Below are 115343 nucleotides of genomic sequence, written 5' to 3'. Positions count from 1 at the left end.
TTACCTGAGTCGGCGCTATTTTCTCAACCATGCGGGATAATTTTTGCATTTTCTCGCAGGCGGCGATGATCCCGGCTAACGGTTCTTTGCTTTTTTGCTGCAGTTGTTGTTTTTCTTTCTCCAGTTGATTTAGCTGGAATGCCCGATCTATGATCAAATTGAGTATTTCCAGATCCACCGGTTTATGATAGAAATCGTAGGCGCCTAATGCGACGGCTTGTATCGCGTTTTCCCTGTCATCATTCCCGGTGACGACAATCACCTTGGTCGATGGGGCTAATTGCAGGATATCCTGCAATGTTTGCAAACCTTCACTGGCATTGGCAGGATCCGGCGGCAAGCCTAAGTCTAGCGTCACGACAGCCGGATTGAAACGTCTTAAGGCGGTTATCGCTTCCTCTCTGTCGCCTGCCAATACCACTTGGCAGTTTTCAAACCCCCATTTGAATTGTTTTTGCAATCCGGGGTCATCTTCGACCACGAGCAGTGTTTTTTTATCATCCATTGGATCTTTCTCTGATTAAACAATCTCTGCCACTATTGGAAACTGTTTTTGATTCTGAAACTGTTGCGTGAAAACCTTTACCTGTCTGCGTTCCCAAGGAGGATAGACAAATATATCGATCGGGGAGGTGACGGGATTGCGCCTGTCACCTCCCCACACCACAGGACATGCGGTTTTCCGCATCCTGCGGTTGAAACCGATGATTTCCACCATCCGGAGTTTTCCTCTCTGTCGACACATCTTACCTTTAACCGTCGAGTGGATTCGCCGTCAGGCAATCCGCCTGGATACGCACAATGCCAATTTGCCCCCCGGCGGCGTGTTGTTTGGTGGCTTGCTTCGCGAAGCCGCCCTACGCGTTATATCGCAACCGTCGGATGGAACCCACCGTCGGGTGGATTCGCCGCCAGGCAATCCGCCTGGATACGCACAATGCCAATTTGGCCCCCGGCGGCGTGTTGTTTAGTGGCTTGCTTCGCGAAGCCACCCTACGCGAAGCCGCCCTACGCGTTACATCGCAACCGTCGGGTGGAACCCACCGTAGGGTGGATTCGGCGCCAGGCAATCCGCCTGGATACGCACAATGCCAATTTGGCCCCCGGCGGCGTGTTGTTTGGTGGCTTGCTTCGCGAAGCCACCCTACGAATCCGCCCACGTTGGCATCACAGCCGTCGGTTCGACCCACCGTAGGGTGGATTCGCCGCCAGGCAATCCGCCTGGATACGCACAATGCCAATTTGGCGCCCTACAGGAATGCTCCATTCACCCTTAACGGGAATGTTAAGGTAAAGGTAGTTCCTGCTCCCGGCTCGCTCTCCACCTTTATTTGTCCGGAATGTTGCAGCATATACTCTCTGGCCTCATAAACGCCTATACCCATGCCGGCATTGCCCTTGGTCGTGTCAAAAGGCTTGAACAAACGCTGTTGAATAAAGTTTTGATCCATCCCACAGCCATTGTCGATGATTTTTACAATAGCGCTGCGCTCTTGTTTATGCAACTCTAATTTGACGATTCCATCTTCCGCGGTCGCGTCCTGGGCATTCTGCACGAGATGACCGATAATACTGATGAGCTTTGCCTTGTCGCCTTTAATCAGAGCATTTTTGCAAGCCAGAACTAGCTGTAACCTGGGCTTGTTATTGTTTTGTTGTAATTCGACATCGTTAATAACCTCTCTCAAATCGACTTGCCGATGACTGTCGATTTTTTTGACATCGCCTTTTTTTAACTGAGTCAAGATTCGCTGCATCTTGCTGACCACGTTTTCCAGCGTCTCAATCGAATCGTCGATAAACTCGGGGTTATGCTTGTGCTTCTCGGAATTTTTGACGATGAGCGCAATTTGCGCGACCAGATTTTTCAAGTCGTGCACCAAAAAAGCGGACAATCTGCTATAGGCTTCAAATTGCTTGGTACGACTGAGATCTTCGCTGGCGCGGATCAACGCCAAGGCATTGGCCAACTGCATGCCGACGGTTTTCAGCAAATCATGATCCTGCCAATCGATCTGCCGTGCGACTCGGGGTTTGCTCAGAACGACAAATGCTTCCAGGTCATTCTGCAAGAACAGCGGCACGATTAGCCAAATGTTATTTTGGCGCGCATACCATTTTTCCAGCCCAGCCTCGGCATAGATATCGGGGTCATTAAAATATTCGACGAAATCGATCACCCATTGGTTTTTTTTGACAAACCCCAACGTCGGATCTTTACTATCGATCAACTGCAACGCATTAAAGCCTAGATTGCTATTTTCAGCCAGATAATAATCACCCTGTTCGTTCTTCAACCATAACCCGCCGCCCGAACTGTCGACCAGATCGGCCAGGGTTTTGACGATATAACCGGATGTCTCGTCGATCGATTTTAATTGGGCGAGCGTTCTGCTAAGTTTGATCCATTCATCTCTATAATCGTAACGATGTTGAAAAAAATGTTTGCTGAAATAAACCTTGGCGAGCGCTCTAACCTGCCCCGACACAAAAAAGACCGTCAACAATAGGATCGCCAAGAAAATAAACCCTATTTGCGCTACCGCCCCCCCAATTGCCGCCGTAATCGCGGATATAAAACCCCATCAGCGACATCAACAACAAATAAACGCCGCCCCCCAGCAAGACGGTGGTATGAAATATAAATTGCCTGGAAACGGCTACCGCGGCCGGGCGAGTATTCAAGCGGTTAACCGATAAAATCAACAGCGGAACCAATAAGGCGTTGATCAATCCCCTTGCATTCCATAAGTTAAAATCCAAACTGGAGAACATCAAGGATTTGCTGTAGATGATGAAATCGAAAACGAACTGCGCGGCCAAGGCGATACAGACAAATTTAATATGCCAACGTTGTTCGGCCAAGGCATTGCGATAAAGCTGCTCGACCAGCATCAAACCGACGAGGGCGAAAAAAATGTGCGCATAAAGGCGAAAATCGAAGCCCAAGGCATTCTGTATTTGATAACGGAGCTCGGAATAAAATTCCAACAGGCACACCACAGCGATAAACGCCAGCATGGCCTTGGGCTGCCAATATCGCAGCAGAAAAGCATACTGATTGCCGAATTGTTGTCTGGAAATTAAGACGCTGAGAAAGAAATACCAACCGCCATTGCGCAAGGTCTCGATGCCTAGAACATCGAAAGCATACAGCTGTTCATGATGCATGGCATAGGCCGAATAAGCGGACCAGATCACCGACAAGCAAGTGGCGATTAAAAAAGGCAAGGCAACGGTATTTTTTTTGCCGTTGATAACAATCAGTAAAAACAACACCGAAAAGGCAAGCGCGGATGCCGAATAACTATACAGACTCATGCCATGAATCATTAATCGTTTTTTATCCAGTTTACAGCGACACCTTTTAACATTTCCCTCGTTTTGTCGTAATCATATTCCGAGGTTTCAGTGAATAAGACGACTTGTTGCTCCCTGGATGAATCCGCCGTTAAAAGTTTGATCATTTGATGAAGTTTGGCTAGGTATGGGCTCCCAGTAGCTTTAGCGCCAACCTGATGCCAGCGCAACAAATGGAGCTGATGAAATTGACTGCGAATCACATATTCATTCACAGTGACCGTTCCATACTCTGTTATTATTTCGACTTGACCGCTGGTTATCTGTTTCCATACGGGGTCTTTCTGGCGTACGACCAGGTTTTGCGAATTGACTAATTCCCCGCCGCCTTCATGTTCATCAGCAAAGGCCGCTTGATAAATACCCAGTTTATGTTCTCCATTGGAAAAATAGCGATAGGACTCGGTTGTCGGACCGTTGAATTGCGCCTTCCAGCCCCACAGCGGGTCTGGCGTCTCTTGCCACCCCATTGCGTGTAATGTGGCGAAGCTCTGTCTGATATCCGCTCTATCCGCTTGCTGATGCTTCATCCAAGCCGATGTCAGCGGCCACAGCGAAAACGCGATCAACACGGTCACTAGCGGAAAAAGCAATGGCCGGTAATTTGCTCGTTGTTCATGACGCCCCCCGACACGACGTTTTTTCTCAGCATCAAACTGCTGTAGAGGCGGATCTCTCCAGAATGAACCCAAAAAGAACAACAACAGCATGACCAAGCCAAAAAAAACACCACCATAAATATAATGATCAACACCCAACGCCAATTTCATATCGCTGTAATGAGCGATCATCACGATCATATAGGCGCGAAAGCCATTGGCTATGATCGGAACGATAATGGCAAGCAACACGAAAACGACTCGTTTCCAGTATTGGTTATAGGTCAAATAAGCGTAGACAAAGCCGAGCGTAATCGAGGCGATCAGATATCGGAGTCCGCTGCAACCTTCGACAACCGACCAATTGCCTGAGGTCAAGGTGAAATTCAAGCCTTCCTTGTAAACCGACAAACCGGTCAAACGCAACATCCATACGGTGAAATTTGCCGTATAATTCATTAACGGCGGTATCAGATCCTCGCCATTAGGCACCATAAACAGCAGAAAACCCAGCGGCATCATCATGTTGAATGCGACACGATGCCCTAGCAACATCCACAAAGCCGAAATCAGCAACGCGACGGCGGCATATTGTCTGATCACCTGGACATTGCTTAAATCCGCCAACAGCCATACTAGCCCGCATGCGAAGATAACAGTGACCACGGACCCGCTGATTCCAGGCCGCAGAGCTCGATAATGGTGACGATTAGTCCATATCAACCAAAGACTGATCGGTATGATAAGAAAACCATGGGTGAATGTATCGGACCGCCACCATATTCTGACGATCGAGACCCAGGTGTCATAAAAGATGATTGCCGACAACAACGTGACGACTGCCGTACCCACCATAGTCGGGCGCCAATGTTGCGGAACGTCTTGCATCATCTTCATATTCTCAGTCTTGCTAATTCAATTGATAATAATCCCGATACCAGTCGACAAAGCGCTCGATGCCTTGCTCTATCGTGGTGCTCGGCCGGTAATCGACGTCGGCGATCAGCGCCTCGACATCGGCATAGGTGTCCGGCACGTCGCCCGGCTGCAGCGGCAACAGCTCTTTTTCCGCGCTTCTGCCGAGAAATTTTTCCAGCGTATGTATATAGTCCAGCAATTCGACCGGCTTTTGATTGCCGATGTTATATACCCGCCACGGTGCCCTGCTGGTGCCCGGGTCCGGAGCCTTGCCGCTCCATTGCGGATTAGGCTGGGCGCTATGATCCAGGGTCCTGATCACGCCTTCGACGATATCATCGATATAGGTGAAGTCGCGGCGATGCCTGCCATAATTGAACACCTTGATTTTTTCGCCGTTCAGAATAGCCTTGGTGAATAAAAACAAGGCCATATCCGGCCTGCCCCACGGCCCATACACGGTGAAAAAGCGCAGCCCGGTCGTCGGCAATTGGTAGAGATTGCTGTAGGTATGCGCCATTAATTCGTTGGCTTTTTTCGACGCCGCGTACAGACTCAACGGATGATCGACATTGTCATGGACCGAAAACGGCATGCTCTCGTTGGCGCCGTAAACCGAGCTACTGGAGGCATAGACCAAGTGTTCGACGCCATGATGGCGACAGCCTTCCAGCACATTCATGAAACCGACGATGTTGCTGTCCATGTAGGCATGCGGATTCTCGATCGAATAACGCACCCCGGCCTGGGCCGCAAGGTTGACGACCTTTTGCGGCTGATATTTTTTGAAAACCGCTTCCATGCCGGCGCGGTCGGCCAGATCGAGTCTGACATCGGTGTAGCCCTGATAATCGTTGATGCGCGCCAGCCTGTCCAGCTTCAGATTGACATCATAGTAATCATTCAGATTGTCTATGCCAATCACCTCATCACCTCGCTCCAGCAATCTTAACGCCAGGTGATTTCCAATAAAACCGGCTGTGCCGGTAACCATGATTCTCATTCTTATAATCGTGCGTCCGTTAGTTCTGCGGGGAAAAGATATTTCAGATCATATATTACGGCATTGTCCTTGCCAAACGCCTGCACTTCTTCGATAGTCATCTGCTTGAACTGGTCGTGAGCGACCGCAATGACGATGGCGTCATATTTTTGTGGCTCGGGTTGCGCCAACGGTCGTATGCCATACTCTTGCTTCGCTTCCTCGGCATTCACCCAGGGATCGTAGACATGAACGTTGACGCCGAAAGTATTCAACTCTTTGACGATATCGACGACTCGGGTGTTGCGCAAATCCGGACAATTTTCCTTGAACGTCAAGCCCATGATCAACACATCGGCGTTTTGCACATGAAAGCGTTTTTTCAGCATCAGCTTGACCAACTGTCCGACGACATATTCGCCCATGCCGTCATTGATGCGCCGGCCCGATAGGATGATTTCCGGATTGTAGCCGATAGCCTGCGCCTTGTGGGTCAGATAGTAGGGATCGACGCCGATGCAATGTCCGCCGACCAGACCGGGACGGAACGGCAGAAAGTTCCATTTGGTGCCGGCGGCCAACAACACCTCCTCGGTGTCTATGCCCAGGCGATTAAAAATTAACGCCAGCTCGTTGATCAGCGCGATATTGACATCGCGCTGGGTGTTTTCGATGACCTTGGCCGCTTCGGCGACCTTGATGCTGCTGGCCCTATGGGTGCCGGCGGCGATAATGCTTTGATACAGGCGGTCGATCTTTTCGGCTACCGCCTCGGTGGACCCCGAGGTCACCTTCAGTATATTGGTCACACGGTGTTCCTTGTCGCCCGGGTTGATCCGTTCCGGACTATAGCCGACATAGAAATCCCGGTTGAAAACCAGCTTGGATACCCGCTCCAATATCGGCACACAGACTTCCTCGGTCGCTCCGGGGTAAACGGTGGATTCGTATATGACGACATCATCCGGTTTGAGCACCTTGCCGAGCAATTCACTGGCCTTCTGCAGCGGCGTCAAGTCGGGTTGCTTGTATTCATTGATCGGTGTCGGCACCGTGACGATATAGACATTGCATTCGGCAATGTCTTCTATCGACGCCGTGTAACTCAGTTGATCCGCTTCCGCCAGCTCCTGTTCGCTGACTTCCAGCGTGTGGTCACTGCCGGCCCGCAATTGATCGATACGCTGCCGGTTGATATCGAAGCCGACGGTCGGATACTGCTTGCCGAACTCCACCGCCAGCGGCAGGCCGACGTAGCCCAGTCCGATCATGCCTATTTTTATGTTTTCTAACACCCTATTCTTTCTCCCATATGCCTCGGGCATCGATAATGACTTTTTCGTTCAATGTCGCCAACTTTACCCGCTTGAACAACGAGTGATCGGTCAGCGTCACGATGATATTGGCGGCCTCCAGGCTGTCAATCAAATTAGCTAACCTTGCGCCATGTTGATTTAAGCAGTCCGGCAACTGTTGGATATGCGGCTCGACCACCCACACCTCGCCGATTTGTTGCTCGATAATCCGTTGCGTGATCCCCACGGCCGGACTTTCCCTTAAATCGTCGATATCGGCCTTGAAGGCCAACCCCAGACAGGCGATTTTCGGATGCTTGAACTCGGCGGCGACCTTACGCAGCTTATTGACCACGAATTCCGGCTTGCTGTCGTTGACCTCCCTGGCCGTGCGTATCAAGCGCGCCTGTTCCGGCGCCGAATCGACGATGAACCAGGGATCGACGGCGATGCAATGGCCGCCGACGCCGGCCCCCGGATTGAGAATATTGACGCGCGGATGACGATTAGCCAATTTAATCAATTCCCAAACATTGATATTCAGGCGATCACAGATCATCGACAATTCATTGGCGAAGGCGATATTGACGTCGCGGAAAGAGTTTTCCGTCAGCTTGGCCATTTCCGCCGTTCTGGCGTCGGTGATCAAACAGTCGGCCTTGACGAATAGGCGATAGAGCTGTTCAGCCCTGGCGGCGCATTTCGGCGTGATGCCGCCGATGACCCGGTCGTTGGCGACCAATTCCTGAATGATATAACCCGGCAATACCCGCTCGGGACAATGGGCGATACGGATATCGGCGTTTTCGCCATCCTTATGGGGAAAACTCAAGTCCTCCCTGACCTCGCTCATCCATCGAGAAATCTTTTCCGTCGCGCCTACCGGGGAGGTCGACTCCAAGATGACCAGATTGCCCTTTTGTAAGACCGTCGCCAGTTGCTTGACCGCCGCCTCGATATAGGACAAATCGGGTTGATGTCCGTCCTTGAAGGGCGTCGGCACCGCGATGATGAAAGCATCGGCCGGCTCCGCCTGGGTCGTCGCCCTGAGTTTGCCGGTGGTGACGGCGCTTTGCACCAGCATATCCAGGTCCGGTTCGACGATATGAACTTTGCCTTGATTAATGGTATTGACGGCATGTTCGGAAACATCGACACCGATCACGTTAACGCCCCGGGAGGCGATCACGGCGGCGGTCGGCAGGCCTATATAGCCCAAGCCGAAGACTGAGACGGTTGCAAACCCTGGTTCATTGTGCATCGAATACACCTGCTATGATTCGTTGACTGGCTTTGCCATCGCCATAAGGATTATGGGCAAAGCTCATGCTGTTGTAGGCCTCCCGATCGTCTAACAACTCAATGACATTTTCGACTATGGCTAGTCGATCGGCGCCGACCAATTTGACCGTGCCGGCGACAACGGCTTCCGGCCTTTCCGTCGTATCCCGCATGACCAAGACCGGCTTTCCTAACGAAGGCGCCTCCTCCTGTACACCGCCGGAATCGGTCAAAATAATGTCGGCGACACTCATCAGATAAACGAACGGCAAATAGTCCAACGGGTCGATCAAATGAATGTTATCGATAGTCGACAAGATGCGCTGCACCGGTTCGCGAACGTGTGGATTCAGATGCACCGGATAGACTATCTGCACATCATCTCTGGCCGCCAGCGCCTGCAATGCCTGGCATATCTGCTCAAATCCTGCGCCAAAGCTTTCCCGCCGGTGACCGGTCACCAGGATGATTTTTTTGTCAGGCTGCAGAAAAGGAAATTGCTCGGCTAATTGCGCTGACAAATCGACATCCTGGGCAATTTTATCCCGCACCTGATATAAAGCATCGATCACGGTATTGCCGGTAACGACGATACGATGCGCCGGGACATTTTCCCTCAGTAAATTGTCCTTGGCCGTCGTCGTTGGGGCAAAATGCAGATCGGCCAAGGCGCCGGTCAGCTTGCGGTTGGCCTCTTCCGGCCACGGCGAATAAATATTATCGGTGCGCAGCCCCGCTTCGACATGGGCGACCGGAATTTTCTGATAATACGCCGCCAAGGTTGCGGCAAAGGTGGTCGAGGTATCGCCATGCACCAGAATTCTATCCGGTTTGAAATCGGCCAAGATCGGTTCCAGCCCGGTCAATATCGCGCAGGTAATGCCGGTCAGCCCTTGATTCTGTCTCATGATATCGAGATCGTATTCGGGACGAATGGCGAACAATTCCAACACCTGGTCCAGCATGGACCGGTGCTGAGCGGTCACGCAAACCCGGCAATCGAAACGATCGTCCTGTTGAAAGGCCTTGATCAGCGGCGCCATTTTAATGGCCTCCGGCCGGGTGCCGAAAACGATGAGTATGCGTCGTTTATTCATTGAGATTAAGAATTGATCAGTTCAGTCAATTGTTCGCCGCTGCGCCGCCAGCTGAATCGGGCTTCAACGAACGCCCGATTGCCAGGGGAGCTTAACAGTTCGACAGGTTTGGACAATAGCCGGCAAGCCTGCTCGGCAAACTTGTCGGCGTCATCGCAAAGCCAAACATCCTGTCCGGAGAAATCGGGAATTCCCTCCAATGCCGCCGCAGTCGCTATCACCGTTTTTTTCATCGCCATCGCCTCCAACACCTTGTTTTGTATGCCGCGAGCAATTCTCAACGGTGCGGCGACAAAGGCGGCATGAGCCAAATAAGGCCTGATGTCCTCGACCCGCCCGGTGACGACAATGTTATCATGTTCGCCCAGCTTCAAGACATCTTTACCCGGCTTGGATCCGACGATATAAAACATCGCATCCGGATCCTGCGCCAGGATTTTGGGAAAGACCTCGTGGGCGAACCAGATGACCGCGTCGGCATTGGCCCAGTAATCCATCGCCCCGGTAAACACGATGGCCTTGTCGCTTGAACGGTATGGACTCTCCAGATCCTTATCCGGATTGAAATAGTCGATATCGACGCCGTTATTGACCGCCACGATCGTCTGTCTGCATTCCGGCGCCAGTTGTTTGAACAATTCGGCCTCCTGCGGCGAAACGAACGCGGTCACTTTGGCCCTGGCCGCGACTTGTTTCTCAAACTGTAATAAGCGTCTAGATTCCCTGCGATAGATCCAGCTTTCCGGCCAGCATTTCTTTTGTGCATATTGCCGCCATTTGTCGGAGTCGACATCGACGAAGTCGGCAATGATTTCTATATCTTTTCGATCCACGACGAATTGCGCCATCACCGAAGAGAAAATAACCACGTTGTCGATCGCATGTTGTTCGATCATTTGCGCAGCCCAGGCCTGCATTTTTTGATTATGGTAATAAGGCAGGCTGAGCGCCTTGCCTGTCAACAAACCGCGGAGACTCTTTAATTTAGCGGTCGACGGCCTTAATGGCAGGCAAAAGACTTCCCGGCAATATTCTTTCAGCTGATCACAATAGCGCCAATCCTCTTCATCATCGATAAAGGTTCCCAAATAGACGTTAAAATGTTCGGCCAACGCTTGCAGAAAATGAAAGGACCGAATTTTGTCGCCCTTGTTAGGCGGATAAGGAATTCGGTGCGCCAAAAACAAGATATTTTGCATCGGCTTAACCTAAATCCTTGGCCAACCAGGGGCCCACAATCTGGCTGACAGCCAACGGCAGCCTTTTCCAGGCGGCAATAAACAATCGATATTTCGGATTGAGTGGATTGATGTCCGGCAAATCATCCGTCTTGAGCAGATGATATTCATAAAACAACGGTTCCGGCTCGAAACCCCAGTGCTTCTTGAACCGATAGGAACCGGTCCCCTGCTTGCTGCGGCCATAATCAAAGAGCTTGCAGCCTTTGTCGACGGCCCGGCGCATGACTTCCCAGTACATGAAATCATTACCCTGCACCGAACGCGCCAGGGCCGTGCCGCCGCCGTAGTAAGGCAATACTTCATCCTTGAAATAGAAACTCATGACGCCGGAGATTAATCGGTCTTGTGGATCGATCACGGTCAAGATTTCGCAATCCTGTTTGAACACGTCTTTCAGTATTTGAAAATATTTCCGCGAGAAAACCGGCGTGCCGAGATTGCGCACACTTTCCGAATAAGCTTTGTAAAAGCGTTCGACATCATCGTCTATCTCACTGCGCAAGCCCGCCTTGATGCCTTTGCGGATCATCGCCCGTTGCTTACGCGGAATCGCCTGCAGGTTTTCTTCCGCGCTGTCATGCAAGGCTTTTCTAAAGGTGACGTATAATTCCTTATACGGCCGCTCCGGTGTTTTTTGCGTTTTATTGCGCATTTCCAGATGATCGACGCCCAACTCGGCGGCCAGTTCACAGGCCTTACGGTCCAGTGCCGCAGCGGTTTCCTGATCGTCAGCGACGACGCCGCCGTAAACGCAAAAAGCGGTAGAACTCAGCGAATTGGAAAATAACAGGCTATTGACATGGACCAATGGCAAGATACCGGTTATGTTGCCCTGCCGCTCGGCATACAGATAATAACTCTTATGGCCGAATGAATGCCGAATGACTTCCCGCCAACCGGCTTTATGAAAAAAGCTCGCCTCGGTTGAATTTTCAACATAGTCATCCCATAAGCTTGTTTGCTGATCGTCCAGTAAATTGATTTTCATGTTGTTCAATCTAAGCCTGATTTTTTTTTAACAACCACCCCTAGAGCGAGTGGGTTTCTATTACAAAGCTTCCCTTTTCGTCGATCAAACGACTCTTCTAGCCTGTGACCATCCTGCATTGTAGGGCGCCTCTGAACAAAGTGAAGCGCACCCATTATCATGATGCGCCCCTATCGCCGGCACATCCTCCATTGTAGGGTGCCGCTGAACAAAGTGAAGCGCACCAATTACCATGACGCCCCTCCTGCCGTCGGCACACCTTACATTGTAGGGTGCTGCTGAACGAAGTGAAGCGCACCAAATTATCATGATGCGCCCCTACCGTCGGCACATCCTACATTGTAGGGCGCCGCTGAACAAAGTGAAGCGCACCAAATTATCATGATGCGCCCCTGCCGTCGTCACATCCTACATTGTAGGGTGCTGCTGAACAAAGTGAAGCGCACCCATTATCATGACGCCCCTCCTGCCGTCGGCACATCCTACATTGTAGGGCGCCGCTGAACAAAGTGAAGCGCACCCATTACCATGATGGCCCCTGCCGTCGGCACATCCTACATTGTAGGGCGCCGCTGAACAAAGTGAAGCGCACCCATTACCATGATGGCCCCTGCCGTCGTCACATCCTACATTGTAGGGTGCCGCTGAACGAAGTGAAGCGCACCAAATTATCATGATGCGCCCCCTAGCGTCGGCACATCCTACGATTTAATGCAATAATTGACAAAGTTTCATTCGATAAAGACATTTTCCATCGTGTCCCAATCAAAATCGCTCAACAAGGCTCTTAAGCGGCTTTCCATCTTACCCAGGTTCAAATAATGCCGGAACCGCGTTTTCATCGTTATCCCCCGCTGCTTGGGTTGATCGGGATCGATTTCCCAAGGATGAAAATAAAAAATCGCGGCTTGTCTTTCCTGTCGGGTAATATTATTTAACGCCCATTTGGAGAAGCGGTAAGGGTAAAAACGAAAAAATCCGCCACCGCCGCAGGGAATGTTTTTATCGAAAAATTTCAGCGTTGTGATCGGGATTTCCTTGAACGCTTTTCCCGCCAAGGGCTGATAGGCGAAACGCGGCGCATCCGGAATCCCGTACAAATCATGCTTGACCGGGTAAATACTGGAACTATAGGCAAAGCCCTCTTCACACAAGATATCATGAGCCCATAAGTTTGCATTATTGATCGAGTAGCTTGCCGCCCGGTAACCGATCACCGACTGTGCGCTTATCTGTTCCAGGATGTCTTTGGCCAGCCTGACATCGGCGCGAAATTGCTCGGGCGATTGTTCGCTGACGCGGATGTGTTGATAGCCATGGCAGGCCAATTCATGCCCTTCCTCGACAATTTTTTTGATCAGTTGTGGATAACGCTCCGCGACCCAGCCTAAGGTAAAAAAAGTCGCCTTGATATCGTATTCAGCAAATAACTCAAGAATACGCTCGGTATTCGCGACTACCCGATGCGGCAGATTATCCCAGCTCGACTTATCGATAATGGGTTCAAAAGCCGAGACCTGAAAATAATCCTCGACATCAACACTCATCGCATTGACTGTCGTCGTTTGCTTATTGACTGTTCGCATTTTCATTAATCGTCATCGTAGACATCATCCATGTCCAGCTGAATCAATATGGCTTTTCTTAATAAGGCCTGTTCTTTTTTCAGTTTATTACTTAACTCAGACACAGCTTCCTCCAGAGCCGCGACCCTTTGCTCCAAGCTGCCATTAGCTTCCGTTGTACCGGCTAAGCGCTCAGTGGTTACCTGCTGTTTTTGCGCCTTGATCGCCTGGGAATCCTCCATTATTTCGGCTATCACTTTCTTTGTCGCCTGCAAATCGATCTGCCTGAGTTCTTCCAGGAAACCGTAAAGCAATAATCTATCACAGACGGTATTGATACGCCTTGGAATTCCTTTGCTGAAAGCATGAACGGCCGCGATGGCTTCATCGTGAAACTGCGGATTCCCCTGCCAACCGGCTTTTTGCAAGCGAAATAGGATGTATTCCTTGGTTTCATCGGCATTCAAGGATTTCAGTTGATAGGTCGCGACTATTCTTTGCCTGACCTGCTCCATATCGGCCGCGAAGATACGCTTGCCCAACTCTTCCTGACCAATCAGAAAAGTCTGAAAAATGATATTGCCCTCCCATTCGTAATTGGACAACATGCGCAATTCTTCAATCGATTGATTGGGCAAATTTTGCGCTTCGTCGACAATCAACAATATCCGTTTCCCCTGCTTGGCTTTCTCCTTGAAAAAAGTCTCGATTCTGTTCAACAATACCGCCTTGCCGTCATCCAGCTCATAGGCTATCGCAAAGGTCGCCGCCAGCATCCGCAAGGTATCCTCGGCGCCGACATTGGAGCTCACTAACGAACCGATAATGACGGATTGATCATTTTCCAGGAATTTGCCCAGTTCTTTAACCAGCATCGTTTTGCCGGTGCCGGGGATGCCGGTGACCACGACGAAGCCCTCGCCCTGCGCCAAGCCATAGCGTAAATAAGCCTTAGCCCTTTTATGCCCGGAACTATCGAAGAAAAAACTCGGATCCGCATTCAATTGAAACGGATTCTTGCTGAGTTTGTAAAAGTTCTTATACATTTAACATCTTAGAATCGCATTGACAGGCTTGCACTGATGCGGTTTTCCGAAAACTCGTTGTCGCTGAGATCAGACTGTTGAGTGAGGTAACGATATTCCACCCTGCCGTTTAAATAACTGAAAAGATTCCGGGTGACGCCAACAGTCGCCTCGAAGCGTCGATCTTCTGTGGCATCGAAACCTTCGGTAGACTGCCAAAGAAAACGGATGTTCGAGCTGGTGCGCCTGGCAAAATTCCAGTTCCAGGAGCCGCTGAAGCCCAAAATATCCTCCTGGTTTTGACTGACCTCAAATTCTCTTCTTTCTCGGTAACCGCTGAGATTGAATACGCTTTTCCCAGTGCTGAACACCACCGATAAATCGGCCCGCTTGCTGATAAAAACCTCGTCGGTCAAGGTCGGCAAATCGGCGGCAAAGGTTAAGTTATTCAACCCATTGTCCACTGCATTGACTAACGGTTCTGAAACATTTTCGACGGGAATGCCCAAAAACTGGCTTAGCCTTTCCGCGGTAGACGCTCCCGTCGTCTGATTGAGAAAATCCGAATATGAAATACCGAACAGATCGGCGAATGTCCCGGTTTGTTGCTGCAACAGGATCTGTTGCGTGGTGAAGGTGTCTTCGCTGTAATTAAATGTCCAGACCGAACGCCGAGTATTGTACCTCAACGAAGACTGCCAGCGATCGCCGGTATTGGTGCCTATATCGTTATTACTGTAGGTCGTGCTCCAGTTGATTCTTCGAATCGGCCTGATATTGACGGTGACAAAGGCGTTATTGCCATAACCTGCCTGGACGCTGAAACGCGCACTGGGCCGCCACTGGGCGCCGGCGGTATAGAAAAAACCGTTCCTATTGCTGTCGGTTGTGGTCTGAAAACGGTTCTCCGAATGTCCGCCGCGAATAAACACGCTCCACTCCCGGTCGAAATACGTTCTTAATTCAGCCGATGAGTTCTGAAACTGAACATCATCGCCATCGCTGTTGTTTTGTTCTTGATTATTGAAGGCGACAAACCAGGTGAAACGGGAAAAATCCCTGCCGCTGTTCAGCCTGATGTTCTGACTGTAGGTATTGGTGCTGGACAATGCGCTTTGCCCGCCGCTGGTGGAGACCCTGTCATAACCGACGCGGACTTCACCATCGGCAAAGCTTTGCAAATGCGGCCGCCAATACGGTGAGATGCTCAACGTGTTCACCGTGGTGCTGTTTCCGCCTCCTGTGATATTGTCACTGGCGATATTTCTGTTGGAGACATTCTGCTGACTGATGGTGCTGCTGCTGTCCAGATAGAGTGAATTTCTCAACAGCTGATATCTGGAATTGTACTGTAGCTGATTATTGGTATTGAGACCTGAATTGCCGCCGGCATTATAAAGATTCTGCATTCTGTAATTCAGGTCAAAGGTATTAACCGAGGAGTTCGTGCGTAACGATACGCCCGGACTGACTTCGGTAACCAGTGCGCTGCGTTCGTCATCGCTACTCAAGTTGATGTTATCGGAATACACTTCCTCGACATTCAGCGTAGGCCGAATCACCCAGTTAACCGCAAAAACCTGTTGGCTGCTTACGGCGAATAAGAATACCGGCAACGATAATTTAAAGATTTTCTTGGCATTCCTATGACTTATCTTTGCTTCAATAGCGGCCATATCCATAATAGTTTGTATCCAGGGATCGCTCGGTTTTATTCAGCAAGGTCAATACGACATCGGCGCAATCCTCCAGTTTCTTCACCGATTCCATCACGATATTCTGAGGCGTGCTTTGCGCGGCGATCACCAGAACCACCTGCCCGACCAGACTGGCCAACACTTCCGCCTGCGTCGTCGCCAATAGCGGCGGGGTATCGAAGATGACGATCCTGTCAGCGTATCTTTCGCTGAGCTCTTTAGCCAATTCGACCATCTTATTGCTGGCCAACAATTCGGTCGAATATTTATGCCGCTTGCCGGCGGGAACAATCCGCAAGCCATTGATTTCGGTTTGCAGAATAACGTCGGCAAAGTCCTCGACCTCTCCTTCGAGATATTCGATCAACCCCGGCGTCCGCTTGATCCCCAACACCTTCGATACGCTAGGCTTGGAAACATCGGCATCGATCAATAGCACTTTTTTATCGAATTCGGCCGAAATACTGAGCGCCAGATTGATCGAGGTAAAGGTTTTGCCTTCACCCGGCACACTGCTGGTGATCAAAATCAGATTGGAGCGTTGAATATCTTTTTTTCTGGCGCCAATCGCATTGACGACCAACGGCCTCTTGATGCTTCTATACTCTTCCGCCAGCTTTGAATGACTCTGATCCGGACAAATATAGCCCTTATCCTTCAAAGAACTCCAATCGAATGTCTCCACCTGCCGGTCGGCGATTTTTTTATTATCGACCTCGACCGCGTCTTGATGATCAGCTTCGACGGAAGCCTCGGAAGAAACAAGGTCTTGATCGATGGGCTTCTTGCCCTGGCTCTCGGCCTTTTTCAAGGCTTCTTCAATGGTGCTCATTAGAAATCCAAGATTTTTTATAATTCATCACTCAGGCGCTCACTCGCCGGTTTAGTAATGCCGAATATCAAGGCGCGCAGCTTGCTAGGCATTAAAAAAGTTTAAGGTCATAACGCCGGCATAACTGCTCAGCAACAGAAAACTGACCGAAACAAACACCAGGTTATTGATTCTTTGTTTTTTAATCTGCTGATGGGTCATAAAGACAGACACGCTGCCCAAGACCGGCAAACCGGTCACCGACCGCAAATTTCTTGTCGTCGTGAATACCGGCCTGATGAGCACGAGCGATAGGGCGATAGCGATGCCGACAACAAAACCAATGAGCAAAACGAGCGAATACAACAATTCCCGGTTAGGCGCCGAAGGCGACAAAGGCCGGTTTGCCGGGTCGGCAATCCTGAATTTCAACGCGGCGGCCTGATTATCCACTTTTTCCGACATGGAGGCCTGCTCACGCCGCTCTATCAGGCTTAAATAATTCCGCTTAATCGATTCATAGTCTCTGTTAAGATTTTGCATTTCGGTTTCGATCGCCAGACGGCTATTGAACTCTTCGTCAGCCTGAGTCAATTTGGTCTTATAGCGTTCTTTTCTGGACTGTAACGTGGCGATTTCCGCATCAACCTGATTAATCTGCGCCTTAATCGACTGTACATAGGGATTCGACATCGCTTCCATGCCGGAGCCATTATCGCCAAGACCCTCTCCATTTTCGGCAATACGCTGTTCAATGGCTTCTATCGTGGAATCGATCGCCTTGACATAGGGATGATTTTCGGTGTATTTGATCAATAATTCGTCCTTTTGCGACAACAAATTACTGATTCTGGCGTCTTCCGGCGTTCCTTGATCGGCAAAATCGGTTAATCCCCACTCATCTTCAGACACGAGCGCTTCTTCAAGTTGCGACTGCAAGACTTCCTTTCTGACCAACATCTCGGAAACAGTCGTTTCGATCTGTTCAAGATCGCTTTGTATTGTCTGTATTTTACTGATCTGGTCTTCTCCCTGGCCGGGCAATAAGCCCAGGTTGGCTCGTTTGAAGTTTTCTCTGGCTTTTTCGGCATTACGCAAACGCTGTTCGTATTCCTGGATCTGTTCCTCGATGAAGCGTTGCGCGGAATCGACGTCATTTAATGTCGACCGTTGCGTTTGCGCGGAGAAAACCGACAGCACCGCCTGCACGACTTTTTGCGCCATGACCGGATTGGTCGATTCATAACTGATGGAAAAGATTTCGTCCCTGCCGCCGGAAATCTCGACACCGGACTTCAATCGATTGGCGATCGCCAACTTTCCGGCCTCACTCTTATAGTCCCCTTCGACACCGGCAAGTTCGGCGATTTTAAGCATATTTTGTTGCGTGAACATCAGCTTCTGCATGATCGCCACCAAGCCCCTGACATCGGCCTGCACGGCCAGCCCTCGCAACAACGGCCTGAGCATCGTGCGGGTATCGACATGCACACGAGCTTCGGAGGTATATTTGTCCGGCATTTGATAAACAAACAACCAGCCGGCCAAACTGATAAACCAGGTCGTCACAATGATCAACCATTTATGGCTGACCACACCTTTTACATAGGCTAAAATTTCGGCTAATTGATCTTGCATACCACTTCCTACCCGAGGATTAAGAACATATCAGAAAAAGGCTTCCGGGACGATGAGTATATCGCCCGGCATGATATTGACGTTGGCGCTCATGTCTCCGTCCTCCAATAAGTCGTCAATTCTGACGCCGAACTGCCTTTGCTCCCCGTCGACCCTGCGTATGATGCTGGCGCGATTGCCATCGCCATATTGACCGATGCCACCCAACTGTATCACCAGATCGAGCAAACTCATGCCCTTGCTATAAGGCAAAGCGGTAGCGCTGTAACGATTGGCTCCCAGGCCCCCGCCACCACCGGAAAAGCCGCCGCCACCGCCACCGCCACCGCCACCGGCACCGGCACCGCCGCCACTACCGCCGCCGCTGATTTGTCCTATCACCCTGACCTGTTGTGAATAAACCCCTTGAAAACCGCCGACGATGATCGCGACCTGAGGGTCCCTGACGAACTTGGCCAACGCCTCCTCGACTTCCCGGGCCAATTGATAAGGCGTTTTCCCGCTCGCGATTAAATCATCGACCAAAGGCGTGGTAATTTTCCCGTCAGGTCTGACCGTCACCCCCCTGGATATGTCGGGGTTTCCCCAAACAAAGATTTCCAGGCTATCGCCGGGGCCTATGATATAGGTATAGTCGGAAGGAAATTTAACATCCTCCAACGGAGGATATGTGCAGCCAGACAAAATAAACAAAGTGAGTAAAACAAATAAAATCTTATTTTTCATTAGCGAACACCTGATTTTCTTCCTTTTATTTTTTACATGACTGACTAAGTATTATAGTTCAGCCGGTATAATAGTCTATTAATAACCAAAGACCGCAGCCATTCTCAGTTTGGCGTTCAAAAAGGGCATGGGGTGTGTTTGGACAGGATGCTGCCGTACCCCCCCCCAGCACCTAAATCCCATGACTACAGGACTCTATTTTACATTCCAGGATAATCTAGGTGCTGGGCTCCTCGACAGACACACCCCAGACCCTAAACACTGCAAGAATGCTCAAACCGGGAATTGCTACAAAGACCGTGATGAAGCATAAAATGGCGGCCGATTAAACGATCTTAGTAACTGCTCGCCCCACTTATCGAACGCGGCAGGGCATGTAGGGTGGATAAGCCTGAAGGGCGCATCCACCAAAGATGCCGACCCGGTGGATGCGCTCCGCTTATCCACCCTACGAATGGGGGGGAGTAGTTACCGATCTTAATTAATTGAGTATCTATCATAATACGCTTTAAAAAAAACTTCATCGCTTAGCGGTCAGCAACTCATCTAACAGACCCTCTGCCGACTCCCGCTCAACGAAAGGTGATTTTTTACCGAGCCGCAAGGCCTGTCGCAGCTCCATAACGGCCTTCGACCTGTCGCCACGCTGATGATAAATTTTCGCCAGATGATATCTGAATACCGGCACATCGGGGGCCAGTACCAGCACCTTCCTTAATGCGGTCAATGCTTCGTTGACATTATCGCTTTTAAATTGCGCCCACGCATAGCTGTCCAGGAAATAAGGCTGCTCGGATTGCCTGAATTTCGCGGTTAGTTCTACCGCCCTGGCAATACCGGCCTCGGTTCCCTGCTTCAACAAGATGGCGGCAAGATTATTTTGCACCACCTCGATATCAGGCGCTAGCGTCAACACTTTCTCGTACTGGCTAATCGCCGAATCATATTGCCCTTGTTGCTCATGAAATGACGCCAAGGCCATCAGCAGCTTAATATTATCGGGTTTCTTTTGCAGCCCTTGCCGATAACTGCGTAACGCGGATTCATTCTTTCCCTGCTTTAAATACAAGCCGGCCAGTTCTCCGTATGCGGCGCTTACCATATCATGATCACGCAAATAATCCTGCAGCAATGCGATGGCTTGCTCCGTTTTGCCATCTAAAGCCAACAGCCGACTTTTTAAAATTTGGGCGGAACTCTGATTTGGATATTTTTCAATAAATTCGTCCAGATAGTTCAGCATGACGGAACGCTTGTTCAATCGTTCGTAATTATTGGCCATAGCCGCCAGTGAAGGCGCATGCCATGGATATTGCGTTAGAATCTGTTGATAAATATCGATGGCCTTAACGAACTGTTCTTGCCGGGTTCTCATTTGCGCCGACAACAATTGAGCTAACAAACCGCCACTCTTGCGTGTTTCGATCGCCTTGATGACTTTCTCTGCGCCTTCCCAATCCTTATCGTCAATCTGCACTTTCGCCAACATTTGCAACAAATCCAGGCTTTGTCCGCCTCTACGCATGGACGTCTGAATCAATTCTTTGGCGTAATCGTTATGCTCTTTTCTCAATGCCTGTTCAACCAGCGGCTGCAATGCCTGCTTGTTGGCGGGGTTAATCTTGAAGGCGTCGAGATATTTATTATAGGCCTTATCTCTGTCGCCGCGTTGCTGATAAATCTTCGCCAGTAAAACCAACGCGCTGTCCGAATCCGGTTTTTCCCATAGAATATTATTCAATAACGCTTCGGCTTGGGCATCTTTTTCCTCGTTCAATAACAAGGCGGCCTGCATCACCTTGGCATCGACATAATCAGGATTAATGCTTAAAAGCCGTTCTAACAAGGCGGAAGCCTGTTGAAATTCCTTTTGCTGAATGCTGATGCCGGCCAGCATGAATAAGGCGCTTTGCTTAGGCTTGCTTTGATCCTGCTGGCCGGCAACGATTTTAGTCAAGATAGCCTTGGCTTCATCCCCCCCTTTTTTTGACAAGGCCCATTTTGCCAATGCGATTTTATCCTCGGCCTTGGCGGCCGGCAAGAAAGCTTGTAATTGCTGAAACGCTTCGGGCCTGTTAGCGGTCGCCAGAAATTCCAACAGCATCAGCTTGGCCTTGATATTATCCGGCTTCTCCTTAACCAAACCGCGCAATACGGCTTCCGCCTGCCGTCTGTCTTCATTGTTGACATAGGCCCTGGCCAGCGCATATTTGATTTCATCGTTGTCCGGCTGGACTTTCATCAATGCCCTATAGTCATCGACCACTGCGGAGACATCATTTTGCCGACTATGCAACTGAATTTTCAGCAAATGAACGGTGATGTTTTCAGAGTCTAGACTTAAGGCATGTTCAGCGGTCGCTAGGCCTTCATCATAGCGTTGTTGTTTCAGCATGATAACGGTCTTCAAGGCCAACGCATCGATGAAATCAGGGTCTTTTTCCAGCACCTTATCGACCCAGTCCAGCGCTTCCGCGCTTTGTTGCCGCTTTTCAAAAACCTGCGCCCGCAGCGTCATCGCCTCAAGATTGTCGGCTTGAGCCGTCAATACCGTGTCAATTTCCGCCGACACCAGGTCGATATCATTGAACAACAAATGGACTTTAGCCAGTTTGATGCGGGCGTCGAGATTGTCCGGTTTCAGCTTTAGCGCTTCCTGCAAGTTCATGCGCATCGCCTTAAAATTACGCGTTTTTTCGTTCAGCAGCGCCATATAATAATAAGAGTCAGCCGCGTCCGGATTCTTCTGAATCGCGTTCTTCAACTCCAGCTCCGCCTTTGCATATTCACCTTGTGAATAAAGATCGACCCCTTTTTGCAAAAAGTCTTCGTCGCTAGACTCAATGCTGTCGCAAGCGCTTAGCGCTAATAATGCAAGGCCCAAAATGCTCGTTCTTTTTGATTTATTGATCATCGCTAAACCCAGATTTGAATCACATCACCTTTACCGAAACAACAACACCGTTCCTGCGCTGCCTTAAATAATAGCATTTACCGTTAAAGCAACTGATTCCGTTCTTTGTTACACCGCCGACATCGATAAACGCTAACCAGTTTACCCTGTTTCACATCGAACTGTTTTTCTTTTAGAATTTGCCACTTATGAAAACCGTTTCGGCATAAGGTCAAGCCTTTGTATTTGTCGCCCGGCTTCGGCTTCTTGAATTGAATAACATTACCCATAACAATGACGCATCAGTTAAAAATCGGTCAACCCGCTCCTGCTTTTATACTGCCTGACGGCAATCAAAACAATCATTCTTTATCGGATTATCGCGGCTCATGGCTGGTATTATTCTTTTATCCTAAAGATCTCACGCCCGGCTGCACCGCAGAGGCTTGTCAATTCCGCGACCATTATGCGGATATCCAAGCAAACAATAGTCAAATTTTAGGCATTAATACAGATAACTCTGCGAGTCACAAGCATTTTATCGAAAAAAAACAGCTGCCTTTTTCGTTGCTTTCCGATACTAACGGAGAAACATGCCGGGCTTACGGTAGCTTATTCAAACTGGGTCCGATCAAATTCAGCAAACGCCACACTTTTATTATCAACCCAGATGGCAACATTGCAAAAATTTATCGCAAGGTATCTCCGGACCAGCACGCCCGACAAATTATCGACGATTTAAAGAGCCTTCAGGAACGGTCAGTTAGAAAATCAGGCACATAAAACCCAGAGACTGGCTTTTAGATAGCGCCGGGTTAACTACCATGCCAGGCATCTTTGTCATGATGGTATCAGGAAATACTGACCAAGTCAGCATTTCACGGCATCGCAGCTGTAGGGTGGATTTTCAAAGCCGGACGGAGTTGTTTGGCAGCTTGCTTCGCGAAGCCGCCCTACGTTGGTGGATCCGCTGCGCTTGATCCACCCTACCGGTGCAAGGGTGTGCTGACGATAGGATGCGCACCGGTTTTTGATGCGCTTCACGTTGTTCAGCACATCCTACGCAGGAAAGCGACGCTGGATGACGATCGGCTTTACATGGGCATCGCAACCGGGGGGATTCGCCGCCAAGCAATCGGCCTGGATACGCACAACGCCCAATTTTGACTCCGGTGGCGGGTTTTGGCGGCTTGCTTCGCGAAGCCGCCCTACGTTGACCACGCTGGCATCACAATCCGTTTTTCAAAGCCGGACGGAGTTTGCAACTCCGTCCGCAATCTTTCATCGCAAGAGCGGTGGATGATCAAGCGCAGCCGATCCGCCAACGAGGCTGAATTACTTTCTCGCCACACAGCCCCAGGCCGCCAACCAGACCTGGGCCTGATAACTGTCTGCATCTTTGTCCAGCGCGCCGATCAAAACCATTTGCAAGGCATGGTTAATAATGCCAAAAAAATAGGTATAGGCCATTAAAGGATCAATCGCCTTGATTTCACCGTCTTTAATGCCGTTCTGGAAAATGCGTCGAATTTTGTTGAATGGCGCAGTTTCCAATAAAGGCTTTTCGTCCGGCAAAAATTCATTGACATTGATTAGCAGCAAAAACTGTATGACTTCAGGCGCGTCATCGGTCAATTTGAATAACAAATCGACAATCTCCCGCAACTGTTCCGAGGCCTTCTTGTTTCTGCGTCGAATATCATCGATGGAAATACTCAAACTATCGAGGATATTCTCATACAAGGCGGCCGCGATGGCCTGTTTGGTTTTGAAGTGCTGATATATGCCGCTGGTAGTCTTAATATCCAACGCACCTTTGATATCGGTTAACGAGGTATTGAAATAACCTTTTTCAGCAAACAGCTTTAATGCCGCCAGTAAAACCTCATCCTGTGTCAGCGTTTTTTTCTGTTGACTCTCTTTTTCCTTTTCCATTGTTTTATTTTCAGCTTTACCTGCTGTTTCAAATTATAGGTAATCGACTGTTCGACGCAAATTCATGGCATCGGACAGCGTTTATTCTTTTAGCGTCGATACCGCCGCCATCAAATAATTAATCATAGACCACAGCGTCAAGATAGCGGCCAGGTATAACAACCAATAACCGATCATATTGATCGGCAAGCCCAAAAAATCCTGGCGATATAATAGCATACCTATCGCGACCATCTGCGCGGTGGTTTTCCATTTACCCAACTGGGAAACCTTAACCTTCGCGCGCTGACCGATTTCGGCCATCCATTCGCGTAAAGAGGCGATGGTAATTTCACGACCGATGATGATGGCCGCCGGGATAGCCAAATAAGCAGAGCCCTGCGACTGTACCAGCAACACCAACACAAACGCCACCATCAGTTTATCGGCAACCGGATCCAGAAAGGCGCCAAAAGCCGTTTCCAGACTCATTTTCCGAGCCAGATAGCCATCCAACCAGTCGGTCACGCCGGCAATGATGAATATCGCCGTACAAGCGATATTCGAATACTCCCAAGGCAAATAAAAAACCACTGCCAATAAAGGAATCAGCGCAATGCGCAATAGTGTCAAACAGGTCGGTAAGTTAAATTCAACTGCCATCTTGATAGTGAAATGTATCGTATATTCTCTGCGCCAATTGCCGGCTTATGCCATCCACACTCGCCAGGGCATCGACGCCCGCGCTGGAAACACCCTGCAAGCCGCCAAACTGTTTCAACAAAATCTGCCTTCTCTTCGGCCCCAAGCCGGCGATCCCTTCCAGTATCGATGTTTTCTTCGCCTTCGCTCGCCGTTGTCTGTGCCCGGTAATCGCAAAGCGGTGAGCCTCATCGCGTATATGTTGAATCAACAATAAAGCGCTGGCGCCGGAACTGACATCGAGCGGCTGCTGCTGATCGGCCAATATTATTTTTTCCATTCCGGCTTTTCTATCCGGCCCTTTGGAAACGCCCACTATCATAACATTGTTTAGCTCTAATTCCGCTAATGCCTTTTGTGCTTCGTGAACCTGGCCTTTGCCCCCGTCTATCAAAAGCACATCCGGCGCCTGATGTTCACCTTGTTTCATACGCTTGAAGCGGCGGTAAACTGCTTGATGAATCGCGGCGTAATCATCGCCCGCCGTTACCCCCTCGATATTGAAGCGGCGATAAGCCGATTTGACCGGTCCTTCCCGGTCAAACACCACGCAGGAGGCCACTGTTTGCTGGCCCTGGGTATGGCTGATGTCAAAGCACTCCAGTCGTTTCGGCAATTCGTCGCACCCCAACTCTTCCTGTAAACTCAGGAAACGGGCATAAATTCCCTGTTTATCCGACAATTTGCTCAATAGCGAATTATCGGCATTGGTTGCCGCCATTTGCAACCATTTTTGCCGTTCCCCTCTGACATTTGTGGAAATCGTCACGGAATGACCGGCCTGCTGAGCCAACACCTCGCCGAGCAATGCGCTTTCGGCTAAAGGGTGACTGACGATCAATTCATAGGGCGGCTGCCTGTCGAGATAATATTGTGCGATAAAGGCCTGCAAGATACCACCCGCTTCATGCTCTTCGGTCATTTTCGGAAAATAAAGTTTGTTGCCCAAATTCTGGCCGTTGCGGATAAAAAAGACCTGAATACAGGCGACTCCCGCCTTAGTCGCACAGGCGATGATATCGACATCGCCTTTTTCGCCATGAACGAAGTTTTTCTGTAACACCGAACGCAAGCGCGCAATCTGGTCCCTGATCGTCGCCGCCTGCTCGAACTCCAGGTTTGCCGAAGCCTTCTCCATCTTGCCGATCAGCCGGTCGATCAGTTCATTGCCTTTACCCTGCAGAAACAAGACCGTATTATCGACATCTTCGCGGTATTTTTCCCGGCTGACCAAGCCAACGCAGGGCGCCGTGCAACGTTCAATCTGATACTGCAAGCAAGGTCGGGAGCGATTATTGTAATACGAATCCTCGCATTGTCTAACCGGAAAGATTTTCTGCAACAGCTTCAGCGTTTCCTTAACGGCGCCGGCGCTGGGATAGGGCCCGAAATACTGGCCTTTTCTCTTCTTGGCTCCTCGGTGAAAGCTAATTTGCGGAAAATTCTGGTCGCTGGAAATGAAGACATAGGGGTAAGACTTGTCATCGCGCAGACAAATATTGTAGCGCGGCTTATGGCGCTTGATCAGCTGACTTTCCAGCAGCAAGGCTTCGCCTTCGGTATGAGTGACCGTAACCTCGATGGAGGCGATCTTGGCCACCATCGCCTGCTGCTTGGGCGAAGCCGACTGACTGCGGAAGTAACTGGACACGCGATTCTTTAGATTCTTGGCCTTACCGATATAAAGTATCTTGCCATGTTCATCCAACATTTTATAAATGCCGGGACGACGGGTCAGATGCTTCAGAAAAGCCTTTCTATCGAATTCAGCCTGAGCCGCTCCAGGCGCCATCATATCAACCGTTTATCGCTTGTATCGTTTTAAACACATCGGCAAACATCTCCACTGTCAGCCTTTTAGTCTGTACATTATAACGGCTACAGTGATAAGAGCTCACCAGAGTCTTGCCGTCAGGCAAGACAAAGGCCTGATTATGGCCGAAGCGAGCGCTACTCAATTTTAGACCATAGGCTTTCAAGACCGCCTGATGGGCAATGCTGCCTAAGGCTAGAATCACCGCATCCGTATTTAGCGCTTTAATTTCCGCCGCCAAAAAATGATTGCACTGATTGATTTCAGCGCCGGTGGGTTTGTTTTGCGGCGGCAAGCATTTGACCGCATTGGTGATCCGGCATCCTTTCAATTGCAAACCATCTTGCAAGGAGACCGAATCCGCCTTGTTGCTATAACCGAAATCATACAGGGTCCGATACAACAACAAACCGGCATAATCACCGGTAAAAGGCCTGCCGCTTGCGTTAGCGCCGTGCATCCCGGGCGCCAGGCCGACGACCAACAAGCGCGGATCCTCATCGCCGAACGGAGCGACTGGACGCGCATGATATTCCGGGTGTTTCTGCTTGACGTCGCATAAAAACGTCTCCAAGCGTCGACATTGCCGGCATTCCTGATCAAAAATTTCTTTACTTAACATAAATTCACGATAATTATTCAGCGTACTTTTATCAGAGGCTGCGTCAATCCAACATCTTTCCCTATATTCATCACACACAAAAAAGGGCCTTACGGCCCTTTTTCATGACAGTCGGAAGAGGATTATTCTTCTTCGTTATCGACTTCCTTCATGCTCAGTCTGACTCGTCCCTGACGATCGATTTCCAGCACCTTGACCTTAACGACATCGCCTTCAGACAGCTTGTCACTGACTTTTTCGACTCGCTCATCGGAAATCTGGGAAATATGGACCAATCCATCCTTGCCGGGCAGTATTGTTACGAACGCCCCAAAATCCATCAAGCGAACCACCTTGCCTTCGTAAATTTTACCGACTTCAACTTCGGCGGTGATTTCTTCGATAATACGGCGCGCTTCCTCGCCGGCGGCCTTATCAACCGACGCGACATTAACCATGCCATCATCGGTCAAATCGACGCTGGCGCCGGTTTGCTCGGTGATGCCGCGTATCGTGGCGCCGCCTTTACCGATGACCTCGCGAATTTTGCTCGGATCGATTTTGAAAGAAATAATTCTTGGCGCAAAGTCCGACATCTCCTCACGGGTCGCCGACAAGGCTTTGTTCATTTCGCCAAGTATATGCAAACGCCCCTGCTTCGCCTGTTCCAAGGCCGTTTTCATGATTTCGGCGGTAATGCCGTCGATTTTGATATCCATCTGCAGCGCAGTGATACCGTTTTCCGAACCGGCCACCTTAAAGTCCATATCGCCCAAATGATCCTCATCGCCCATGATATCCGACAGCACCGCGAATTGTTCGCCTTCCTTGATCAGACCCATCGCGATACCGGCGACTTGGGCCTTGGTCGGCACGCCGGCGTCCATCAAGGCCAGACTACTGCCGCAAACCGAAGCCATCGAGCTGGAACCATTGGATTCCGTGACTTCAGAAACCACGCGTATGACATAGGGAAATTCCTCCATGTTCGGTAGAATCGCGCTGACGCCGCGTTTCGCCAAGCGGCCGTGACCGATTTCGCGTCGTTTCGGCGAGCCGACAAAACCGGTCTCGCCGACGCAATAAGGCGGGAAGTTATAATGCAGCATGAAAGGCTCTTTATATTCGCCTGCCAGCGCATCGATAATTTGCGCATCACGATCGGTGCCCAACGTCGCCACGACCAGCGCCTGGGTTTCACCGCGAGTAAACAAGGCCGAACCATGCGTTCTTGGCAAGACGCCGGTTCTCGCGCTAATCGGTCTGACTTTATCCAGTTCGCGGCCGTCGATGCGCTTGCCTTCATTCAATATCGAGCCGCGAACGATTTTCTTCTCCAGGTGCTCGATGATGTTACGAATGTCGAGTTCTTCGTATTCTTCATCGGCGGTCAGCTTTTCCACGACCGCAGTTCTGATTTCATTCAGCTTGTCTTGACGAACCAGCTTCTCGGCAATCTGGTAAGCCGCTCTGATGCCTTGCTCGGCCTCGGCGACGACCAACTTCTCCAACGCGTCGTTGACGTCCGGCGCGCTCCATTCGACCGCAGGCGCAGCCGCCTCGGCGGCGAATTCCTTGATCGCATTGATCGCCGTTTGCATTTGCTCATGACCGAACAAAACGGCGCCCAACATCACTTCCTCGGACAATAACTCGGCTTCCGATTCCACCATCAGCACGGCGTGTTCGGTGCCGGCGACGACCAGCTCCAATTGTGACTCTTTCAGCGTCGGCGTCGATGGGTTCAAGAGGTATTCACCGTCTTGATAACCGACACACGCGGCGCCCACCGGACCGTTAAAAGGCAATCCGGAAACCGCCAGCGCCGCAGAAGCGCCCAACAAGGCCGGGATTTCGGCGCCCACTTCGGGATTCAGCGAAACGACGGTGGCGATAATCTGAACTTCATTAGTGTAACCATCAGGAAATAGCGGGCGAATCGGCCTGTCGATCAGGCGCGAAATCAATGTTTCATTTTCACTGGGACGCCCTTCACGTTTAAAAAAGCCCCCCGGTATTTTACCGGCGGCATAGGCTTTTTCCTGATAATTGACAGTTAGCGGAAAGAAGTCACCGCCAGCGGCTTCTTTTTTACCAACGACTGTCACCAGCAACGATGTGCCTTCGACATCGATCAATACGGCACCATTGGCCTGACGAGCGATTTCACCGGTTTCTAGAGTTACCAAGCGATCGCCGTACTGAAATTGTTTCCTGATAGGATTCACTATAAGGTTCCTTTGCGTTAAAGGTTATTTGAGGATTTTTCATGTTGCGGAGGCGGCCAACCATCGACCGGCCCCTGCATGAAACCGGCGCTTTAGCGTCCGGCTTCTTGTTTCTCAGGCGCTGTGCGCCAAGGAGACCGACGCCTTCCTGCGCCGGAGGTTTAGTCCATTAGCGACCAAACCATCTAAAAACAGAAACGGCACAGAATGTGCCGTTTCCAAGTTGTGTTATTTGCGCAGACCTAAACGCTCAATCAAAGAACGATAACGCTCGACGTCTTTCTTTTTCAAGTAATCCAGCAATTTACGGCGCTGGTTAACCATTCTCAACAAACCACGACGAGAATGATTGTCTTTTTTATGTTCTGCGAAATGCGGTGTTAAATGAGTAATGTGAGCAGTCAGTAAGGCGACCTGCACTTCGGGTGATCCGGTATCGGTTTCCGATAAACGGTATTCTTCAACAACGGCTTTCTTTTGTTCTGCTGTAAACGGCATGCTTAATCCCTATCGATTAATAAATAAAATAACTGCCATCAAAACGATGGCGATGGGTTACACGGTTTCCACCATAGGGTATAGAAACCGATGTTCTTCGCTGCCCGCACATCAGGCGGACTCGCTGCTTAGGTGGAACAGCTTTTTCGGCGCTATTTTACCATTCAAAAGCATTTCACCCAAACCTAAAAAAACCTGATCACAATACATTCGGACCATTCCTCGAGCCGGGACATCAATAGCGATTTGTTGACCTTGACGGATACGCTCGGCCTGATCGCTAGGCACCTGAACGGCGGGCATGCTCTCTAGCGGTTTATCGACCGCGATCAGACTATGTTGCAACGCCGTTTCATCCATCGCCGTCAACTGTTCCAGGGTCAGCGCCTGATCGATGCCGAAACGCCCGGAAGCGGTTCTGCGCAAAGCCTTCACGGTCGCGCAACAACCCAGATAATGGCCGATATCCTCGGCCAGCGAACGGATATAAGTCCCTTTGGAACACTGCACATCCAAGCTTAGGCAATCACCGGCGACGACCCCCAGCAAACGCAATGAAAAAATCGTGATGCGCCGCGTCTTCCTATCGACGACCTTGCCTTCCCGAGCCAACTCATAAAGTTTCTTGCCCTGATGCTTCAAGGCCGAGTACATCGGCGGAACCTGCTCTATTTCGCCAGTGAAATGGCGCAAACAATCCTGTATTTGCTGCTCGGTCAATTCCGGCACCGGCAACTGCTTGACCACCTGACCTTCGGCGTCGCCGGTATCGGTCATCACGCCAAGCCTTACCACGACTTGATAACGCTTGTCATCGTCGAGCATCAACGCAGATACCTTGGTCGCCTCGCCGAAGCACAACGGCAACAAACCCGTCGCCAAGGGATCCAGACTGCCGGTATGACCGGCCTTGTTGGCATTGAACAATCGCCGCACTTCCTGCAGCGCCTTGTTCGATGACACGCCTAAACGCTTATCCAACAACAAAATACCATGGACATCGCGCCCGGATTTTCGTTTTGCCATGACTTCTCTAATTATTATCTGCGTCTGTTTATCAATCCATTCGGCTTAAACAGGTTTCAAACGCAAAACCTGAAGCTCGTGCCTCCCAACCGTCAAGACTTGATTTTTCATTAACTCAGCAAGTACAGCGTTAAGCAGGCCCTTGTTAGCTGCCAGGAATATATTTACCCAGCGCCTTCTGGAGCAATCGTTGCTAAAAAGTAACTGCTCGCCTCACTTATCGAACGCGGCAGGGCATGTAGGGTGGATAAGCCTGAAGGGCGCATCCACCAAAGATGCCGACCCGGTGGATGCGCTCCGCTTATCCACCCTACGAATGGGGGGAGTAGTTACGCTAAAAAAACATTTTTAGACTGAATAGTGACAGTTAATTTTCGTCATCCTCGCCTTTAAGCAACTCATCGACGCGCATACCGGTGTCAAACGAATAATCGTAGTAAAAGCGAAACTCGGAGATATGACGTAGACGCATGCGTTTCGCCACTTCATGACGAATCACCGGCGCAAGCTCATTGAGCGCCACGATATTGAGCTTCTTGCCCTCTTCATCGGCATTCAACACCGTGACATAGATCTTCGCCACCGCCAGGTCTTTGGAGACCACCACTTCGTTGACGGTGACAAAACCCAGCCTGGGATCTTCGATCTCTCTCTGCAAGACATAGGCGAGTTCTTTCTGCATTTGCGAAGAAACCCGCTCGCTGCGACCATATTCTTTCGGCATCGCTTATATTTCCCGTCTTACTTCAACGCGTTCGAAGACTTCGATCTGATCACCCGCCTTAACATCGTTGTAGTTTTTCACGCCGATGCCGCACTCCATACCCATCTTGACCTCGTTGACGTCATCCTTATAGCGTCGCAATGATTCCAGCTGCCCTTCAAAAATCACCACGTTGTCGCGCAAGACCCTAATCGGCAAATTACGCTTGACATAACCGTCGATGACCATACAGCCGGCAATGGAACCGAACTTCGGCGAGCGGAACACATCCCGCACCTCGGCCAGGCCGACAATATTTTCCTGAATCTCGGGAGCCAACATACCGCTGATTGCGCGCTTAACCTCGTCGATCGCATCGTAAATCACACTGTAATAATGCAGATCGATGTCTTTCTCCTCGATCAGTTTACGCGCCGTCGCATCGGCACGAACATTGAAGCCGATCAAAATCGCCCCGGATGCCAATGCCAGGTTGGCATCGCCCTCATTGATACCGCCGACGCCGCCATAGACACACTTCACCTGAACCTCGTCGGTGGACAGTTTCACCAGCGACTCGCGCAACGCCTCCAAGCTGCCCTGCACATCGGTTTTGATGACCAGATTGACGGTAGCCACCTCGCCGGCCGACATCCTGGAGAAAACCTCATCCAATTTCGAAGCGGCCTGAGCGGCATGTTTACTGGATTTTTTGCGATCTTCGCGGTGTTCCGCCAACTCTCGGGCGACTCGCTCATTCTGCACGACCAGAAACTCATCACCGGCGTCAGGCGTACCGGACAAGCCCAGCACTTCCACTGGCACACACGGCCCGGCTTCTTTAACGGGTTTGCCGTTTTCGTCGAACATGGCGCGAACACGGCCGTACTCATGGCCGCATAAGACGATCTCGCCTTTGTTCAACAAGCCTTTTTGCACCAACATCGTCGCTACCGCACCCCGGCCCTTGTCCAGTCTCGATTCGATACAGATACCTGAAGCGACGCCGCTAACCGGCGCCTGCAATTCAAGAATTTCGGCCTGTAGAATCAACGATTCGATCAAGTCATCGATGCCTTCACCGGTTTTTGCTGAAACTTTGAGAAATTGTACATCCCCCCCCCAATCTTCGGGCACGACATTGATCGTAGCCAACTCCTGCATCACCTTATCGGGATTCGCTTCCGGCTTGTCGATTTTATTGATGGCGATAATCAATGGCACCTCGGCGGCGCGCGCATGCTCGATGGCCTCCTTGGTTTGCGGCATGACGCCATCATCTGCGGCGACCACGACGATGACGATATCGGTCAATTCGGCCCCACGCGCCCGCATCGCGGTAAAGGCCGCGTGCCCCGGGGTATCGAGAAAAGTCACCGAACCGTGATCGGTCTTGACCTGATAGGCGCCGATGTGTTGGGTAATGCCGCCAGCCTCGCCGGCTGCGACTCTCGTCTTGCGTATATAGTCAAGCATCGAGGTTTTACCGTGATCGACATGCCCCATGATGGTCACGATAGGCGCTCTAGGAGATAATTCGCGTTCATCGCTCTCGGCTTGGACCTCAGCCAGCATTTCCTGCTCAAGATCGTCCTCGCTCTGCATAATCGGATTATGGCCCATTTCTTCAACCAGGATGACCGCGGTTTCCTGATCGATGCTCTGATTGATGGTGGCCATAATGCCTAGCTTCATCAAGTGTTTAATAACCTCGGCGGCCTTGACACTCATCTTCATCGCCAGATCGGACACGATGATATTTTCCGGTATCATCACATCCCTAACCACCGGTTCGACCGGTTTTTCAAACTGATGCTTGGCCTGCATCGCCAGTTCAAAATCAGGCCTCTCCCGACGCTGCCTGCCTTTCTTGCCTTTCGCCTTACGGCCGCCTTCTCCGCCTCTAGCCTCCTTAGTCTGAGGTTGAGGGGCGCCGCGTTTAACGCGTCCTTCCTGTTTTTTCTTATGCAAGGTCTGCTGTTGCTTTTTCGCCTCCGCCTGCTTTCTAACCTTCTCGGCCGTTCTCTGTACAGCCTCTTCCAGACGTTGTTTTTTCTCTTCTTCCAGCCTTTGCACTTGCGCCTCTTTCTCGCTAAGTTCCGGCTCGGATTTTTCGGCTTCCTGGACCTGCTCAGGTTCGCCTTTTTCCGAAGTCGTCTTTTCTTCAGGCGCTTGCGGCTGCGCTTCGGCAGTCGCTTGTTCCGCTTTTTTCGCTTGCGCCAATTCCTGTTCTTTACGGGCGGCTTCCGCAGCCGCCTCCTCTTGCTGTCGTCTTTTTTCTTCCGCCAACTGCTGCTGCTTAGCTTCCTGCTTTTGACGCGCTTCCTGTTCCTCAGCCATTTTTTTCTGATGCTCTTCCAGAGCCTGCTTGGCCATCGCCAGCTCTTTCTGCTCGTCGGTGCCGGCAACCTCGCTACGTTTGATATAGGTTTTTTTCTTACGCACCTCGACGCTGACTGTTTTAGTCGCCGCGCCCGGCGTTGAAGATTGCTTCAACTCGGTCACCTTGCGACGCTTCAAGGTGATGCGTGTCGGCGTTGTCGCGCTATCATCATTGTCCGCCTTACCATGACGCTTACGTAAATGCGCCAGCAATTTGACTTTGTCATCTTCACTGACAATATCATCGGGTGCATGGGGAACCAATCCTGCTTCTTTTAACTGCTCCAAAAACCGTTCTAGCGGTATTCCGACAATTGTGGCTAATTCCTGTACTGTTTTTTCACTCATGCTTTCCCCCGTGCCTATTCGCCCTGCTCATCTGCGAACCATGGTTCGCGAGCTTTCATAATCAATTTTGCCGCTCTCTCTTCATCCATGCCGGTTAAATCAAGAATATCATCGATTGACTGCTCAGCCAGATCATCCATGGTAATGATACCTTTCGCCGCCATTTCATGCGCCAACTCCTCATCCATCCCTTCCATTTCCAATAAATCCTGCGCCGGCTCAGCTGTCTCAATCTTTTCTTCGGAAGCGATAGCGCTGATCAATAGCGCATCTTTAGCGCGGCTTCTCAACGCCTCGACCAGCTCTTCATCGAATCCCTCGATTTCCAGCATTTCCTCAACCGGAATGTAGGCAATCTCTTCAATATTATTCAACCCGACTTCAACCAGAATCTCGGCAATTTCCTCGTCGACATCCAGTTGCTCGATAAAATCCTGTTTCGCTTTCGCCGCCGCCTCGTCATGATCCTTATCCGCCGCGTCGGCGTCGAGAACATTCAGCTCCCAACCGGTCAATTCGGTGGCCAAACGCACATTCTGGCCACCCCGACCAATCGCTTGCGACAAGCTATCAGTTTCGACTGCGACATCCATGCTGTGATTATCTTCGTCGACGACTATCGATTCGATTTCGGCCGGCGCCATCGCATTGATGACGAACTGAGCCTCATTGTCATTCCAAAGCACGATATCGACGCGCTCACCGGACAATTCATTGGAAACGGCCTGAACCCTGGAACCCCGCATACCGACACAGGCGCCGACCGGATCAAGGCGCGGGTCATTGCTTTTCACGGCAATTTTGGCTCTCGATCCGGGATCCCGGGCGGCCGCCTTAATCTCGATCATGCCCTCGCCCACTTCGGGCACTTCCAGACGAAACAGCGCGACCAACAACTCAGGCGCCGTCCGACTGACAAACAATTGCGGACCGCGCGGTTCGGAGCGGACGTCCTTCAAATAGCCTCTGATTCTATCTCCCATACGAATCGACTCCCTGGGGATCATGTCTTCCCGAGAGATATAAGCCTCGACGTTGCCGCCGAGATCGAGATAAACACTGCCCTTTTCCACACGCTTGACCACGCCCGTGATCAATTCGCCGACCTTGTTCTGATAAGCCTCTACAATTTTTTTCCGTTCCGCTTCCCGAACCTTTTGGATAATGACCTGTTTAGCCGTTTGCGCGGCAATACGACAGAAGGCAACCGACTCTATCTCTTCTTCGACATAATCGCCGACTTCAATATCGGGATTATCGAGTTGCGCCACTTCCAATAAAACCTGCGATTCTGGAAATTCAACATCGCCATCGATCTGGTCGTTCGCATCGACCACTTCCCAGCGACGATAAGTCACATAGTCCCCTGTCGCACGGTTTATCGAGACGCGCGCTTTAATGCGATTTTCGTGTCGCTTGATGGCCGCAGCTTCCAAAGCAGATTCAATCGCCTGAAAGACAATTTCTTTGTCAATTTCCTTTTCATTAGCAAAAACATCTGCTACTAATAAGATCTCTTTATTTGCCACTGCGAACTCCTTTATTGAGTAAAAATTCAGGCACTAGTCGCGCCTTACTCATAGCGTTAAATGGTATTTCATAGGTCTGATCTCCTTCTTGTAGGACGACGACATCACCCTCTACTTTCTTAATCAGACCGGTAATCTTTCTACGTTTGTTGATAGGCTTAAACAAATTTACCGTTATTGTGCTGCCTAGAAACTGTTGAAACTGGCTCAACTTGAAAAATGGCCTATCGGCGCCCGGCGATGAAACTTCCAGCTGATAATTCCCCTGAATGGGATCCTCGACATCCAGCACCCCACTCAGCTGATGACTGACTTGGGTGCAATCCTCCAACTGAATTCCGTTTGCACTGTCGATATAGACCCTGAGCAACCCGTGCTGCGGATGTGGATTATATTCGATGCCGACGCATTCATAACCCAGACCTTCAACAACTGGCTCAATCAGATTCACCAAATGCTCTGGAGCCTGTTTCATCCTGTCCTCACTTTTTCACACACAAAAAAAAAGAGCCTTAGGCTCTTCCATAAACACTCGATTGACCTAACGTTTCCTTTACCCATCCCCATAAAATAAAAAACCCCATAGCGGGGCCATCAAATGAATCAAAGTATTGAAACTATTTAGTTAACCATTTCAAGTTAAGCTAAAATTTATCCTCACAATTATACGATCTCATCGATCTTCCGTCAAACCCTATTTAACACAGACAGTGGATTTGGCAGACGGATTCGCCGTTAGGCAATCCGCCTTCGATACGCACAACGGCTAATTTTGCCCCGGAGGAGGGTTTTGGCGGCTTGCTTCGCGAAGCCGCCCTACGATGCGGTAGGGGGTGCTGACGACAGGAAGCGCACCTTGTTTCGATGCGCTTCACGTTCCCGCCAGGCGTAGGGTGCATTTTATGCACCGAAAACACTTAACGAGATTCCGATTCAAAAATGGTGCATGCAATGCACCCTACGCGAATTTGTGGGCCCAAGACCGAATATCGCCGTCAGGCAATCCGCCTTCGATACGCACAACACCAATTTTGGCCCCGGAGGAGGGTTTTGGCGGCTTGCTTCGCGAAGCCGCCCTACGATGCGGTAGGGGGTGCTGACGACAGGAAGCGCACCTTGTTTCGATGCGCTTCACGTTCCCGCCAGGCGTAGGGTGCATTTTATGCACCGAAAACACTTAACGAGATTCCGATTCAAAAATGGTGCATGCAATGCACCCTACGCGAATTTGTGGGCCCAAGACCGAATATCGCCGTCAGGCAATCCGCCTTCGATACGCACAACACCAATTTTGGCCCCGGAGGAGGGTTTTGGCGGCTTGCTTCGCGAAGCCGCCCTACGATGCGGTAGGGTGTGCTGACGACAGGAAGCGCACCATGTTTGATGCGCTTCACGCTGTTCAGCACATCCTACAAAGGCAAGGCTACATTGGCTTCGCAACCGTCGGCTTGATTCACCGCAATGCAACCCTTGTTTGATACTTGTTATCGAATCGATATTTTCTTGACTCCCTTCTCATTTATCCGTTAATGTATCGATTCAAAACCAACTAAGGAGGCTATCATGTCCGAACAACAAGAAAAAGATCATTTTGTTTTATATGTCGCTGTGTTCGCCGCAATCGCTGTCGGCGCACTGCTAGCGGTCAAAATGAACGAGAACGAGAAGTTTGAGCCCATCAAAGAACAATTACAAGAAGAAACTCGGATGATGAACATTCGCGTTCTAAACTAAATAATAACAACAAAATTATAAATCAGCTCTAAGAGTTAACAGGAGTCACCATGAAATCAAAGCTTTTTTTCTTTCTTTTGCCGCTAGTCTGCTTTTCCAGCGCCGGCAACGCCACCGAATACATTTACCGTGATTTAATGGCTAATTCGCTGCCCTCCGCCAAATGCGAATCGCTGGATAAGGCCAAAAAGTCGGCGGCAAAACCCTACAATGTCAGACGCTACAGTAAGAAATTTTGTCAAACCCAAGGCTATGGCTGGCATGTCGATGAAATTAAGAGCTCAGGAGAGGTCGCCTGCAACGAGTGCAGCGATGAACCCGGCTTACAGACTTGCCATCTAGAAGATATCGTCGTCACCTGCAAACGAATCAAACCGGGCTCGGTCGGCATGCTGCCCGGAAAAGGTTAAACGCTAATGATTGAGCGTAGTTCGACGCTTAACAAGAGACAGGATGCATACGCTTTAACTTTAATAGGATAATGCCCAGGTTCAAGGAGAAAGGCTCAGCAATGCCACCGCTAATACTGCGCCTTCACCTTGAACCTTGGCCAGTTCAGTATAGGATACGACGACTGAAACATTGGACACACTCGCTCCAGCGCAGTAGCCTTTAGGCGATTTCGTCGTCATGCAAATAACAGCCGGGGTCTTCCTGCCAGGGGTCGGCATAGATTTGCTGCGCCCTGACTCGAGTATTGCCGTTGCAGATGGCCTGAAAACGACAACTGCCGCAACGCCCCTTAAGCGGTCTGGGCCTCGCCTTCAGTCCGGCCATCAAGGGATCGGAAGTATCCCGCCAAATTTCGGAAAATTTTCTATCGCGGACATTGCCCAAATCGTAATGCCACCAGAAGGTATCCGGATGCACATTGCCGAGGTTATCGATATTGGCGACGTTGACGCCCGAGGCATTGCCGCCCCACTGCCGCAATTTGGCCTCGACATGCTCCGCCCTGTCCGGATAGTTTTCTTTGACCCAATGGAGAAAATACACCGCATCGGCATCGTTATTGCCGGTCACGACCTCGCGATGCAATCCCTGCCGCTCCCAGCTCAAACAGGCCTCGAACAAGCTGTCCATGATTTGCCGGGTCATCTTGAAGGCGGCATCATCCTTGCGGTTCTTGTTGCCGCGCCCGCCGTAATTCAGATGCGACAAATAAAACTTGTCGAGCCCTTCATCGTCCATTAATTGCAGCATCGCCGGGAAATCTTTGGCGTTATCCTGAGTCAGGGTAAAGCGGATGCCGGCCTTGATGCCTTTTTCTCGACATAAACGAATGCCATCCATCGACGCCGCAAACGATCCCTGCTTTCGTCTGAAGGTATCGTGCGTCTCGCCGATGCCATCCAGACTGACGCCGATATATTGGTAACCTATTTCGGCGATTTCGTCGATATTTGCGGGAGTGATCAGCGTCCCGTTGCTGGATAGCGCCACATAAAACCCCATGTTTTTGGCGCGCCGGGAAATCGCGAATATATCCGGGTGCAGCAACGGTTCGCCGCCGGACAGAATCAACACCGGAACATGAAAATCGCGCAAGTCATCCATGACTTGATAGATTTCGCCGAGCATTAATTCGCCGGGAAAATCGATATCGGCGGAAGTCGTGTAACAATGCTTGCAGGTTAAATTGCAGCGGCGAATCAAGTTCCAGATCACCACCGGTCCGGAAGGCTTGCGCGGCGTTTTCAGCGGCGTCGGATGCAACACCTCGCGCATGTACTGGCTCAAACGAAACATGTCAACTCCCTATCCGCAATCCGGTTTTCTTCAAAATACGCGTACTGTACAACACGTCCTGGCCTTGATTGAATTCGCCTAATAACGCCGCAATGACGGCGATTTGCTCCTTGACGCCTTGCTCGGTCTTGCTGTGCACCATGGCAAACAGATTATAAGGCCATTCCGGCAGATGCCTGGGACGATGATAACAATGACTGACAAAATCCAGCTGGCCGACCTTCCCGCCTAATTCGTCGATCTTGTCGTCGACGATATTCCACACCGTCATGCCGTTATAACGATACCCCAGCTTATAATGATTGGGAACTGCACCGATACGGCGTATGGCGCCGCTTTCCTGCATCGCCCGCATTCTTTGCATCACTTCCGCGGCAGTCAGGCCGATTTGCTCGGCAATCGCCTGATAGGGCTGAGCAAGCAATGGCAAACCGCCCTGCGTGGCCTGGATGATCCGTCGGTCGATGGCATCGATAGCGGTCATGCCTGCAGCCTCAAGCCGACATAGTATTCATTGATTTTCGGCATATTATAAACCTTCAAGCCAGTTTGCTGTTCGATGCGCGCAATCGTCTGCGGTAATTGTTCGGGGGTTTCAGTCGCCAGCACAAACCACATGTTCAAGCGATGATTACGAGCGTAATTATGGGCGACTTCGGGAAAACTATTGACGATTTCGGCGATCTTCTCAAAATCCTCCGCCGGCGCCGCAACGGCCGCCAGACTCAACGCCCCACCCATCTGCTCGGCATGATACAGGGGGCCGAAACGCGACAGTACGCCTTCATCGAGCAAGGCCTGCAGGCGTTGCAACAAGAGCGATTCGGCAATCCCCAATTGCTCGGCTACCTGGGCGTACGGCGATTCGCAGATAGGAAAACCGTCTTGCAAGTGATTGATGATGATTTTATCGAGCTCATCCATGTGACGTGGCAATATCCTCTGCCGGCGTTGGTTTGTAAAGCGCGCCGCGCTGTTTAAAACAGCGCCTGCTGAACAACACCTCCATCGCAAATTGCCCTAGACCACAGGCCTCGACCAATTGCGCCAGTTGCTCCAACACCCGCTGCCGGCTCTTACCGTGTATCATGCAATACAGATTATAAGGCCAGCGTTCACCCTGCCTGGGCCGCTGATAACACAGCGACACAAAACTGAATTGACTGATGTGACCGCCGAGCTGATCAATCAGCGCATCGGGCACATTCATGACGATCATCGCATTGGATTGATAACCCAGCTTGCGGTGATTGACCACCACGCCGAAACGCTTGATCAGACCCAATCGCTTGAGTTTGCCGAGCCGGGCGATGACCTCTTGTTCGCTTAAATCGACTTTCGCGCCAATCTCGGCATAAGGCCTGGAGCTGATTGGCAAGCCCCGCTGCACCGCCTCAATCAAGCGGTAATCTATCGCATCCATCATCCAGCTCCAGCTCAAAGCCCAGATTGATAAAATAATCCGCCAATAACGGCAGCCGCATGGTTGGATAACCGCTTTGCTGCTCTATCTTGTCGAGGGTCCTAAGCAGGTGCCCCTCATCATTGGCTATCAATACGAACCACAAATTGAAACGGTTTTCCCGTTCATAGTTATGATTAACTTCGGGAAAACGACTGATCAGATCGGCGACCTGCTGCAAGCGTTGCCCAGGCACGGCCATCGCCACCAGCATGCTGCTGCCGATACGATTCGGCCTGATAATCGGCCCGATCCGATTGATCAGTCGCTGATCACTCAGATCCCGCATGGCCGACAACACCTCTTCTTCGTCAACCCCCAAACTATCGGCGATATCCCGATAAGGCGTCGGCGTCAGCGGAAAATCCTGTTGATAATCGTTCAACAACTGCTTATGCAACGACTTCAACATATCATAGACCTAATTTATAGGCGCGCGACGTAAAGAATATGCCGCTGGGCTTCTCAGCGTTAAGACGGGCTTTTACGCTGAAATCATCGGTATCGTAGACCATGACCCGGTCTTCATCACGCACCGACACCCACACTTCCTCGCCCCTCGGAGTAAACTCCATATGCAGCACCGCTTTACCCGGCTGCAACGATTGAACGATGCTCAGATCCTTGACATCGATGATTTGCAGATGCTGATTGTCGGGAAAGGCGAAATTGACCCAAATCTGCCGACCGTCCGGCCTGGCCATCACGAACACTGGCTGGCCCAATACCGGAATCCGCTTCACCAGGTTCCATTCACGTTTATCGATGACCAGCACCTCATGATGTCCGATCGCCGGCACGAACATCAAATCGCCGGCCATCGCCCATCCTTCCAGGTGCGGCATCTTATAGACCGGTAGCTTGTCATCCTGCTTACCGTAATCGGCCAGAATGCGTCGCACATTGAGCTCCGGTCGCCACAAATCCAATAACGCCAAACCGTTTTCGCCGAACAAACCGGCGATATAATACCGTCCATCGGGCGACAATAAAGCATCATAAGGCTGCTTGCCGATGTCTTGAAACTTTTGTATCTGGGGATTTTGCGGATCGTTCAGATCGACTACCCAGATTTCTCCGGCGTCAAACAGGCTGAACACGAAGCGCTGCCCCGGCGCATCGACCAAACCGACCACCTTGGAGCGCTTGTCGCCCTGATACAGCGCCGGTATATCGGCTACTTGCTGCAGCGTTTCGGTGGAAAAAACTTTCACGCCGCCCGGCGTGTAATTAGATACGGCAATCAGGCTGCCGTCCTGGGAAATGGCCCCGCCGATACTGTTGCCGGCTTGCACGATGCGCTTGTCTATCTTGTCCCGCAGCAGATCGATTTTCGTCAAGCCGCCGTCGCGTCCGAACACGAAGGCGTAGCGCTGATCGCGGGAAAACACGACCGAAGCATGGGAGAGATCGCCCAACGCTTCCACTCGTTTCAACACCGTCCTGTGACTGCTGTTGACCAACAGCGCACTGCCCTGTTCGCGTTCGATCACGACGCCGAGATCACCGGTGGCGCGAAGATTTTCGGCGACGGCGGTTCCGCATAACAAGCATGCGCTGATTAAGGAAATTTTGAAAAACATCTGTAGGATTTTGACTAGTCGATTTTAGGGGGCTGGCGCAAATACTCTACCAGCCAAGCGGCTTCCGATGCGCTGATGAAATCACGCCAGGGCGGCATCGCCGTCCCTTTTCTGCCATGCAAAATGGTCCGAATCAGAAAATCGTCTTCCTTGTCGGCGATCGCGCCCGCTAATAAAGCCGGTCCCAATCCGCCTTTCAAGGTCAGACCATGACAGGAGCCGCAATCATGCTTCAGCAGATGCAGCAGCTCCCGTTGTCGTTGAACAGACGGCTCATCGGCCCAGGCATGAGCGCTTAAGGCTAATGCCATGATCATGAAACTTATATTACGCTGTAAATGCATTGCGAATCATCCTATCAACAAACCCTCTCGCCCGTTTCACCCGCAACTCCCAATTTGGATAACAAACAGGGCTTGGGGTGTGTTTGGCGAGGATGTCGGCGGCCATGCTCCAAGGATGGGTTTACCCAGCACCTAAATTCCATGGCTACTGGACGATGTTTTACATTCCAGGATAATTTAGGTGCTGGGTGAACGGCGTTCACGACCGACACTCCCCTGGCCCTAAACACCGCTAAAACGCTCAAACTGGGAATGGCTGCCGTTTTGCAGATCTCAGCAACAAACCTACGGCGCCGCGCCGCCAAGCGGATAAACGAGCTTTCGCTCCACTCTGTTTTCATGTTTTGAAGCGTCGTTGACAGGGCTTCATCGATGTTATGGCTCAAGGCCGCCGTAATAATTGGCGATATTGTTGATATCTCTGTCCGTCAAGGACCCGGCGATATTATTCATGATATCGGACACCCGAGTCTTGTCGCGGTATTGCTTCAACGCCATCTTCAAATACTCGACATCGCGCCCGGCCAGCGGCGGAAAAGGCGCGCCGGCGCTGGGGTTGCGAATACCGTGGCATTGCGAACAAACGGCCGCCGCCTTGGCTTGGCCCGCATATAGATTGGCCGCCTGAACGGGCGCCGTCATCATCAGCGTAGTCAACAGCAGCACTGCATAGTTAAACATTTTCATCCGCTTACTCCATTTCATCCGGTGATAAACCGCGGGTCATGTATTTAACCCGGCCGCGGGAGAAAATGCCGGCGGGACTCTCCATCGAAACCGAAGCGACTTTCTTCAGTGTATTGGAGTCATAGACCACGACTTCATCGCCACTGTAGCCGGCGCTGACATAGAGGTATTTGCCGTCCGCGCTGTATTCAGGAAAATAAGCATGACCGCCGACATCCAATGTTTTCACTACTTCCAAACTGTTCTTGTCGATTAACTGAATGGTGCGTGCACGTCTGTCTTTGGTGATGATATCGACCGCGACATAAGGCGCATTGGCGTGCGCCGCCGGCGATTCGGTGCCGCCGGAAACCGGAACCTGCTTGACGACTTCCATGGTATCGAGATCCCAGACGCTGACGACGGTTTTATCGCACGTACCGAAGTTGGTGCCGAAGCCCAAGGTGCGGCCATTCACCTTCACCGCCGAACCGCCGCCCACATGGGGCACGCAACCGGCCGGCAGTTTTTTGATCAGCTCGCGTTTTTCCAGGTCGATCGCCGCGACGATACTGTCATCGTAGGAAGCGACCATCAATTTACGGCCCTTATGAGTGAGGAAGGCATCATGCAGATGACGACCGACATTCTTGATCTTGGTGACCGGAAAACCCTCCTTCAGATCGACCACCCAGACTTGACCGGCATTTTCCAATGCAATCGCGAAAATATCGGCATAAGGCGTGCCGATGATCATGCCGGAATCGGAAGTGACCTGATTGCCATCGGGATCGACGCCTTCCAGTTCGAAGGTCTTCAATGGCTCCAGCGTGTCCGCATCGAGAATCACGGCATTATGCGGTACGAAAGACCCCGCCATGATGTATTTGCCATCGCGTGAGACGCCCAAGCCCGGACCGTTGAAGCCGGTCTTGATGCTGCGCACCGCCTTCATCGAATATAAGTCGACCTTGAAAATTTCCGCAGTATCGGTTTTTACATAGGCCCAACGCGGATTGGCCGGATTGAAGTCGATAATATGCGCCGCCGTTCCGGTCTCTACCTCGCCGACTTTTTGATGATTTTTACTGTTGATGAACACCGCCTTGGAACCGGCGCCGCGTCCATATTTGCCGCGAGCGGCGACACCGATCAGGTCATCGATGTTGTTGATTTGATAAGTGGGCGCGCTCGGCAAAGAATCCTCATTCTTGACATAGACTTTTAATGACGCCTTCATGTCATCAATTGTCCACGCTGGATTCGGCAATTTTGGCGTCGATTGAATGTGCTTAACCAAGGTGCGAATTTCATCATCCGACAAGCGGCCGTAGAATGGAGGCATCAGGGTTTCGAAACTGCCGGTCATGATGATGCTGCGCATTGCGGTAGGACTTCGGCCTTTCAAGGTCTCGGCATTCAGGGCCGGCGCCAGATATCCACCATGGTCGGCGCCATGGCAGCTGGCGCAATTCTGCTGATAAAGCTGGTGTGGATTGATATCAGCTGCCTGGACAGAGCCGGATGACAGAAGCATCGTTACCGCACCCGCCAGAATAGTTTTATTCAGTTTTATTATCTTTTTCTTCATGTTGATTCCCGTCATCCGAATAATAAGTTGAACCGCTAATTAAATCATAATTTTTTTGTTTAAACAGCCCTGAATGCGCAATTACATGCCATAATAAAAAATGCCGGCAGCAACTGCTACCGGCTAAGTGCTTAACATTCGACCTGACTAATGTCTGACCACATTCAGAGAATCTAATGATTTCGATTCGATATCAATTTACCGCATCTTCTTTCTTGTTGTCAATATATATACACCCTAATAGAATATAAGCCATGCAAAAAAACGACATCTATGAACTCATTGAATGCATGGCCGCACTGATACGAACGGAGGAACGACGGAAATGCACCGGTCTTGGATTGCAGCCAGTGCATTTTCAGGTTCTGAACTACCTAGCGCGCTGCAACAAATACAGCGACACACCGGCTGCAACCGCGAATTTCCTCGGCATGACCCGCGGCACCGTATCGCAATCGATTATTATCCTGGAGAAAAAAGGCTATATCGAAAAAGCCCAGGATCAAGCCGACAAACGCGTGGTGCATCTGAAGTTATTGGCGAAAGGACGGGAAATCCTGACGGAAGCGCGCCCGACGCAATTGTTCAACAAAGCGGTCGCCATTTTGAATCAAGACATGCAAAGCATGAGCGGCGACAAGGTTTTTGCCGAGGCATTGACGGCGCTGCAAAAAGCGAACAACTCCAATTCTTTCGGCATGTGCAAAACGTGCAAACATTTCAGCACCCAAAACGGCGCATTCTTCTGTCAGTTGACCCAGGAAAAACTGAGCCAGGAAGACAGCGAAAAAATTTGCCAGGAACACACCCCGGTCTAATTGGCGCGGCATTTTTTCGCCTTATTCTGACGTCATCGTGTAAAATCGCTTGATTTGCCTCATGGATATTCGACGCATCGCATTAACCTCGGGAGAGCCGGCCGGTATCGGTCCGGATCTGTGCATTCAACTGGCGCAACACGACTTTGATTGTCAAATAGTCGTATTTGGAGATCCGGAATTACTAAGGCAAAGAGCTGAATTACTGAACTTGACGATCGACATCGCACATTTCGATGCGAACACGCCGACCTCCCCCCATAAGGCCGGCGCCCTTTTAGTGTCACCTGTCTCCGTCGCCGAAACCAGCATAGCCGGCCAGCTCAATGCGCATAACAGTCGTTATGTGCTAACGACGATTGAAGAGGCGACTCAAGGCTGTCTGGCCGGTGTATTCAGCGCCATCGTCACCGCGCCGGTCCATAAAGGCGTGATTAATGACGCCGGCATCGCCTTCAGCGGCCATACCGAATTTATTGCCGCCCTAACCGGCGGCCATCCGGTGATGATGCTGGCAACCCCGGGTCTCAGAGTGGCGCTGGTCACGACCCATTTGCCGTTGGCCGAGGTCAGCAATGCCATCACCCCAAAGACCCTAAGCGACGTCATTGAAATACTGGACAGGGATTTACGCCAACGCTTTGCCATAAACCACCCCAACATACTGGTTTGTGGACTTAACCCGCACGCCGGTGAAAACGGTCATTTGGGACGAGAGGAAATCGAGATCATAACGCCAGTCATTAACCGACTTAGATCACAAGGCCTGAACCTTCAGGGTCCGCTGCCGGCCGATACCCTTTTCACCCCGAAATACCTGCAAAGCGCCGATGCGGTGTTGGCAATGTATCATGACCAAGGCTTGCCGGTACTGAAACATGTCGGTTTCGGTAAAGCCGTAAACATCACCTTGGGACTGCCCATCATTCGCACCTCGGTTGATCATGGCACCGCACTGGATTTGGCCGGCAGCGGCAAAGCCGAGATCGGCAGCCTGAAATATGCGATTGAAACAGCCTTGACCATGACCCAAACAAAGGAAGGATAACCTGATGACACACAAAGCGCGAAAACGGTTTGGTCAGAATTTTCTGCAAGACCATAACATCATCAGCAACATCCTGTCCTACATTCAGTTATCCAACGAACAACACTGGGTGGAAATCGGCCCCGGCATGGGCGCCCTGACCGGGCCGCTGTTGCAGGAAAACGTTAAACTGGACGTTATCGAGCTGGATAGAGACCTGGTCCGTTATCTTTCCGATCGATTCGGTCAACATCAAAACTTAACGATACATAGCGCCGACGCTCTGAATTTCGATTTTTCCACATTGGCGACCGATGAAAAAAAATTAAGAATTATCGGCAATTTGCCCTACAATATTTCCACGCCATTGATGTTTCATCTACTGGAAAGCTTCGACTGTATCGAAGACATGCATTTTATGCTGCAAAAGGAAGTGGTGGATCGAATTTGCGCGGAACCAGGTAGCAAACGATACGGTCGCCTGAGCATCATGATGCAGTATTATTGTGAGACCGAATTCTTGTTCGAGGTGCCGCCGGAAAGCTTTTCACCGCCCCCTAAGGTGATGTCGGCTATCGTGAGATTGGCCCCGCATCCGCAAGCCCCGGTCGAAGTCAATGATATCAAGCAGTTTAATGAACTCGTGACTCAGGCCTTTTCGCAGCGCCGCAAAACCATCCGCAATTCACTAAGCAAATTGCTCAGCGCCGAACAAATTGCGGCCATCGGAATTGACCCTAGCCAGAGAGCGGAAACGATCTCACTGGCAGAATTTGCCGAACTCAGCAACGCCGTCACCGAAAATAAACGATAGCTTCTAGCTGCGACAAAATGTCACGCGACGATTTGTCACATTCCGCAAGGATACGATTATCGGTAGAATATAAGCAACTCTTAAATGCGCTCCTAAGTTACTGGAACAATTTTTTTCAGAGCATATATCCTAAAAACTTTTCAATGCGGCTCTTTAGCCGCATTTTTTTTGCCTATCCTAAAATCCACAAACAGATCTGCTTCCTTTATTCAAGGTCTCAGGCTTCATATAACAGGGCTCCCTCATTAAAAAATACCTGAACAAACACATTGGTTAATATCGCGTCATCCCCTCTGGGCGGGTCGGGTTATTTAACCCGCCCCAAACGTTTAACTTACTCTAGTCACCGTTGAATCGTTCAGGACCTCGTTGACCTGCTTTTCGCATAGCGACTGCGGACTACTTGCTTTTCGCGCCACTTTACCTATGTAGGATGTGCTGAACTGCGTGAAGCGCATCAAAAACCGGTGCGCTTCCTATCGTCAGCACACCCTACCCCACATCGGTGAGATGGATCACGCGCAGCGGATCGTAGGGCGGCTTCGCGAAGCAAGCCGCCAAAACCCCGCACCGGAGGCAAAATTAACCGTTGTGCGTATCCCGTATGCGATGGCCAATCCCTGCGCCAACAAACGTTTCCGAGAAGCGAATAAACACCCCATAGGCTGTAAGCACATACCCCGATTAAACTTTCTAGGTCCACTATTTGTCAGATAATCAACATTCTGATGAAATTCATGCAGATAATCCTGAGGTCTTAATGATGGCGCGGAATAATTTCAGCGAAATTCACCCCCGATTAACATTGCCCAATTTATTAACCGGATGCCGGTTCGTAGCCGCCCCTTTTTTATTATGGCTAGCCTGGTTTGGCTATCACACTGCGTTTTTAGTGTTGCTAGGCATCGCCTTCCTGACCGATGCCTTGGATGGCCTGGCCGCGCGACTCACTAACCAAGTCACGCATTTCGGCGCCAAACTGGATAGTTGGGCGGATCTGGCCACCTACCTGAGCGTCGGCTTCGGAACTTGGTGGCTATGGCGCGAAATCGTGCACCGTGAAGATATCTATGTCTATATCATCATTGCCTGCTACCTGGCGCCGGTTGCCGTCGGCTTCATAAAATTCGGCAAATACGCCAGCTACCACACCTGGTTGGCAAAACTTTCGGCGGTGTCGGTCGCGATTGCCATTTATCCTTTATTTCTGGCCGATATCGCATGGCCATTCCGTGTTGCGGTATTAATCTATGCGATCACCGCCCTAGAACAAATCGCGATCACCTTGACGCTGAGCGAACCCAGCAGCAATATTAACTCCATTATGCAGCTTGTTAACCAGCATTCCCATTCCTAGTAGAATATTCGGGGTAAACGGGAATATTCCTGAGTATTTTCAGCAGAGATTTTTTTGGCTTATTGACACCGGTTGGCTAATGGGTGACCCCAGGGCTTTGTGTTAGGGGCTGTTGCCGTTTTGTAACTTACCCTTGAATTTCAATAATTCCGCCTCATAACTTGTTTATTTTGAGCCAAAAACAAGCAAACTATGCCGCGACAAATGTTTACGGATGAACACTGGGGAAAATTGAAGATGATTATGTTGAAAATGGGGATATATGACAAACCCTTTCTTCGGCAAACAACCGAAGGGATTTTTTATCGTTTGCGCGTAGGTTGTCCCTGGCGAGATCTACCCAGTGCCTTTGGTAACTGGAATGCTGTTTATAAACGCTTCAATGAATGGTCTCGTAAAGAAAAACTGATGGGTATTTTTAACGAACTGATAGTTGAGCCTGACTTGGAATGGGAATTTATTGATGGAAGTATTGTGAAAGCTCATCAGCATAGTAGCGGTGCGGCCTATGGGCAAGAATCGGCGATTGGTAAATCTGTTGCGGGTAATACAACCAAAATTCATATGGCTGTTGATGCCTGTGGTCTTCCCATCCACTTTACAGTGACGGGTGGCGAAGTTCATGATTGTAAAGAAGCGCCAACCTTGGTCGCTGAACTGCCTAAAGCTGACTATATCGTTGCTGACAAAGGCTATGACAGTGAACCACTACGTGTTCAGATTCAAGACAAAGGAACTGTTCCTGTCATTCCAAGAAAAAAGAATTCAAACGTAGGGAATGATGATATGGATTGGTGTCTCTACAAATATCGTCACCTCGTTGAAAATGTGTTTGCAAGACTGAAACATTTCAGAGCTATTGCTACACGATATGACAAGCTCAAACGAAATTTTGAAGCTTCTGTGGCCTTGGCTTGCGCTTTTTTATGGTTACCTATGTGAAACGGCAACAGCCCCTAAATATTCCAAAAATAAAGATAAATGTTACTCTGACCCCAAATATCTCAAATATCTCGTTACTCTGACCCCAAATATCTCGGGAGTTTCTTTGGACACCCTTGCTTTCGCCTACTTCTTCCCTTCTCACAGGGCAAAGGCTGGACTTTCACCAGCTAGCTGACTACCATGCCAGTCACACCGCGGGCATCCTCCGGATAGTGGATCGCGATCAAACGGTTCAGCTCGTCGTACTCGTAGCGGACGCTAATGCCGCGGGCATCGGTCGCTTCGATCAGGTTGTCGTTGAGATCGTAGCGATAATCGATAACCCCGCGATCCGGACTGATTTCCTGGCGAATACGGCCGAGCGGGTCAACTTGATAATCGGTTTGCGCCCCGTTCGGCGCAATCACCTGGTTCAAGTGGCCGTTGTCGTCATAGGCGTAATCGGTGACGCCCAAGCGCGCATCGATGCGTTTTATCAGGCGGTTGCCGGGATCGTAATCAAAATCGAAGAAAAGGGGACAGATATGAATGGCACTTACTTAAGCGATAACTAGTTGAAAGTATTAAAAAAGGCAGAAGAAGTGATAAACTTATTGTGACGAAACAAAGAAGCAATCACCAAGCCCCCTGCCTTAATGTTCATTAATAACAAACTTATTCACGCCCAGCAACAAAGAATTCAGAAGTACAGAAAAGAAACTCATTCGTATAGTTTTTTTAATCTTCTAACCAGTCAGGAATTATTATCCTCAATTGAAGGGTTGCTGCCCGAACATCGGGAAAGACTTTATCCTCCGACAGAAACACTTTCCATGTTTTTGGCTCAAGGGATGAACCAAGACCGCTCGTGTCAAAAGGCCGTTAATGATGCCGCCATACAACGAATTGCAGCAGGTTTGCCCGCGATAAGCACAACGACGGGCGGCTATTGTCGAGCAAGACAGCGACTACCATTAGCCATGATCTCTGAATTAGTTTGTCGAACAGGCGAACTTATTGATAAGGAAGTGCCTACTCAATGGCGTTGGCGAGGAAAGCGTGTTCATCTAATAGATGGAACGACTGTTACGATGCCTGACACAGCAGAAAACCAGGCCGTTTATCCCCAGCAAAGTTGTCAGAAGCCTGGGCTTGGTTTTCCTATCTGCCGTCTTGTAGGTGTCATCTGTCTGGCGAGTGGAGCCGTTTTAAATGCGTCTATCGGACCTTTCAAAGGAAAGGAGGCGATGAACAAAGTCTACTTCGTAACATGCTGGGAACCTTTAATACCGGAGACCTTGTTCTAGGAGATGCCTATTATGGCACTTATTTTTTGTTGGCATCGCTACAGGAGAAAGGTGTTGATGCCGTATTTGAACAAATGGGAGCACGTAAACGGACAACAGATTTCAGTAAAGGCAAACAGTTAGGTGACGAAGACCACCTGGTGACACTCAAAAAACCAAAGAAAAAACCTGACTGGATGGAGCAAAGCCAATATGATGATGCGCCTGAGACACTCCTTATTCGCGAGGTAAGCGTAAAAGGAAAATTACTTATAACCACACTCCTTTCACCTAAAGAGGCTTCTAAATCTGAGTTAAAAGCGTTATATAAAAAACGCTGGCAAATTGAAGTTGATTTTCGCAATATAAAAACAACCATGGGAATGGAAACTTTAAGCTGTAAAACGCCCGAAATGACTGAGAAAGAAATATGGGTTTATTTTTTAGCGTATAACTTAATACGGCTATTGATGGCTCAGTCCGCATTATTAGCCGATATATTGCCTCGCCAGCTGAGTTTTAAACATACATTACAATGCTGGTTAGCCTGGAATCAACAAAGTGTTTTTATTGATATCGGAACAAGTGAAGAGCTGTTATTCATATTAATTGCTCAAAGACGAATTGGAAATCGTTCGGGACGAATAGAGCCCCGTGCAGTAAAAAGGAGGCCAAAACAGTTCTCTTTACTAACAAAACCTAGAAATGAAGCAAGAGCAGATATTAGAAAGAATGGCCACCCAAAGAAAGTAAAATAAGTGGTTGTTATTAAAAGAGTTATGGGCTTAAGTAAGTGCCATTCGGGACAGATATATTTATCAGTCAGCGGATGGTGGAGATAGAAAATAAATCCGTCCCCTTTTCCTCGAGCTTACATAGTTATTGAGCTTCAACTAATACCAAGCTTGGAAAATCGGCATCATCAACCCAAACAAATACTTGAGTTTTTTCTCCCTTAACATCAACTTGAAGGATTGCGTCATCTTCACTAGTAGATATGGCAAGCTTTTTTCCCGGTGTATTAACAAAACCATCGAAAACCTTCTCACATGGCTCTTTATAAGAATCATCTATCCGGTTTGATAATCTAAGCGTTACCTCACCATCAACATCAGCTTGAGTACCTACAGAGATGCATGACTCATTGGCGGCAACTAAAACATTATCTATGTACTCAGGCACTTGAATATTTTTACTCGCCAAATCGTACAAAAAAATAATTGCGTTAGGTACCAACAAAGTTACTTCTGCCATTAATTCCCTCTTTTCAACTTTTCTTGTCTTACTTGCCCGCCTTGCCTACGCGCACAATTAATACAATGCGGGAAGAACTCTTTTGGCTCACCAAGCGCTTGGGCTGGTTGGTGATCAGCAACAGCATTTCCACTTTTGGTTCCTGGGTTCTTCGTGCCACAGGTATGACACCCGTTCTTTTCCATTAACTCATTAACTTGCCGTTGCTCTGCTGCGGTAGGCTTTCCTCTATGAGCAGGAATTGATTCTTTAGCAAATGGGCCAGGTTGGAGGGTGTCTGCTTTCTTTGTAACATCAACCGCATCATCAATCCGTCTAAGCGTCCCTAAAGCCGGTATGCCTGGAAACAAGCCAATAGCATCAAGTCCTAAGTTTATCGCATTATCGGTACTCGAACATTGATAATATTCATATAGACTTTGGGCAAAGAAACCATAATCCAGAATATCCCAAATTATCAAGCCTTTAGGATCGCTATAGATTAACGGATTTCCGCCAACATACCCATCAATCAGAAAAGGGGACAGATTTATTTATCAGTCAGCGGATGGTGGAGATGGAAAATAAATCCGTCCCCTTTTCCGGAGATGGAAAATAAATCCGTCCCCTTTTCCGCGTCCCCTTTTCCGATGTCGAATGTAAGGCCTGACCCCCCGGGGTACTTTTGACCCCCGGGGTACTTTGAGGAAAGTTTTTACCTGCACCGGGACCACCAGCAGAACCAGGTTTAGGAGTTACACTCTTTGTAACATTCCCTTAATTTTCAGGAAGAGAGATAGACTTAGCCTCTATCTCTATCTTATCCCCAGACTGAATCTCGATACCTATATAGCTATTTCCATTATCAAGAACCCTAGGCCCGTCTACTTCATTGACAGACACGCTTTCCCCCCAGTCTTCCCGTTTCGGAACCTTCAAATCCGCGAGACCTTCAGCGACAAGGAAAACTTCGTTGGAGCTACTATTCTTAAGGGTAATCGTAACTACACCTTTAAGCCATTCCACCAACAAAGTAACAAAAGTCCAGTCGTGCATCATAGTCGTAGTCTCACGGAAAGTTTATAGGTAAATGGGCGGCTGGTGACTCGGGAGCAACAACATTTCCATCAATATCCAAACGCTGTCCTTGCGGATTATTAACATGCCCATGTGGATTTGAGCAGTTCGTATGACAAAGTACGCGCTGCTTCCCTGTAGCAGGATCAACATACGCCCCCTTTCCAGACTTAGGGTCCGGCCCCTTGGGCACCAAGCCTTTGTCTTTAGCCAGCTTGTCGATTTGAGCCGGAGTCTTGTTCGCAACGTCTTTGGGGTTAATATGAGGAGATTTTCCTGCCCCCTTTGTAACATCAACCGCATCATCAATCCGTCTAAGCGTCCCTAAAGCCGGTATGCCTGGAAACAAGCCAATAGCATCAAGTCCTAAGTTTATCGCATTATCGGTACTCGAACATTGATAATATTCATATAGACTTTGGGCAAAGAAACCATAATCCAGAATATCCCAAATTATCAAGCCTTTAGGATCGCTATAGATTAACGGATTTCCGCCAACATACCCATAACTATTCAACCCGCCGTTCAATCCTATCGGATCGGAAGTGATATACCGCCCTGTCTTCGGATCATAATACCGATGCCAGTTATAGTAAAGTCCGCTCTCCGCATCATAATACTGCCCCGGAAAGCGCAGATTGACCGTGGCGCCGAAGCTTTGCGGCTGGCTGTCGCCGAAGGCTTGGCTTTCCCAGCGCCAGGTGATGGACCGGCTGGCGTCGGTGGCTAGGCGCGGCGTGTGCAGATGGTCGCTGTGCAGATAGTGTAGCGTTTCTCCGCTCGCCGTGTGATCGATCTGGGCGACCGGTTCGCGGCCCAGCCACACATAGTCTTTCCGCGCACTGCCGTCGGCATTGGTTTCGCTGATCAGGTTGCCTAACAGATCGTAATGATAATGAATGACCGTGGCGCCGATGAGCTTGTGGCTGCGCTGGCCGTTGCCGTGATAACGGTATTCGGCGACGGTAACGCCGTTTTGCAGGATAGCCGTAAGCCGTCCGGCGTTGTTGTAGACGAAGGTTCGGCCCTGGGCATCCCGGATCAGGTGGCCGGCGGCGTCGTATGTCAGCAGCTGATTGTCGATTGCCTCCAGTTGATTGCCGCCGAGCGTGATGTCGTAAACAGAGCTTTGATTACCTTCGTTTCGCAACAAGCGATTGCCGTTTTCATCATATTGATAGCCAATTTCCGCGCCGTTGTTGACTTCGTTCTGCAGACGGTCCAGTTCGTCGTATTGATAAGCGTGACTGTCGCCGGTTGTGTTGAGGGTCAGCAGATTGCTGTTGGCGTCATAGCTGAGCACGCTGTTCTGACCGCTGCCCAGGGTTTGCGAAACCAGCCGGCCTTGCAGATCGTATCGCCGGGTCTCGCCGAGTCCGTTGCCGAAGTCGCGCCCGGTGATGCGGTGACTGGCGTCGTAACCGATATGGTCCAGGATGATTTGGCTGACGCCGGCTACGGTGGTGGTGATGCGTTCCACTCTGCCCAGGCTGTCGCGGTCATAATGTAGGGTGCGGCCGGACGGCAAGGTCTGGGCGATCAGACGATGCCCGGCGTCATAGGTTAAGATAACGAATGTAAGGCCTGACCCCCGGGGTATGATCCGGTGTGGTCAGGGTTTTCACCTGGCCATCGGCATGATAGGTCAACGTGGTCACGCGATTCAGACCGCCGCCGCTGGGCGGTGTTTCGGTGATCGTATCGGGCAGCCCCTGAGCGTTATAGTGATAGCTCGTCACCAGACCGTTCGGATCGACGATTTCGACGACTTGGCCGGCATGGTTATAGTCGAAATGGGTTTCGTGCCCCAAGGCGTTGATCAGCGTTTCCAGATTGCCGTTAGCCGGATTGCGCACATACCGGGTCGCTTTGCGTTGGCTGGCGTCCAGCGCCATCTGATTGGGGTCGGTGACCGAGGTCAGCAGGTTAAAGACCGGATCGTAGCTGTAGCGGGTGGTCGCATTATTGTACGATTCCGTGACCAATACGAGATTGCCGGCCTCGTCGAACACCCGATCGATATAACTGAGTTGGTCCGGGCGGTGGGTCCTGATGGGGTTGCCGTCGCCGTCACGGTCGATCACCGTCGTCAGATGATTGGCGTCGGTGCGTCGGATCAAGCGGCCGAATGAATCGGTGTTGCTGTATTTGCTATGGCCTTCGCCGTCGGTGAAAACGCTGATCGCGGCCTCGGGACGAACCACCGGCGCCGGGTTGTCGGCGCTGCCGAAGGTGCTGTCGGCGGCGACCAAGCCGATGGTTTGTTCATGATCGGCTTGATGGACACTGCCGTCCGCGCGGATGACTTGTTTGAGCCGGCCATTGCCGCGGTACTCGCGAACGCCGGTAAAGCCGCGTTCGTTGGCTTCGGTGGTCATCAAATGCTTGTGATCGTAGCCAAAACGCTTGAAAGCGCCGTCCGGGAAAGTGACCTGGATCAGGTTGTTGTCGTTGTCGAAGCGGAAGCGGGTCACCCGGCCGGCCGGGTCGGTAACTTTATCGAGTCGACCGTCGGTATAGGCGAAGACGGTTTGCAAATCCGCCGGGTCGGTGATCGTGGTCAACTGCCGGTCGCTGTTGTAGGCGTAGCGGGTGCGGTTGCCGTGACGGTCGACCACGTCGGTTTGCAGCCCTTCGGCGTTGAAGTGGATTTGCGTGCCGTTCTTTAAGGTGCGGGTGAAGCTGCCGTCGTCGTTGGCAACCAGCGTTGAATAATCGCCTGCCGACGCGTCATAATCCGATGTGGTAATGAAATGGGCGTAACGGACGCGCGCTTGAGAATAATTGTAAAAGCCGAATTTGCCGGGTACGAAACTGCCCGCTACATCGAAAATGGTTTCGCCGTCGATGCGAATGACGATGCGGCTGTCGCTATACACCAACTCGTATTGATAGTCGGTATTGGACCTCCAACCCAATCCTGAACCATATTGACTGGCTAATACTTCAAGGTTTTCCCCTGTATGTCTCCATAAGTCGGCATTGCCGCCCGTCACCCGGGACAACGAAAACCCTTCTTGACCACCGCTTTGATAACGGCGCTTCCAATCAAACAACAGAAATTCGTAATCGTTTGGGTTATCGCCGTTGCCGGATTGGGGGCTTTGATAGCCGAAAACAAAACCGATAAAGTCGTCATCGCTGCGGGTCTCCACTCGAAAACGACCGGTAATCGTGGTGTTAATTTGATTATCGGGACCGACGAAAAAGGATGGTTGTCCGTTGATGGTTTGCACGACGGATAAGCCGTCACCGGAGACTTGCCAATTGCCGGCGGATAATGGACCTTGTTGTCGCCATTGATTCAAGTCAAGGTTGACGCGCACACGATCGAAAACATCCTGCTGTCCGCTACCATCGTAAATCAATACCCGGCCATCGTTATTTTGTTTCAGCCTGGAAACGCCGGCGATCCCCCAGCCTGCGCCATAAGGACTGGCTTGCTCATTGATGACGACCATGGAATCGCGCAAGGTTGTCGAACGGCTTGAGCTGGCGAAATGGTTGGTCACCCTAATGTTATAAGGATAAATCCCCGTCGCCAATGAACTGGCGTCCAATAAAGAGACCGCACGCAGGGTTTCGTCGACGCTTTCGCTGAAACCACTGGTAGAAAGATAGCTGGGATTGTTTTGCCTTACGCCGCCGATAATGGCTTGATGGGATATCTTAGGCGGCACCGCAGAGCGACGAACGATAGTGGCGTCGAACGGTATGGCCGGATTAGGCCAGGCCCGACCACTGCGGTAACTAAAGCTGAGACGCCGACGTTTACCTTGACTGGCGTAGGAAGGCAGACTGAAGCCAGAATTCAGGCAACCGCTCTGCGTGGTCAAGGTCGAATTGGTGACCGTTTGATCTTGGTCACAGGGGGAAACATGACTACCGGGCGCCTGGCTGGTGTTGTTGGCTTCGGGCGGCAAAACGCTATGCCAATCGGTGGCGCTGACGCCACCGGCAATCGTTTCAATGGACTGCCCATCGGCCGATACCTGCCCCGTCCCGACGATGACGAAGGCGCCCATTTCCGGATCGATCGACCAGATATCGACTTCATTGCCCGGTTCCAGGTGATCGATATTGGGGAAGGTCAGTGCGACCGGCTCGGTGAACGTGATTCCCACCGGTTGTATCGTGACCAGCAAGCCGGGGTCTATCGTTTCCGGCATCGCCGCCGGCGCTAAGTTTCTCGGCACTTCGGAAATGGAAAACTGCCCGGTAAAATAGGAGCCATCCGGATTCTTTGCGGTATATGGCGGCACGGTAAAGGAAACGCCCAGGTTGGGATTGGCGACCCGCGTTTCGATGGCCGGGTCGATCTGGGTAAGACTGTCGCGGTCGATGCGCGGCAGGTAGAAAGGACGCGCTTCGTGGTTTTCCACATGCGCGATCAACGGGTATTGCTCGCGAAAACCGGCATAAGGGCCACCGACCGGGGAATCCTGTGCGGTTGCCGCATTAATATCCAAGACTTGCGTGCCGGCGGTCAGATTGCTGAGGGTAAAGTAGCCCTGGCTGTCGGAGCGTGCCGATGAACCGTTATGCCGAAACGATACCGTCGCTCCGACAATCGGCGTCACGATACCCTGTTGATAATCGTTGGCGTCCAACAACCGTCCACGGAAGCGCGTGGGAGCGCTTCCGTGGACGGCCGGCACCGTGATCGCTACGGTCTGCTGGTCGCCGGCCCGGCCGTCGCTGACCGTAAACGTCAACTCATGAACGCCAATTTGGTTGACGTCGGGCTTGAACACGAATCGGCCGCTAGCGGCATCGAGACTGGCGCCGGGCGGCAAGGGTAAATCCAGCACCGAATAACGGAGCGTATCGCCGTCGCTATCGCTGGCGTTTAAATCGAATGTCAGTGTGCTGCCCAGCGGCGCGCTGACATTGTCGATGGACTCGAGAACCGGCGTCGCATTGGGCTGCAGGGCGCTAATCGTCACCTGGCTCTGGGCGCTGTCCAATTGGCCGTCATTGACCACCAGACCGGCGACATAGTTGCCTTCGACATCGGCGCTGAAAGCGGACGAGGCATTGCTTAAAACAGCCTGGCTAGTCGAGGGTTTGGCGATCAATGTCCAGCGATAATTCAGCGCATCGCCGTCGTCATCGAACGAGGCGCCGCCGTTTAACGTCACCGATGCGCCGACCGCGACGGTTGGGTTGATGCCGGCATCGGCGAACGGCGCGTTATTGACGTTGCCGGTGATTGCCACGGTCACCACCCCACCCGGCTTGCCTTGCAGTTGCACGCTCAGTTCATTGACCGAAGCCAGCGTCACCGGAACGCTGATAACGTCGGTGTTTTGATTGAAATTGTGAGGTCCAACCACCACGGCGCCGTTTAGCGTGATCGTGCTGCTGCTGGCGAAACTGCCGATCGCCTCATCGTCTTCCAGGCCGCCATTGTAGACGGTTAAAACAAAGCGGCCATTGAGATGTTCGGTGAAAAACGTGCGCTTTTCGGTGACCGGCGCACCGCTGGCCCGGCAAAATGCGCCGGATCGAAGGCGGTGACCGTTTCGGCCTGAACCAAGCCCCCGTATGACAGCATTAACAGCGTCATGATCCCCAACGTCATCGCCGTCAGCGCGGACGCTAAAGCCGCAACAGCCGGCGACAGGGACGCGCAAAAAACGGCGTCGCCGCTTAAAGATTTGGAACAATTTGAAGAATGAACAGACCGAGACTGAATGCGTGGCGCCAATAACCTTAACATACGCTTCCCTTTATCCTTGATGGTTGGTTTTGCTTCCCGTCATCCTGTGTAGATGTGCTGGGGCTTAACATGAGTGCGAGAAATTAAAGCACAACTTCCTTTCGACGGTTGCCAGTCTTGGCTGAAATTTATGTCTGTAAATGCTGAAAATATGTAGAAATGCCGGACAATTCACAATAATCACCGGCATTGCCAATCTTCCTTTAGGCCACCCAGGATTATTTTTATTCAACATTTAATCCCGTTCTCGAGACGAGTGCCCATGCGTTAAGATCATAGGAATACTGGAGAATAAACGCTTTTTAGCTAAACACCCCCAGTTAACATCACGATCACGCCGATGCCGTACAGAACGATGATCGCCGCGCTTTCGGTGCCGATTTTGGCGATCCCCTGCTCCTCGCGCCGTATCAGGCCCATCATCAATACGCCTGACATCAACAGCGTCAGCGTGACCCATAGTATCGACGCCTTCGGCATGACATGGTAAATCGAGCCTTGCCGGTAAGCGATATCCGAAGCGGCGGTGAACAGCGTGTCAAACACATTGCCGCCGAGAATTCCGCCGACCGCCAATGTCAAAGCACCGCTACGAACCGCGGCAATGGAGGTCACCAATTCGGGAATCGAGGTGCTGACCGCGGTCAACAGCACACCCACCGCGGTCTCACTGAGGCCGGTTTTGATCGCGATATTATTCGCCGCCGGTTCCAGCAACCAACCGGTCATGCCCAGGATCACAAGCAATAATATGAAGCGCAGCCAGAGACTTGACATCGAAGACAACAGGCTGCTTTTTTGGGGAATGTCTTGTCGGGTTTCACGCGTTACCAAAGGACGCCACATCGGTTGCAATCTGGCTCCTCTCACCAACCTGATGCCGTAGAAATAAAACCCCAGCAGCAGCGGCGTGATCGGGTGGATAGCAAAAAAGGTGACATCGGGTAACAGGGGCGCCAATAGAATTAGCGCCAACAGGGAAATCAATAAAGCGGTTTGCAGCATATTTGGCGCGGAGGCGGCGGCGTGTTCGAGATTCGCCCGCCGGTAACAAAAATCGGCCACGGCCAGAAATAGCGTTTGCACGGCAATGCCGCCCAGGGCGTTGCTGACCGCGAGCTCGGGATGCCCCTTCCAGGCCGCCGTGACCGACAACACGGAACCCGCCAGCGAAGTCGCCCCGCCCAGGAACACGGCCCCGGCGACCGCTTCTCCCGCCCCGGTCCGATCCGCGAGCTGATCGACCACATAGGTAATCCAAGTTCCCGTCACCGCAATAACGAAGGCGCAGCCGGCAAAGACGGCAATGCTTTGGGTCAGAGACCAATGATCAGGATTAAAAAAAGGCAATTGATTTCCTTGCATCCAGGTCGTCAGTGAGCGCCACAATGACGACTTTAACGATTAACGCCGCCATCGCTCCGCCATCACTGGCTTGAGTAAAATTTATGATACAACTCGACCATCGTCAAAAATAGAATCGCGATGATCGGACCATAGAATATCCCGCCCAGGCCGAAAACCGTCATTCCGCCGATAATGGTGAACAACACAAACAGCGAATTGATCTGAATTCTATTGCCAATGAAGATCGGTTTGAACCAGTTTTCCGTGACAAAAGCCACCACGGTACAGTAGATGAACAACATGACGCCGGAAAAGACCTGACCCGTGCTGGCCAGATAGATACAAGCCGGAATATAGACTATCGAGATCCCCAGCAGCGGTATGAACGCCAATATAATCATGATGGTCGTCCATAACACCACTAAGTTGATGCCGGCCAACCAAAAACCGATTCCCGCCAAAATACCTTGTATCAAGCCTCCGACGCCATTACAAACGAGGGTCACGAAATTCATTTGATTGAATTTCTCGATAATCAATTCTTCCTGGTCATCCGGCAGCGGAGAAAGCTTGAGCATAAACCTCTTCAGCGGAATGCCTTCGGCCAGCAACGCATAAATGACCAGAATCATGATCATGAAATTAAATAAGAAACTGACGATGTTTTCAACGATATTGTTGATCGTCACGATCACCAATGCAGAGACATTTCTTATTTGACTCAGAATCTCATTGATAAAATTATTGACATGAACCTCGACGCCTAGCATCGTGTTCAATTTTTTAAGGCCTCCGGCAATATGGCCGTTACCCATGAAAAAATCTTTTACCGACTCGCTGCTGAGAGGCAAAACCAGGTTTTGGTATAAGGTCACCGCCTCCTTCGACAGCACGAAGGAAAGATAGAGGGTCGGAAAAAAAATAACAATGACGACCAAAAAACAAATGACGACCGCGGCCAGTTGTCGCGTTAGCTTTGTTTTATCTAACAGTATTTTGTACAACGGGTAGACGCTACCCGTAATGATTGAGGCAAATATGATGGCCGCCAAAAATGGCTTTATCATCATCCATAACAGATAAAGCAAAAACAGCAACACCACTGCGAAATATAAGCCCGCTACATTGAATGTTCGCACAACTTCCCGCCCTAATTATTTTCAGGATCATAGCTAAGGCAGCAATTCCTTTGGCGTTCAAAAAGGGCATGGGGTGTGTTTGGCGAGGATGTCGGCAGCAAGGATGCTGCCGTCAAGCCCCCAGGGATGGGTTTACGGCGCTCCTCGACAGACACACCCCATGCCCTAAACCCCGCAAAAATACTCAAACTGGGAATTGCTGTAGCTAAGGCCTTTATATTATCAAGCTTATCGAGAGTACGCGGAGAAATTGCGTGGTTTGAATCGCGATGGCCGAATACAGAAACAAATCTGCATTGGAATCGATCTAATTTTAAGACAATAAAAAAGGCCCCAACAGCGAACTGTTGGAGCCTTTATCATTCTTTGGTGAGGGCCGGAATCATAAAGCCTTATAAACCAAGACATACAGCCATATTTTATAAAAGTTACTGTAAAAGTTACTACTTTTTTTAACTCTCTCCCCTTGCCCCGACATGTTCCTCCGTTGGTAGGCGGCAATAACCCCATGTCGGTGCCGCAAATCGTCGGCGAATGGGGCGAAAGGGGCGAAAACCCAGCAACCACGGGAACATCGACCGGGCGAAAATGGGGCGAATCGGGGCGAAAACGCCCCTGGCGCCACCCTAAGCCAGCCTGAATTTACCGGCATCCAGTCTATTAGCACACTAAATGGAAACAATCGATTCCCTAGCATGATTTCATGCCAACTTCATACAGGCCTTTATATTCATGGGATACAGGCCGGCATGATTCTTGATATAGGTAATGTTTCCTAAAAGTGAATAATGGACTTAGCCCCCCTAGCTGGGATAGACTCACGCCAGCCCAGCCGGGCGGCCATCGCCAGCGCCGCGCCCGTCCGGAAAGCTGGTAAAGCGATGGTGTTTCCAGCGCGTTGTTCCTTTTTTCGTTGGCGCCACTTGCGTTTAGGCTTGCGGTTCTGCCTGGATGGTTTGGTGTAGTCGTCCATTCTCCGGTCCCATATACAAAAAAAAGCCGGGCGCTAAGCCCGGCAAGCAATCTTATTCAACAAACTTTCCCAAGCTTTCCCCGGCTTGGGTCGGTGTTTAAGCTTCTTATCGTAAAATAATGCCGTCGTCGTTCATCGCCTCAATGCCTGTTGTTTTGGCATCCGCACTGATTCCAGTTTTCCAAACAATTTCGTTACTGTTGATCTCGGCATCCCGGACCAAGGCGACGCCCGACTGATCGGCGGCGCTGGCGTCCACGGCATCGAACAAGATACCCGCGGCAACTTCGCGCCCGTCAACCCCGTCGGGGTCGTGTTCGGCATACTGGTCGATTTCTGCAACCGTGATGGTGAATCGGTCGCCGACAATAAAATCGATTACCCCATCGCTCAAGGTAAACAGCAAACCGCCGAAATTGAATTCACCGCCAACCGATCCGACGCCGATCAAATTACCATCGGGCGCAATCACCTGATAATCGCCGGCATCGGTTTCGGCTGCCGTGATGGTCAAAATGTAATCGCCCGGCATGGCTCCGCCGCCGCTGAGGGTAACGGCGCTTAATGCGCCATCGCCAGTGTTGCCGCCATCCGCCGCCGTACTGGTCGCTCCGCAGGTGATATGGCCCAACACAGCACCGGCGGCCAGGTTTTGACCCGATGCAATGGTGACGGCTTCGCGGCTTCTCAGACCCTTAGCCTCGGAAACAATAAATTCTCCTGCGTGGGTTACTTCATCTAAAAGCGTCATGTTCTTTTATCTCCCATAATCTCTTTTGAATTTGGCTATGGCCCCGCCCCAACCCCCTGAGCTTTCCCCGGCCTGGGTCGGTTTTTTAAACTCTTTACCCCCAAGCTTTCCCCGGCCTTGGGCGGTTTTTATACTCTTTGCTCCGTTTCCTGGCTTAACACCATTACCTCCGCCTCGTAACGCGCTAACCTTATCAGCGGCTTGCTTCCAACCGTGCGCGGCCTGAATTTCATCATCGGCCAGCGCAGACAGCGCCGGTTTACTCGCCTGCTGACCTTGCATAATGCCTTGCAGACTGCCCAGGCCATCGGCAAGGCCGGCTTGCACCGCATTAGCGCCGACGCGCACATCACCGCCCAACGCCTTAATGCGGTCTTGACTCAACGATGGCCGCAATTGCGACAGCGCACTAACAAAAACCGACTCCAGGGCATCGACGTGGGACTGTGCAACGCTCCGCCCGGCGTCTGTTTCCAGATCGGGGCGCTTGTGTGGCGCATTGCTGCTGACAATTTCAATCTCGCGCTTGCTTTTGGCGCTGTAGATTCCCACCACGCCGATGCTACCAAGCGTCGCCGTCGCATCGATCACGATTTCATCGCAGGCGGCGGCCAACCAGTAAGCGGCGCTGGCCGCCATGCCGGACACATAGGCCACGGTCGGCTTGTTCATCGCCTTAATGGCGTTCGCCAGTTCGTTAACGCCGGTGACGCTACCGCCCGGCGAGGAAAAATTCAGGACGATTTTTTTAACCTGAGGATCGCTTGCCGCTTGCGTCATTAATGCCTGAATGTCAGACAAGGCCGTTCCGAAGCCAAAAAAGGTCAGAATATTGGATTTTGGAAATAACACGCCGTCAACTTGAATAATGGCCTGAGCCGACTCTGTTTTAAGCGCTTGCGGCGCTATCATCGATGATTCAGACACCGTGCGCGGCAAACGCGCCTCGATGTCAAAAAGGCTTTCCAAATTTTCCTTTGGTAGCCCATAGGCTTTTTCCGTAAAAATCATATTCTTTGCGCTCCCTTCTCAGGCAAATGGGTTTTTGCGATGCGACAACATGCCGTATGCAACTGATTAAGCTTGCCGGGCGGCCAGTCCAATAACGGCGCTAGGGTTTTGGCCGCTGCCAGGGCAATAAGCTGATTTTTAGAATAAATTGCCTTCAGCCGGTTATTAGACTGGAAGGCTTCGATATTTCGGTCGAAGGCCCGAGATGTTCCCTGGCCGCTGTATGAACTCAACGCCGGAAAGGCGGCAACTAGCAGTTTGATGGGGTTCTCGCCATATTGTTTTTTTTCGCTGTTGGCATTGATTTGAGCTTGGAATGATTGGCGTATTTGCTCGCCTTCCAGCTCTTCCGCCAGCAATTCCGCGTCGGCGGGTTCTTGGCTTGATGGCTCCGTGCTCTGTGGCTGCTTTGGTGGCAAGCCGCGCATGGCGTTGACCCGATCAGCGGCCCGGCTCCAACCGGGATCGATTTTAGACGTTTGCTTTGACTGGTTCATCTTCAACCTCCATCATTAACACGACCTCCGGGTTTACATCGGATCGGCGGTAAAAGCCGGCCATGCCCAAATCCTCGGTGGCGCAGATTAACGCTTCTTCTTCCACCTCCAACGCATAGCGGCGTTTCAGCAAGTCCGCTTTTAGTTGAGGACGTTCAGCCAATGGCGGGCCGGATTCGATGTTAGAGGCTTCGCGCTTTGCCATGTCATGCAGATGCCGGCGCATGGTGTCGCCGAAGATTGGGATTAGCACATCCGCAACATTGGCGGCGGCGTTTATAATTCGCTCACTGCCGCTCGGATCAATAATCATGCGGTCAAAATCAACTTTTGTATCAAAAACGCCGGGGCTGGCTATTTTGCGTTCGTGGAAAAACTGTTCCACGCTGCTGGCGTCTGAGTAGTTTTTAATAAAACGGTCGATGTTAACCAAGGCGTCATCCAACGGCAACGGCGCATTGTTCAGCCAATGAATTTCGTCGTTGATTTGCTCTATTTCCCCGCGCAGATTTTGCAGCTCTTTCAATGCCTGGCTTCGGCTTTTTTCGAGGGATGTTTTCAATTTTTCAGAATCCATGAGTTGCTCCTTTATGCGATTAAGCCGGCATCCGGTGCTGGCGAATAAACAGTTTTATCCCCTTTTCCATGCTTGCTTGCAAATTCTTCCAGTTGGTTAAAACACCTGCCATAGTTTTCCTGAGCTTCGGCGGCTTGATCCTTGATTTCGCGTGACTTTTGGCGCTCGTGGAGCTGTTTATAAAGCTCAGTCAAGGCATGTTTGCCGATGAAGCCTTTACTTATATTTAAGTCTTTACAGATGGCGGCCCAGTCATGGGTAATTTCGTGAATTTTATTGTCTATTTCAACAGCTGAAAGTGTTTTGGCGTCGCTGTTGATGATAGCAAGGGCAGTGTCACAATCTTTATGAGAGCTGGCAAAATGTTGGAATTTGCGGCTATAGACCTCGCTTTCATAATCAAAATTGTCGCTGGCATTGCGATAAATTTGATGAAGCTCAGCTTTTTGCTTTTGCATTGTTTTCCATTTTCTAATGTTAAATTTTTTCATTTTGACCTCAGTTGATTTAACAGGGTTTCAGAATACAAAATGAAAAAATTTCAATCCAGTGGCGGATTAAAGTTTTTTAATTGCTCACTGAGCGATTGAATGTATTTGATTTATCAGTGAAAAAAGGCTTTAACGCATCATGAAAACCGCGCGTGTCCCTCGGCAGCGGAACGCCGGAATCGATGGCTCTAACTATCAGGCGCTCGACCTCGTTGGTCGGATTAACCGCCTCTGACTTTATCGCCCGGTGTATATTGGCGGACAACCTAGCCAGCTCGATGCACCGCGCCCAATGACTGCCTTCCAATAAGCTGAAAGCGCGTAACAATTTCCTGTCCCGCGACATTTTCGCCGACCGATAGGATACCGACTGCTTGCCCCGGCCAGATTGCGGCATCACAGCCTTTCTGAACGCATCATCCAGACTTTCGCCATCTTTATAACGAGTTATCGCATCACGTAAGAATGCTTTTTGCTGCTCCAGCAATCTACCCTTGCTGGACAGCTGCTCTTCGATCTCCAGCAGTTCCTCAAGCATCAACTTCTTCCCCGTCTTGTTCATCAAACCAATTAATCTTAGCCTCTTTCAAGGTCTGTTGGACCTCATCCACCACCCCGGAAACAATGTTCATTTCATGAGGCGTCAGCGCCACAACCGATGATTCAACACGGCTGGGTATCGTGCCTATTCGCTCAGACACCGCCGCCAGGACGCGATCAACCCCAGCGTCTAGTTCGTCGATCGGCCCATATTCCCGGCGCTTGGCGTCATTCTGCATTTCAATCTTTTCCCGGTGCGCCCTGGCCAGCGCCGCCCGTTCGAATGCCAAATCCAGATCACCGCAGGCCGCGCGTTCGTCCGCTTGTGACTGCAAATGCCCACAATACCGGCGGACCCAGTCGCCGAAGGTGCCACCTTGGTTCAATATCTGCCTACGACACAAATCACTGACGACCGGCTGCGTAATGCCGACCGCATCGGCAAAAACCTGTTGACTCACAGGCTTTGAAAGGTCAATAACACTAATATTATCAACATCTTGCATAATTATAACCCCTTTATAAATCGCTCGGGAATAGCGAGAAATCGGGCCTCGAATTACCCGCAATCTCCTGATTTGCTGGAAGGACCCTTTTGTTTTTATCACCCTTCATGACGTTCCGCCTCCTGCTTTCTGTAAAGCCAATAATCCGAGTACCGGGCAAAACCTAATTGCTGTATTTTCGTCATGCCTAGCCTCCTGGTGTAAAAACTACTCATCTGTATAAACCCCTTGCAAGCGGTCAAACAATCCCGGCGACTGCAAATAATCAATCATCCTCAGAGCGAGGCGGCGCGTCCATTCCTCCTGCGTATATTGCCGCTCAGGGTTCGACCACCAATAGGTAATAAAATCCGCCTCCCAAACTCGATCAACCTGGCTTAATTTAAAACCTGCTTTTTTTAATAGTGATTGAAACAGAGCAACATCTGGCTTCCATTCCAAATTCATCGGGAAAATTTCGGTTTCACCGACCTGGTTGATGATTGACAGGTTGTAATAGTTTTCTAGTGAATGTTGATCTGAGTCAACACCCTGTTGATTTAAGTCAACACCCTTTTTTTCATCCTTCCTATATCCCATAACCTTAAAAAACAACTCCGTAAGTTTTACAAAAAGCCGCTTGTCTTCATCATCCTGATGAGTCACTATCAAACCAAGAGCTGTTAATTTTTTAATACGCTTGGAAATACCGGACTTTTCTTTAACCCGTAATATCGGCATCTGATCGAGTGCTGTTTTAAAGTTAAGCCAAACATAATCACCACGCCGACACACCCCAAGGCTTCGGCTACGGCTCCAATCGTGTATGTAATCTAGGATTAGCCAGTCATCCAGGTCGGTGCAGTCAGAAAGCCTGTAATGATCGATCCCGGATAAGTTAATGTGAGTTGAATACTTCATCCTCAAATATCCCCGGAACCGCAACGACATAAAAACATTTCAGCACCGCCCCGGCGAAAGGGGCGAAAGGGGCGAAACCCCAGCAACCACGGGAACATCGACCGGGCGAAAACGGGGAGAATCGAGGCGAATTTATGCACAAAATTAATCATCGGCTATAGCCATCCACTCGTTATGCAATATCCGGGTAACGCCATCAGGAGACTGGTCAGTGGCTCGTTTGACTAATCCGCAATTTTGGAGGATTGCTAACGCCGTATCTCGTTTATGCCTAGACCGTAGCAACTTCGGCGTGACCGTCTTCAACATTGCCGATTCGCTCGCCCGCTGCCCTGGTCTTTTTAACAGCCAGGCGTGAAGCTGCCGCGCCCACTGCTCATGCTCCCGGTCCTCGCGGCTGCTGAAAATGCCGCGCCATGTCTCCAAGCTATACCTAACTATATCGATGGCGTTTTCCGCATCATCAATGGACACCTCAAACCGATTTCGTCCGGGGGCCTCGTGGTGACGATATACGGCTAAATTTCCAGCAATTCGACACGCCTGCTCGGTCGCGCGGACCGCAAAAGCTTTAACAAAATTTAGCGCGTTTTTGCTGGAACGTGACCGCTCCATTGACTCAAAAAATTGTATAAACTCATCATGGGCGCCGCTGCTCAGCGGGATGGTTTTTAAGTTGCCACATTCGTTATCGGCACCCATCACATCGCTATCTAACAACTCCCAGCATCGTTTCCAGTAGGGGCTAATATATTTGTCTTGCTCGAAGTCAAACGGCTTGAATTTGCGAGGCTGTAAAGGCTCAGGCCATGAAATCAGAAAACGCGGCCACAGGCCTATGTTTGATAAAGCCGGGTCATTCATGGCCTCCTGTGCCGCATCCGGCTGAATCAGCCAGTGGGCGCAAAATCGGCGGCTATAAAGCTGCATTCGACCCTCTCCGCCACGCATGACAGAGACCGGTTCACCATCCCAAAAGCGATTAAGATTTCCGGCTGTATTGAGCTTATTTTCTGGACTCATGCCCCAGCCGCACAACATTACCGCGCCTTCAGCCGTGAATACGCCCTGGCTAGGAAAGCCTGTTTTCAGACTACGAATAACACCCTGAACAGTCGCATCGTTACACATCCGGTAAGGCGATATAATTTCTTGCCGCTGTTTGGGCGGCTTTTCATCCTCCTGTTCAATTTTGGACTTATATAGCTCATGCTCAGCCCGATCATGCTCCCGGATCGCCTTTAATGCTATACCCTCAGCAGTGCTTTTGCCGTCGCCGGAATCGGCGACAGTCAGACAATAAAGCGATAAAGGCTTGACGCCGAAAAGCGTTTGAACGTTGTACAGACCTTGTGAGCATAGCGACACCGCCGATAGTAAAGACTGCCCGGCCAACGCCGCATCGACCTGACCATTTTCAGCAATCGTTCGGCAAACAGCGGCTAGTGGACCAAGCGCCTCGACCGGATACTTAGGCGATTGATAAACATTTTCGCCCAGTTTTCGCCTCGATTCGCCCCGTTTTCGCCCGGTCGATGTTCCCGTGGTTGCTGGGGTTTCGCCCCTTTCGCCCCTTTCGCCGGGGCGGTTGTGTTTTTTTTTGCCAACAAGATGCTCTGAGGTAATTTTTTCAGGAAGATATGTCATCGCACCACCCTGTTATAAGTGCGGATAACTTCGCGCTGCTGCCGCCATTCGTCGCCTATTTTCACCCACGCTGGGCGCTTAAAATCGCTGAATTTTGGAATCACGGTGACGGATAACGCCTCGCCGGAAAGCAAAACCTCAACCAGCTTGATGATTAAATCCCTGCCCGGCCCGCTGGACCATTCGACGAGGCAGAAGCAATTGCTCACCGGCCACCGGAACCGCTCCGGCGGCTCTCCTGGGGGCAATACCAGCGCCAGGGCATCAGAACCTTGTTGGGCGTTCCAGCTTTTTGCCGCCGCCCATCCATTTTGGCCGACGCAGACAACAACGATGTCCGGCGGATTGTTAAATTGCTGCCGGGCGGCAAGCATTGCGCCGTATGGCGTAAATTTTTTATGTTTCATGTTGACTCCCTCAGCGGAAACCGTTAAGGTTTCCTCGGTTCTTGGATAAAAAGCCGGCAGGGTCTGGAAGCTCTGCCGGCTTTTTTTTATGCCTTTTTGTCTTCTTCCAATCTGCGCATCACCTCCTGAACCATGGCCAACAATTCAGAGAAGGCGCTTATTGTGTGGCCTAAATAATTGAGGCTAAATTTTCCAATTTCTTCGATATCGACCGATGCTACAACATCACCAAGGCGGGTGATTGAAGGCTGAAGCCACTCCTCCAGCTCAGCTAGCCTTTTTTCGATCGTCTCTCGGTCTGCATCAGAAATATCCAATTTCACCGGCTCCTCGCAAGCAGTCAGCATATGCCGCAGATGGCCGGCCAATAACAGCGACTCCGCCGCTTTTGGTATAAAATCTCCTTGAGGGGCTTCAAATTTGTTGCCGTTGATAGTAATTGTGAATTTTTCATTTATCATTTTTGGTTGCCTCTTTAATTTTTTGCTCAATTTCATAATATGTTTCATCTCTCCAACCGGAAACGTGGCGGATATGCAAAATTTCATGGAACAGGCGGAAGCCTTCCGCATCCAGGCGGATCAGTTCACTCAGGGAATGATTAAACGGTTGATCGGTGCAGTAGGCGCTGATAAAGGCATCGGCCAGAAATTGGCCGCTGTGGCCGCCATCGGCAATGCGTTTCAATAATAAATCGGCCTCCAAAATCATCGGCTCCAGGCCTCGCTCTTTGGCCTGCCTGGCTAAAATATCAGACAATGATCGCTTTTTGGGTGCCTGGGTGGTGATGGGGTTCATAATTTACCCCCATATATTTTGTTGAATTTGTTGTTATATTCGCGATGCAGCTGCAATAATTCGGCAACGGTCAATTGCTCGACCGATTTCCCGGTTTGCTCAATACGGCGGTTTAATCCGGCGGTGTAATGGCAGTTTGACCCGGCAATGTCGCCGATCTCCAGGCACACATCGATTAACGCCAATTCCTTGGCTTGTGTTTCTGTGGTTGATATAGCCATGATTCAACCCTCCATCATGCCGATGAACTTCAAGCCATACCGGCCTTGCAGTTCTGGCAATAAGGCTTGAATCTGCGACGACGACAGGCCGCGACAGACCAGCGTCTTAACGCCGCTGACGTGTTTGAAAAGGTCGAATTTTGATTGTGATTTGCCCGGAATTTTGGGCGGATTTTGGACGTGATTAACCATAGCGGTTTCCCCAGTTGATTCGGAATAACCGCCACTGATACTTTCCACGGTATCGGGTGACGGGCTTAAATGGGGTGGAAAACCGCCAACTGGAGCGGCCAGCGCCAAACGCTGCCCATAAAAGCCCGCCATAACAGATGCGACACGGTTTAAAGCCGTGCTGAATGACGCGCATAAAAAAACGCCAGATTGTAAGATCGACGTTTTAATCGTCAGTTGCGGGTTTCCACGCCCGACACTCGTTTTTTGCGAGTGCGGGTTAATCTTAGCCGCCGTTTTGTTCGCTGTCAATGCCAACATCACGCGGACACCTCATCGATGAGGCGTTTAATATCTTCCACCCGCCAGGCGGAACAGCGCGGGGATAATTTCACCGGCGCTGGGTAACGACCGGCTTTGATACCTTCATACCAACTGGTCCTTGAAATCGGAATAATGGCGGGAACGCCTTTTTTGGGATCGCCGATTATTTGCGGAAGTCTCAGATAACCCGTAGTGGGTAATTGATGAACACTCATGTAAAACACCTTGCCTTTAACGGCTTTCGTTGAACGTTGGTGTATTTTGAATGACATGTTATTTTTTGTCGGTATAAATACGTTTAGAAAAAACGACTCATATTTAAACTTTTTTCTTTTTTTGACTTTGTTTGAAGTTTTTCACATCTTGAACATTAATTGATTCATCCCCTAGCGAAACCCGCAAAACATCCGCCAATTCCTGTTCTGCAATATTAAGGATTGTTGAAGGCAATTGCCTTGTTTCAATTTGATGGTCAATAGCCTTAAAAAAATGCTCGCAGAAAAAATTGATTTTACCGGCTTTTTTTGGCGTCATCGCGTCATCTGAAACCTTAAACCCCATTGAATACTGGCGGGATATTTCATCGATGATATTTGGAATATCTGGGAAGTATTTAAGATCAAATCCCCGTCTAGCGTCATTAACGCCATCAGCTATCCGATCATTAAACCTATGGCGAGTTTCAGAATCCGCTTGATTATCAGCCGCATTCTTTATTAATTTAAATGGATGGCAATCTGCACTCTCGAAAAAGCCATATTTTGAAGCCAATAATTGAGCTGCTTTTATTTGTCTCGATAAGCTGTCAGCCGTCTTTGATATTTCCGCCAGTTTTTCATCATATTCATTCTTAGCATCACTAATTTCTTTTTTCTTTTCCCGTGCATAATCGGTTGAATATTCAACCAACATTTGCAGAAAAATAACCCATGCAAGACCACCTGAGCCTAAAGATTTCTCGATATTTTCGTCAATGTGTTCGAAAGCCTGGATAAATCCCGAGTCGCGGCAATCAAGCAACCGCTCAACCACGGGTTTATCGCGCTTCATGAAGTGTCTTTCCGGGTCAGTCAACACAGAATGCGCCCTTTTAGGCAATCTGGAACTCATACGCACCCCATCAAAGTGCATCATCACTGAAAGGAAACCGGGCAAGCTGGGTGATGAATCCAGCGTTTCAGCCGCTAAACCTAGCCCGGCAATATGATTATACCTGTTTCCTGATCGGTATTACTTCGGCGCCGTTTTTAAGGCCGTCCAGGTAATCGGCCCAGGCTTGCATCATGCGGCGGCGCTCGTCCAGATATTGCGCCCGGTTATAGGCCGCCCTAACCTTATTGCGCGGCGAATGCGCTAGTTGGCGCTCTATCGCGTCAGCACTCCACCCTTGTTCGTTTAACAAGGTGCTGGCCGTGGTTCTGAAGCCGTGGGCGCTCATGGTGTCGGCATCATAGCCCATAGTTCGGATGGCAAGCCTCACCGTGTTATTACTCATCGGCTGTTTGTCGCTTCTGGCGCTGGGGAACACATAGCGGCCTTGTCCGGTTAATTTACGAATCGACTGCAACACCTCGACAGCCTGCCGGGATAACGGAACAATATGCTCTGTTGATGTTTTAGTGACAAAGTAGCGCCACTCTTTGGCGTCCAGGTCGATCTCCTTCCATTCCATTTGCCGGATTTCGCCAGGCCGGGCGAAAATCAACGGCGAAAGCTTCAACGCGCATTGCACCACAAAGGTTCCGGTGTATTTGTCGATATCGCGCATCAGTTGGCCAACTTGCCGAGGATCGGTGATGGCGGCGCGGTGTTTAATCTTATTGGAAGGCAAGGCATCGGCAACCGCCGGGCTTGGGTCGTATTCCATCAAGCCATGAGCCACGGCGTATTTAAAAATACGGTGACAAAGGTTTAAAACCCGGTGCGCGGTTTCGACCGTTTGCCGCTTGGCAATGGGTAACACGACTTCAAGCAAGTCCGGCGCTCTGATATCGGCAATCGGCTTATTGCCTAAATACGGCAGGACGTGCATTTCGATCCGCCTGGAAGATCGGCTGAAGGTAGCGGGTACAACGGTCGGTTTGAAATCCTCAAGCCATCTTTGCGCGATATCGGCAAACGAATTTTCCAGCGGTATGCCGTCGGCCTGGCGCTGTTCGTCTTCAAACGATTGTTTGATTTGCTGCTTGCGTTCTTGTCGGGCTTGGGAAGGATCTATTCCCTCTAAGATTTGTTGGCGACATTCCATCGCCTTTAATCGAGCCGTTTTTAAACTGATGGCGGGATAGGTCCCCAAGGAAAGGGTTTTACGCTTACCGAAAAAAGCATAATTCAATCGCCAGTATTTTGAACCATTCGGATTGATAAGAAGCACTAAACCTTTGCCATCATTCAAACGGTAAGGCTTGTCTTTTGGCTGACTGGCTTTAATCGTCAAGTCAGATTTGATGAGGTCTCTAGCCATAAAATGTAGTAACTTTTCGAGATGAACACCCCGATTTTAACAGTTACTGCAAAAGTTACTACATTTTTAAGTGGATTTAGGCGGTTTTCCTCGGACATTAGCGGACAATAAAAAACCCGCGAAGCCTTGCGGCTTGCGGGTTTCAGGTTCTAACCGGACCTGTTCGGTCTTTGTCCTGGTACCGAGGGCCGGAATCGAACCGGCACTCCCGAAGGAACTGGATTTTGAATCCAGCGTGTCTACCAGTTTCACCACCCCGGCAAAGAAATGTCATTATAAGCAAACCAGATCGATTTGCCAAGTTTTTTTGTAATTATTCAGCGTATTTTTATCAGAGGGAGTAGGCTATTGATTTATCGGGCTGTCTGCAACAGGACGTTGCAGTCAGAGCTTACATGGAAGTATTCACGCGTCCCGAGAAATCAATGGTCTACTCCCTAAACCCTGAAAGATACTGAATAGTTACGTTTTTTTTCGATCTATCAGGCTTCCAAAACCACCGCCGCCTTCAGTTTTTTCATCGCGTTCTTTTCCAATTGCCTGATGCGTTCGGCGGAAACCTGATAACGTTCCGCTAACTGATGCAGGGTCGCTTTTTCGTCGGCCAGCCAACGACTCGCCAGAATATCCTGACTACGCTCATCCAATTCGGCCATCGCCGTGGTCAATAAATCTTCTTTATGCCCTTTCCAATCGGCATTTTCCAGCAGCAAGGCCGGATCGGCGCCTTGTTGTTCCAGATAAGTGGCCGGCGCCGAACTATGTTCTTCGCTAGTCTCATCGGTCGACAGATCGAACGCCATATCACGGCTATCGAGACGCTTTTCCATCTCATAGACGGTTTTAATATCGACATCGAGGTTTTCCGCAATCGCTTCGGCGTCATCTTTGGACAGCCAGCCTAGGCCGGCTTTGGATTTGCGCAGATTGAAGAACAGCTTTCGCTGCGCCTTCGTCGTCGCGACCTTGACGATGCGCCAATTTTTAATGACATATTCATGAATTTCGGCTCTGATCCAATGCACGGCGAAAGAAACAAGCCGTACTCCGATATCGGGATCAAAGCGTTTCACCGCCTTCATCAAGCCGACATTGCCTTCCTGCATGATATCGGCCAACGGCAGACCGTAACCGCTATATCCTCTGGCGACATGAGCGACAAAACGCAAATTTGACATTACCAGTTCACGAGCCGCCTCAATATCCCCCATATCTCTGTAACGAAGCGCAAGCTCACGCTCCTGTTCGGACGTCAATTTCGGTATCTGACCGATCACATTCAGATAGGAATCAAAGGTTCCGACTGATAAGTTGACTGGTAAAGCTAATGCATTACTCATATTCACCTCATTAAGTTTAAACTTGCCAGGAATTCTAGCACTCATCGAATATGAGTGCTAATCATTTTACAAGTTCCCGGCTCATTGAGGTTTAATCAGTCTGAGCTGGTAATGCAGCACAATCCAGGCCCCCAGCGCACCCGCCGATGTCGACAGCAGCAACAGCAACAGCGCCTCTGAAAAACTAAAATAGAGCATATGAAAGCTGCCGTCATAAAGCAGCGACAATTTTTCCAAGGGACCTTGCAAGACCCAGACCATGATCGTGACGATCACCCACGCCGAAACACCGGCGAAGAAACCCAGCCACAAGCCGGTATAGACAAAGGGTCTCTGCACAAATGAATGGGTCGCCCCCACCAGTTTGGCAATCAAGACTTCTTCCCGGCGATTCTGTAATTCCAGTCGAATGGTGTTGCCGGTGATGAAGATCACCGCAAAACCGAGCAAAATGTTCAATAAGGTCACGCTGCGCCCGGCCAATTGCATCATGCTTTGCAGACGCTTAACCCATTGCATGTCCATTTGCACGAAATCCACTTGCGGATATTCCCCCAGCTCTTGCATCAGTTTTTCGACGGCGGCTTCGTCCTGCAGGGAATTTTTCGGCAACACCTGGATAACGGTAGGCAGCGGATTGCTGTCCAAGGTATTTAAGGCCTCGCCAAAACCGCTGTAAGCCTTGAATTCATCCATCGCCTGAGATTTACTGATGACTTTAACTTGCTCAACCAAGCCATTCTCGCCGATTTGTTTAGCCAGTTTTTTACCGGCGGCATCGGAAACCGTGGTTTTTAGAAACAGCGAAATTTGATTACTAGACTCCAGATTGCCGGTCAACTGCCGGGCGTTATTGACCAACAGATAAAAACTGCCGGCCAATGAGACGGTGACCGCCAAAACCAGCACCGTCATGATCGAGGTAAACGGCGACCGAGTCAGACGGCCGAGACTGGAAAAAAGCGCATGAGCGTGACTCAGCAAATACGCCAAACCTCTATCGCTCAGAGTGCTCTTATGCTGCGTCTGTTTTTTTGCACTAGCCATAACGTTTACCCTTTTACCAGATGACCGTGATCCAATACCAACATCCGGTAACCCATGCGCGTAATCAAGTCTATGTCATGACTGGCGATCAACACCGACACCCCCACCTGCTGAAATTGTTCAAATAAATGCATGACTTCGGCCGACAACTCCGGATCCAGGTTGCCGGTCGGTTCGTCGGCCAGGATCAGCCGCGGCTTGTTGACCACCGCACGAGCGATCCCTACCCTTTGCTGTTCACCGCCGGACAATGCCAACGGATACTTCTTTTCCTTGCCCAACAAACCGACCTTGTCCAGCGCCGCGCGCACTCTCTTGGCGATGTCCTGATGACCGTAGCCGGAAATCACCAGAGGCAAGGCCACATTGTCGAATACAGTGCGGTCCAGCAACAGTTTATAGTCCTGGAAAATCAGGCCCAGATTGCGGCGCAGATAAGGCACCTGACGCTCGCTGATCCGATTGAGATTCTGGCCGTCCAGCAAGACATGCCCCCGGCTGCACGTTTCCATCATCGCAATCAGCTTCAACAAGGTGCTTTTACCGGCGCCGGAATGACCGGTCAAGAAGGCCATTTCGCCTCGCGCCAGATGAAAGCTGACATCGACCAGCGCATCGCCGGCGTCCGGATAACGTTTACTGACATGGTCGAATTTAAGCATCAGTCTTGTACAAATAATGCATCCACAAAAGTCTTGGCATCGAAATCTTGCAGATCGTCTATGCCCTCACCGATGCCGATGAATCGAATCGGCACACCCATTTGTTTGGCCAAGGCAAAGATCACCCCGCCCTTGGCGGTACCGTCTAGCTTGGTCAGCGCGATGCCGGTCAGTTGAACCGCATCGTTGAACAATTTGGCCTGCGACAAGGCGTTCTGACCGGTGCCGGCATCGAGCACCAACAAAACCTCATGCGGAGCCGACTCATCCAGCTTAGCCATGATCCGTTTGATTTTACTCAATTCTTCCATCAGGTTCGACTTGGTATGCAGGCGGCCCGCGGTATCGGCGATCAACACATCGACACCCTTGGCCTTGGCCGACTGTACGCCATCGAATATCACCGATGCCGAATCGGCGCCGGTATGCTGTGCGACGACCTGAATATTGTTACGTTCACCCCAGGTCTGCAACTGCTCAACCGCGGCCGCCCTGAAGGTGTCTCCGGCCGCCAGCATGACGCTATGGCCTTGACCCTGCAGGCGTTTCGCCAACTTGCCGATCGACGTGGTCTTGCCTGCGCCATTGATGCCAACCACCAAAATGACGAAAGGCCCTTCCTGTTCGGGAATCACCAGGGGTTGGCTGCAGGGCTGCAACATTTCGTATAAATCCTGCTTCAACGCCTCCTTCAGCGCCTCGGCATCATCGAGCTGATTGCGTTCCAGGCTCTCGGTCAAACGGTTAATGATTTCGCTGGTCGCCTCGATACCGACGTCCGCCATCAACAAGCTGGCTTCGATTTCCTCCAGCAAGTCCTCGTCGATGTTTTTTTGCCCCAGCGGCAACGTCGCCAATACTCCACCCAAACCGGAACGGGTGCGCTGTAATTGCGCTTGCAATCGCCGATACAGCGATTCCGGCTCGGCTTCTACATAAACCTCTTCCGCTTCGGCGGGCACTGCAGCGGCAACAGCCTCCACCTCCGCCTTAGCTTCGCCGACCACGCCATAACGGGCATAGAGTCTGATGGCGATCAACGGCAACATCAACAAGGCGGCAAAGCCGTTATGTGCGACCGCGGACCATAACGGCAGCGACAATCTGACATTCAAAATGCCCAAGGTGATTTGAACCAGCAACAGCACACTCAGGATCAGGCCCGCTTTGCGCACCTGCTTGGAATAATGCGCCGATGTCGCCATCAACATCACCAGCGTCAGCATCAAGAACGTGATCAAGGCGCCGACGCGATGCAACCAATGGGCCGCCAATTGACCTTGATACGATAATACGCCTTTGTAGCCGGTTTCCAGTCCGCTAAAGAAACTCAGCGCACTGCCAAAATCGGCATCCGACGGCAGCCATTGTCCGTTACAGCGCGGAAAATCGGTGCAGGCCAGCGCCGCATAGTTAGTGCTGGTCCAGCCGCCCAAAACAATCTGCGCCAACAACACCAGCATCGCCAGCAGAGTCACGGAGCGCAGCCCAAGGTGTCGTTGACCGCTAGGAGTCAATACTGGATCGGTGCGCCAATACATCCAGACGATGGTCCAGAACGTGATGAACCCCAGCAGCAGATGCGACGTGACGACAATCGGCATGACCTTCAGTGTGACCGTCCACATGCCCAACGCCGCCTGAGCCGCAATCAACAGCAATAAAACGGCGCTCGATGACACCGCCAGCCAGCGGCAATGTTTGACCCGCCAGGACAGCAAGGCCATCAGCAAGGCCAACACGCCCAACAAACCGGCCGCATAACGATGGGTCATTTCCTTCCAGGCTTTGCCCGAATCTAGCGGAGCATCGGGAAAGCGTTGTTCGGCCTGACTCTTGAAGGCGTCATCGCCGCCGACGATGGCCTTGCCATAACAGCCGGGCCAGTCGGGACAGCCCAAGCCGGCGTCGGTCAGGCGGACATAAGAGCCCAGAACAATAACAAACAGTGCCACTAACGCACTAAAAAGAGCGAGTTTCCTAAACATTTTATTAACCGATTTGCGAAATTCTGAGTAGCTTGCCTAAATCCTTTTTCACATCATAAGGGTCGAATCCAGGCGCGTATTGCATCATGAGATTACCTAGGGGATCCATCAGCAGCAGCATGCCGTCAGGCATCTTCTGTCTGATCTGCTTGATCTTCTGGATCAATGAGTCTTGCGGGTTAGATCTGAGCAGGCGACTATCGTCTTCCCACCAAACGCTAGCCCGCGCTGGTTCGACCGGTTGCAACAACAGAACCAGTCGGCGTATGCGCGTTAAATCCTTATTCATCATCAAGCGCAATTGCTTGCTTTTATGCAGGGCTTCCCGGCAGGCTTGCTCGCATTGTTTGCCGGGAATAATATTCACCAACACCCAATGCCCCTTCAGTTCCTGCATATTTTCCTTGGAAAATTGATCGTAGCCGACAAACTCATCGAATTCGGTCGTCAGCGGCGGATTAATCAATTCGCCTTTATTAGTTCCGCCCCCCAACCAGTTGGTGTTGACCGATAAATACCAGGCAATCAGAAAGGGGATCACAGACATCGCAAATAACAGCAGGATGATTCTGCGATTTTTTTGTTGCTGTTTATTCATTATTTCTTATGACTCAACCAAATAAATAACACCGTTAACGTGAGCGCCAGCGCAAACCATTGCACGGCATAAGCGATATGTTTCTCCGGCGGCATGACCGACACCGAGCGCCATTCGCGGCGATAGCCGTCCGTCATCTCGGGATCCAGTTCGACCTGAAAATCCAGCAGCGGGTAACCGAGCCTTTTCGCCAATATTTCGCTGTTGACGACCTGCACGACCGCCGGCCAGGATGCGCTCGGCACATCGGCGCCTTCCAACACCAGACCCACCGGCGGAAAATGATTGACTCTGCCGGTGATCGTTGTATTCGCCTCCTCGATGCTGATATCCGTCTTTAAAGACCGGTCTTGCGCCATCGGCACCCAGCCCCTGTTGACCAACACCGCGACATCCCGCCCTTCGATAAAAAAAGGCGTCATGACAAAATAGCCGGCTTTGCCGCGACTAATTTGATTATCGATCAAAAACTGGTGCAACGGATCATAATACCCTGAAACCGAAACCGTTTGATACTCCAAGGCCTTTAAATCCAACTGCCGTTGTCGATTCAAATCGCTTATTTCCGCCTCGCTAGCGACTTCCTGCTGTTGTAAAAACAACGCCTTTTGCTCCGCCCTGCGTAACTGCCAATTCCCTAACGCGCACAAAACCGTTACTGCGATCAGGTATAACAACAGCCCGCCGATAGAAAAGCGAAAAGACCTACCCGCCAGGGAAATATTTAGTTTTTTCATGACTGAGTATTGGCAATTGCGCCTTGATGACCGAGAATAAAAATTTTATCTACTTGCCGAAATACCATGCTCATAAAAAGCTTCATCATCATTGCTTTTATCCTGATTGTTATCAGTCTCGGTTCCGCCTTGTTTCATCTGGTCAGACGTCAAGGTGAAGAATCGTCCGAAAAGACCGCCAAGGCCTTAACCTATCGGATTGCGCTGTCGCTGATCCTGTTTATTCTGATCTTTCTGGCCTATGCGACTGGCCTGATCAAACCGCAGGGTATCGGCGCCAGAATGCAGCAAGCTCAGCAACAAGCGGCGGAAAAGCCCGCCGGCGAATAAAGCGGCTTCCGCTAACCGGAATTTCCCGATTTCGGCCCGAAGGACAAAAAAAAAGCGCGATCGGACAGAACGCGCTTTTTTTCGGTCTTTTGTAGGCTTACAGCAGGTAAACGAAGACAAACAGGCCTAACCATACCACATCGACAAAGTGCCAGTACCATGCCGCGCCCTCGAAGGCAAAATGGTTTTCCGGCGTGAAATGCCCTTTCCAGCTTCTGAACAGCACGACGCTCAAAATGATCGCGCCCACGCAGACGTGAAAGCCGTGGAACCCGGTCAACATGAAGAAAGTGGAACCATAGATGCCGGAACCCAGCGTCAGGCCCATTTCATGGTAGGCTTCATAATATTCAAACGCCTGACAGGCGACGAATAAAAAGCCCAGGCCGACAGTCGCAATCAATCCCTTGATCAACTGGTCGCGTTTTTTCGCCAACAAGCCATGATGCGCCCAGGTGCAGGTCACGCCACTGGTCAACAGCAACAAGGTGTTCAGAAAAGGCAGACCAAAGGCCCCCATTTCTTCGAATTCGCCGCCGATCTCGCCGGGGCCATTGGTCGGCCATACTGCTTCGAAAGTTGGCCATAAAATTTCCTGCGTGGCGCGCCCAGGGCCATCACCGAAGCCGCCCAGCCAGGGCACGGACAGGTTGCGGGCATACCATAAGGCGCCGAAGAATACGGCGAAGAACATCACTTCGGAAAAGATGAACCACATCATGCCCATGCGGTAGGAAATGCCTACTTCATGATTGTACATGCCGGATTCGCTTTCTCCCGCCTGCAACGCGAACCAGCCGGTCAGCATTAAAATAAACATCGCCAAACCGAATATCATCATCGCCGGCCCGATCGTGGAACCATTGAGATAATTGGCGAAACCGGCCAACATAATCATCATGCCGGACGTTCCGATAAACGGCCAAACCGCCTTATGCGGAATATAATATGCGCCCTTTGTAGACATAACCTTCTTCCTCTATCGTTATTTGTTTACTGAAGTCTCAGTGTTGTCAAAAAAAGTATATGCAAGTGTGACTGTTTTATAGCGTTCAGGCAGCGCCGGATCGATCACGAAACGAACCGGCATGGTTTTCTTTTCATGCGGTTCGAAGGTCTGCTCGGAAAAACAAAAACACTCGGTTTTCTTTAAGTATTCAGCCGCCAGCCCCGGTGAAACGCTGGGAATGGCTCTGGCCACCATCGACTGATCGGTTTTATTTTCCGCATAAAAGTTCACCGTGTAATACTGCCCCGGATGAATTTTCATCTTAGCGGTTTCACTGCTGAATGACATCGGCGCCGATTCGTTCAGAGAGGTAAGAAATTCCATCGTAATTTCTCTGGCCGGATCGATTTCGTAGCGCACTTCCTGCGCCGCGCTTTCGGCGGTTTTGCCATTCAGCCCGGTGATGTCACAAAATACATTGTAAATCGGCACCAAGGCATAGCCGAAACCGAACATCGCCAGAACTATCAATGCCAGTTTAACGACCAGCCTGGTATTTTTTCGTTCTACACTGTTCATCATTCCGACATGGCTCTGATGACGGCAAACACATAAATCGTCGCAGCAACCGCAATCAGCACCGCTGCCGTCAAAATATTTTTAGTTTTGGTCTTCATAATTTACTCGAAATCCGACCTGAAGGCCGGATTTCATCTATAGGTAATGCGCCTTAGAAGTGTTCCGTTGGAATCTTCTCAGGTGGAGTCGTGAACGTATGATACGGCGGTGGCGAAGGCAGGGTCCATTCCAGGCTATGCTTGTGGGCGTCTTCCCAGACTTCATCCGTCACTTTTTCCCCGGTGCCGCCTCTAATCGTGTCGATCACGATATAAACAAACAACAACTGGCTGAAACCGTAAATAAACGCACCGATGCTGGAGATCATGTTCCAATCGGCGAATTGCACCGCATAGTCTGGAATACGGCGCGGCATGCCGGCCAAGCCCAGGAAGTGCTGCGGAAAGAACAGGATATTAACGGAAATCGCCGACAACCAGAAATGCAGCTTGCCGATTCTTTCGTTATACATGTTGCCGGTCCATTTAGGCAGCCAGAAATAACCCGCCGCCATCAGAATGAAGATGGACGCAGGAACCAGCGTGTAATGGAAATGGGCGACGATGAAATAGGTATCGTGATATTGAAAATCGGATGGCGCAACGGACATCATCAACCCGGTGAATCCTCCCATCGTAAACAGTACGACGAAGGCGATCGAGAACAGCATCGGCGTTTCGAAGGTCATCGAGCCTTTCCACATCGTCGCGGTCCAGTTGAACACCTTGACCCCGGTCGGAATCGCAATCAGCATCGTCGCATACATGAAGTACAACTCACCGGCCACCGGCATACCGACGGTGAACATGTGGTGAGCCCAAACGATGAAAGACAAAAAGGCGATCGCCGCGGTCGCATAAACCATCGAGGCGTAACCGAATAATGGCTTGCGGGCGAAAACCGGAATGATCGTCGATGCGACGCCGAACGTCGGCAGAATCATCACATACACTTCGGGATGGCCGAAAAACCAGAAAATGTGTTGATACAAGACCGGATCGCCGCCACCGGCCGCATCGAAGAAGCTGGTGTCGAAGAAACGGTCGGTCAACAGCATCGTCACGGCGCCTGCGAATACCGGCATAATCGCGATCAGCAGGAAGGCGGTGATCAACCAGGTCCAGACGAACAGAGGCATTTTCATCAAAGTCATGCCGGGCGCGCGCATGTTGAAAATCGTCGCGATAATGTTGATCGCGCCCATGATCGATGAAATACCTAATAAATGCACGGAGAAGATTGCGAATGGCAGCGCATCACCCGTTTGCAAAACCAGCGGCGGATACAGCGTCCAACCGGAAGCCGGCGCCCCGCCTTCCATGAACAGCGTGCTGGCCAGAAGCAAGGCGCCTGCCACCAACATCCAGAAACTCATGTTGTTCATCCGCGGCAAGGCCATGTCCGGCGCACCGATCATCATCGGTATCATCCAGTTGGCCAGGCCGACGAAGGCCGGCATCACCGCGCCGAACACCATGATCAAGGCGTGCATCGTGGTCATCGAGTTGAAAAATTGCGGATCGACAAACTGCATGCCCGGTTCGAACAATTCCGAACGAATGACCAACGCCATCGCACCGCCGACGAAAAACATCACCAGCGCAAACAGCAGATATAACGTACCGATGTCCTTATGGTTAGTGGTGACAATCCACCTTAAAATGCCCTTTTCAGGGCCGTGATCATGATGATCATCATGTTCAGCTACTACAGCAGACATATTTAATACCTCTTAAATTTTTTTAAAAAAGATTAGCACTTGAAGAAAAACGGCGACTTATTCGTCGTCATCTTCATCGTCATCTTCTTCAGGCATAGCCGATAGTTTGGACTTGATGGCCGAAGGTTGAATCGAATCACCGACAGAGTTGCCCAATCCGTTACGGATAAAGGTGGCAACGGCGGCGAAATCGACAGGGCTCAGCATTTGCCCAAATGCCGGCATCATGCCTTTACCATTCATCATCAGCTCGACCTGCGCTTCAATGTCTCCTGTCACGACCGGGCTATCGGTAATCGCCGGAAAACTTCCGGGTATGCCGGCGCCATCGGCCATATGACAAGAGGAACAGTTATTGGCATAAACTTTCTCGCCCTTGGCGACCAGTTCATCCATGCCCCATTCCTTCTCGGCGGCGCTGGCTTCGGCAACAGCCTCGGCTTTTTGTTCTTTCACCCAATTATCGTAATCGTCCTGCTCCATCGCGATCACCACAATCGGCATGAAACCGTGATCCTTACCGCACAGCTCGGTGCATTGACCGCGATAGGTGCCCGGTTTTTCCACATAAGTCCAGGCTTCGTTGATAAAACCGGGAACGGTGTCTTTTTTCCAGCCTAACTCAGGGACCCACCAAGAGTGGAGCACATCGGCCGCGGTAAACAGAAACCGAATTTTGGTGTTGACCGGCACCACTAGCGGATGATCGACATTCAACAAATAGTTCGGCACTGAGCGAGGATCGATGCCGGAACCGACCTGGCGGGCCTTATTACTGGCCTCATCCAGGCTGCTGAAAAAATGAATGCCGTTATCCAGATATTCGTATTCCCATTTCCATTGCCAACCGGTCACCTTGATCGACATATCCGATTCCTGCACATCATCCAGCTCGAGCATAGCTTTGGTCGCCGGTATGGCCATGCCGACCAGGATCAACGTCGGAATGATGGTCCAGATGATTTCGATGGTTGTATTTTCATGGAACTGCTCCGCCTTATGTCCTTTCGACTTACGGTGATGATAAATCGAATAAAACATCGTGCCGAACACGGCGATACCGATAAACACACAGATCCACAAAATAAGCATGTGTAAATCGTAAACATCGTTACTGATCTGTGTCACCCCCTTCGATAGGTTGAGGGTATAATCCGCATGTGCTGTCCCCAAACCTAAAAGCATAAGGGCCAGAAATGCGAACAGTTGCTTAGTTTTTCTCACGGAGCAGCCTCCTCGTTTAGTAGTTATAAACTTGTATGCGCATATTGTCGTAATCAAAATTGGCCTCCCCCCTTCGCAAAAGTAGACCGCTTTTTCCATTTACTTCAAATTATCACAAATTAACTGGGCAATTTTAACCTATCAACTCTTTCTAAGCTAGCCGCGCTTTTGTCCGCACTTATCAAAGAGCATAAAAAAGGCCTGTGAACGGTAAATTTCACAGGCCTACAACAACATAATATTCAAAGGTATAGCAATCAGCGCCTTGATCAGCTCAACGTAGGACCATAGGCTTTATCAAATTTGGGAATATGATCATCCAGCCAACTTTTCACCATTTGCCCGACGTCTTCGGTCACGTCCGCCTCTCCGGCATGAAATTTTGTCTGCAAATCGGCGCAAGTCGACACCAATGCATCATGCTCGGCCTTGTGCGCGTCATAACCGGCAAAGCCCTTAGCCTGCATTTCCTTTTCTTCATGAGCGAAATGATCGACCACATAGGCAATCAACGCATCCAGGGATTCGCCGACGTCGGCGCGGGCCGCGCCGTTGGTCGCCCGATCATACAGCGTGTTCAGCAAGTCGAATAATACTTGGTGCTCTTCGTCCGCAAACGCAACATTGGTACCGTATTGTTCCGCAGTCCAGGTCATCAAAGCCATTGTTATCTCCCCATTCAGGTTGTGTGGAGTGGCTATTATGCCCGGCCGAAAAACTGCCACTTTGATCCAAGTCAACTTTCGATCAAAAACCCTGCAAACTATAAGATAATTGTTCAAAGTCGGCTTGTTCGTCGTGCGGCAACACTCCCAGCAATGGCGCCTCGATACGCTGCCGTAAAAAATCGATATTTTCATCGGCAAATGCCATCTCGGCATCGATGCACATCGCGATCCAACCAACGCAGTCCAGACCCGACGCCTGAATCGCTCGCCAGCTCAGCAGACCATGATTGATGCAGCCCAGCCTGACGGCGACAACCAGAATCACCGGCAATCCCAATTGCTTGGCCAAACCGGCATTGTCCAACTCATGGCTTAACGGCGACAGCCAGCCTCCCGCCCCTTCGACCAAGACGATATCGGCCTTTTGTTTCATATCGGTAAACACTTTATGTAACAAAACAATATCAATCTCCGCCCCGTTGCTTGCCAAGTGCGGGGACACCGGCAGTCGATAAGCATAAGGATTGACCTGATGATAGGGCAGATCCACCGAGGCATGGCGTTGAATCAACAAGGCGTCTTCATTTTTCCACTGCCCTTGCAGCCATTCGCAGCCGGCCGCGACCGGCTTCATGCCGGCCACGCGACGGCCTTGCCGGATCAAGCGTTTCATCATCGCGACGGTTGCCCAGGTTTTGCCGACCCCGGTATCGGTGCCGGTAATGAAAAAGCCTTGTTTGTTCATGTTTTTGCTGCGCTGACAAAAATAATTTCATAGCTGGCGATGATATCCTCAGGACAGTCCCGCGGATAAGCCGCCATCATTTGCTGCAATTGCGAGCGCGTGGTCAGATTTCTGTTGCGCCCCAGGGTGACATTGTGCGCCCCGATTCCCTTCAGCTCCCGCATCAATGCCATCACCGAGGGATAGCGGCTTTGATAAGTCACCGATTCGGTACTGACATTTTGAAATCCGGCGTCCTCAAGGAACCGTGTTATTTGCGTCCGGCTATAGAATTCATTGACATGACTATAATCGTCGACGCTCGCCCAGGCGAACTTCAATTCCTGCAACGTCAAAGGCCCGAAGGTTGAAAATATCAGCCGCCCGTCCATTTTCAAGGCATGATGAAAATCGGCGAACACGGCTGGCAAGGCTTGACACCATTGCAGCGCCAGATTGGAAACGATCTTGTCGACCGACGCGCCATGCAGCGGCATTTTCTCGGCATCGGCGCAAATACAAACCGCCCCACCGCCGCCGGTGTTCAGTCGGGTCCTGTGCAGCATCGGCATGGCGATATCGAGGGCCACCAAAGTCTGGCAATCGAGACGCGAGAGCAGATGACGGGTCAAAAAGCCGGTGCCGCAACCGACATCGAGGACGGTATCGGTCGCATCGTCGTCCTGCATCCTGCTCAACAACGCCAGCGCCACCCGTCTTTGCAAGTCGGCGACGCCATCATAACTGCCGGATGCCGCGGCAAAAGACTGCCGTATCTTCAACTTATCCAAGCCGGTCAATGCCTTCATAACGAGCCGCTCAGAAAATCGATGATTTGTCGCTGATGGGTCAGAAACGGCGCATGGCCGGCGTTTTCCAGTATCCGCACGACGATGTCCGGCTTCAACCGCCGCAGATGCTCGGCGCATTGCCGCGGAACCAGGCCGTCCCGGTCTCCCAACACGAAGCGCACTGGACATTCGAGTCGCTGCAGCGGCCCGGTTAAATCGCTGTTCGCCAGTATCTCCAGCCCCTCCCGCAATGCAGAGCTCTCGGCCGGAGGACATTCTTGCATCGCCTGCTTCAATGGCTTCAGCAGCGCTTTGCCGTTATCGCCCCCCATCACCTGCAACGCCAAGAAACGCAGCAGCGTCGCCTGACGATCCAATGTCAGGTTGTCGGCGAATCCTTGCAACACCTCGGCTTTGACGCCCGGCCAGTCACTTGTGCGGACAAAACAAGGATTGCCGGCCAGCGCCGTGAGCGTAGCGACCCTGTCCGGAAAACGGCTCGCCATGTCGATGGCCACCGTCGCGCCCAGGGACCAGCCCAACAGATGAACGCGAGGCTCGGCAATGGCCGTCGCCAGGGTTTCCGAAATGTTTGCCAACGTATACGGGCTCAACGTTTCGCTGCGGCCATGCCCCGGCAGATCCAGACAAATGACCCGATAATGTTCGGCCAATTGACGCGCGAACGGCCGCCAGATGCCGCTATGCATAGCCCAGCCATGTATCATCACCAGGGGCCGGCCACGACCATAAGTTTCTTGATGGAGTTTGATCATAATTTGATTGCGGCCAATGCAGTCAACAAACCATCGACATGCTGTTGCTGATGATTGGCGGAAAAAGTCACGCGCAGTCGCGCCTGGCCTTGCGGCACCGTCGGCGGACGAATGGCGCCGACCCAGTATCCTTGTCGCAGCAATGCTTCGCTGGCCGCGATCGTCTGGCGACTGTCGCCGATCAAAATCGGCTGAATCGCCGATGCCGAATCCAACAATCGCCACCCCAGCTGACTGGCGCCTTCTCTGAAGCGTTGACTGAGCATTTGCAGTTTTTCCCGTCGCCAAGGTTCGGTCCGGACGATTTTCAGGCTGGCGCGCGTCGCCTCCGCCACCGCCGCCGGCATGGCCGTGGTAAACACATAGCTGCGGGCTTGCTGAATCAAAAGCTCAATCAGGTCCTCGGAGCCGGCCACGAAGGCGCCAAATGTGCCTAAACCCTTGCCCAGCGTCCCCATCAGCACCGGAACCTGTTGTTGACTCAGACCGAAATGCTGCAACACGCCGGCGCCATGATCGCCCAATACACCGATGCCGTGCGCATCATCGACCATCAGTGTCGCCTGATGCTCCTCGGCCAGTTTCGCCATCGCCGGCAGCGGCGCCAAATCGCCATCCATGCTGAAAACGCCGTCGGTGACGATCAACTGACGCCGGCTGGAGCCGCTCAGCTTATCTTCGAGATCGGCGCTATCGGCATGTCGATAGCGTTGGAATTGAGCCCGGGACAACAATCCGCCATCGAGCAACGAGGCGTGGTTCAAACGGTCTTCCAACACCTTGTCAGAACGCCCCACCAAGGCCGATATCACGCCGATATTGGCCATATAACCGGTGGAAAACAGCAACGCCCGCCGGCGACCGGTGAAGTCGGCCAGTTCTTCTTCCAACGCATGATGCGCGGAGCTATGGCCGCATATCAGATGGGCCGAACCGCTACCGACGCCATAACGCTCGGCCCCGTTTTTCAAGGCGGAAACGACGGCCGGATGATTGGCCAGACCCAGATAATCATTGCTGGAGAAGTTGATCAGCCGTTCACCGTCGACCCAAACCTCTATGCCCTGGGCGCCTTCGATGACCCGGCGGCGGCGATAAAGCCCTTGCTCTTTTAACTGGGCCAGTCTTTCAGTCGGATTCATCAGGCAAATAGATCACACAAGGTAACGCTGTTTATGCGGCGTGACTCGATCCGCCGGCGCGCACGCCGAGACGCTCGAATAACTGCAGGTCATCATTGGTCATCGGATTATCGGTGGTCAACAGTTTGTCGCCGTAGAAGATGGAATTGGCGCCGGCCAGGAAACACAGGGCCTGCATTTCGTCGCTCATGTCGTTGCGGCCGGCGGACAGCCGGACTCGCGATTGCGGCATCATGACTCTGGCCACGGCAATGGTTCTGATGAATACCAACGGGTCCAGTTTGTCACTGCCCATCAACGGCGTCCCCTCCACTTGCACCAACATATTGACCGGCACGCTTTCCGGATGCTTTGGCAGATTGGCTAACTCGATCAACAACTTGGCCCTATCGTCATCAGACTCGCCCATGCCGACGATGCCGCCGCAGCAAACGTTGATGCCGGCCTCCCTAACTCTGGACAATGTATCCAGGCGATCCTGATAGGTCCGGGTCGTAATCACTTCGGAATAATAATCTTCCGAGGTATCCAGATTATGGTTGTAATAATCCAGCCCTCCCTCTTTCAGCCTTTGCGTCTGCTCATCGCTCAACATCCCCAAGGTGACACAGGTTTCCATGCCCAGGGACTTGACCCCCTGAACCATTTCCACCACTCGTTCGATATCCCGGTCTTTGGGCTGACGCCAGGCCGCGCCCATACAAAAACGCGATGCGCCCTGGTCTTTCGCGCGTTGCGCCGCCTTCAGCACCTCATCGACCGGCATCAGCGCCTCCGGCGTCAAATCCGAATCGTAACGGGCGCTCTGCGGGCAATAACCGCAATCTTCCGAACAGGAACCGGTCTTGATGCTTAACAGACTGCTGACCTGAATCTCATTCGGATCGAAATTCTCCCGATGCACGCTCTGAGCCTTAAAAACCAAGTCATTAAACGGCATCGCAAACAATGCCTGCACTTCTTCCAGACGCCAGTCATGGCGCAGCGGTGTTTTCATCGTTATGGGTTCCGGGTTGGACGACATTCTGTTAATCTCCAAAATAATCAAAGCATGAAAGGCTGACCGAACAATTCGTCAACCTGTTTTCGTCTAAATGGTAAACAACTGGCTCAACATTATACAAGATAAACTGTTTCCGCCTAACTGTATCTTCTGCGGGGCTGACGGTTTTAAGAGCATGGATCTATGTCAACACTGCCTTGAAGGACTGGCGTTAAACCAAAACTGCTGTTATCGCTGTGCCGAACCTTTCGAAACGGCGGCGTCAACGCCACGGCTATGCGGTCATTGTTTAAGCAAGCCGCCGCTATTTGACGAAACCACGGCTCCTTTTCTCTATCGGCGCGAGATGCGCTATCTGATCACCGGCCTGAAATTCGGCGGTCAATATAAAAACGCGCGCCTGCTGGGCATGCTGATGGCGCGGCATATCGAAAGTCGCCTGGAACTACCCGAGCGCCTGATACCGGTGCCGCTGCATAAAGCCCGCTACCGCCAACGCGGCTTCAATCAATCCATCGAAATCGCCAAAACATTATCGCGTGAACTCTCTGTGCCATTGGAATTGAACAGCTGCATACGACGTCGAAACACCGAGCATCAAAGCCGGTTGCCGGGCAAACAACGCCGCAAAAACATGAATAAGGCCTTCATGCTGAACCAATCGATCGCCTGCCGGCATGTCGCCATCGTCGATGATGTCATGACCACAGGCGCGACCGCCGAAGCATTGGCGCATACATTAAAACAGGACGGCGTGGAGCGGGTTCAGGTCTGGGTTTGCGCCAGAGCTTGATAACGCGACCGTAACGATAATGTTGCGCAGCCGAAAAGACATGGCTCGCTAAAGCGTGAACAAACGCCATCTAAAAAAGCCGATCAATTAACATTGACTCCTCCACTGATTTGAGGTGTTATATCCAGAAAACCTTAACCGGAGCCTCATTATGTGGAATAAACAGATCATCATTATTTTAGCCCTAAGTCTACTCGGTCTGAGCGGTTGCAACCGTTACTATCGCTACGATGAACCCGAAGACGCCAACCTGGTTGACGTCAGTTATTCGGCCGTCGATCAACTGCTGCTTAATCTAAAGCAACCTTTGCCCGAGAACAGCCTGGTCGTGATCAACTCACTGGTCAATGTCGATGATCTGAGTCAGGAGTTTTCTTTCGGCCGGATATTGTCGGAACAGCTTTCGTCGGCCTTCCATCGTTCCGGTTACCGGATCGTCGGCATGGAATTACCTACCGAAATTTTTGAAAAAAATGAAAACGGCATTTTACATTTAGCCGAGGAAACCAAACAGGGACTGGATGAGGTGGGCGCCTCGGCATTGGTCGTCGGCGTGTTCGCGCCGGGCAAGCGTAATGCTTACGTTTCCCTGAAAGTGTTTGATATCGCCAGCCAGAATATCATTTCGTCCACCGACCTTTCGGTGCCGATGGGTCCTGACGCCAAGGTACTGCTGAAGCCGAAAAAAGACGAGGACAAAGAGGCGGGCAATCCGCTCGGCGAGCCTGAGCCCATGTAGTTTTTTGGCGGACCCGCCGGGCTTGATCAGCCCTCATGACGCCGTCCTTCCTGTAGGAGCGCCGCCCTCGGCGCGAAAAAATCCTCCAAAGCCGGACGGAGTTTGCAACTCCGTCCGCAACCCTTCATCGCCTACCCCTTCGCCGGAAACGTTGACCAGGCTCTCGCTCCTCCGTAGGAACCTACCGATTTGCATTGCCATGCAAAAGCTTTTTGGCGGATCCGCTGCGCTTGATCCGCCCTACGGCTGTATCGAGAATTGCTCAATCCCAACAACTCTAGCGACATCATTTCATCCAATACCGCCGGAATTTTTCCCGACTGGATACTATCGACACTGTTTCACTGTTTGTATCGATAATGATCGCCCCTTCCTCGAAACTGTTCAGCCAGATAATCTGCTGTTGATGATAGCGCTGCAGCACTTGCCGATGTGGAAAGCCAAAGCGGTTACGGTAACCGGCCGGAATCAACGCCACTTCCGGGTCGACTAACTGCAAAAATTTCAGCGACGATGAAGTTCTGCTGCCATGATGCGGCGAGATCAACACATCGCTGTTTAATATCCGACCATATTGTCCGACCAACCATTGTTCAGCCGGCCATTCGATATCGCCGGTCAATAAAAAACTATGATTAGCGGTGCTGACTTTCAAAACACAGGAATTGTCATTATCATCTTGAAAATAGCCTTGTTGCGGCGGCGCCAGCATCGTGAACCGTACGCCGTCCCATTCCCAACCTTGCCCGCGTTGACAAGAGCGGCCATGACGCCGCGCATTGAATAACGCCACACTACTGATAATCTCTGCGACCGGCATTTGCGCCAAAATCGACTCGGCGCCGCCAATATGGTCATTATCGCCATGACTGATCAACAGCGTGTCGACTTCCGAGACGCCCCGATAACGCAAATAGGGCAGAACCACGGCATTTCCCATATCGAAGCGTTCAGAATATTTTGCGCCGCTATCGAACACCAACACATGATGATGCGTTTCCACGACCGCCGCCAGCCCCTGTCCGACATTCAACAACGTGATTCTGCTCTCTCCTTCGGCAGGCCTGTCAACCTCGACAAAAATAATCGGCAAACATAACAACGCCCCCAAGTATCGCCCCGGAATCCCTCTTGGCGCTAACAGCAACAGGACGCCCAAAAACGCCAACAACAAGGCATACAGCGGAGGCTGTGTCGTCGTTAACGCGGCATAAGGCAGCTCGGCGCAGGCCGATAAAAACAACCACAAGGCATGCAGCATCCATTCGACCAGATGCAAAAGCGCTTCGGCCAAAAACGGCTGTATGAACAACATCGCCACCGCCACCAACGCCAATGGCACGATCGCCAGGCTCACGGCCGGCACAGCCAACAGATTGGCCAGCGGCGCAACCAACGATACCTGTTGAAAATAATACATGATCAATGGCGCCAGACCGATGGCGCTGACCCAATGAATTTTAAGCAACGCTCGCCAATAACCGACGCGGCCGAGACGCGCCGACAGCGTGTATAGAATCAATAACACGGCACCGAAAGACAACCAGAAACTGGCCGACAAAACCGCCAACGGATCCAAAAGCACAACGGTAAAAAGCGCCAGAGCAAAGGCATGCAGCGGTTTGACATGCCTTTGCCAATAAATTGCCAGCATCGCCACCGTCAACATCAGCAAGGCGCGCCGGGTCGGCAGCGAAAAACCCGCTAACGCGGCATAGCAAAAAGCCACGGTCAGCGCCGCGGCGACGGCAACTTTTTGCGGTGAAAGCGCCAACACCCCGCTGTAGGCCCAAAGCCTCAGCGCTAACACATAGACCAGGCTCGCCACCAGGCCGATATGCAGACCCGATATGGCTATTAAATGTACCGTGCCGGTTTTACGGAACACCGCCCATTCAGCCTGCTTGATCGCCGAACGGTCTCCTATCGTCAACGCCTTGATCAGCCCCAGATGACGGCCGTCCGCCAGCAATTGTCGCAAGCGTTCGGCGATGTCTTGCCGCCAGACAGAAATTCCCGCGCCAGGAGATTTTTGCTCCAACAAAACCGGCGCCGGTTGCTTACGGACATAACCGACCGCGCCGATGCGATGACTAAACAACCAACGCTCGTAGTCAAAAGCGCCGGGATTGTAAGTGCTGCGCGGCTTTTTTAGCTTGACGGTCAAGCGCCAGCCTTGCCCGGCCCTGATCTCTCGCTCGGGAAAATACCAATTCAGCCGTATTTTTCTCGGCAAATAGTGCGGTTCGGCAACGATGAAATCAAACTTAGTCCGCTTGCCCTCCGCGACCGGCAAGCCGGCGATGTAGCCGCGCACGACCACCTCCCTGCCTTGCCATTGCTCGTCGAGCCTATCGTCGATGACCAACATCGCAACGCATAAAGCCCACAATACGCCGCTAGTAAAAAAAATCAGTCGCCCGCATCCTCGCCAGACGAAGAAAGCAAGCAACAGCAACAACTGCGCCACCCCATAGCCGTTCGGCAGCACGGCAAGTTGCTGTAGGGAGAGGACGCCCGCCAAGAAAAACATCACCGGGCGAATCATATTGACACCACGCCGTTATCTTCCCACACAAATAACTCCAAGAATGCTGATAAATCCAGGGATGATTTATTCATCGCTTCCATAAACAACGATGCTAACATTAGCAATAACTCTCTGATAATACCCAGACCATGTTGGAAACCGTTACCGTCGCCCTAGCGACTTTTTTCGCCACCGTCGGCCCTATCGATATCGCCGTCGCCTTCGCCGCCTTAACCACCGAATCAGGCGGCAAATACCGATTGGTCATGGCCTTGCGCGGCACGCTGATTGCCTGGGCGATACTGACGCTATTCTTCCTTGCTGGCGAATCCTTGTTACGCAGCTTTGGTATCTCGCTGCCGGCGTTAAGAACCGCGGGAGGTATTTTGTTGTTATTGGTCGCGATCGACATGGTCTTTGCCCGTAGCTCCGGCGCCACCTCGACGACCGCGCAGGAAACGCTGGAGGCTAAGATGCGCAAGGATATTTCCGTATTCCCACTGGCGACGCCGTTAATCGCCGGCCCCGCCACCATCGGCAGCGTCATTTTGTTGAACGCCAACGCCGAAGGAGACTTTTACCAGCAATTATGCGTCTACGGCGCCTTGCTGGCCATTCTGGCTTTTACCTTTCTATGCTTGATCACGGCCAGCCAGATTCACAAGCTTCTGGGTGTCACCGGTATGTACGTCATCGGCCGGCTATTCGGGGTGTTACTGTCGGCTTTGGCCGTACAATTCATATTTGACGGCATACTGCAAAGCGGTTTGCTGACATAACAGGACTACCTAATCAAATGAATGAGAGGCAAAACAGAAAATTAACAACAAATACGCCAGGTTTGATACGCTTCACGCAGCTCAGCACACCCGAAGACAAGGCGGTGCTGCCCTCGGCGCGAAAAGCAAGTAGCCCACATGTCGCTATGCGAATTGCAGGTCAACGAGGTCCTGAACGATTCAACCGTGACTAGAGTAAGTTAAACGTTCGGGGCGGGTTAAATAACCCGCCCCGCCCAGATACTCAAATTGGGAATTGCTGGACATAATGATCGGTAATAGCATCGACGATAAAACCTGATAGAATTAAGATTTTATAGAACAGCATTAGCGCCCCTCATGCCTAAAAAAACGATAAAAAAATATATGCCCAATCCCGAGAAACTGAAAGAGCACAAACATCTTCAGTTTCTCGGTGAACGGCTGCACGAACCCAATCTGTGGCACCTGAACCGCCGGTCCATTTCCCTCGCTTTCGCGATCGGCCTATTCGTCGCCTGGGTTCCGACGCCCGGACAAATGGCGATCGCGGCAGTCGGCGCTTTTTACTTCCGCGCCAATCTTCCGGTGTCTGTGGCCTTGGTCTGGGTTACCAATCCGCTGACGATGCCGCCCATGTTTTATTTCGCCTATATGTCAGGCCTATTCTTGCTTGGCAGGGAACTGCCCAATAATAATAATTTCGAATTCTCTATCGACAGTGTGATGACCAGCATTGGCGATATAGGCGGTCCCTTCCTGTTCGGCTGCCTGATTCTAGGCATCGTTTCCTCGACGATCGGCTACTTCGGCATGAGTCTGCTTTGGCGCTATGCGGTCACGAAACGTTGGAACAAGCGCAAAGACCGCTAGCTTAACCGATTTGACGCGTCCGTCAGCGACTGGACTCGCCAACCTTTCCGACGAAATTTTCGTCATTCCTTCCTACAGCAAGTCCTATTAAATCGTATGAAGGCATGAGCCCATCTACCGACCTATCCGTCAGCAAACATAAACCCCAGCGTTTTGCCTTTACCTGGTGGATCGTCGGCAGCCTATTTCTCGGCATCTTCGTCGGCCTGTTTTTTGGCGGAGACGCCGAGAAACTACAGGTCCTCGGCGATATCTATATCGGTCTGCTGCAGATGACGGTATTGCCGTTTGTCATGTTCGCGTTAATCGCCAATATCGGCTTGCTCAACTATTTTGAAGCGCGCCTGTTAGCCAGACATGGTTTGCTGATATTAATGACTTTGTGGCTAATCGGCATCTGTAGTGTCTGGGCTTTTTCGCTGGCTTTGCCGACCATGGAAAGCGGCGCTTTTTTCAGCTCCTTATTGACTCAGGCGCCGGCGAAACTGCAATTTATCGACCTATTCATTCCCGCCAATCCCTTCATGGCTTTGTCGCAAAACGCCGTTCCGGCCGTCGTGTTATTCAGCATGTTATTCGGCATCGCCTGCATCGGTTTTCCGGAACGCAAGTCGCTGCTGGAACATTGCAATCAAGCTGCCAAGGTTTTGCTCAGGGTCAATGGTTTTGTCGTTAAGTTGACCCCGATCGGCGTTTTCGGCATCGCCGCCAGCGCGGCAGGCACGCTGACGCTGGAGGAATTCGGTCGGGTGCAAGCCTATGTGCTGATGTTGCTGCTCGCCGTGCTGATAGTGACCTTGATCATCTTGCCGTTATTGATCATGAGCTGCACCCCCTTCACTTACCGACAAATCTTCCGGGCCTCGCGGGACGCGCTATTAACCGCATTTGTGGTGGGCAGCATATTCGCCATCATACCGTTGTTGACGCAAGGCGTCAGTCGACTTTTTCACGCCCATGTCACGGCCGGCGAAGAACATGTGCGTATTCCGGACTTGGTGCTGCCATTGGCTTATCCGTTCCCGGATATCGGCCGCCTGCTCAGCCTGGTGTTCATCGTCTTTGCCGCCTGGTTCTACGGCAAACCGCTGGATTTTCTTCAATATCCGGAAATGTTAACGATCGGCCTGTTTCTCAGTTTCGGCAAACTGATCACCGCCATCCCGTTCTTGCTCGATATTTACCATATTCCCGACGATATCTTCAATCTGTTTCTGACCGTAGGCATCATCTGCCGGCGTTTCGCCGATGTCGCCGGCGCGATGCATCTATTGACCTTCACCATTGTTACGACCGCGATCATGACCGGCCACTTTAAAATACGTTGGCGCCTCGTGCTGTGGACAATCATGATCACGCTGCTGAGCTTTATGATCAGCATTACTGCGTTACGTTTGCATTTGACTCACAGCGTCACCGACCTATACAGCAAAGACCAGGAAATCCTGCAAATGCAACTGCTTTATAGCGGCGTCAATGCCAAGGTTTTGGATTATTCTCGCCCCAATCCGGCGCCGCTGACAGAGGGGCAAAAAATGCTGGATCGAATCCAACAGCGCGGTTTGATTCGCATCGGCATACTCGAAGACAACCTGCCCTTTTCCTATTACAACCACAATTGGCAATTAGTCGGATTCGATGTGGAACTAATGCATCATCTGGCTAAAGACCTGGGCGTCGGCATAGAGTTCGTTCCTTATGAAAGCGAATATTTGATGCAGGAGTTGGAAAACGATCACTTCGATATCGCCGTCTCCAGCATCACCGCCAACCCTAGGTTGCTGGCCTCGCGCCGGGTTTTATACAGCATCAGCTACCTGAATACCAATTTTGCGTTTGTCGTCCCGGATCATCAACGCACCGAATTCGCCGACGCCGAAAACGTCAGGGCCCTAGAAAACATTCGGGTCGGCGTCCGAAAAGACAGCGTCTTTGCCGACCGCATCAAATACTACTTCCCCAATCTCCAGGTCGACGAACTGGACTCGGAATCGGACTTCTTCGCGATCGAATCCTTCCGTCAACAAGCGCTGGTCACCTCGGCGGAAGGCGGTTCGGCCTGGACCTTGCTGAATCCAGGCTATGAAGCCGTCAACCCGCTACCCGGCAAGGCCGGCGCACCGCTGGTCATCGCCATCGGCGGAGAGGACCTGCAACTAGAGAAATATCTCAGCACCTGGATTACCCTGAAGCGTCAGGACGGCACCATCAAACAATTATTTGAGCATTGGATTCAGGGCAAAACGCCCCATCCTGGCAAGCAACGGCGTTGGAGCATCTTGCATGACGTCTTGCAGCAGTCCGATTGATTGAAGATTCATCCTCGGCGCGAAAAGCCATTCGCCCCGAGGGCGGGCCTCCTACAGCAGCCAGGCTTTACGCGAAAGAAACGGTGAAAAATAATCCAATTCAGAACAATATTGACCATGAAGGACACGAAGGGCTTGCAGCCATCATTAAATCTTCATGTTCTTCATGCCCTTCATGGTAAATTCTTGACGAATCCAAAGCCGGACGGAGTTTGCAACTCCGTCCGCAACCTTTCATCGATTGCCTCATCGCATAAAACGTTGGCCATGCTCTCGTTCCTCCGACGCACCTTAATTTGTTGGGCTTCATTTTGTTCAGCCCAACCTGCATAAATCACCTTCAGAATGGTCCTGCATTGAACGTCTTGCAAAAGAACTATCCAATTCAGCAATCGACGCCGTCCTTTGGTGTTATTGAGAATCTGCATTCGGTTCGAAAAACCTGAGAAAGAAACGATCGCCCATGACCAACAAACAAGGCGTCAGCACCAGCGTTAGCAGCGTGGCGAAACTCAATCCGCCGGCGATGGCGCTGGAAAGCTGTCGCCACCATTGCGTCGACGGCGCACCGAAGCTGATATCGCGATTCACCAAATCGATGTTCATCGCCAGCACCATCGGTATCAAACCCAACACCGTCGTGACTGCCGTCAACAGCACCGGCCTCAACCGCTGCCGTCCGGTGGCGACGGCCGCCGGAACAATCTCCATGCCTTCTTGGCGCAACTGATTATAGGTGTCGATCAGCACGATATTATTATTGACGACGATACCGCCCAGCGCGATGATGCCCAAGCCGACCATGACAACGCCAAAAGCCTGACCGGTCACCATCAGCCCCAACAGCACCCCTGCGGTGGAAAAAACGATCGCCGATAACACCAACAAGGCCTGATAAATGCTGTTGAATTGAGTCACCAGAATCAACGCCATCAAGAAAATGGCGCCAGCGAAGGCATTACTCAAGAAATTCGCCGCTTCGCGTTGATCTTCATCCTCGCCCTTGAATCGAATCGTCACCTGAGGGTCCAGCTTGGCGTCCAGCAACGCCTGTTGTAGCAACTTCAATTGATTATCGGTCAGCAAGCCTTCGACCACATCGGCTTGCAAGGTGATGACGCGCCGGGCATCGACACGGTGCAAGGCGCCTGTTTTCGCGGCCGGCTTCAAGGTCACAAAATTGCCGATCGGCACCATGCCTAATTCGGTCGGCGCGCGCAATTGTTCCAGCTGCCCCAGATTACGGTAGGCTTCGGGAAAACGCACCCTTATATCGACTTCATCGTCGCTGTCATCGGGACGGTATTCGGACACCTTGATGCCGGCGGTGACCATTTGCACGGTATTGCCCAGACTGGCGACATTGGCGCCAAATTGCGCGGCGCGTTCCCGGTCGATCTCCAGCTTCCATTCGATACCCGGCAACGGCAGATTGTCCTCGACATCGACAAAGCCGCCGATCTTCGTCATCAGCGCGCGCACCTTGTTGACCGCCGACGGGATGCGATCCGCTTCGCGGGCGGCGAACTCCAGCTGTATCGGCTTGCCGCCGGACGGACCGCTTTCCTGCTTGCGCACTTCGATGACGACGCCGGCGATATCAGCGGTCCGTTGTCGTATTTCCTCCATGATCACGGAGGCCTTGCGGCGCTGGTCCCAATCGATGAATTCCAACTGCACGGTGCCGATGACATCCTCAGCGACATTACGCCCGCTGGCCTGATTGAATGAACGAGCATAAACCGACTTCAATTCCGGCATCGCCATGATCCTGGACTCGACCTGGCGCACGACGGCGTCTTTTTCCTCAATCGACAGATCGCCTCTGACGTGAATATGAATCAGCGCGAACTCCGGCTCCACATCGGGGAAAAATTCGACGCCTTTGTTAAACTGAAAATAGGCTAAATAACTGAGCGCGATCGCCGCCAACGCCAATAGCAGAACCCTACCGGGATGGATCAATATGCGCCGCAAAAAATGCGCATACCAGGCGGTAAACCGGCCTTCGGCCTGATTCACGCCAGGGTCGCCCGGCCGTTTTTTAGCCAACACCGAACCCAACACCGGAATGAACAACAGCGCCATCGCCAGCGAAGCGGTCATCGCGATAATCACGGTAATGGGCAGATATTTCATGAACTCGCCGACCATGCCGGGCCAACCGAGCAACGGCAGAAACACCGCCAAGGTCGTCAAGGTCGAGGCGATCACCGGCCAAGCCATGCGTTTGGAAGCGCCGGCATAGGCGGACACCGCATCTATGCCGGCCTGCAGATTGCGGTCGGCCAGTTCACTGACGACGATCGCGCCGTCCACCAACATCCCGACCACCAGGATCAGGCTGAACAACACGACGATATTCAACGTGTAACCGATATTATCCAGAATGATGATGGCGGCCAGAAACGATCCCGGAATTGCGATGCCGACCAACACCGAGGACCTGAAGCCCATCGCCGCGAGTATCACGATCATCACCAGAATGATGGCCGACAACACATTGTTCTGCAGATCGCTGAGCATCGTGCGAATCTTCTTCGACTTATCCTGCATGTAGGCGACTTCAATGACCGCCGGCCAATAGCGGCGTTCCTCTTCGACCAACTGGCGGATCTGTTCGGTGGTTTCGATGATATTGGCCCCGACCCGTTTTTTCACCTCCATCGTGATGGCCGGCTGGCCGCCGACCCGGGCAAAACCTTCCGGATCCTTGAAGGTCTTTCTCACCGTCGCCACATCGGCGACGGTAACGACCTTGTCCGCGGTCACCTTAACCGGCATCGACAACAAATCGTCGATGTCTTCGACGACGCCAGGCACCTTGACCACCATTCGGCCGGCGCCGGTATCCATCGCGCCGGCCGCCACCAATAGATTATTGTTGCGGATCAGGCTGAACAACGTTTCGAAATCGATGCCGTAGCCTTCCAGAACACTGGGTTCGACGATGATTTCCATCAGATCCTCGCGATCGCCGCCGATTTCCACTTCCAGCACACCTTGTAAGGCTTCGATCTTATCTTTAAGATCTCTGGCCAAGCGCACCAACGTTCTTTCCGGTACTTGCCCGGAAAGCGACACCGTTAACACCGGAAACAACGCGACATTAACCTCATGCACCTCCGGTTCGTCGGTATCGTCCGGCAATTTGACCTGGGCGATATCCACTTTTTCCCGCACATCCTGCAAAGCCAGCTGACTGTCGAAGCCGGCGGTGAACTCCAGCTGCACCGAGGCATGCCCTTCCCTGGCAATGCTGGTCATTTCCTTGACTCCTTCTATCCCCTGCAACTCCTTTTCCATCGGTCTCACCAGCAAGCGCTCGGCGTCTTCCGGAGAAATACCTTCATGCGTCATCGAAACATAGATGAAGGGAACGGCGATATCCGGCTCCGACTCCTTCGGAATAGTCCGATAACTGGAGACGCCGACAATGAGGATGAACAACAGCAACAGCAGAACGGTTCGACTGCGGGAAAAGGCCTGATCAATCATCGCCATCATTCACTAGCTGGGCGGATTCCGCCATCGGCTTGACCGTTTCTCCCGGCAGCACAAAGCCCTGACCGCGGCCGATGATAAGCGCCTGCTCCGGCAAACCGCTGACCCAGATGCCTGCACTCTCGGAACGGATGCGCTGGACGGGTTTGAAATGAACGCGATTGTCGTCGTCCATGGTCTTCACGCCCAAGCGTCCGTCTTCATCGAGCGTCAGCACCGCCGGAGAAAGAAAATGGGCCTGCAGGTCGCCGACGCGGATATGCAATTCGGCGCTGCCCCCTGCGGACAGCAGGAAATCGGCATTGTCAAACTCCGCCTCGATCCTGAAACTGCGCGTCGCGGCATCGGCTTCCTTAGCGATGAAGCTCAGTCCGGCGTTCACTTCCGAACCGTCCAGCATGCGTATCCGCACCGTTTGCCCCAGTTTCAGGTGTTTAATATTTTGCTGAGACACATAGGCGACCGCCTTCAAGCGCGCGATATCGACGATGTCGGCGACTGTATCGCCAATGTCCACATAACTGCCCAATTCCACATCACGGGTTTCCAAGACCCCGGCGAAAGGCGCTTTGATTTCGGTATCGGCCAAATCCAGTTTCAGGCGCAGCAGCTCCGCTTCGGCCGCCGCCAGGTCGGCTTGCGCCTGTTTAAGATTGGTTTCCGCCTGCAACCCCTGCTTGCGCAAGCGCAGCATCGCCTTAACCAACAACTGCTGACTGGCGATCTCGGCGCGAGCCTTGGCAATTTGCGCTAGTCTATCCTTCTCCTGTAATTTCAGCACCACTTGACCGGCATCGACCCGCTCGCCTTTATCCACCCACAGCTTTTCCACCAGGCCGGCGGTTTCGGCGCGCAGGGCGATTTTCCGATCGGGCTCCAACTGCCCCTGGACGGTGATTTCGTGCTTAATCCGTTTCGCCTTAGACTCGCTGACGGCCACGCTCATCAATGGCTTCGCCGTCGTATTATTTTTACTCGCGATCTTTTGTCTGTCCACAAACCGGCCGCTGACGAGCCACAGCGAGACGACAGCCATTGCGATCAATGCCATCCAAACCGATTTTTTCATTGTCTATCCATAAAATTGTCCCTCGGATGCAATGCAAGACGATCCGGGATCATTAACATTTTTCCGCCTAATGCGGGCTTGCTTAAAGAAAATGCCGATCAAATCGGCATTTACAGAGAGGCAGACCTTAAAGCGGCCATTAAAAATGATTGTCGTCAAGAAACGATCATTCCGTCCTCCATATGCAGCACATTGTCCATGCGCCCGGCCAGATCAGGGTCATGCGTGACCACCAGGAAACTGACTTGCAATTCCCGGTTCAGTTCCAGCATCAGTTGATAAATCTGCTCGGCCGTCTTACTGTCCAAGTTGCCGGTCGGCTCATCGGCCAGCACGCATTTGGGTTTATTGATCAAGGCCCTGGCCACCGCGGCGCGCTGCCTTTCGCCGCCGGACAATTCGCCGGGTTTATGTTGAATCCTATGGCCCAGACCAACCCTGGCTAACAATTCGGTGGCCTGCCGCCGGGCCTGTTTAATCGGTTGTTTGCCGATCAACAGCGGCATCGCGACATTTTCCAGTATCGTGAATTCACCCAGCAAATGATGAAACTGGTAAATAAAGCCCAAGGAACGGTTGCGCAACTGGCTCAAGCGAGCGGCATTGATGCGGTTCAGATTGGCGCCATCGAGCACTACCTCGCCGGCGCTAGGTTTTTCCAACCCGCCCAACAGGTGCAACAAGGTGCTCTTGCCGGAACCGGACGCCCCCATGATCGCCAAACGTTCGCCGGCGGCGACCGACAAGTTGACTCCTTTCAATACTTCGACGTTCAAATCGCCCTGCACAAAAGTCTTGTGCAAATCCGTGCACTGCAAAATGATCGATTCATTCATAACGCAACACCTCGGCCGGGTTAACTCTTGAAGCCTGCCAGGCCGGATACAAGGTTGCCAGCAACGACAGAATAAACGCCATCGATGCAATCACATACACATCGCTCCAATTCAGTTTGGAAGGCACCTCGCTGATATAATAAACATCGGCGGCCATGAACTGCACGCCGAAGAAGCTTTCGATAGCCGGCACGATGGTTTCGACATTCAAGGCCAGCAGCACACCGCCTAGCGTACCCAGCAAAGTTCCGAACACGCCGATCACGCCGCCCAGCACGATGAAGATCCCCATCACCGAGGCATTGGTCAGGCCCTGGGTCTTCAGGATCGCGATATCGCCGCGCTTGTCGGTGACCACCATGACTAACGTCGACACTATGTTGAAAGCCGCCACCGCGACGATCAGCAGCAGGATGATGAACATCACCCGTTTCTCCGTTTTGATCGCCCTGAAGAAGTTACTGTGCGCCTTGGTCCAGTCGCTGACCCGGTAGTCGCGGTACAGTTCATTGGCCAGCTGGCGGCTGATTTGCGGAGCGTTGAACAAATCATCCAATTTCAACCGCAGACCGGTCACCGAATCGCCCATTCGGAACAGCTTGGCGGCATCGTCGATATGAGTCAACGCCATGTTGCGGTCATATTCATACATGCCGACCTGAAAAATGCCGACGACGGTGAAGCGTCTGAGTCTGGGCAATATGCCGGCCGGCGTCGAGTTGATCTGCGGGCTGATGACGGTGACCCGGTCGCCGACCATCACGCCGAGGAAATTGGCCAATTCGGCGCCGAGGATGATGCCGAATTTGCCCGGCTGCAAATCGTCCAGGGAGCCGAATTTCATGTTGTCGGCCACTTCCGAAACTCCGGGTTCATGGTCGGGCAATACACCGCGCAACAACGTACCGCTGACCTGGCGGTCGGCGTTGACCATCACTTGGCCGCGCACGAATGGCGCGGAACCTTCGACATGGGGATAGCCTTGCAGGCGCTCTTCCAGTTGTCGCCAGTTATTAAGCTGACCATAGCGACCGCTGATTGTGGTATGCGAGGTCATGCCCAGGATGCGCTGGCGCAATTCCGCCTCGAAGCCATTCATGACCGATAAGACGGTAATCAACGCCGTCACCCCCAGCGCAATGCCCAATATCGATGTCAGAGTGATAAACGAGATGAACTGGGTCCGTCTTTTGGCGCGCGTGTAGCGCAACCCAATATAAAGAATCAGGGGTTTGAACATGGATTAAAGTCTCAGGACTGTTTGCAATCGGCGCAAATACCGTAGAGATAAAGGCTATGGTCGGTTAACTCATAACCCAGCCTTTTGGCGATATCTTTTTGCCTTTGTTCGATCACATCATCGGTGAATTCATCAACCCGGCCGCACTTCATGCAGACGATATGATCATGATGAGAGCCTTTATACAGTTCGAATACCGAGTTGCCGCCTTCAAAGTGATGTCGGGTCACCAGACCGGCAGCCTCAAACTGAGTCAACACCCGATAGACCGTCGCCAGGCCGATTTCCTCATCCTCGCTGAGCAGAATTTTATAAACCTGCTCCGCGGTCAAATGACGGTCGTCGTCCGATTGTTTTTCCAGAATTTCCAGAATCTTAACCCTGGGCAATGTCACTTTAAGACCGGCGTCTCTTAAATCCTGCGTTTCCAAAACGAAATCTCCATTAAAAACTAGTCAGATACAACAATGAGCTAAACAGTTCCTACAGCATGCCAAGCCATGCCACTATAAAAGGATTTTCTAACATTGTAACTGCTTTTATCCGGGTCCGCAGGCTGTTTTATAGGATAATGCCCGAACATACGGTATGATTTCTTTTTTTGCCCATCACTGATCGCATTATACCTGTAGGAAACATGAAAAAATCTTTTTCAGCCTTAGCTCTTGCCACGGGCCTTAGCCTGACCGGCTGCACGACCATCTTGAATAACCTTCCCGGCGTTTATTCGCTCGATATTCAACAAGGCAATGTGATCAATCAGGAAATGGTCGACCAACTCAGACCGAACATGACCAAGCGTCAGGTTCTGTATATCATGGGTTCGCCGATGCTAGTCGACGTTTTTCATCAAAATCGCTGGGATTTTCTATATTCGGAACAACCCGGCGGCGGCCCCAGAGTCCAAAAACGCCTGTCGCTGTATTTTGACGGCGACCATTTGATCGGCGTACAGGGAGACTTCAAGCCCAGCACCTTGCCGGTCATCGCCGAACCGAAAGAAACCACGCTGGAGATTCCCGAACGTGATCTGGAAAAAACGCTATGGGAGAAGATCGCCTCTTTATTCAGCGATGAACCGGTTGTCAAAAAGTCCGTAACGACAGGCGATCCGGACACCGCCAAGCAACCTGAAAAGGAATTCGAAGAACCGTTTTAGGCCAGTGCCAAGTATAAATATCCTGAATGGCACAGGATTTTTGTTCAGCGACAAGGCCGCTTAGTTGCGCCATGCAACTCTCTTTGGACCGCCACAGATGGCCTAAAGACCCGTCAGTTGCAGCAATTCCCATCAGTTTGTCGTTCAAAAAGGGCATGGGGTGTGTTTGGCGCGGCGCTCCTCGACAGGCACTCCCCATGTCCTAAACACCGCAAAAATACTCAAACTGGGAATTACTGCGTCAGTTGGGTATGTTTTTCGCCGGATATAGCCTTAAATCATTGCCCCGCCGCCCTCTGGCGCCGGGCATCCATCGGATGCTGTTGCAAGGGGCGATAAATTTCCACACGATCTCCGGCCGCCGTTTTCTGCGACAGCTTGCCGAGCTTACCGAACACCCCGACCTGATTTTGCTTTAAATCGATTTCCGGAAAGCGCGCTAAAATGCCGGACAAGGCGATGGCGTCCGCCAGCGTCGCATCCTCCTCGACACTGACCGGAATGATCAGTTGTTCATCGGCCTTGGCATAGGCGACTTCCACCTCGATCACATTATTTGCCATACAAGTCCTTGGCCCGCTGGGTAAATGAACTGACCATCGTGTTACAGATTTGATTGAATACCGGACCGAAGGCCAGACTGGCCAGTTTGCCGGAGATCTCGAACTCCAAATCCAGCGAGATTTTACTGGCGTCTTCGCGCAACGGCATAAAACTCCATACGCCTTCCAATGACTGGAAGGGTCCGTTCAGTAGACTCATATATATTTTCCTGCCTGGCTCCAGTCGATTACGGGTGGAAAAAGATTTATTGAAACCGCCTTTGGCAATCTGTATCTCGCCCTCGACGATATCGCCTTCGCGCCGCAGGATGCGGCTGCCGCTGCACCAAGGCAAAAATTCAGGATAGGACTCGATATCATCGACTAGATCGAACATCTGCTGAGCGGAGAACTTGACCAATGCCGACTTCTGCACCACCGTCATGTCTAGACCACCCCCAGCACACGCAGGAACACAACGAATACCGCGGCAGGCGCAACATAACTGACCAGCAACCTCCATAGCGTAAATTGCCCATCCGCCATTTCCAATTCCTCCTTAGCATGTTGCTGCTTCATCATCCAGCCGGCAAACACGGCGATACAGAATCCGCCTATCGGCAACATCAGATTAGCCGTTAAATAGTCCAGCAAATCAAAAATCGATTTATCGAACAGCGTCACATCCGACCAGATATTGAACGAAAACGCGACCGCCACGCCCAGCACCCAAGTGAGTCCACCGGCCCAGACACAGGCTTGGTATCGTTCCATGTTCTTGTTTTCCACCAACCAGGCAACCGCAGGCTCGATCAACGAAATCGAAGATGACAAGGCGGCAAACACCAGCAACACGAAAAACAGCACGCCAAACAACCAGCCGCCGGTCATGTTGCCGAAGGCGATCGGCAAGGTCTGAAAAATCAATCCGGGACCGGAACCGGGTTCCAAGCCATTGGCAAACACGATCGGAAAAATCGCGATGCCGGCCAATAAGGCGACGACGGTATCGGCGCCGGCGATATAAAGCGCCGTTTTGGCGATGGAAATATGACTAGGCAGATAGGAACCGTAAACCATGATCGCGCCCATGCCCAAGCTCAGCGTGAAAAACGCATGCCCCATCGCCGTTAAGATCGCATCGCTATCGATCTGACTGAAATCGGGACTGAACATGAAGTCCAAACCGCGCTGATAAAACCCCGTCGTCATCGCATAGCCCACCAACAGAATTAAAATGATGAACAAGGTCGGCATCAAAAAGCGCACCGCTTTTTCCAGGCCTCCGCTGACTCCTTGCCTGACGATCGCCATCGTCGCGAATATAAACAAGGAATGCCAGAATACCAACTGCACCGGACTACTGACCAGATTAGCGAACATGTCACTAATTTCGCCCGCATCGGCGCCGGAAAAGCCGCCAAAAAACGCCTTCAGCACATAGGATATCGCCCAGCCAGCGATGACGCTGTAATAGGACAAAATCAGAAAACCGGCGACCACCCCCAGCCAGCCCAAATAATGCCAGCGCGGATCGACTTGCGCCTCCTCGGCCAACGCCGTCATCGTATTGATCGGACTCTGGCGACCGCGTCTGCCCAACATGATTTCGGCAATCATGATCGGAATGCCGATCGCCAGCACGCACAGCAAATAAACCAATACGAAAGCGCCGCCGCCGTTTTCGCCGGTGATATAGGGGAACTTCCAGATATTGCCCAAACCGACCGCGGAACCGGTAGCGGCCAGAATAAAAGCGAATCGAGAAGACCATTCACCATGTATCGATTTATTTGTATCTGTCATATGCAACGCCCAGCTTGTTAATTCAGCAATTCCCAATTTGGATCACAAAGAATGTTTAGCGAGGATGTAGGCGGCAGGAATTCCGCCGCCAAGCCCCCACGGATGGGGTCACGGCGTTCCTCGACTGACACTCCCCAGGCCCAAACACCGCTAAAACGCTCAAAATGGGATTGCTGTTGTTAATTAAAATCAAAAAATTTTTTAACGGATCGAGTAAAATACCAAAATTATTCGTTTCCGTCAGGTTAAAAAGCTATTTGCAGCATTATGGCCAGTAAAAAATCCAAAAAAAGTAAAAAGCAGCCGGACAACACCATTGCGGTCAATCGCCAGGCCCGCCATGAGTATTTTATCGAAGACCAATTCGAAGCGGGATTGGTTCTGGAAGGCTGGGAAGTCAAGAGTCTGCGTGAAGGCCGAGTCCAACTGAAGGAAAGTTTCATCCAGATCAAAAACGGCGAAGCCTGGCTGCATGGCGCCCATATTTCGCCGTTGTTGTCGGCGTCCACGCATGTGGTGGCCGAAGCGCTGCGGCGCAAGAAACTGTTACTGCATCGCCAGGAATTGAACAAACTGATCGGCGCGGTGGAACGCAAAGGCTACACGCTGGTCCCGCTGTCGATGTACTGGGTCAGAGGACGCGCCAAACTAAAAATCGGCCTGGCCAAGGGTAAAAAAATGCATGACAAACGCGCCACCGCCAAGGATCGCGATTGGCAACGCGAAAAAGCGCGGGTGATGAAACATGGCTAAGGCAAAGAGCCAAGACCGGTAGGAGCGCCGCCCTCGGCGCGAAGGCGGCCTTTCTCCATCAAGCAGCCTGAATGGAGCCTAGCGCAATCCGGGAAATCTAATTGATTGAACCAACCCAAAGACACCGAAAAAATGACCCTCAACGAATTCCTCGATCGTTTAAACAACAACGAAACCATCGACTTCACCGATACGATGGCGGTGATCGCCGATCACTATGACTACCAGCCCACCGAATTCAGCAACGGCCTCGGTGACGACAAACTGGTCAATGAAGCCGGCAGCAATGAAGGCTCGTGCAAGATCTTCGCCTTCGCCAAACTTCATGATCTAGATCAGCGCAAGACCCTGCAATTATTCGGCGACTATTATCGTAAAGACGTATTGCAAGACCCGGATGGCACGGGACACCAGAACATTCGCAACTTCATCCGATACGGTTGGGAAGGCATCCGGTTTGCCGGCCCCGCATTGACCGAGAAATAAACTTCACGGTCCTGCATCACCATTATTCCGTTGCCTATCGACTATCTCATCATCGGCCAAGGCCTGGCCGGCAGCCTGCTCGGCTGGGAACTGATCCGCCGCGGCCAGCGCATCATGCTGGTCGACAACGGCATGGAAAACGCCTCCCGGATCGCCGCCGGCCTGATCAATCCGGTCACCGGCAAGCGCATCGTCAAAACCTGCCAGATCGACGTGCTGCTGCCGACCGCCCTAGACTACTATGCCGCGCTGGAACGCTTCTTCCAGCAGAAATTTTATATCGACAAGCCGATGTTGCGCCTGCTGCGCAACGACAAGGAGCGTCAAACCGCGGAAAAAAGACTCGCTGAACCAGGCTATAGCGATTATCTGGCCGGCCTCATCGAAGCCAAAACGGGGCTGAATAGTTCTCATGGCTTGTTGCAACAGGCGCAAACCGGCTATCTGCTGACCCAGCCTCTGTTGATGGCGTTGCGGCAATTTTTCATCGAGCAAGGCAGCTATCGGCACAGCGTCGTCGACTACCGCGAGATACGGCTCGAACCGGAACCTAGCTGGCAAAACTGGCGTCCGCGTCGCATCATCTTCTGCGAAGGCTATCGCGCCATCGACAACCCCTGGTTCAGCTGGCTGCCCTTCCAACCGGTCAAGGGGGAGATCCTGACCGGCCACAGCCGGATTGAACCGCTCGCGCGCATCCTCAACTATGGACATTGGTTCATTCCGTTAGCGGGGCGACACTTTAAAATCGGCGCCACCTTCGACCGCGATCACCTGGATACGCGAGTCAGCGCGGAGGCAAGAACCGCGCTGCTGAACTCGCTGCGGCAGGTTTATCCGGCGCAAGAACAAGCGCAAATCACCCACCAACAGGCCGGCGTCCGTCCGGCCACCCAGGACCGTTACCCTTTTATCGGTCAGCATCCGAAACATCCGGCCCTAGCCATCTTCAACGGCTTCGGCGCCAAGGGCAGCCTACAGATCCCCTATTATTGCCAACACTTCGCCGACGCCTTGCTGAAACAAAGCCCCATTCCCGCGACTTGCAACATCGACCGCCATTATGACCCGCATTTCACTGCCTGAAACCGCCCATCAAATCATCGTTGCTCATATACGGCCCGGCGATATCGCCATCGACGCCACCACAGGCAACGGCCATGACACCCTGTTCCTGGCTCGTCAAGTCGGCCCCCAGGGTCACGTTTACGGTTTCGACATTCAGTCGCAAGCGATCACCGCGACCCGACAGCGATTGGCCGAAGCGCAGCGCCAAGGGCAAGTCACGTTATTTCAAGCCAGTCATGCCGACATGGCAGCCAAGATTCCCGTCGACCTTCACGGCCGCATTCAGGCCATCATGTTCAATCTCGGCTATCTGCCCGGCAGCGACAAATCGGTCATCACCCGCAGCGAATCGACCCTGGCCGCGCTCGCCTGCGCGACACGGCTGCTGGCGCCGTCAGGCGTCATGACCGTGCTGGCCTACCCCGGTCATGCCGGTGGCGACCACGAAACGGCGCAAGTGCAAACGTGGTTGGAAACCTTGAATCCCAACCGATTCGATCATCGCATTGTTTACAGCAACGTCGATAAAGCCTGCGCACCCAGGCTTTATCACATCGACAAGCGGCGATAAGCTTCGCGAAGCCACCCTACGCGAAGCCGCCCTACCGGTGCGGGTAGGGTGTGCTGACGAGAGGAAGCGCACCATGTATTGATGCGCTTCACACTGTTCGGCACATCCCACGAAGGCAAGGCTACATTGGCATCTCAACCGTAGGGCGGATTCGCCGCCAGGCAATCCGCCTGGATACGCACAACGGCTAATTTTGCCTTCCGGTGGCGGGTTTTGGCGGATCCGTTGCGCTTGATCCACCCTACCCAATTTGCCCCCGGTGCGGGTTGTGGTGGCTTGCTTCGCGAAGCCACCCTACGCGAAGCCGCCCTACGATGCGGTAGGGTGTGCTGACGATAGGAAGCGCACCATGTTTCGATGCGCTTGACGACGATCGGCTTTACATTGGCATCGCAGCCGTAGGGTGGATTCGCCGCCAGGCAATCCGCCTATGATATGCACAATGCCAATTTTGCCTCCGGTCGGGGTTTGGCGGATCCGTTGCGCTTGATCCACCCTACCCAATTTGCCCTCGGTGCGGGTTGTGGTGGCTTGCTTCGCGAAGCCACCCTACGCGAAGCCGCCCTACGATGCGGTAGGGTGTGCTAACGATAGGAAGCGCACCATGTTTCGATGCGCTTGACGACGATCGGCTTTACATTGGCATCGCAGCCGTAGGGTGGATTCGCCGCCAGGCAATCCGCCTGGATACGCACAACGGCTAATTTTGCCTTCCGGTGGCGGGTTTTGGCGGATCCGTTGCGCTTGATCCACCCTACCCAATTTGCCCCCGGTGCGGGTTGTGGTGGCTTGCTTCGCAAAGCCACCCTACGCGAAGCCGCCCTACGATGCGGTAGGGTGTGCTGACGATAGGAAGCGCACCATGTTTCGATGCGCTTGACGACGATCGGCTTTACATTGGCATCGCAGCCGTAGGGTGGATTCGCCGCCAGGCAATCCGCCTATGATATGCACAATGCCAATTTTGCCTCCGGTCGGGGTTTGGCGGATCCGTTGCGCTTGATCCACCCTACCCAATTTGCCCTCGGTGCGGGTTGTGGTGGCTTGCTTCGCGAAGCCACCCTACGCGAAGCCGCCCTACGGTGCGGTAGGGTGTGCTGACGTGAGAAAGCGCACCTTGTTTTGATGCGCTTCACGCTGTTCGACACATCCGAAGGCAAGACGGCGCTTTGCGTAGGAGCGCCGCCCTCGGCGCGAAAAGAGCCATTCGGCCCGAGGGCGGGCCTCCTACGGGTAGACTTTGGCGGAGCCGCGGCGCTTGCTCCGCCCTACGGAGGGATGACGCGATATTAACCAATGTGTTGGTATTTTTTAATGAGGGAGCCCTAGACAATCACCTTAAGACAGTTGCAATGCTCAAGCTGGGAATTGCTGTTATCATAGCCGATTTTTCAGGAACCTTATCATGTCTGAATTCCACAATGTCACCGTCGTCAAGAAAGCCAACGTCTATTTCGACGGCAAGGTCAGCAGTCGTACCCTACAGTTTGCCGACGGCAGCATTAAGACCCTGGGCTTCATGTTGCCGGGCGAATACACGTTCGGCACGGCCGATGAGGAACTGATGGAAATCATCGAGGGTGAATTGCTATTTTTACTGCCGGATGCCGGCGACTGGCAAGCCGTCAAAGGCGGCGAATCGTTCAACGTCCCCGCCAACATTCAGTTTAAGGTTAAAATCCAGACGCCTACCGATTACTGCTGCTCTTACATCAAATAAATTGTCCGGTAAGCTATAGACGCTGAACAGCTTTTCGTCCGCGAAAACATCACACCGCCACCGATTGATTATTATGGAAAAAATCGCCATTTTTGCGGACGTGCAGAACATTTATTACACCACCCGTGAACATTTCGGGAGGCAATTTAATTACCGCGCCTTCTGGAAAAAAGCCTGCGCCGGTCGGGAAGTCGTCAGCGCTTACGCCTATGCGATAGACAGGGGGGACGCCAAACAACGGGGCTTTCAAAACACGCTGAAAAACATCGGCTTTCAGGTCAAGTTAAAGCCTTATATCCAGCGCAGCGACGGTTCCGCCAAAGGCGATTGGGATGTCGGCATCACGTTGGACATGATCGAACAGGCCGCCAACGTCGACACTCTCATCCTGTTATCCGGCGACGGCGACTTCGACTTGCTGCTGCAAAAAGCCCGCCAGGTGTACGGCGTCAGAACCGAAGTCTATGGGGTTTCGTCATTAACGGCGCCCTCCTTGATCAATGCCGCGGATCGTTTTTTCCCGATAAACGAAGCATTGCTGATGTAAGACAGGCCTCCTGTCGTCGCGGCAAACTCAACGCCCCCGCCGTTCAACGGTAATCGTCGGGATTGATGCGGTATTTCTTCAACTTGTTATACACCGCGCGCGGCGTGATCTCCATCGTCTCGGCAATTTTTTTGACATCGCCCTGATATTGACGCAACGAGTTTTTTAGGAAGGCCTGTTCGACGCCGGCGATGGCATTTTCCTTCTGCTGTTTCCAACTCACTGCCGCGCTCTCGTCATCGCCCGCATCCAGACTCAATTCGGTCAATTCCTGTCCTTTGCAGAACAGCACGCCGCGTTCCAAGGTATTTTCCAACTCCCTGACGTTGCCCGGCCAACGATGATTCCTGATTTTCTGCATCACCGCCCGGCTAACTGACTCCACCGCCTTATTATGTTTTTTATTCATCTTTTGCAAGATCAATTGCACCAGCGGCGCCAAATCCTCGGGCCTGTCCGCCAACGGCGGTATCAGCAATTTCACGACATTAATGCGGTAATACAAATCATGACGAAACAGTCCCTGCTCCACCTTCTGTTCCAACTCGACGTTGGTCGCGGAAATAATGCGCAGATCAACATGAATCGTTTGCTTGCCGCCGACTCGCTCCAACTCCCCTTCCTGTATCACCCGGAGCAAACGGGTCTGAGCCGCCGCCGACAAGGAGTCCACTTCGTCCAGAAACAGCGTGCCGCCTTCGGCTCTTTCAAATACCCCCTGATGAACGTCTATCGCCCCGGTAAAGGCGCCCTTTTCATGACCGAACAACGCGCTTTCCAGCAGACTTTCCGGAATGGCGCCACAATTCACCGGCACAAAAGGTCTATTACAGCGTTCGCTCATCGCATGAATGGCCCGCGCCACCAATTCCTTGCCGACCCCGGTCCGCCCATGAATCAAGACCGTCGCCGTGGTCGGGGCGACCACCTCGACCGCTTGCAAGACCTCCTTCATCGCCTCCGAATTGGCGATAATGACCGGCGGCTGATATTTTTTCTTCGGCTGCGCGCCCTGACGACGCCAGATTTTCAGCATGCTTTCTTCTATCCTGGAATGCAGCTGATCGAAATCCTGATTATGCTGATTGTTTTTCCAGTCATCCCGGTATTCGATGCCGGGCTTGTTTTTGGCTTTCTCTGCATTCAAGTGAACATAAACTTCACAACAGCCGTCATGCCTGGCGATGCTTTTATCGATTTCCACCTTGGCGTAACCGAAGTTACGCGCCGCGATACCGCCGAAGACACTGGAAGTCATGCGGCATAATTCCGGGAAATTGCTGACTTTCTCGCCAAAAGGACAGCAACTGTTGCTGACTGCAATGCAGTCCGGAGAACTGGAAGCCAGCGAAAAATTACCGCCAATGCTGTTCTTCAGCCCCAGAATCAACTCGGTATAACTTTCCATGTCCAATGCTGTCTCACTGCCATCCTTATCTTGCCGATAGGTCTCTTCGAAGAAACATCCGGCCGTTCGGGCAATATGCTCAATCAACTGCTGCGAATGTTCGTGGCCCAGTTTTTCACTGGCATGCATCAATTCGAGTATGAAGGTTTGCAGAAAAAAAACCGGCGTAACATCGGTCAGGGAGTTTTTAATCATGACGGCTTGTGAAGTTAATTTTCATAAATTGAAGCACAGGTTCACAAACAAAACAATGAAAATTCATAACCAATTGTTTACAAAGACTTTTATTTATTTAAAAAAACGG

General features: G+C 51.5%; 110 protein-coding genes and 1 tRNA gene (1 of these 111 running past the window's edge). 22 read left to right on the top strand and 89 right to left on the bottom strand.

The annotated features are described in order from the left end of the window. The 17 genes from prsR to Q9L42_RS10705 form a co-directional block, all read right to left on the bottom strand. On the bottom strand, window positions 1-505 hold the beginning of the coding sequence (prsR, locus tag Q9L42_RS10785) for a PEP-CTERM-box response regulator transcription factor (protein ID WP_349431054.1). 848 nt of this gene lie to the left of the window's left edge; the window shows 505 of its 1353 coding nt (coding positions 1-505); its start codon is at window positions 503-505; its stop codon lies off the left edge, out of view. Window positions 506-1250: 745 nt separating this feature from the next. Next, a complete protein-coding gene (gene prsK / locus Q9L42_RS10780) occupies window positions 1251-2519 on the bottom strand; it encodes an XrtA/PEP-CTERM system histidine kinase PrsK (protein WP_349431053.1) in 1269 nt (422 codons plus the stop codon). Then, the gene (locus Q9L42_RS10775; RefSeq protein WP_349431052.1) at window positions 2473-3321 is read right to left on the bottom strand and encodes a hypothetical protein; all 849 of its coding nucleotides are present in this window, start codon (window positions 3319-3321) and stop codon (window positions 2473-2475) included. The genes prsK and Q9L42_RS10775 overlap by 47 nt, the downstream gene beginning before the upstream one ends. 11 nt (window positions 3322-3332) lie before the next feature. Beyond that, a complete protein-coding gene (gene xrtA, locus Q9L42_RS10770; protein WP_349431051.1) occupies window positions 3333-4856 on the bottom strand; it encodes an exosortase A in 1524 nt (507 codons plus the stop codon). Window positions 4857-4869: 13 nt separating this feature from the next. Next, window positions 4870-5880, bottom strand: a complete 1011-nt coding sequence (locus Q9L42_RS10765) for an NAD-dependent epimerase (protein WP_349431050.1) — start codon at window positions 5878-5880, stop codon at window positions 4870-4872. Window positions 5881-5882: 2 nt separating this feature from the next. Next, window positions 5883-7154: a Vi polysaccharide biosynthesis UDP-N-acetylglucosamine C-6 dehydrogenase TviB gene (gene tviB / locus Q9L42_RS10760; protein WP_349431049.1), complete on the bottom strand. Its 1272-nt coding sequence runs from the start codon at window positions 7152-7154 to the stop codon at window positions 5883-5885. Window position 7155: 1 nt separating this feature from the next. Further along, on the bottom strand, window positions 7156-8415 hold the full coding sequence (gene wecC / locus Q9L42_RS10755) for a UDP-N-acetyl-D-mannosamine dehydrogenase (protein WP_305908427.1): 1260 nt from the start codon (window positions 8413-8415) through the stop codon (window positions 7156-7158). Further along, window positions 8405-9532: a non-hydrolyzing UDP-N-acetylglucosamine 2-epimerase gene (gene wecB / locus Q9L42_RS10750; protein ID WP_305908428.1), complete on the bottom strand. Its 1128-nt coding sequence runs from the start codon at window positions 9530-9532 to the stop codon at window positions 8405-8407. Before wecB ends, wecC begins: the two co-directional genes overlap by 11 nt. Before the next feature lie 5 nt (window positions 9533-9537). After that, window positions 9538-10731 (bottom strand): TIGR03087 family PEP-CTERM/XrtA system glycosyltransferase, encoded by a 1194-nt coding sequence (locus tag Q9L42_RS10745; RefSeq protein ID WP_305908429.1) that lies wholly within the window; start codon window positions 10729-10731, stop codon window positions 9538-9540. Between the two features lie 4 nt (window positions 10732-10735). Further along, complete coding sequence (locus tag Q9L42_RS10740) at window positions 10736-11761, bottom strand: FemAB family XrtA/PEP-CTERM system-associated protein (protein WP_349431048.1); 1026 nt, start codon at window positions 11759-11761, stop codon at window positions 10736-10738. Window positions 11762-12492: 731 nt separating this feature from the next. Next, window positions 12493-13353 (bottom strand): XrtA system polysaccharide deacetylase, encoded by an 861-nt coding sequence (locus tag Q9L42_RS10735; RefSeq protein WP_349431047.1) that lies wholly within the window; start codon window positions 13351-13353, stop codon window positions 12493-12495. After that, window positions 13353-14372: an AAA family ATPase gene (locus Q9L42_RS10730; RefSeq protein ID WP_349431046.1), complete on the bottom strand. Its 1020-nt coding sequence runs from the start codon at window positions 14370-14372 to the stop codon at window positions 13353-13355. The genes Q9L42_RS10735 and Q9L42_RS10730 overlap by 1 nt, the downstream gene beginning before the upstream one ends. Before the next feature lie 8 nt (window positions 14373-14380). Then, window positions 14381-16027 (bottom strand): TIGR03016 family PEP-CTERM system-associated outer membrane protein, encoded by a 1647-nt coding sequence (locus Q9L42_RS10725; RefSeq protein WP_305908433.1) that lies wholly within the window; start codon window positions 16025-16027, stop codon window positions 14381-14383. Next, window positions 16014-16880 (bottom strand): XrtA-associated tyrosine autokinase, encoded by an 867-nt coding sequence (locus tag Q9L42_RS10720; RefSeq protein ID WP_349431045.1) that lies wholly within the window; start codon window positions 16878-16880, stop codon window positions 16014-16016. The genes Q9L42_RS10725 and Q9L42_RS10720 overlap by 14 nt, the downstream gene beginning before the upstream one ends. 84 nt (window positions 16881-16964) lie before the next feature. Then, window positions 16965-18497: an XrtA system polysaccharide chain length determinant gene (locus Q9L42_RS10715; RefSeq protein WP_305908436.1), complete on the bottom strand. Its 1533-nt coding sequence runs from the start codon at window positions 18495-18497 to the stop codon at window positions 16965-16967. Window positions 18498-18527: 30 nt separating this feature from the next. Beyond that, window positions 18528-19223: a polysaccharide export protein gene (locus Q9L42_RS10710; RefSeq protein WP_349431044.1), complete on the bottom strand. Its 696-nt coding sequence runs from the start codon at window positions 19221-19223 to the stop codon at window positions 18528-18530. Window positions 19224-19743: 520 nt separating this feature from the next. Further along, window positions 19744-22137, bottom strand: a complete 2394-nt coding sequence (locus Q9L42_RS10705; protein WP_349431043.1) for a tetratricopeptide repeat protein — start codon at window positions 22135-22137, stop codon at window positions 19744-19746. A gap of 273 nt (window positions 22138-22410) precedes the next feature. Here Q9L42_RS10705 and Q9L42_RS10700 point away from each other — a divergent pair, with 273 nt between their 5' ends. Beyond that, window positions 22411-22899, top strand: a complete 489-nt coding sequence (locus tag Q9L42_RS10700) for a peroxiredoxin (RefSeq protein WP_349431042.1) — start codon at window positions 22411-22413, stop codon at window positions 22897-22899. 552 nt (window positions 22900-23451) lie between these two features. On the opposite strand, the gene Q9L42_RS10695 is transcribed toward Q9L42_RS10700, so the two are convergent. The 11 genes from Q9L42_RS10695 to rimP all read right to left on the bottom strand — a co-directional run bounded on the left by Q9L42_RS10695 (window position 23452) and on the right by rimP (window position 36335). Continuing rightward, window positions 23452-24051, bottom strand: a complete 600-nt coding sequence (locus Q9L42_RS10695; RefSeq protein WP_305908443.1) for a TetR/AcrR family transcriptional regulator — start codon at window positions 24049-24051, stop codon at window positions 23452-23454. Between the two features lie 81 nt (window positions 24052-24132). Further along, a complete protein-coding gene (gene pgsA / locus Q9L42_RS10690; protein ID WP_349431041.1) occupies window positions 24133-24693 on the bottom strand; it encodes a CDP-diacylglycerol--glycerol-3-phosphate 3-phosphatidyltransferase in 561 nt (186 codons plus the stop codon). Beyond that, window positions 24683-26524: an excinuclease ABC subunit UvrC gene (uvrC, locus tag Q9L42_RS10685; protein WP_305910231.1), complete on the bottom strand. Its 1842-nt coding sequence runs from the start codon at window positions 26522-26524 to the stop codon at window positions 24683-24685. The genes pgsA and uvrC overlap by 11 nt, the downstream gene beginning before the upstream one ends. A 4-nt stretch (window positions 26525-26528) precedes the next feature. Continuing rightward, a complete protein-coding gene (locus tag Q9L42_RS10680) occupies window positions 26529-27167 on the bottom strand; it encodes a uracil-DNA glycosylase (RefSeq protein ID WP_305908444.1) in 639 nt (212 codons plus the stop codon). Between the two features lie 122 nt (window positions 27168-27289). After that, entirely contained in the window at window positions 27290-29374 is a 2085-nt protein-coding gene (gene pnp, locus Q9L42_RS10675) for a polyribonucleotide nucleotidyltransferase (RefSeq protein ID WP_305908445.1), read from the bottom strand. 228 nt (window positions 29375-29602) lie between these two features. Next, on the bottom strand, window positions 29603-29872 hold the full coding sequence (gene rpsO, locus Q9L42_RS10670; protein ID WP_305908446.1) for a 30S ribosomal protein S15: 270 nt from the start codon (window positions 29870-29872) through the stop codon (window positions 29603-29605). 111 nt (window positions 29873-29983) lie between these two features. Next, complete coding sequence (truB, locus tag Q9L42_RS10665; protein ID WP_305908447.1) at window positions 29984-30898, bottom strand: tRNA pseudouridine(55) synthase TruB; 915 nt, start codon at window positions 30896-30898, stop codon at window positions 29984-29986. 367 nt (window positions 30899-31265) lie between these two features. Further along, window positions 31266-31622 (bottom strand): 30S ribosome-binding factor RbfA, encoded by a 357-nt coding sequence (gene rbfA, locus Q9L42_RS10660; RefSeq protein ID WP_305908448.1) that lies wholly within the window; start codon window positions 31620-31622, stop codon window positions 31266-31268. A 3-nt stretch (window positions 31623-31625) separates the two neighbouring features. Further along, window positions 31626-34331 (bottom strand): translation initiation factor IF-2, encoded by a 2706-nt coding sequence (gene infB / locus Q9L42_RS10655; RefSeq protein WP_349431040.1) that lies wholly within the window; start codon window positions 34329-34331, stop codon window positions 31626-31628. Between the two features lie 14 nt (window positions 34332-34345). Next, window positions 34346-35860: a transcription termination factor NusA gene (gene nusA, locus Q9L42_RS10650; protein WP_305908449.1), complete on the bottom strand. Its 1515-nt coding sequence runs from the start codon at window positions 35858-35860 to the stop codon at window positions 34346-34348. Beyond that, window positions 35850-36335, bottom strand: a complete 486-nt coding sequence (gene rimP / locus Q9L42_RS10645; RefSeq protein ID WP_305908450.1) for a ribosome maturation factor RimP — start codon at window positions 36333-36335, stop codon at window positions 35850-35852. The genes nusA and rimP overlap by 11 nt, the downstream gene beginning before the upstream one ends. Before the next feature lie 1088 nt (window positions 36336-37423). Between rimP and Q9L42_RS10640 the strand changes: the two genes are divergently transcribed. Next, complete coding sequence (locus tag Q9L42_RS10640; RefSeq protein WP_305908454.1) at window positions 37424-37594, top strand: hypothetical protein; 171 nt, start codon at window positions 37424-37426, stop codon at window positions 37592-37594. 50 nt (window positions 37595-37644) lie between these two features. Beyond that, entirely contained in the window at window positions 37645-38004 is a 360-nt protein-coding gene (locus Q9L42_RS10635; RefSeq protein ID WP_349431039.1) for a hypothetical protein, read from the top strand. Between the two features lie 202 nt (window positions 38005-38206). Here Q9L42_RS10635 and nirJ read toward each other — a convergent pair whose 3' ends face one another. The 9 genes from nirJ to Q9L42_RS10590 all read right to left on the bottom strand — a co-directional run bounded on the left by nirJ (window position 38207) and on the right by Q9L42_RS10590 (window position 44989). Next, the gene (gene nirJ, locus Q9L42_RS10630) at window positions 38207-39343 is read right to left on the bottom strand and encodes a heme d1 biosynthesis radical SAM protein NirJ (RefSeq protein WP_305908455.1); all 1137 of its coding nucleotides are present in this window, start codon (window positions 39341-39343) and stop codon (window positions 38207-38209) included. 1 nt (window position 39344) lies between these two features. Continuing rightward, window positions 39345-39827, bottom strand: coding sequence for a siroheme decarboxylase subunit beta (gene ahbB / locus Q9L42_RS10625; RefSeq protein WP_305908456.1), 483 nt, complete (start codon window positions 39825-39827; stop codon window positions 39345-39347). Then, window positions 39824-40267 carry an Lrp/AsnC family transcriptional regulator gene (locus tag Q9L42_RS10620; RefSeq protein WP_305908457.1) on the bottom strand — a complete coding sequence of 148 codons (444 nt, stop codon included), beginning with the start codon at window positions 40265-40267 and terminating at the stop codon, window positions 39824-39826. Before Q9L42_RS10620 ends, ahbB (Q9L42_RS10625) begins: the two co-directional genes overlap by 4 nt. Beyond that, window positions 40260-40766 (bottom strand): siroheme decarboxylase subunit beta, encoded by a 507-nt coding sequence (gene ahbB / locus Q9L42_RS10615; protein WP_349431038.1) that lies wholly within the window; start codon window positions 40764-40766, stop codon window positions 40260-40262. Before ahbB (Q9L42_RS10615) ends, Q9L42_RS10620 begins: the two co-directional genes overlap by 8 nt. Further along, complete coding sequence (locus Q9L42_RS10610) at window positions 40738-41217, bottom strand: Lrp/AsnC family transcriptional regulator (RefSeq protein WP_349431037.1); 480 nt, start codon at window positions 41215-41217, stop codon at window positions 40738-40740. The genes ahbB (Q9L42_RS10615) and Q9L42_RS10610 overlap by 29 nt, the downstream gene beginning before the upstream one ends. Before the next feature lies 1 nt (window position 41218). Further along, window positions 41219-42388 carry a cytochrome D1 domain-containing protein gene (locus Q9L42_RS10605; protein ID WP_305908461.1) on the bottom strand — a complete coding sequence of 390 codons (1170 nt, stop codon included), beginning with the start codon at window positions 42386-42388 and terminating at the stop codon, window positions 41219-41221. Between the two features lie 14 nt (window positions 42389-42402). After that, window positions 42403-42699, bottom strand: coding sequence for a c-type cytochrome (locus tag Q9L42_RS10600; protein ID WP_305908462.1), 297 nt, complete (start codon window positions 42697-42699; stop codon window positions 42403-42405). Between the two features lie 408 nt (window positions 42700-43107). Further along, complete coding sequence (locus Q9L42_RS10595; protein WP_305908463.1) at window positions 43108-43419, bottom strand: c-type cytochrome; 312 nt, start codon at window positions 43417-43419, stop codon at window positions 43108-43110. A gap of 4 nt (window positions 43420-43423) precedes the next feature. Further along, complete coding sequence (locus tag Q9L42_RS10590; RefSeq protein ID WP_305908464.1) at window positions 43424-44989, bottom strand: nitrite reductase; 1566 nt, start codon at window positions 44987-44989, stop codon at window positions 43424-43426. 254 nt (window positions 44990-45243) lie between these two features. Between Q9L42_RS10590 and Q9L42_RS10585 the strand changes: the two genes are divergently transcribed. The 5 genes from Q9L42_RS10585 to Q9L42_RS10565 all read left to right on the top strand — a co-directional run bounded on the left by Q9L42_RS10585 (window position 45244) and on the right by Q9L42_RS10565 (window position 49947). Beyond that, on the top strand, window positions 45244-45807 hold the full coding sequence (locus tag Q9L42_RS10585; protein ID WP_305908465.1) for a MarR family winged helix-turn-helix transcriptional regulator: 564 nt from the start codon (window positions 45244-45246) through the stop codon (window positions 45805-45807). Between the two features lie 61 nt (window positions 45808-45868). Further along, window positions 45869-46855: a 4-hydroxythreonine-4-phosphate dehydrogenase PdxA gene (gene pdxA / locus Q9L42_RS10580; protein ID WP_349431036.1), complete on the top strand. Its 987-nt coding sequence runs from the start codon at window positions 45869-45871 to the stop codon at window positions 46853-46855. 4 nt (window positions 46856-46859) lie between these two features. Then, window positions 46860-47648 (top strand): 16S rRNA (adenine(1518)-N(6)/adenine(1519)-N(6))-dimethyltransferase RsmA, encoded by a 789-nt coding sequence (rsmA, locus tag Q9L42_RS10575; RefSeq protein WP_349431035.1) that lies wholly within the window; start codon window positions 46860-46862, stop codon window positions 47646-47648. A gap of 763 nt (window positions 47649-48411) precedes the next feature. Continuing rightward, window positions 48412-49005, top strand: a complete 594-nt coding sequence (locus tag Q9L42_RS10570; RefSeq protein WP_349431034.1) for a CDP-alcohol phosphatidyltransferase family protein — start codon at window positions 48412-48414, stop codon at window positions 49003-49005. Window positions 49006-49197: 192 nt separating this feature from the next. After that, window positions 49198-49947 (top strand): IS5 family transposase, encoded by a 750-nt coding sequence (locus Q9L42_RS10565; RefSeq protein ID WP_305906342.1) that lies wholly within the window; start codon window positions 49198-49200, stop codon window positions 49945-49947. 170 nt (window positions 49948-50117) lie between these two features. On the opposite strand, the gene Q9L42_RS10560 is transcribed toward Q9L42_RS10565, so the two are convergent. Beyond that, a complete protein-coding gene (locus tag Q9L42_RS10560; protein ID WP_432648834.1) occupies window positions 50118-50405 on the bottom strand; it encodes a hypothetical protein in 288 nt (95 codons plus the stop codon). Between the two features lie 659 nt (window positions 50406-51064). On the opposite strand from Q9L42_RS10560, the gene Q9L42_RS10555 reads away from it, so the two are divergent. Then, on the top strand, window positions 51065-51973 hold the full coding sequence (locus Q9L42_RS10555; RefSeq protein ID WP_349431033.1) for an IS4 family transposase: 909 nt from the start codon (window positions 51065-51067) through the stop codon (window positions 51971-51973). A 121-nt stretch (window positions 51974-52094) separates the two neighbouring features. Here the strand turns inward: Q9L42_RS10555 and Q9L42_RS10550 are convergent, their stop codons facing one another. From Q9L42_RS10550 to Q9L42_RS10400, 31 genes are all read right to left on the bottom strand, one after another. Next, window positions 52095-52469, bottom strand: coding sequence for a hypothetical protein (locus tag Q9L42_RS10550; protein ID WP_305908469.1), 375 nt, complete (start codon window positions 52467-52469; stop codon window positions 52095-52097). Continuing rightward, window positions 52469-52930: a hypothetical protein gene (locus Q9L42_RS10545; RefSeq protein ID WP_305908470.1), complete on the bottom strand. Its 462-nt coding sequence runs from the start codon at window positions 52928-52930 to the stop codon at window positions 52469-52471. Before Q9L42_RS10545 ends, Q9L42_RS10550 begins: the two co-directional genes overlap by 1 nt. A gap of 295 nt (window positions 52931-53225) precedes the next feature. Beyond that, window positions 53226-53507 carry a hypothetical protein gene (locus Q9L42_RS10540; RefSeq protein WP_349431032.1) on the bottom strand — a complete coding sequence of 94 codons (282 nt, stop codon included), beginning with the start codon at window positions 53505-53507 and terminating at the stop codon, window positions 53226-53228. A 10-nt stretch (window positions 53508-53517) separates the two neighbouring features. After that, window positions 53518-55053 (bottom strand): RHS repeat domain-containing protein, encoded by a 1536-nt coding sequence (locus Q9L42_RS10535; RefSeq protein ID WP_305908471.1) that lies wholly within the window; start codon window positions 55051-55053, stop codon window positions 53518-53520. Window positions 55054-55081: 28 nt separating this feature from the next. Then, window positions 55082-59194 carry an Ig-like domain-containing protein gene (locus tag Q9L42_RS10530; RefSeq protein WP_349431031.1) on the bottom strand — a complete coding sequence of 1371 codons (4113 nt, stop codon included), beginning with the start codon at window positions 59192-59194 and terminating at the stop codon, window positions 55082-55084. 359 nt (window positions 59195-59553) lie between these two features. Continuing rightward, the gene (locus Q9L42_RS10525; RefSeq protein WP_349431030.1) at window positions 59554-60612 is read right to left on the bottom strand and encodes a sodium:calcium antiporter; all 1059 of its coding nucleotides are present in this window, start codon (window positions 60610-60612) and stop codon (window positions 59554-59556) included. 62 nt (window positions 60613-60674) lie between these two features. Continuing rightward, a complete protein-coding gene (locus Q9L42_RS10520) occupies window positions 60675-61733 on the bottom strand; it encodes an AI-2E family transporter (RefSeq protein WP_349431029.1) in 1059 nt (352 codons plus the stop codon). Between the two features lie 1079 nt (window positions 61734-62812). Continuing rightward, window positions 62813-63457, bottom strand: a complete 645-nt coding sequence (locus Q9L42_RS10515) for a head decoration protein (protein ID WP_305908475.1) — start codon at window positions 63455-63457, stop codon at window positions 62813-62815. 6 nt (window positions 63458-63463) lie between these two features. Beyond that, complete coding sequence (locus tag Q9L42_RS10510) at window positions 63464-64468, bottom strand: S49 family peptidase (RefSeq protein WP_349431028.1); 1005 nt, start codon at window positions 64466-64468, stop codon at window positions 63464-63466. Further along, on the bottom strand, window positions 64465-64965 hold the full coding sequence (locus Q9L42_RS10505; RefSeq protein WP_349431027.1) for a hypothetical protein: 501 nt from the start codon (window positions 64963-64965) through the stop codon (window positions 64465-64467). Before Q9L42_RS10505 ends, Q9L42_RS10510 begins: the two co-directional genes overlap by 4 nt. Then, window positions 64940-65542, bottom strand: coding sequence for a hypothetical protein (locus Q9L42_RS10500; RefSeq protein WP_305908478.1), 603 nt, complete (start codon window positions 65540-65542; stop codon window positions 64940-64942). The genes Q9L42_RS10505 and Q9L42_RS10500 overlap by 26 nt, the downstream gene beginning before the upstream one ends. Window positions 65543-65553: 11 nt before the next feature. Further along, on the bottom strand, window positions 65554-66033 hold the full coding sequence (locus Q9L42_RS10495) for a hypothetical protein (protein ID WP_305908479.1): 480 nt from the start codon (window positions 66031-66033) through the stop codon (window positions 65554-65556). Window positions 66034-66109: 76 nt separating this feature from the next. Then, window positions 66110-66595: a hypothetical protein gene (locus Q9L42_RS10490; RefSeq protein WP_349431026.1), complete on the bottom strand. Its 486-nt coding sequence runs from the start codon at window positions 66593-66595 to the stop codon at window positions 66110-66112. Next, window positions 66564-67034 carry a hypothetical protein gene (locus Q9L42_RS10485; RefSeq protein ID WP_305908481.1) on the bottom strand — a complete coding sequence of 157 codons (471 nt, stop codon included), beginning with the start codon at window positions 67032-67034 and terminating at the stop codon, window positions 66564-66566. Before Q9L42_RS10485 ends, Q9L42_RS10490 begins: the two co-directional genes overlap by 32 nt. A gap of 252 nt (window positions 67035-67286) precedes the next feature. Beyond that, the gene (locus Q9L42_RS10480) at window positions 67287-67979 is read right to left on the bottom strand and encodes a DnaT-like ssDNA-binding domain-containing protein (RefSeq protein ID WP_349431025.1); all 693 of its coding nucleotides are present in this window, start codon (window positions 67977-67979) and stop codon (window positions 67287-67289) included. Window positions 67980-68123: 144 nt separating this feature from the next. Continuing rightward, entirely contained in the window at window positions 68124-69626 is a 1503-nt protein-coding gene (locus tag Q9L42_RS10475) for a DUF3987 domain-containing protein (protein WP_349431024.1), read from the bottom strand. Then, window positions 69623-70033 carry a hypothetical protein gene (locus tag Q9L42_RS10470; protein WP_305908485.1) on the bottom strand — a complete coding sequence of 137 codons (411 nt, stop codon included), beginning with the start codon at window positions 70031-70033 and terminating at the stop codon, window positions 69623-69625. Before Q9L42_RS10470 ends, Q9L42_RS10475 begins: the two co-directional genes overlap by 4 nt. 86 nt (window positions 70034-70119) lie before the next feature. Further along, window positions 70120-70494: a hypothetical protein gene (locus Q9L42_RS10465; protein WP_305908486.1), complete on the bottom strand. Its 375-nt coding sequence runs from the start codon at window positions 70492-70494 to the stop codon at window positions 70120-70122. Continuing rightward, the gene (locus Q9L42_RS10460; protein ID WP_305908487.1) at window positions 70484-70792 is read right to left on the bottom strand and encodes a hypothetical protein; all 309 of its coding nucleotides are present in this window, start codon (window positions 70790-70792) and stop codon (window positions 70484-70486) included. The genes Q9L42_RS10465 and Q9L42_RS10460 overlap by 11 nt, the downstream gene beginning before the upstream one ends. A gap of 35 nt (window positions 70793-70827) precedes the next feature. Further along, a complete protein-coding gene (locus Q9L42_RS10455) occupies window positions 70828-71052 on the bottom strand; it encodes a hypothetical protein (protein ID WP_305908488.1) in 225 nt (74 codons plus the stop codon). 3 nt (window positions 71053-71055) lie between these two features. Then, a complete protein-coding gene (locus Q9L42_RS10450; protein ID WP_349431023.1) occupies window positions 71056-71544 on the bottom strand; it encodes a hypothetical protein in 489 nt (162 codons plus the stop codon). Continuing rightward, a complete protein-coding gene (locus Q9L42_RS10445) occupies window positions 71544-71762 on the bottom strand; it encodes a helix-turn-helix transcriptional regulator (protein WP_349431022.1) in 219 nt (72 codons plus the stop codon). The genes Q9L42_RS10450 and Q9L42_RS10445 overlap by 1 nt, the downstream gene beginning before the upstream one ends. 103 nt (window positions 71763-71865) lie before the next feature. Continuing rightward, on the bottom strand, window positions 71866-72597 hold the full coding sequence (locus Q9L42_RS10440; protein ID WP_349431021.1) for a hypothetical protein: 732 nt from the start codon (window positions 72595-72597) through the stop codon (window positions 71866-71868). 157 nt (window positions 72598-72754) lie between these two features. Continuing rightward, entirely contained in the window at window positions 72755-74011 is a 1257-nt protein-coding gene (locus tag Q9L42_RS10435) for a tyrosine-type recombinase/integrase (RefSeq protein WP_305908492.1), read from the bottom strand. Window positions 74012-74187: 176 nt separating this feature from the next. Further along, window positions 74188-74272, bottom strand: a tRNA-Leu gene (locus Q9L42_RS10430). Window positions 74273-74493: 221 nt separating this feature from the next. Further along, complete coding sequence (rpoH, locus tag Q9L42_RS10425) at window positions 74494-75351, bottom strand: RNA polymerase sigma factor RpoH (RefSeq protein ID WP_305908493.1); 858 nt, start codon at window positions 75349-75351, stop codon at window positions 74494-74496. Window positions 75352-75432: 81 nt separating this feature from the next. Further along, window positions 75433-76398, bottom strand: a complete 966-nt coding sequence (ftsX, locus tag Q9L42_RS10420; protein ID WP_305908494.1) for a permease-like cell division protein FtsX — start codon at window positions 76396-76398, stop codon at window positions 75433-75435. Between the two features lie 5 nt (window positions 76399-76403). Then, entirely contained in the window at window positions 76404-77060 is a 657-nt protein-coding gene (ftsE, locus tag Q9L42_RS10415; RefSeq protein WP_305908495.1) for a cell division ATP-binding protein FtsE, read from the bottom strand. Next, a complete protein-coding gene (gene ftsY / locus Q9L42_RS10410; protein WP_305908496.1) occupies window positions 77060-79048 on the bottom strand; it encodes a signal recognition particle-docking protein FtsY in 1989 nt (662 codons plus the stop codon). Before ftsY ends, ftsE begins: the two co-directional genes overlap by 1 nt. Before the next feature lie 4 nt (window positions 79049-79052). After that, window positions 79053-79646, bottom strand: coding sequence for a hypothetical protein (locus Q9L42_RS10405; RefSeq protein WP_305908497.1), 594 nt, complete (start codon window positions 79644-79646; stop codon window positions 79053-79055). Next, complete coding sequence (locus Q9L42_RS10400) at window positions 79646-80383, bottom strand: SURF1 family protein (RefSeq protein WP_349431020.1); 738 nt, start codon at window positions 80381-80383, stop codon at window positions 79646-79648. Before Q9L42_RS10400 ends, Q9L42_RS10405 begins: the two co-directional genes overlap by 1 nt. Window positions 80384-80449: 66 nt before the next feature. Between Q9L42_RS10400 and Q9L42_RS10395 the strand changes: the two genes are divergently transcribed. Continuing rightward, the gene (locus Q9L42_RS10395) at window positions 80450-80713 is read left to right on the top strand and encodes a twin transmembrane helix small protein (protein ID WP_305908498.1); all 264 of its coding nucleotides are present in this window, start codon (window positions 80450-80452) and stop codon (window positions 80711-80713) included. A gap of 97 nt (window positions 80714-80810) precedes the next feature. Here the strand turns inward: Q9L42_RS10395 and Q9L42_RS10390 are convergent, their stop codons facing one another. The 10 genes from Q9L42_RS10390 to bioB form a co-directional block, all read right to left on the bottom strand. After that, window positions 80811-81680 carry a cytochrome c oxidase subunit 3 gene (locus Q9L42_RS10390; protein WP_305908499.1) on the bottom strand — a complete coding sequence of 290 codons (870 nt, stop codon included), beginning with the start codon at window positions 81678-81680 and terminating at the stop codon, window positions 80811-80813. Window positions 81681-81698: 18 nt separating this feature from the next. Further along, on the bottom strand, window positions 81699-82244 hold the full coding sequence (locus Q9L42_RS10385; RefSeq protein ID WP_305908500.1) for a cytochrome c oxidase assembly protein: 546 nt from the start codon (window positions 82242-82244) through the stop codon (window positions 81699-81701). 148 nt (window positions 82245-82392) lie between these two features. Further along, window positions 82393-84000 (bottom strand): cytochrome c oxidase subunit I, encoded by a 1608-nt coding sequence (gene ctaD, locus Q9L42_RS10380; RefSeq protein ID WP_305908501.1) that lies wholly within the window; start codon window positions 83998-84000, stop codon window positions 82393-82395. 57 nt (window positions 84001-84057) lie between these two features. Continuing rightward, window positions 84058-85185, bottom strand: a complete 1128-nt coding sequence (coxB, locus tag Q9L42_RS10375) for a cytochrome c oxidase subunit II (RefSeq protein WP_349432751.1) — start codon at window positions 85183-85185, stop codon at window positions 84058-84060. A gap of 308 nt (window positions 85186-85493) precedes the next feature. Then, on the bottom strand, window positions 85494-85889 hold the full coding sequence (locus tag Q9L42_RS10370; RefSeq protein ID WP_305908503.1) for a bacteriohemerythrin: 396 nt from the start codon (window positions 85887-85889) through the stop codon (window positions 85494-85496). An 82-nt stretch (window positions 85890-85971) separates the two neighbouring features. Beyond that, window positions 85972-86637 (bottom strand): dethiobiotin synthase, encoded by a 666-nt coding sequence (bioD, locus tag Q9L42_RS10365; RefSeq protein WP_305908504.1) that lies wholly within the window; start codon window positions 86635-86637, stop codon window positions 85972-85974. Further along, the gene (gene bioC / locus Q9L42_RS10360) at window positions 86634-87425 is read right to left on the bottom strand and encodes a malonyl-ACP O-methyltransferase BioC (RefSeq protein WP_305908505.1); all 792 of its coding nucleotides are present in this window, start codon (window positions 87423-87425) and stop codon (window positions 86634-86636) included. The genes bioD and bioC overlap by 4 nt, the downstream gene beginning before the upstream one ends. Next, on the bottom strand, window positions 87422-88183 hold the full coding sequence (bioH, locus tag Q9L42_RS10355) for a pimeloyl-ACP methyl ester esterase BioH (RefSeq protein ID WP_305908506.1): 762 nt from the start codon (window positions 88181-88183) through the stop codon (window positions 87422-87424). The genes bioC and bioH overlap by 4 nt, the downstream gene beginning before the upstream one ends. After that, window positions 88180-89325 carry an 8-amino-7-oxononanoate synthase gene (gene bioF, locus Q9L42_RS10350; RefSeq protein WP_305908507.1) on the bottom strand — a complete coding sequence of 382 codons (1146 nt, stop codon included), beginning with the start codon at window positions 89323-89325 and terminating at the stop codon, window positions 88180-88182. Before bioF ends, bioH begins: the two co-directional genes overlap by 4 nt. A 31-nt stretch (window positions 89326-89356) precedes the next feature. Beyond that, complete coding sequence (gene bioB / locus Q9L42_RS10345) at window positions 89357-90349, bottom strand: biotin synthase BioB (RefSeq protein ID WP_305908508.1); 993 nt, start codon at window positions 90347-90349, stop codon at window positions 89357-89359. Between the two features lie 70 nt (window positions 90350-90419). Between bioB and Q9L42_RS10340 the strand changes: the two genes are divergently transcribed. After that, window positions 90420-91121: a ComF family protein gene (locus Q9L42_RS10340; RefSeq protein ID WP_305908509.1), complete on the top strand. Its 702-nt coding sequence runs from the start codon at window positions 90420-90422 to the stop codon at window positions 91119-91121. A gap of 151 nt (window positions 91122-91272) precedes the next feature. Then, window positions 91273-91860 (top strand): FlgO family outer membrane protein, encoded by a 588-nt coding sequence (locus Q9L42_RS10335; protein WP_305908510.1) that lies wholly within the window; start codon window positions 91273-91275, stop codon window positions 91858-91860. A 286-nt stretch (window positions 91861-92146) separates the two neighbouring features. Here the strand turns inward: Q9L42_RS10335 and Q9L42_RS10330 are convergent, their stop codons facing one another. Beyond that, a complete protein-coding gene (locus tag Q9L42_RS10330) occupies window positions 92147-94408 on the bottom strand; it encodes a DNA internalization-related competence protein ComEC/Rec2 (protein WP_349432724.1) in 2262 nt (753 codons plus the stop codon). 131 nt (window positions 94409-94539) lie between these two features. On the opposite strand from Q9L42_RS10330, the gene Q9L42_RS10325 reads away from it, so the two are divergent. From Q9L42_RS10325 to Q9L42_RS10315, 3 genes are all read left to right on the top strand, one after another. Then, a complete protein-coding gene (locus Q9L42_RS10325) occupies window positions 94540-95169 on the top strand; it encodes a MarC family protein (protein ID WP_349432723.1) in 630 nt (209 codons plus the stop codon). Window positions 95170-95508: 339 nt separating this feature from the next. After that, window positions 95509-96021, top strand: a complete 513-nt coding sequence (locus tag Q9L42_RS10320; RefSeq protein WP_305908512.1) for a DUF2062 domain-containing protein — start codon at window positions 95509-95511, stop codon at window positions 96019-96021. A 104-nt stretch (window positions 96022-96125) separates the two neighbouring features. Then, a complete protein-coding gene (locus Q9L42_RS10315; protein WP_305908513.1) occupies window positions 96126-98330 on the top strand; it encodes a cation:dicarboxylate symporter family transporter in 2205 nt (734 codons plus the stop codon). Window positions 98331-98741: 411 nt separating this feature from the next. Here Q9L42_RS10315 and Q9L42_RS10310 read toward each other — a convergent pair whose 3' ends face one another. The 5 genes from Q9L42_RS10310 to fur all read right to left on the bottom strand — a co-directional run bounded on the left by Q9L42_RS10310 (window position 98742) and on the right by fur (window position 105410). Further along, window positions 98742-101837: an efflux RND transporter permease subunit gene (locus tag Q9L42_RS10310; RefSeq protein WP_305908515.1), complete on the bottom strand. Its 3096-nt coding sequence runs from the start codon at window positions 101835-101837 to the stop codon at window positions 98742-98744. Then, a complete protein-coding gene (locus Q9L42_RS10305; protein WP_305908516.1) occupies window positions 101821-102903 on the bottom strand; it encodes an efflux RND transporter periplasmic adaptor subunit in 1083 nt (360 codons plus the stop codon). The genes Q9L42_RS10310 and Q9L42_RS10305 overlap by 17 nt, the downstream gene beginning before the upstream one ends. A 155-nt stretch (window positions 102904-103058) precedes the next feature. Continuing rightward, on the bottom strand, window positions 103059-103739 hold the full coding sequence (lolD, locus tag Q9L42_RS10300) for a lipoprotein-releasing ABC transporter ATP-binding protein LolD (RefSeq protein ID WP_305908517.1): 681 nt from the start codon (window positions 103737-103739) through the stop codon (window positions 103059-103061). Next, window positions 103732-104979: a lipoprotein-releasing ABC transporter permease subunit gene (locus Q9L42_RS10295; RefSeq protein WP_305908518.1), complete on the bottom strand. Its 1248-nt coding sequence runs from the start codon at window positions 104977-104979 to the stop codon at window positions 103732-103734. The genes lolD and Q9L42_RS10295 overlap by 8 nt, the downstream gene beginning before the upstream one ends. Before the next feature lie 11 nt (window positions 104980-104990). Then, on the bottom strand, window positions 104991-105410 hold the full coding sequence (gene fur, locus Q9L42_RS10290; protein WP_305908519.1) for a ferric iron uptake transcriptional regulator: 420 nt from the start codon (window positions 105408-105410) through the stop codon (window positions 104991-104993). A gap of 206 nt (window positions 105411-105616) precedes the next feature. On the opposite strand from fur, the gene Q9L42_RS10285 reads away from it, so the two are divergent. Continuing rightward, window positions 105617-106138: an outer membrane protein assembly factor BamE gene (locus Q9L42_RS10285; RefSeq protein WP_305908520.1), complete on the top strand. Its 522-nt coding sequence runs from the start codon at window positions 105617-105619 to the stop codon at window positions 106136-106138. A 278-nt stretch (window positions 106139-106416) separates the two neighbouring features. On the opposite strand, the gene Q9L42_RS10280 is transcribed toward Q9L42_RS10285, so the two are convergent. The 3 genes from Q9L42_RS10280 to Q9L42_RS10270 are packed head-to-tail and all read right to left on the bottom strand — an operon-like array spanning window position 106417 to window position 108486. Further along, complete coding sequence (locus Q9L42_RS10280) at window positions 106417-106686, bottom strand: RnfH family protein (RefSeq protein ID WP_432648899.1); 270 nt, start codon at window positions 106684-106686, stop codon at window positions 106417-106419. A gap of 4 nt (window positions 106687-106690) precedes the next feature. Next, complete coding sequence (locus Q9L42_RS10275; RefSeq protein ID WP_305908522.1) at window positions 106691-107125, bottom strand: type II toxin-antitoxin system RatA family toxin; 435 nt, start codon at window positions 107123-107125, stop codon at window positions 106691-106693. Window positions 107126-107127: 2 nt separating this feature from the next. Then, entirely contained in the window at window positions 107128-108486 is a 1359-nt protein-coding gene (locus Q9L42_RS10270) for a sodium-dependent transporter (protein ID WP_305908523.1), read from the bottom strand. Window positions 108487-108753: 267 nt separating this feature from the next. Here Q9L42_RS10270 and smpB point away from each other — a divergent pair, with 267 nt between their 5' ends. The 6 genes from smpB (at window position 108754) to Q9L42_RS10240 (ending at window position 113631) form a co-directional block, all read left to right on the top strand. Next, window positions 108754-109239 (top strand): SsrA-binding protein SmpB, encoded by a 486-nt coding sequence (gene smpB / locus Q9L42_RS10265; RefSeq protein ID WP_305908524.1) that lies wholly within the window; start codon window positions 108754-108756, stop codon window positions 109237-109239. A gap of 132 nt (window positions 109240-109371) precedes the next feature. Then, complete coding sequence (locus tag Q9L42_RS10260; protein WP_305910236.1) at window positions 109372-109725, top strand: HopJ type III effector protein; 354 nt, start codon at window positions 109372-109374, stop codon at window positions 109723-109725. Window positions 109726-109755: 30 nt separating this feature from the next. Next, window positions 109756-110811 carry an NAD(P)/FAD-dependent oxidoreductase gene (locus tag Q9L42_RS10255; protein WP_349432721.1) on the top strand — a complete coding sequence of 352 codons (1056 nt, stop codon included), beginning with the start codon at window positions 109756-109758 and terminating at the stop codon, window positions 110809-110811. Continuing rightward, entirely contained in the window at window positions 110789-111364 is a 576-nt protein-coding gene (locus Q9L42_RS10250) for a tRNA (mnm(5)s(2)U34)-methyltransferase (protein ID WP_305908526.1), read from the top strand. Before Q9L42_RS10255 ends, Q9L42_RS10250 begins: the two co-directional genes overlap by 23 nt. Before the next feature lie 1405 nt (window positions 111365-112769). After that, complete coding sequence (locus Q9L42_RS10245; protein WP_305908531.1) at window positions 112770-113084, top strand: pyrimidine/purine nucleoside phosphorylase; 315 nt, start codon at window positions 112770-112772, stop codon at window positions 113082-113084. A gap of 73 nt (window positions 113085-113157) precedes the next feature. After that, window positions 113158-113631 (top strand): NYN domain-containing protein, encoded by a 474-nt coding sequence (locus Q9L42_RS10240; protein ID WP_349432720.1) that lies wholly within the window; start codon window positions 113158-113160, stop codon window positions 113629-113631. 43 nt (window positions 113632-113674) lie between these two features. On the opposite strand, the gene Q9L42_RS10235 is transcribed toward Q9L42_RS10240, so the two are convergent. After that, window positions 113675-115234, bottom strand: a complete 1560-nt coding sequence (locus tag Q9L42_RS10235) for a sigma 54-interacting transcriptional regulator (RefSeq protein WP_349432719.1) — start codon at window positions 115232-115234, stop codon at window positions 113675-113677. Window positions 115235-115343: the final 109 nt, after the last annotated feature.

This window comes from Methylomarinum sp. Ch1-1, from assembly GCF_030717995.2.
GTDB lineage: Bacteria > Pseudomonadota > Gammaproteobacteria > Methylococcales > Methylomonadaceae > Methylomarinum > Methylomarinum roseum.
Note: the sequence above shows the minus strand (reverse complement) of the source record. Positions and strands in the feature narration are given on the sequence as shown.

What these genes read in the sequence shown, in the direction of transcription:
- ahbB (WP_349431038.1), bottom strand. Translation starts at nt 40,766, where the DNA reads ATGGATGCGATAGATTACCGCTTGATTGAGGCGGTGCAGCGGGGCTTG.
- Q9L42_RS10705 (WP_349431043.1), bottom strand. Translation starts at nt 22,137, where the DNA reads ATGATCAATAAATCAAAAAGAACGAGCATTTTGGGCCTTGCATTATTA.
- Q9L42_RS10320 (WP_305908512.1), top strand. Translation starts at nt 95,509, where the DNA reads ATGCCTAAAAAAACGATAAAAAAATATATGCCCAATCCCGAGAAACTG.
- Q9L42_RS10740 (WP_349431048.1), bottom strand. Translation starts at nt 11,761, where the DNA reads ATGAAAATCAATTTACTGGACGATCAGCAAACAAGCTTATGGGATGAC.
- Q9L42_RS10465 (WP_305908486.1), bottom strand. Translation starts at nt 70,494, where the DNA reads ATGATAAATGAAAAATTCACAATTACTATCAACGGCAACAAATTTGAA.
- ctaD (WP_305908501.1), bottom strand. Translation starts at nt 84,000, where the DNA reads ATGTCTGCTGTAGTAGCTGAACATGATGATCATCATGATCACGGCCCT.
- Q9L42_RS10775 (WP_349431052.1), bottom strand. Translation starts at nt 3,321, where the DNA reads ATGAGTCTGTATAGTTATTCGGCATCCGCGCTTGCCTTTTCGGTGTTG.
- Q9L42_RS10340 (WP_305908509.1), top strand. Translation starts at nt 90,420, where the DNA reads ATGGTAAACAACTGGCTCAACATTATACAAGATAAACTGTTTCCGCCT.
- uvrC (WP_305910231.1), bottom strand. Translation starts at nt 26,524, where the DNA reads ATGGCGCCTGGAGCGGCTCAGGCTGAATTCGATAGAAAGGCTTTTCTG.
- Q9L42_RS10525 (WP_349431030.1), bottom strand. Translation starts at nt 60,612, where the DNA reads ATGCAAGGAAATCAATTGCCTTTTTTTAATCCTGATCATTGGTCTCTG.
- Q9L42_RS10250 (WP_305908526.1), top strand. Translation starts at nt 110,789, where the DNA reads ATGACCCGCATTTCACTGCCTGAAACCGCCCATCAAATCATCGTTGCT.
- Q9L42_RS10240 (WP_349432720.1), top strand. Translation starts at nt 113,158, where the DNA reads ATGGAAAAAATCGCCATTTTTGCGGACGTGCAGAACATTTATTACACC.
- Q9L42_RS10565 (WP_305906342.1), top strand. Translation starts at nt 49,198, where the DNA reads ATGCCGCGACAAATGTTTACGGATGAACACTGGGGAAAATTGAAGATG.
- Q9L42_RS10635 (WP_349431039.1), top strand. Translation starts at nt 37,645, where the DNA reads ATGAAATCAAAGCTTTTTTTCTTTCTTTTGCCGCTAGTCTGCTTTTCC.
- Q9L42_RS10640 (WP_305908454.1), top strand. Translation starts at nt 37,424, where the DNA reads ATGTCCGAACAACAAGAAAAAGATCATTTTGTTTTATATGTCGCTGTG.
- Q9L42_RS10725 (WP_305908433.1), bottom strand. Translation starts at nt 16,027, where the DNA reads ATGGCCGCTATTGAAGCAAAGATAAGTCATAGGAATGCCAAGAAAATC.
- smpB (WP_305908524.1), top strand. Translation starts at nt 108,754, where the DNA reads ATGGCCAGTAAAAAATCCAAAAAAAGTAAAAAGCAGCCGGACAACACC.
- lolD (WP_305908517.1), bottom strand. Translation starts at nt 103,739, where the DNA reads ATGAATGAATCGATCATTTTGCAGTGCACGGATTTGCACAAGACTTTT.
- nirJ (WP_305908455.1), bottom strand. Translation starts at nt 39,343, where the DNA reads ATGTTTCGTTTGAGCCAGTACATGCGCGAGGTGTTGCATCCGACGCCG.
- bioD (WP_305908504.1), bottom strand. Translation starts at nt 86,637, where the DNA reads ATGAACAAACAAGGCTTTTTCATTACCGGCACCGATACCGGGGTCGGC.
- rsmA (WP_349431035.1), top strand. Translation starts at nt 46,860, where the DNA reads ATGACACACAAAGCGCGAAAACGGTTTGGTCAGAATTTTCTGCAAGAC.
- Q9L42_RS10295 (WP_305908518.1), bottom strand. Translation starts at nt 104,979, where the DNA reads ATGTTCAAACCCCTGATTCTTTATATTGGGTTGCGCTACACGCGCGCC.
- Q9L42_RS10480 (WP_349431025.1), bottom strand. Translation starts at nt 67,979, where the DNA reads ATGAAGTATTCAACTCACATTAACTTATCCGGGATCGATCATTACAGG.
- Q9L42_RS10325 (WP_349432723.1), top strand. Translation starts at nt 94,540, where the DNA reads ATGTTGGAAACCGTTACCGTCGCCCTAGCGACTTTTTTCGCCACCGTC.
- Q9L42_RS10745 (WP_305908429.1), bottom strand. Translation starts at nt 10,731, where the DNA reads ATGCAAAATATCTTGTTTTTGGCGCACCGAATTCCTTATCCGCCTAAC.
- Q9L42_RS10570 (WP_349431034.1), top strand. Translation starts at nt 48,412, where the DNA reads ATGGCGCGGAATAATTTCAGCGAAATTCACCCCCGATTAACATTGCCC.
- Q9L42_RS10435 (WP_305908492.1), bottom strand. Translation starts at nt 74,011, where the DNA reads ATGGCTAGAGACCTCATCAAATCTGACTTGACGATTAAAGCCAGTCAG.
- pdxA (WP_349431036.1), top strand. Translation starts at nt 45,869, where the DNA reads ATGGATATTCGACGCATCGCATTAACCTCGGGAGAGCCGGCCGGTATC.
- Q9L42_RS10595 (WP_305908463.1), bottom strand. Translation starts at nt 43,419, where the DNA reads ATGAAAATGTTTAACTATGCAGTGCTGCTGTTGACTACGCTGATGATG.
- Q9L42_RS10310 (WP_305908515.1), bottom strand. Translation starts at nt 101,837, where the DNA reads ATGATGGCGATGATTGATCAGGCCTTTTCCCGCAGTCGAACCGTTCTG.
- Q9L42_RS10505 (WP_349431027.1), bottom strand. Translation starts at nt 64,965, where the DNA reads ATGAACCAGTCAAAGCAAACGTCTAAAATCGATCCCGGTTGGAGCCGG.
- Q9L42_RS10735 (WP_349431047.1), bottom strand. Translation starts at nt 13,353, where the DNA reads ATGAAAATGCGAACAGTCAATAAGCAAACGACGACAGTCAATGCGATG.
- infB (WP_349431040.1), bottom strand. Translation starts at nt 34,331, where the DNA reads ATGAGTGAAAAAACAGTACAGGAATTAGCCACAATTGTCGGAATACCG.
- Q9L42_RS10450 (WP_349431023.1), bottom strand. Translation starts at nt 71,544, where the DNA reads ATGTTGGCATTGACAGCGAACAAAACGGCGGCTAAGATTAACCCGCAC.
- Q9L42_RS10385 (WP_305908500.1), bottom strand. Translation starts at nt 82,244, where the DNA reads ATGATGAACAGTGTAGAACGAAAAAATACCAGGCTGGTCGTTAAACTG.
- Q9L42_RS10730 (WP_349431046.1), bottom strand. Translation starts at nt 14,372, where the DNA reads ATGTATAAGAACTTTTACAAACTCAGCAAGAATCCGTTTCAATTGAAT.
- Q9L42_RS10260 (WP_305910236.1), top strand. Translation starts at nt 109,372, where the DNA reads ATGACCCTCAACGAATTCCTCGATCGTTTAAACAACAACGAAACCATC.
- Q9L42_RS10620 (WP_305908457.1), bottom strand. Translation starts at nt 40,267, where the DNA reads ATGGATGAGCTCGATAAAATCATCATCAATCACTTGCAAGACGGTTTT.
- Q9L42_RS10275 (WP_305908522.1), bottom strand. Translation starts at nt 107,125, where the DNA reads ATGACGGTGGTGCAGAAGTCGGCATTGGTCAAGTTCTCCGCTCAGCAG.
- Q9L42_RS10395 (WP_305908498.1), top strand. Translation starts at nt 80,450, where the DNA reads ATGCTCATAAAAAGCTTCATCATCATTGCTTTTATCCTGATTGTTATC.
- Q9L42_RS10405 (WP_305908497.1), bottom strand. Translation starts at nt 79,646, where the DNA reads ATGAATAAACAGCAACAAAAAAATCGCAGAATCATCCTGCTGTTATTT.
- Q9L42_RS10500 (WP_305908478.1), bottom strand. Translation starts at nt 65,542, where the DNA reads ATGGATTCTGAAAAATTGAAAACATCCCTCGAAAAAAGCCGAAGCCAG.
- Q9L42_RS10540 (WP_349431032.1), bottom strand. Translation starts at nt 53,507, where the DNA reads ATGATGCACGACTGGACTTTTGTTACTTTGTTGGTGGAATGGCTTAAA.
- Q9L42_RS10470 (WP_305908485.1), bottom strand. Translation starts at nt 70,033, where the DNA reads ATGAAACATAAAAAATTTACGCCATACGGCGCAATGCTTGCCGCCCGG.
- Q9L42_RS10720 (WP_349431045.1), bottom strand. Translation starts at nt 16,880, where the DNA reads ATGAGCACCATTGAAGAAGCCTTGAAAAAGGCCGAGAGCCAGGGCAAG.
- Q9L42_RS10715 (WP_305908436.1), bottom strand. Translation starts at nt 18,497, where the DNA reads ATGCAAGATCAATTAGCCGAAATTTTAGCCTATGTAAAAGGTGTGGTC.
- Q9L42_RS10700 (WP_349431042.1), top strand. Translation starts at nt 22,411, where the DNA reads ATGACGCATCAGTTAAAAATCGGTCAACCCGCTCCTGCTTTTATACTG.
- pgsA (WP_349431041.1), bottom strand. Translation starts at nt 24,693, where the DNA reads ATGGCAGTTGAATTTAACTTACCGACCTGTTTGACACTATTGCGCATT.
- bioF (WP_305908507.1), bottom strand. Translation starts at nt 89,325, where the DNA reads ATGAATCCGACTGAAAGACTGGCCCAGTTAAAAGAGCAAGGGCTTTAT.
- Q9L42_RS10245 (WP_305908531.1), top strand. Translation starts at nt 112,770, where the DNA reads ATGTCTGAATTCCACAATGTCACCGTCGTCAAGAAAGCCAACGTCTAT.
- Q9L42_RS10510 (WP_349431028.1), bottom strand. Translation starts at nt 64,468, where the DNA reads ATGATTTTTACGGAAAAAGCCTATGGGCTACCAAAGGAAAATTTGGAA.
- Q9L42_RS10475 (WP_349431024.1), bottom strand. Translation starts at nt 69,626, where the DNA reads ATGACATATCTTCCTGAAAAAATTACCTCAGAGCATCTTGTTGGCAAA.
- Q9L42_RS10400 (WP_349431020.1), bottom strand. Translation starts at nt 80,383, where the DNA reads ATGAAAAAACTAAATATTTCCCTGGCGGGTAGGTCTTTTCGCTTTTCT.
- Q9L42_RS10590 (WP_305908464.1), bottom strand. Translation starts at nt 44,989, where the DNA reads ATGAAGAAAAAGATAATAAAACTGAATAAAACTATTCTGGCGGGTGCG.
- Q9L42_RS10600 (WP_305908462.1), bottom strand. Translation starts at nt 42,699, where the DNA reads ATGGCATTAGCCTTAAGCGCTCATGCCTGGGCCGATGAGCCGTCTGTT.
- Q9L42_RS10495 (WP_305908479.1), bottom strand. Translation starts at nt 66,033, where the DNA reads ATGAAAAAATTTAACATTAGAAAATGGAAAACAATGCAAAAGCAAAAA.
- Q9L42_RS10445 (WP_349431022.1), bottom strand. Translation starts at nt 71,762, where the DNA reads ATGAGTGTTCATCAATTACCCACTACGGGTTATCTGAGACTTCCGCAA.
- Q9L42_RS10370 (WP_305908503.1), bottom strand. Translation starts at nt 85,889, where the DNA reads ATGGCTTTGATGACCTGGACTGCGGAACAATACGGTACCAATGTTGCG.
- Q9L42_RS10695 (WP_305908443.1), bottom strand. Translation starts at nt 24,051, where the DNA reads ATGGAAAAGGAAAAAGAGAGTCAACAGAAAAAAACGCTGACACAGGAT.
- Q9L42_RS10285 (WP_305908520.1), top strand. Translation starts at nt 105,617, where the DNA reads ATGAAAAAATCTTTTTCAGCCTTAGCTCTTGCCACGGGCCTTAGCCTG.
- Q9L42_RS10305 (WP_305908516.1), bottom strand. Translation starts at nt 102,903, where the DNA reads ATGAAAAAATCGGTTTGGATGGCATTGATCGCAATGGCTGTCGTCTCG.
- Q9L42_RS10605 (WP_305908461.1), bottom strand. Translation starts at nt 42,388, where the DNA reads ATGTTTTTCAAAATTTCCTTAATCAGCGCATGCTTGTTATGCGGAACC.
- Q9L42_RS10610 (WP_349431037.1), bottom strand. Translation starts at nt 41,217, where the DNA reads ATGTTGAAGTCGTTGCATAAGCAGTTGTTGAACGATTATCAACAGGAT.
- Q9L42_RS10585 (WP_305908465.1), top strand. Translation starts at nt 45,244, where the DNA reads ATGCAAAAAAACGACATCTATGAACTCATTGAATGCATGGCCGCACTG.
- wecB (WP_305908428.1), bottom strand. Translation starts at nt 9,532, where the DNA reads ATGAATAAACGACGCATACTCATCGTTTTCGGCACCCGGCCGGAGGCC.
- ftsE (WP_305908495.1), bottom strand. Translation starts at nt 77,060, where the DNA reads ATGCTTAAATTCGACCATGTCAGTAAACGTTATCCGGACGCCGGCGAT.
- ftsY (WP_305908496.1), bottom strand. Translation starts at nt 79,048, where the DNA reads ATGTTTAGGAAACTCGCTCTTTTTAGTGCGTTAGTGGCACTGTTTGTT.
- Q9L42_RS10335 (WP_305908510.1), top strand. Translation starts at nt 91,273, where the DNA reads ATGTGGAATAAACAGATCATCATTATTTTAGCCCTAAGTCTACTCGGT.
- coxB (WP_349432751.1), bottom strand. Translation starts at nt 85,185, where the DNA reads ATGCTTTTAGGTTTGGGGACAGCACATGCGGATTATACCCTCAACCTA.
- bioC (WP_305908505.1), bottom strand. Translation starts at nt 87,425, where the DNA reads ATGAAGGCATTGACCGGCTTGGATAAGTTGAAGATACGGCAGTCTTTT.
- Q9L42_RS10315 (WP_305908513.1), top strand. Translation starts at nt 96,126, where the DNA reads ATGAGCCCATCTACCGACCTATCCGTCAGCAAACATAAACCCCAGCGT.
- bioH (WP_305908506.1), bottom strand. Translation starts at nt 88,183, where the DNA reads ATGATCAAACTCCATCAAGAAACTTATGGTCGTGGCCGGCCCCTGGTG.
- ahbB (WP_305908456.1), bottom strand. Translation starts at nt 39,827, where the DNA reads ATGACCGCTATCGATGCCATCGACCGACGGATCATCCAGGCCACGCAG.
- Q9L42_RS10765 (WP_349431050.1), bottom strand. Translation starts at nt 5,880, where the DNA reads ATGAGAATCATGGTTACCGGCACAGCCGGTTTTATTGGAAATCACCTG.
- Q9L42_RS10680 (WP_305908444.1), bottom strand. Translation starts at nt 27,167, where the DNA reads ATGTTAAGTAAAGAAATTTTTGATCAGGAATGCCGGCAATGTCGACGC.
- truB (WP_305908447.1), bottom strand. Translation starts at nt 30,898, where the DNA reads ATGGCAAAACGAAAATCCGGGCGCGATGTCCATGGTATTTTGTTGTTG.
- Q9L42_RS10330 (WP_349432724.1), bottom strand. Translation starts at nt 94,408, where the DNA reads ATGATTCGCCCGGTGATGTTTTTCTTGGCGGGCGTCCTCTCCCTACAG.
- Q9L42_RS10455 (WP_305908488.1), bottom strand. Translation starts at nt 71,052, where the DNA reads ATGGCTATATCAACCACAGAAACACAAGCCAAGGAATTGGCGTTAATC.
- rpoH (WP_305908493.1), bottom strand. Translation starts at nt 75,351, where the DNA reads ATGAGTAATGCATTAGCTTTACCAGTCAACTTATCAGTCGGAACCTTT.
- rpsO (WP_305908446.1), bottom strand. Translation starts at nt 29,872, where the DNA reads ATGCCGTTTACAGCAGAACAAAAGAAAGCCGTTGTTGAAGAATACCGT.
- wecC (WP_305908427.1), bottom strand. Translation starts at nt 8,415, where the DNA reads ATGCACAATGAACCAGGGTTTGCAACCGTCTCAGTCTTCGGCTTGGGC.
- ftsX (WP_305908494.1), bottom strand. Translation starts at nt 76,398, where the DNA reads ATGGCTAGTGCAAAAAAACAGACGCAGCATAAGAGCACTCTGAGCGAT.
- Q9L42_RS10490 (WP_349431026.1), bottom strand. Translation starts at nt 66,595, where the DNA reads ATGAACAAGACGGGGAAGAAGTTGATGCTTGAGGAACTGCTGGAGATC.
- rimP (WP_305908450.1), bottom strand. Translation starts at nt 36,335, where the DNA reads ATGAAACAGGCTCCAGAGCATTTGGTGAATCTGATTGAGCCAGTTGTT.
- Q9L42_RS10440 (WP_349431021.1), bottom strand. Translation starts at nt 72,597, where the DNA reads ATGAAGCGCGATAAACCCGTGGTTGAGCGGTTGCTTGATTGCCGCGAC.
- Q9L42_RS10710 (WP_349431044.1), bottom strand. Translation starts at nt 19,223, where the DNA reads ATGAAAAATAAGATTTTATTTGTTTTACTCACTTTGTTTATTTTGTCT.
- Q9L42_RS10515 (WP_305908475.1), bottom strand. Translation starts at nt 63,457, where the DNA reads ATGACGCTTTTAGATGAAGTAACCCACGCAGGAGAATTTATTGTTTCC.
- xrtA (WP_349431051.1), bottom strand. Translation starts at nt 4,856, where the DNA reads ATGAAGATGATGCAAGACGTTCCGCAACATTGGCGCCCGACTATGGTG.
- bioB (WP_305908508.1), bottom strand. Translation starts at nt 90,349, where the DNA reads ATGTCGTCCAACCCGGAACCCATAACGATGAAAACACCGCTGCGCCAT.
- Q9L42_RS10235 (WP_349432719.1), bottom strand. Translation starts at nt 115,234, where the DNA reads ATGATTAAAAACTCCCTGACCGATGTTACGCCGGTTTTTTTTCTGCAA.
- Q9L42_RS10270 (WP_305908523.1), bottom strand. Translation starts at nt 108,486, where the DNA reads ATGACAGATACAAATAAATCGATACATGGTGAATGGTCTTCTCGATTC.
- Q9L42_RS10390 (WP_305908499.1), bottom strand. Translation starts at nt 81,680, where the DNA reads ATGTCTACAAAGGGCGCATATTATATTCCGCATAAGGCGGTTTGGCCG.
- rbfA (WP_305908448.1), bottom strand. Translation starts at nt 31,622, where the DNA reads ATGCCGAAAGAATATGGTCGCAGCGAGCGGGTTTCTTCGCAAATGCAG.
- Q9L42_RS10550 (WP_305908469.1), bottom strand. Translation starts at nt 52,469, where the DNA reads ATGGCAGAAGTAACTTTGTTGGTACCTAACGCAATTATTTTTTTGTAC.